This is a genomic window from Streptomyces sp. NPDC001157, assembly GCF_053598255.1.
Genome location: NZ_JBSFJW010000001.1, coordinates 343,548 through 456,372 on the forward strand (window position 1 = coordinate 343,548; position 112,825 = coordinate 456,372).

Consider the following 112,825-nt stretch of genomic DNA (forward strand, 5'->3'; position numbering starts at 1 on the left):
CGGCATGCCCTCGCTCGGGAGCACCTTCCAGGAGCGGCCCCCGTCGCCGGTCGACAAAATGCGGAACCTGCCGTCCACCGGGTCGCTCACGGCGAGGCCGTGGCGGCGGTCGAAGAAGGTGAGGCAGTCGTAGAAGGCCTTGGTGTCGGTGTTGCGGAAGGACTCCGTCCAGGTCTCGCCGCCGTCGTCGGTGCGGTACACCCGGGAGGCCTCGCCCTCGCCGATGGCGAGCACGACGGCGCGCCGCGCGTCGAACGCCTCGATGTCCCGGAACTGCAGGTCGGCGGCGCCCGGCGGCGAGACGTTCCGCCAGCTCGCCCCGCCGTCGGTGGTGCGCAGCACGGTGCCACCGGTTCCGGCCACCCAGGCGGTGTCCCGGCTGACGGCCGACAACCCCCGGAAGCGCACGCCACTCGCGCCGGTGTCCTTGAGCTCCCAGTGCGGCGCCCGGTGCCCGGGCTCCTGGGCCTGTGCCGGTACGGCGGTCAGGGCGGCCAGCGCCGCCGAGCACACCACCCCTGCGGCCACCGTCCGAAATGTACGTCTCATTCGTCGCGTGTTCCCCATGCGCCTCATGGCGGGCGAAGCTAGCCGACGCCCCGGACGCAGTCCAGACGGCGGCCCTCGTCACAACTGCCCGTCGGTGCACGGGAAATGGACTGCGTCACTCCTGTGCATGAATGCGGTGACGCAGGTCACTCGAAAACGGTGTGCACGGATTGGCTGATTCCAGCGTCTCTAGCAGTGCCCGACCCGATCCACCCGGAAGCCCGTCCAGACGTCACAAGGGAGCAAGGCGTTGTCCACCGTCATCGAACAACCCGTGGAGGCTCGCCTCGTCGCCGCCGCGCCGCGCATGCCGAGCATCCCGGCGAAGCTGCACTACGACCGCAGCGACCCGTTCGCGGTCCGTATGACCTTCCCGGCCCCGGCCACGCTGGAGGGCGTGGAGGTCTGCTGGACGTTCGCCCGCGAACTCCTCGCGGCCGGTCTGCACCAGCCGGAGGGCCACGGCGACGTGCGCGTACGGCCGTACGGCTACGAGCGCACCGTCCTGGAGTTCCACGCCCCCGAGGGCACCGCCGTCGTGCACGTCCGGTCGCACGAGATACGCCGGTTCCTCGACGCCACGAGCGCCCTGGTGCCCGTGGGTCTGGAGCATCTGCAGCTGGATCTGGACCATGACCTGGCGGAGCTGATCCGGGACGCGTGCTGAGCGCTCCGCTGGGTGGGACGGGACAGGCAGCTGTTTGTCTGCGGGTCCGTTGTGGCTGGTCGCGCCCCGCGGCGGAGCCGCAAACACCGCGCCCCTTGGGCCCGTTCAGCGCACCGGCAGCGGTTCGTTGAGCTCGGTGTAGGCGAGGGCAACCGCCAGCGACTCGTGTGCGGCCAGTTCGGGATCGGCGGGGCGCCGGGGCCCGCTCCGAAATGACGTCCACTCCGCCCGCGTCCCTGAGGAAGGTGTCGATCCGGGCGTTGACGAACAGCGGCACACACTCTGCGCGTCGGAGGCCTTGCGGGCGGCCGCGATCCGGCCTCGTACGGCGCGTCCTCGATGTCCATCCCGACCGCGCCCGCGGCGAGCACCGTACGCATCATGTCGGCGAGGGCCGGGTCGCGGACCGGTCGCCGTCCGCCGATCCGAGGGCCGAGGAGAGGCCCGCGCTGGTGGTGGCGACCGCGGTGGCGCGGAGAGGGTTCTCGGTCGTCATTCGGGCACACTCAACCAGCCGCTGCCGGGCGGCGACCGGCAGGAATCCGACATCTGCGTGAGGTGCCGGGTGCGGCTCAGTCGCCCGTCGCCGTGGCGACCGCCGTCAGCGCCGCGGTGAGCGCGGTGTGCACCTCGGTGACGACCTTCCGCAGCGCGGGCGCCGCCGCCCCGCTGCGCTCGGTCAGTTCCGCCACGCGCGCGTGGTGGCGTCTGCTGTCCCTGCCCGGCACCAGCGTGGGCAGTTCCGCGGCTGCGGCGAGGGCGACGACGGCCGCGTCCCGGTCGGAGACCTCCGCAACGGGCACCGGGCCCTCCAGAACCTGCCGCGCCTCCTCACGCAGCGCGTCCACGACGTCCGGCCGCGCCAGCACGTGCTCCACGCTCGGGAAGACCCCGAGGACCCGCTTCCGCTCCGCCCGCAGACACCCCTGCGCCGTCAGTTGCTCCCGTACGGCGTCGAGGGTCACGCGCGCGTGCAGTGTCACCCAGGTCTGCCAGCGGTGCGGCCGGGACTCGCGGACCAGTTCGAGGAGTCCGTCGAGGACGGCGTCCCCGGTGAGGGAGTCCATGTCGGCGGGGGTTGCGATGCCGTCCTCGTCGACCAGCAGCCCGCGCCGGGCCAGTTCGGTGAGGGCGCCGGCCCGCACGAGGTGGTGGAGGCGGGCGGCGGCGGTGACCTCGGCGGTGTCGGTGTCCCAGGCCAGCAGATAGAGCCGGGCGGGCAGGGAGAGCGGGCCGTTGGACACGGGGACTCCTTCGTGCGGTGAGGGCGGGATCACGTTAATCCGTTGACAGCCCGCCCACCGCCTCCTACGGTGTACAGCGGTTCTGTTGCCGTCGATTGGAGAAGGACGTTGCTCGACTGAGGTCTTGAGACACCGTGTCACACACGTGAGGTGTGTGCGCTGCGTGCGACCTCGGCGTTCGAGCCGTCCTGGCGGAACAGGGCTTTTTTCATGCCCGTGGGCTCTCCTCTCCCGCTGCAGGTCTCCGGTGTCTCTCTACGCGTTTGCCCCTGACCGCACCAAGCAACCGCGAGGCCCGCATGTCTACTTCCATCACTTGTACGTCCCTGTCCTTCACCTGGCCCGACGGCACCCCCGTCTTCGAGGGCCTCGATGTCGCCTTCGGTCCCGGCAGGACGGGGCTCGTCGGCGTCAACGGGTCCGGGAAATCGACCCTGTTGAGGCTGATCGCCGGTGAGCTCACCCCGGCCGACGGCGCCGTGCGCGTCGCGGGCGAGGTCGGTTACCTCCCGCAGAACGTCACGCTCGACACGCACCTGCGCGTCGACGAGGCGCTCGGCATCGCCGTGCAGCGTGCCGCGCTGCACGCCATCGAGGCGGGCGACGTGGCCGAAAAGCACTTCGAGACCGTCGGCGACGACTGGGACGTGGATGAACGCGCCCTCGCCACGCTCGGCGAACTCGGGCTCGGTCACATCGAGTTGGACCGCACGATCGGCGAGGTGTCGGGCGGCGAGTCGGTGCTGCTGAGGCTCGCCGCGCTGCTGCTGCGCCGCCCGGACGTCCTGCTCCTGGACGAGCCGACCAACAACCTCGACCTGTACGCGCGCAAACGGCTGTATGCGGCCGTCGAGTCCTGGCCGGGAGTGATGGTCGTGGTCAGCCACGACCGCGAACTCCTGGAACTGGTCGACCAGATCGCCGATCTGCGTTCCGGGGAGGTCACCTGGTTCGGTGGCAACTTCTCCGCCTACGAGGAGGCTCTCGCCACCGAGCAGGAGGCGGCCGAGCGCATGGTGCGGGTCGCGGAGGCCGACTTCCGCAAGCAGAAGCGCGAACTGGCCGACGCACAGGTCAAGTTGGCCCGGCGCAAACGGTACGGGCAGAAGATGTGGGACCAGAAGCGCGAGCCGAAGATCGTCATGGGGGCGCGCAAGCGCGCGGCACAGGAGTCCGCGGGCAAGCACCGCATCATGCACGAGGAGCGGCTCACCGAGGCGAAGGAACGGCTCGACGAGGCGGTGGACGCCGTACGGGACGACGACGAGATCCGCGTCGACCTGCCTTACACGGCCGTACCACCGGGCCGCACGGTCCTGACCCTCATGGACCTGGAGCTCGCGTACGGCGCGCGCGTGGCCGGTGGGCTCGATCTGCACGGCCCCGAGCGGGTCGCGCTGATCGGGCGCAACGGCGCGGGCAAGACGACGCTGCTGCGGACGATCGCCGGGGAGCTGGCACCGGTGTCCGGCGAGGCGCACGCGCACGTGCCGCTCCGCTTCCTGCCCCAGCGGCTCGACGTGCTCGACGACGAGTTGTCGGTCGCCGAGAACGTGGCCCGGTTCGCGCCGACCGCCACCAACAACCGGGTCCGGGCGCGCCTGGCCCGCTTCCTGTTCCGGGGCGCCCGCGCCGACCAGAAGGCGGCCACCCTGTCCGGCGGCGAACGCTTCCGGGCGGCCCTGGCCGCCTTGATGCTGGCCGAACCCGCACCGCAGCTGCTGATGCTCGACGAGCCGACGAACAACCTCGACATGGCGAGCGTGCGGCAGCTGACGTCGGCCCTGGAGTCGTACGAGGGGGCGCTGATCGTGGCCAGCCACGACCTGCCGTTCCTGGAGTCGATCGGCATCACCCGGTGGCTGCTGCTGGACGGCGAACTGCGGGAGACCACGCCGGAGGCGATCGGATAGCTCCCGACCCCGCATCTCAGGAGGGGCACAGCCTGGCAACGAGGGTTTTGCCGTCATGGATCGGGGTTGCATGATGGCGGACCGGGTGTCGCGTCTTGGGCGCCCGGTCTGCCGTCCCGCCGATTCGGAGTCCCGTCGTGCCCAGCAAGAAGGCCCTCGTCCGCCGTCCGAGCCCCCGCCTCGCCGAAGGGCTGGTGACGCACATCGAGCGGGAGAAGGTCGACTTCGATCTCGCGGTCGAGCAGTGGGAGGCGTACGTCGAGGCCCTGCGCGAGCACGGCTGGGAGACGATCGAGGTGGACCCGGAGGACGACTGCCCGGACTCGGTGTTCGTCGAGGACACGGTCGTCATGTACAAGAACGTCGCGCTGATCACCCGCCCCGGCGCCGAGTCCCGGCGGGACGAGACGGCCGGCGTCGAGGAGGCCGTCGCCCGCCTGGGCTGCTCGGTGAACTGGATCTGGGAGCCGGGCACCCTGGACGGCGGCGACGTCCTGAAGATCGGCGACACGATCTACGTCGGCCGGGGCGGCCGCACCAACGCGGCCGGTGTCCAGCAGCTGCGGGCCGCCTTCGAGCCGCTGGGGGCGCGGGTCGTCGCCGTACCCGTGAGCAAGGTGCTGCATCTGAAGTCGGCGGTCACGGCGCTGCCCGACGGGACGGTCATCGGGAACATCCCCAAGGTGGACCGGCCGTCGCTGTTCCCGCGCTTCCTGTCGGTGCCCGAGGAGTCGGGCTCGCACGTGGTGCTGCTCGGCGGCAGCAAGCTGCTGATGGCGGCGAGCGCGCCGAAGTCGGCGGAGCTGCTCGCCGACCTCGGTCACGATCCGGTCGTGGTGGACATCAGCGAGTACGAGAAGCTCGAGGGCTGTGTGACATGTCTCTCGGTGCGGCTGCGGGAGCTGTACGCCTGACGGGCATACCGGTCACCCTTCCAGCCCTGGGACCTGCGGTCCTGGGGCTTTCCGGCATTCCTTGGAAGTCCTACGAAACACGGCCTGATCAGGGATCTTTACACCGCACTTAACCTACGGCTTCGTAACCTACGGTTTCGTAGCCTACGATCCCGTAGGTTCCGGCACCGCTCGCCGGTCCATCCCCCTTTGCTGCTCGTCCCCATGGAGTTCCCGTGACGATCACTTCGCCGCACCTCGGCAGCCCTGCCGTCTGGACCGACGCCAAGCTGCTGTACGCACTGGAGGAAGTGGTCGAGACGGAACTGAACCGGCATCTGAAGGTCGCCAAGGACTGGATGCCGCACGAGTACGTGCCCTGGTCGGACGGCCGTAACTTCCCCGGTCTGTTCGAGGACGGCGAGGCCTGGGACAAGGAGCAGTCCAAGGTCACCGAGATCGGCCGTATCGCGCTGGTGGTGAACCTGCTCACCGAGGACAACCTGCCCAGCTACCACCACGAGATCGCCTCGCTGTTCGGCCGTGACGGCGCCTGGGGCACCTGGGTGCACCGCTGGACGGCGGAAGAGGGCCGGCACGGCATCGTGATGCGCGACTACCTGCTCGCCTCGCGCGCGGTGGACCCGGACAAGCTGGAAGCCTTCCGCATGCAGCACATGTCGGAGGGCTTCGAGTCCGACAACCGCCACTCGATGCTGCACTCGGTCGCCTACGTCGCCTTCCAGGAGCTCGCCACCCGCGTCTCGCACCGCAACACCGGCCACCAGTCGGGCGACCCGGTCTGCGACCGCATGCTGGCCCGCATCGCGACCGACGAGAACCTGCACATGGTCTTCTACCGCAACCTGCTCAAGGCGGCCTTCGAGCTCGCGCCCGACCTCACCATGCAGGCCGTGCGCGACGTGATCGTCAACTTCCGGATGCCCGGCCACGGCATGCCCGGCTTCGAGCGGGCCGCCGCGCAGATGGCGATCGGCGAGGTCTACAACCTGCGCATCCACCACGACGACGTGCTCCAGCCGGTCCTCCGCTTCCTGAAGATCATGGAGATCGACGGCCTCGGCCCCGAGGGGCAGCAGGCCCAGGACGAGCTCGGCCTATTCCTGGGCGGGCTGGACGCGGAGGCCCTGAAGTTCGACGAGAAGCTGGCGGCACGCAAGGCGCGCATGGCGGCACGCGCCGCGGGCTGACACCCCGCCTGACAGCACGCGCGGGCTCGCCGGTACGCATTCGTCCCGGCGAGCCCGCGCCGTCACGTGACCTTCAGTCCCCCGACTGCCGGGCCCGCACCGCAGCCTCCTGGTCCCGGTAGTACGGGCGCCAGATCAACCGGTACACGCGCGTCCAGCGCGGGATGGACCGCACCCCGGGGATGAAGGGCACCATCAGCAGGCCCAGGCTGAGCACGGCCATCAGGCCCCAGATCAGGGCGTCGGCGTTACCCGACGACTTGAAGGGGTCGATCTGGTACCAGAACGTGTAGAGCCAGAGCCACGCCTGGCCCGGGTAGTTCCCGGTCTCGTTCATCATTCCCCACTGGTCGCCGCCCAGGTGCTGGGCGCGGGCCAGGGACTCCAGGTAGGAACCGTCGGAGAGGAAGAGCAGGGGGCGGGTGTAGTCGGTCTGGTAGAACTTGCCCCCGGCCTCCAGCTGCCCGTCCAGGGCACCGGACCTGGCCAGGCCCAGCAGGCGCGCGGTGAGGACGGGGACGGGCCCGTAGTCGCCGCCCGCGACCTTGGCGGGGTCACCGCCGGGCGCCTTGGCCAGGGCGTCGGAGTAGGCCTTGGTCCACGCCTGCTGCCGGGAGGCCGGGGCCGCGGACCAGACGGCGAGGGCCGCGCGCACGCCGGGCGGCTCGGGGGCCTCGGTCAGCGGACGGAGCACGAAGTCGTCGGCCGTGTCGATCGGGATGCGCACCCCGGCGGCGCTCTGCAGCCCGAGCGGACCGAGCTTCTGGGCCGCGTCGGGCGTGTGGTTGTACGGCGGTCCGTACTCGGCCGTTCCGCTGGTGCCGCCGAGTTCGGCGACTGCCGTGGCCGTGAAGTCCACGCCGGCCGCACGCGACCAGGAGGCCAGGGTCACCGGCCTGTCGTCGGGCGAAGAGAAGACAGCGGCCAGACCGGCGGTGAGGAGCGCGACCACCACCAGGGCGATCGTGAACTCCTTGACCAGGTCGTACGGCCGGGTGGGGAAGTCGGCCGGGTCCGGCAGTGCGGACTTCTCGGATCGTCGGCGCATCACGACACCTCCGCCGGTGCGGGTGCGGCCTCGGCGCCTGCCGCGGGATCGGTCGCCCCGATCGGCGGCACGATTCCGCGCCGCCGGACCAGCAGGACGTGCCAGGCGGTCAGCAGCCCGAGGACGAAGGGAAGCAGCACGATGTGCCACATCAGCATCTGCCCGAAGTCCAGCACGTTGAAGAACGCACCGATACCGACCGAGTTCAGCCCGTCCTTGGCCTGCCCGGCGATCCACTGCGAGTCGAAGTTCTGCTGGACGAGGTAGCCGGTGAAGGCGGTACCGATCGAGGCGAGGAAGCACACCACGCCCGTGACCCAGGTCAGGGCCCGTCGGCCGCGCCAGGCTGCCATGAAGAACTTGCCCCACAGATGGATGACCATGAAGAACATGAACAGCTCGACACTCCACAGGTGCAGGCCGTTCACGTACTTGCCCGTCGACGAGACATGCCACCACGCGGGCCCTCTCAGCGCGAGCACCCCGCCGGTGACGAGCACCACGATCAGCGAGGCCAAAGTGAGCACGCCGAAGACGTAGATCCACGAGGCCATGTACGCAGGCTGGGTGTCCGGCAGCAGCTTGTCCGGGGGCAGTGCCGAGACCGCCCGACGCCGCACCGCTCCGGTCCAGCCGCCCTCAGCGGACTCGTTTCCCCGCGGCCCGGTGGCCGCGCCGTGCTCGCCCGGGTCACTCATCGGCGGCCTCCGGGAAAGGGCAGCAGCAGGGCGACGACGAAGACGACCAGCATCACTCCGATGACCACGAGGTTCGCGACGGACAACTGGATCACGCCCCAGTGCACATAGCGCCCGGTTCCGTTGAGATCGATGGGTGCTGCGAACGCACGGCCGTGCGACAGCAGGAGTCCTGTGATTGCCATGGTCTGTGTCCCCATCCGCTCTGCATCGCTATGTCGAGCGAAGCGCTTCGTAGAGCGGTGGGCATCCGGGATCGCCCGGACCATGGGCTACAAGGCCCAACAAGATCATGCTTCGGAGTCGGCGTTCCGTCGGCTTTCGCCGCACCCCGGGGATCGTCGGCCATGCGGGTCGCGGAATGCGGCCCCCGGCGTGGGGTTCGTCGGGATCCGCCCCACGACGTCCCCGGTTCGTCTCGAACAGGTCATCCAGCTCGAAACCGTCCCGCCCAACCCCCGACCCGCAATCCCTCGAAGGTGGTGCTCCGCCGGGACGCGGCGTGTCAGTGTGCCGTCCGCCTGAGCTCCAGGCGCTCCTTCTCCGACAGGCCGCCCCAGACGCCGAAGCGTTCGTCGTTCTGCAGGGCGTACTCAAGGCAGGCCCGGCGCATCTCGCACATGCCGCAGATGCGCTTCGCCTCACGCACCGAGCTGCCCGGCTCGGGAAAGAAGAAGTCCGCCCCCGTCTGCGCGCACAGCGCCTGGGCCTGGGCCTGCCAGGCGAAGTCGGCCGGGGTGATGGTGTCGATCTGCATGGACGAGATCGTGCCGCGAGCCGAAAAACGTTCGATCAACGAGTCATCAACGCCGCCCTGCGGGCCCCGGCCACCTTGATGGTGGCTCCCCGACACATCACCGCGCACGGCGGCGCGCGGAAACGCGGCGGAAAGACGGCTCCGGCAGCGATTGTCAGTGGGCGGTGCAAGACTCGGCAGTGCAGAGAACGGGACCCTTCCGAGGAGGGCGAAGATGCTCACCACCCGTTTCGTCAACGGCGCTCCCAACTGGATCGACGTCGGCACCTCCGACATCGACGGCGCCATCTCCTTCTACGGCGGCCTCTTCGGCTGGCGGTTCCAGTCGGCGGGGCCGGACGCCGGCGGATACGGCTTCTTCCAGCTGGACGGGAGGACCGCGGCGGGCGGTATGCAGACCACGCCCGAGCAGGGCCCGCCGTCCTGGACCGTGTACTTCCAGAGCGGGAACGCCGAGGCCACCGCCAAGGCGGCCGAGCAGGCGCACGGCAGTGTGCTGATGCAGCCCATGGACGTGATGGGCGAGGGACTCATGGCGATCCTCGCCGACAAGGCGGGCGTGCCGTTCGGCATCTGGCAGCCCGGCCGGACCAAGGGCGTCGACGTGGCGAACGAGACGGGCGCCCTGGCCTGGGTCGAGCTGTACACCCCGGACATCGCCGCGGCCGCCTGGTTCTACCACGAGACGCTCGGCCTGGAGACGGCGGCGGTGGACTTCCCGGGCGGCACATACACCACCCTCAACCCGGCCGGGGGCGGCGAGGACTCCATGTTCGGCGGCATCGTCCCGCTCGCCGACGACCCGTCGGAGGACCGCGCGTACTGGCTGCCGTACTTCGAGGTCGCCGACACGGACGCCACGGTCGCGAGGGCAAGGGAGCTGGGCGGCGAGATCCGCGTCCCCGCCACGGACATCGAGGGCGTGGGGCGCTTCGCCAAACTCGCCGACCCCTACGGCGCCCGCTTCGCGGTGATCAAGAGCGCACCGCCGCAGACGTGAGGATGTGACGCGGCCGAACGGTCATACCGGCGGGACGGCCGCGCGCGCCTGGTCGACCGCGGCAGCCAGCTGCTGCTGCACATTCTCGGGCAGCGGCCTGCCCTGAACGGTGCCGACCAGGTCCTGGGCCAGGAGATGCAGCTTGGTGTTGGTGTTCTGGGAGGCCGTGACGAGCACGGTCCACGCCACCTCGGGGCTCAGGCTGAAGGAGGCCATCAGGATGCCGCGGGCCAGATCTATGGAGGGCCGGGTCTGCATCGCCCGTCGCAGCTCGGCGACCTCCTTGCGCAGCTCCTGATCGACCGCCTCCGGCGCGCCCGGAGTGTCACCTGCGGCATCCGCCTCGTTGCCCTCCGCACCGCAGCCGGGGTGCACGAACAACTCCCGGGCGCCGGTCAGCTCCAGCAGCCGGTCGACCGAAGGGCCGCTGGCGGAGATGGTGACCGTCTTGCCCTCGTCGAGCGCCTTCCGTCGCAGACCGAGCAGAAGGTTGAGACCGGAGCAGTCGCAGAAACCGATGGCGCTCAGGTCCAGGTCGATACCGCTCGCCGAGCTGTCCAGGGCCTCGGCCAGGCCGCGTTCGAGCTGCCGGCCGCCGTGGTCGAGTTCACCGCACACCCGCACGTTCATGCGATCGCCGTCCGGCATCACGTCGATCGTCACCAGGCATGGCTGCGCGGCCTGCGCAGACTCCGGCATGGCCTCTCTCCCTCGAGTGCTCGTCCGTCTCCGTTCCCAAGGTTCCCCTCTTCCCTCATACACGTCAAGAAATACATGAAATCCAGTACGTCCTTTTGAATTCGTGAATCGCGTCTCGCTACAGTTGGGACATGGATGGAGTGCCCGAGCCACACACCGGATGGACGTTCGTCACCAATCACGCGCGCGTGCTGGCGGCCATCGCCGACAACCCCAGTGCCCGGATCCGTGACATCGCCGCGCACTGCCGCCTCACCGAACGCGCCGTCCAAAAGATCATTTCCGACCTCGAACAGGCCGGATATCTCTCCCACACCAGGGAGGGACGCACCAACACCTATCGGATCGATCCCAGCCAGGTCCTGCGCCATCCCGCCGAGGCCGGACTGACCGTGGCGTCGCTGCTCTCGCTGCTCGTGCAGAACGAGGCGGACCGCTCCACCAGCTCCCCCAGCGACACCCGGTCCCACGCGACGACCTGACCGCACCACGGGCGTTCACGGCGCCCCGTGTCGACATGCGGCTCAGGCCGAGGCCCGTCGCACCAGTGTCGTCGGCAGCACGACGCCGGCCGGTTCATCTGCGACGCCCTGGTCGGTGCCGCGGGCACCGAGGCGGCTCAGCAGCAGCCGGGCCATCAGCCGGCCCATCTCCTCGATGTCCTGACGGACCGTCGTCAGCGGCGGATCGGCCTGCTCGGCGACGGGCAGCATGTCGTCGAAGCCGATCACGGCGACGTCCTCGGGCACCCGCCGCCCGCACTCACGCAGCACGCGCAGCGCACCCGCCGCGGTGAGGTCGTTGGCGGCGAACACGGCGTCCAGGTCGGGGCACCGCTGGAGGAGTTCCCGCATCGCCCGCTCACCACCGGCCGGGGTGAAGTCGCTCTCGACGATGAGCCCCGGGTCGGCGTCGACCATGACATCCCGGAAGCCGTCGAGCCGGTCCGCCGCGGACGTCTGGTCGAGGGGGCCGGTGATGTGCGCGATCCGGGTGCGGCCGAGACCTACGAGATGACGTACGGCCTCACGGGCGCCGCCGCGGTTGTCGCTGTCGACGTACACCACCCCGCTTCGGCCGTCGCTCCAGCCGGGCCGCCCGCCGAACACGGTCGGCACACCCGCGTGCTGGATCAGCCCGGGCAGCGGGTCGTCGAGGTGCAGGGAGAAGACGAGCGCGCCGTCGACATGGCCCCCGGCCAGGTAGCGGCCGACGCGGGCGTGGTCGTCGCGACCCTCGGTGAGCAGCAGTACGAGCTGGTTGTCGTGGGCCGTCAACTCCTTGCTGATGCCCCTCAGTTGCAGCGCGAAGAAGGGGTCGGCGAAGACACGGGTCTCCGGCTCCGCGATGACCACGGCCACGGCGTCGTGCCGTCTGGTCACGAGGGAGCGGGCGGCCTGGTTGGGCACGTATCCGAGTTCCTCGACCGCACGCCGGACCCGCGCGACCAGAGGCTCCCGCACTCCGTCGCCGCCGTTCACCACGCGTGAGACGGTCGCCCGTGACACGCCCGCCCGGGCGGCCACGGCCTCCAGTGTGGGGCGCGGTGCGGTGTCGGTCACTTCGAGCTCCTCGTCGGCGGGTGCCGATCAGGATAGCTCCGGGTGGACGAGGGTGAAGAGAGCGCTCTCAGTGCTGGTGCGGCTCGTGACACCAGCCAGAAGGCCGGCCCGGCAGTCCGGGATCGGCAGGCCCGGTCGGACCGAGGGCCATCGGAAGATCTTCGACGGGACGGCAGCCTCCCTGGCCAGGTGGGAGCGGGTCGGCGGTGGCTCGTTCGCCCTGAACCCGGACGGTTCGATCACCAGCGGCACCGCCAAGGACGGTCGGGGCATGCTCTGGTTCCCGCAGCGCGAGTACGGCGACGGCGACATGTACAAGACGGGCTCGATCTACGCCTTCGACCGGGTCGGGCCGGCCGGCGCCAGGCGTGGCGTCACCCAGAAGGGCACCGCGCTCGGACGACCCCGGCACGGACGGTCGGGGGTTCGCCTCCGGTCGCATCGGGCTGCAGTGGCACAGCACGACGGATGCGATCTCCTGCCAGGACATCCGGATCAAGGAGTTGTGGCGTCCGGAGGAGGCGCTTCGGCCTTCGCCTCAGGCGCCTCCTTCTTCGCCCTGCTCGGCTGCACCCGCTTCGGCTCGCCCGGCATCTTCGGGTACTCCGGCGGGTACGGCAGATCGCCCAGCCCGTGGTCGTGCTCGTCGCGGCGGGCGAGTTCGAGCAGCGTCTCCAGCGAGAAGCGGCGGTCGTCCATGTCCGCGTGCACATCGCCGAGTTCGGCGAAGCGCGCGGGCATGGTCGCGATGTCGAAGTCCCGGGGGTGGGCGACCCCGACCTCCTCCCAGGTCAGGGGCGCCGAGACCGGGGCATGCGGGCGCGGTCGTACGGAATAGGCGGACGCGATGGTGCGGTCTCGGGCCGTCTGGTTGTAGTCGACGAAGATGCGTTCGCCCCGCTCCTCCTTCCACCACTTGATGGTCACGTGGTCCGGCATCCGGCGCTCCAACTCCCTGCCCACCGCGATGGCGGCGCGCCGGACCTGGGTGAAGGTCCAGCGCGGCTCGATCGGCACGAAGACATGCAGGCCGCGGCCGCCGGAGGTCTTGGGGAAGCCGCGCAGGCCGCCGAACTCGTCGAGGACGGCGCGCAGTTCGTGGGCGGCGCGGACGGCGTCGTCGAAGTCGGTGCCGGGCTGCGGGTCGAGGTCGATGCGGAGTTCGTCGGGGCGGTCGACGTCGTCGCGGCGCACCGGCCAGGGGTGGAAGGTGAGCGTGCCGTACTGGGCGGCCCACAGGACGGCGGCCTCCTCGGTGGGACACATCTCGTCGGCGCTGCGGCCGCTGGGGAAGGTGATGTGGGCGGTCGGGATCCAGTCGGGCATGTTCTTGGGCGCCCGCTTCTGGAAGAAGTTCTCTCCGGTCACCCCGTCCGGATAGCGCTCCAGGGTGGTGGGGCGGTTGCGCAGGGCACGCAGGATGCCGGGGCCGACGGCGATGTAGTACCGGGCGAGGTCCAGCTTGGTGAAACCGCGCTCCGGGAAGAAGATCTTGTCCGGGCTGGACAGGCGGACGGTGCGGCCGCCCGCTTCCAGTTCCACCGCTTCGCCCATGCGGCCACGGTAGGCGCAGCTAGTGAACCTCGCATACCGGGCGACAAACGACGTATGCGAGCAGAATCGGAGCCATGGATCTGCCGGTGATGCCGCCCGTGAAGCCGATGCTCGCCAAGTCGGTGGCGAGGATTCCGCCGGACATGCACTACGAGGCGAAGTGGGACGGCTTTCGGGCGATCGTGTTCCGCGACGGGACCGAGGTCGAGCTCGGCAGCCGTACGGGCAAGCCGCTGACCAGGTACTTTCCCGAGCTGGTGGCTGCGGTGAAGGAACGGGTGCCCCAGCGGTGCGTGCTGGACGGGGAGATCGTCATCGCACGGGAGGGGCACCTCGACTTCGACGCGCTCACCGAGCGGATCCACCCGGCGGACTCCCGGGTGCGGATGCTGGCCGAGAAGACCCCGGCGTCCTTCGTGGCCTTCGACCTGCTGGCCCTGGCGGACGAGTCGCTGCTGGACGTGCAGCTGACCGACCGGCGGGCGCTGCTGGAGCGAGCACTGGCCGAGGTCACCGCGCCGGTCCACCTCGCACCGGCCACGACCGACATCGACGTGGCGCGGAGCTGGTTCGAGCAGTACGAGGGGGCGGGCCTGGACGGCGTCATCGCCAAGCCGCTCACCGGGCGCTACCTCCAGGACGAGCGCGCCATGTTCAAGATCAAGCACGAGCGCACGGCGGACGTCGTCGTCGCCGGCTACCGCCTCCACAAGAGCGGCCCGATCGTGGGCTCACTGCTGCTCGGCCTCTACGACGACCGGGGCGCCCTGCAGCACGTGGGCGTGTCGGCGGCGTTCCCGATGAAGCGGCGCGCGGAGCTGATCGAGGAGCTGGAGCCCCTGCGCATGCCGGACGCGGCGGGCCACCCCTGGGCGGCCTGGTCCGAGGAGGCGGCTCACGAGACGGCCCGGCTGCCCGGCGCACCGAGCCGCTGGTCGGGCAAGAAGGACCTGTCCTGGGTGCCGCTGAGACCGGAACGGGTGGCCGAGGTGGCGTACGACCACATGGAGAACGGGGCGCGTTTCCGGCACACGGCCCGCTTCCGCCGCTGGCGCCCGGACCGCACCCCGGAGAGCTGCACCTACGCGCAGTTGGAGGAGCCGGTGCGGTACGACCTGGCGGAGGTCTTCGGGGGCAGGGCTTGACCGGCGGTGCCGCGCCGCCCGGGGGCTCCGCCCCCAGACCCCCGTATCGGCCTGAACGGCCTCGTCCTCAAACGCCGGACGGGCTGAGTGCACGCACCCTACGGTGTCATCAGCACCTTCACCGCGCCGTCCTGCTTGCGCTGGAACATCTCGTACGCGTGCGGCGCGTCGGTGAGCGGCAGCCGGTGGGTGGCGAAGTCGTCGACGCCGAGGGGGTCCTCGTCCGTCAGATACGGGAGGATCTCGTCGCTCCAGTGGCGCACGTTGGCCTGGCCCATGCGGATCTGGATCTGCTTGTCGAACATGGTGAGCAGGGGCATCGGATCGGCCGTGCCGCCGTAGACGCCGACGAGGGAGAGCGTGCCGCCGCGGCGGACCAGTTCGATGGCGGTGTGCAGGGCGGCGAGGCGGTCGATGCTGAAGCGTTCGGCGAGCGGCCCGGCGAGCTTGCGGGGCAGCAGGGCCGAGGCCTGCTGGGCCAGCCGTGCGGCCGCGCTGCCGTGGGCCTCGGTGCCGACCGCGTCGATCACTGCGTCGGGACCGCGGCCGTCGGTCTCGTCCCGGATCGCCTGGACGAGCTCCTTCTCACTGTCGAAGCTCCGCAGGTCGTATGTGTCCACGCCCCGCGCCTTCACCCGGCGCAGCCGCTCGCTCACCAGGTCCACCCCGAACACCCGCCCGGCGCCGCGCACTTGGGCGATACGGCAGGCCATGTCACCGATCGGCCCGAGACCGAGCACGGCGATGCTGCCGCCCTCCGGGATCCCCGCGTACTCGACCGCCTGCCAGGCGGTGGGCAGGACGTCGGAGAGATAGACGAAACGGTCGTCGGGCGGACCCTCCGGGACCTTGATCGGCCCGTACTGCGCCTGCGGCACACGCAGGTACTCGGCCTGGGCGCCCGGCACCGCGCCGTACAGGCGGGTGTAGCCGAAGAGGGCGGCGCCCATCCCCTCGCCGGTCACCTGCGTGGTCTCGCACTGCGTCGGCAGCCCCGTCAGGCACATCCAGCAGTTGCCGCAGGCGATCTGGAACGGCACCACGACCCGGTCGCCCACCGCCAGGTCCGGCACCCCCGCCCCGACCTCCTCGACGATGCCCATAGGTTCGTGTCCGAGGATGTCGCCCGGTGTCATGAACGGCGTGAGCACCTCGTACAGATGCAGATCGGAGCCGCACAGCCCCGTCGAGGTGATGCGGATGACGGCGTCGGTCGGCTCCTGGACCCTCGGATCGGGCATCTCCTCCACCCGTACGTCCCGCTTCCCCTGCCAGGTCACAGCCTTCATCGCGTGGCGCTCCCTCCGTCGCATCGGTGTGTCTGTTCCTGCGGTGCGGCCCGGGTACCCGCCCCGCCGCTTCCCGAAGCGGGATCGGGACAATGGGCGCATCGAACGCGCACAATCAGAATCAAGCGGGTATGGCCATCAATGAACGTATAAGCGCACAATCGTTGACACAGGATGTGGTGGCCACGGTGAGCACGGGACGGTTGGCGCGTCCGCGACGCGCCTCGATGACAGTGGCGCTGCTGGCCGCCACGGTGACGGCCGTGCTGGCGGCAGGCTGCACGGATCAGCACGGCACGGCGCAGGACGGGCGCGGCCGGACGCAGACCCCCAGGCAGCCGACGGAGATCGCCGGCGGCGCCCCCGTACTCGCCGTGAAGATCGACAACGCGCCCGAGGCCCGGCCCCAGACGGGGCTCGACTCGGCGGACGTCGTGTACGCGGAACAGGTCGAGGGCGGGCTGAGCCGCCTGATGGCGGTGTACGCGAGCACGCTGCCGAAGGTCGTCGGGCCGGTGCGCAGCGCCCGCGAGTCGGATCTGGAGCTGCTGCGCCAGTTCCACCGTCCGACGCTCGCCTTCTCCGGGGCACAGCACAAGCTCCTGCCGCTGATCAACAACGCGCCCCTGCGGGCGGAGCCGCCCGAGAAGGCGTCCGGCGCCTACTTCCGCGACCCCGGCAGACCCGCACCGCACAACCTCTTCCTGCGCCCGGCCCGCCTGATGTCTGCGCCGCCGGGTGCGAAGGCACTGACCACCGGTTTCCACTACGGCGCCGCACCCGCCGGTGGCAGAGCGGAGAACACACGCACCATCCGCTACCCGGCCGCCGGCTTCACCTTCACCTGGTCCGCGGGCATGCACCGCTATCTGGTCGCGATGGACGGGAGACCCACCACGACGGCCGACGGAAAGCGGGTGGCGCCGGCGACGGTCGTCGTGCAGTACGTGAAGGTGCGCCAGTCCGCCTTCCACGACCGCCTCGGCAACAACACGCCGTACACCGAGACGGTGGGCTCCGGGAAGGCGCAGGTCCTGCGCGACGGACGGGTCTACGACGTCAACTGGCAGCGCAGGAAGGCCACCGACGGCACGCAGTTCACGACGAAGGACGGCAGGCCGGTCGACTTCGCGAAGGGGCAGGTATGGGTGGTCCTGACGAAGGCACCGCGGTAGGTCCGGCGCGCTCAGCCGTGCGCCACGAGGGGTTCCGCCGGGTTGCGGAGCCCCTCGGCCGCATCGGCGACCCGCCGGATGAGATCGAAGAACACCGACTGCTCCTCGGCGGACAGCGGGGCCAGGAAGACCTGGTTCATCCGGGCCGTGCGCACGGTCAGCTTGCGGTGGGTGCGCACACCGTCGTCGGTGAGACGCAGCAGGAAACGGCGGCCGTCCTGTGGATCACGCACCTTGTCGAGCAGCCCGCGACGCCCGAGCCGGCTGATCACCTCGGCGATCGTCGACCGGTCGAGGCCCACCCGCTCCCCCACCGTGCGCTGGTCCAGGCCGGGCTCGGCGACGAGCGCGTTGAGGACCGCGAACTGCGGCGAGGTGATCTCCTCCGAGACCATCGTGTTCCACAGCAGGTAGTGGGCCTGCTGCAGCCGCCGGGCCAGGTGCCCGGGGTGGGTGGTGAGGTCCACCGCGGCCATGTGCGCTCCCGAGGTCGAATTCGTTGGTGCACTGAACGATACCCGTCGTCCAGTCGAGTGTCTGTAGAGCTGCATACCACTACTGACCTTACTGTTCTTGGGGGTCTTGACGTCCAGCCGCTCCGGTGGCAGCGTGAAGGAAACTTCACCGAAATACTCAGTGCCCTGATTAATTCGTGACCGGGCGCTCGGACGGGATGGGGCTTCACGGATGGACAAGGTGGTCGCCACCGCCGCTGAGGCGGTGGCGGATGTGCCGGAGGGTGCATCGCTGGCGGTGGGCGGGTTCGGGCTGAGCGGTGTGCCGAATGTGCTGATCGGGGCGTTGTACCAGCGGGGTGTGTCCGGGCTGAGCGTGGTCTCCAACAACTGCGGGGCGATGGAGACGGGACTTGCCGTGTTGCTGGCGGCGGGGCGGATCGCGCGGGTGACCGGCTCCTACATCGGGGCGAACAAGGAGTTCGCGCGGCAGTATCTGGCCGGGGAGCTGGAGGTGGAGCTGATCCCGCAGGGCACGCTGGCGGAGCGGCTGCGGGCGGGCGGGGCCGGGATCCCGGCCTTCTACACGCCGGCCGGGGTGGGCACACAGGTCGCCGACGGCGGGCTGCCCTGGCGCTACGACGGCGAGGGCGGGGTCGCGCTGGCGTCGCCGCCGAAGGAGGTGCGGGAGTTCGACGGCACGGAGTATGTGCTGGAGCGGGGCATCCGCACCGACTTCGCGCTGGTGCGGGCGGCCAAGGGTGACCGGCACGGGAACCTGGTGTTCAACAAGTCGACCCGCAACTTCAATCCACTCGCCGCGATGGCCGGTCGGGTGACGATCGCCGAGGTGGAGGAACTGGTGGAGCCCGGGGAGATCGATCCGGATGCGGTCCATCTCCCGGGGATCTTCGTGCAGCGGGTGGTCGCCCTGACACCGGAGCAGGCGAGCGACAAGAAGATCGAGCAGCGGACGGTGAGCAGCTGATGGCCTGGACACGCGAGCAGATGGCCGCGCGGGCCGCGCGCGAACTGGAGGACGGGCAGTACGTCAACCTCGGCATCGGGCTGCCGACGCTCATCCCGAACCACCTGCCGGCGGGGGTGGAGGTGGTGCTGGAGTCGGAGAACGGGATCCTGGGCACCGGCCCCTATCCCACCGAGGACGCGGTCGACCCGGACCTGATCAACGCCGGCAAGGAGACCGTCACCGTCCTGCCGGGGGCGTCCTTCTTCGATTCGGCACTGTCGTTCTCGATGATCCGGGGCGGGCACATCGATGTCGCGGTGCTGGGCGCGATGCAGGTCTCCGCTCGTGGTGACCTGGCGAACTGGGCCATTCCGGGCAAGCTGATCACCGGCATCGGTGGGGCGATGGACCTGGTCCACGGTGCTCGTACGGTCATCGTCGTCATGACGCACACGGCCAAGGACGGCTCGGCGAAGATCCTCGAGGAGTGCGCGCTGCCGCTCACAGGCAAGGCGTGTGTGAACCGAGTCATCACGGACCTGGGCGTGATCGACGTGACACAGGACGGGCTGGTGTTGACCGAGGTCGCCCCCGGTGTGGCCGTTGACGAGATCGTCGCCAAGACCGGCGCCAAGCTGACCGTTGCGGAGGACCTGCTGTGAACACGGTTTACATCGTCGATGCGGTGCGCACCCCGATCGGCCGCTACAACGGCGGCCTCGCCTCCGTCCGCCCGGACGACCTGGCCGCCCACGCTGTCCGCGAACTCCTCGCCCGGACACCGCAGTTGGAGCCCTCCCGGATCGAGGACGTGTACTTCGGCAACGCGAACGGGGCGGGCGAGGAGAACCGAAACGTCGCCCGCATGGCCGCCCTGCTCGCCGGGCTGCCGACCTCCGTGCCCGGGGTGACCGTCAACCGGCTGTGCGCCTCCGGCCTGGAGGCGGTCATCCAGGCGGCCCGCGCCATCGCGGTCGGCGACGCCCACATCGCCGTGGCCGGCGGCGTCGAGTCGATGACCCGCGCCCCGTACGTGCTGCCCAAGAACGACAAGCCGTTCCCGGCCGCCCACACAGAGCTGTACTCCACCACGCTGGGCTGGCGCATGGTCAACCCGCGGATGGACCCGCAGTGGACCATCCCGCTCGGCGAGTCGGCCGAACTGATCGCCGACAAGCACAAGATCAGCCGGGAGCAGCAGGACGAGTTCGCCCTCGCCTCCCACAGCAAGGCCGCGGCCGCACAGCAACAGGGCCTGTTCGACGCCGAGTTGTCGCCCTTCCCGGTCCCGCAGCGCAAGGGCGACCCGGTCGTCTTCGCCGCCGACGAGTGCGTCCGGCCGGACGCCTCCCTCGCCGCGATGGCCAAGCTGAAGCCGTCCTTCCGGAAGGACAACGGCACGGTCACCGCAGGGAACGCCTCGCCCCTGAACGACGGTGCCGCCGCCCTGCTGCTGGTCGACGAGGAGGGCCTGAAGGCCGTCGGCCGCGAGCCGCTGGCCCGTGTCTCGGCGACCGGCGTCAACGCCGTCGATCCGCACTACTTCGGCCTCGCCCCGGTCGAGGCGGTCAACCGGGCTCTGGCCAAGGCGGGCAGGACCTTCGCCGACCTGTCCGTGCTGGAGCTGAACGAGGCCTTCGCCGCCCAGGTGCTGGGCTGCGTCGCAGAATGGCCCGAGTTCGACCCCGCGATCCTCAACCCGCAGGGCGGCGCCATCGCCCTGGGCCACCCGCTCGGCGCCTCCGGGGCCCGGCTCGCCGGCACCGTCGCGCACCAGCTCGCCCGCCGCGGCTCCGGCACCGGCGTCGCCACCCTCTGCATCGGCGTCGGCCAGGGCCTCGCCCTCGTCCTCGAACGTTAAGAACGCCCAGGCGTCAAGAACACCCAGGAAGCCCCAGGGACCCCCATGACTCTCACCCAGCAGGACATCGACCAGGAGATCGCGGCCGAGCACGCCGCGTACGAGAAGCGGATCGCCGACGGGGCGCCCGTCGAGCACCAGCCGCGCCGCGACTACGCGCCGTACCGCTCGTCCGTCCTGCGTCATCCCAAGCAGCCGCCGATCACCATCGACGTGACGAAGGACCCGGAGCTGGTGGAGCTCTCCTCCCCCGCCTTCGGCGAGCGCGACATCACCGAGATCGACAACGACCTCACCCGGCAGCACACCGGCGAGCCCATCGGTGAGCGGATCACCGTCTCCGGACGGCTGCTCGACCGCGACGGCCGTCCGATCCGCGGTCAGCTCATCGAGATCTGGCAGGCCAACTCGGCCGGCCGCTACGCCCACCAGCGTGAGCAGCACGACGCCCCGCTGGACCCGAACTTCACCGGCGTCGGCCGCACGCTGACCGACGGCGACGGGCACTACCACTTCACCACCGTGCAGCCGGGCCCGTACCCGTGGCGTCAGCACCTCAACGCCTGGCGGCCCGCGCACATCCACTTCTCGCTCTTCGGCACGGCGTTCACACAGCGGCTCGTGACGCAGATGTACTTCCCGAGCGACCCGCTGTTCCCCTACGACCCGATCATCCAGTCGGTGACGGACGACGCGGCCCGGCAGCGGCTGGTCGCCACCTACGACCACAACCTGTCGGTGCCGGAGTTCTCGATGGGCTACCACTGGGACATCGTGCTCGACGGGCCGCAGGCCACCTGGATCGAAGAAGGGCGCTGACCTGCCATGACGAAGATCGACACAAGCCGTCCTGAGACCGTGCTGCCGACCCCGTCGCACACGGTCGGCCCCTTCTACGGCCACGCCCTGCCCTTCCCCGGCGGCGGCGACATCGCCCCGGTCGGCCACCCGGACACCATCACCGTCCAGGGATACATCTACGACGGAGAGGGCAACCCGCTGCCGGACGCCTTCGTGGAGCTGTGGGGCGCCGACCCCGAAGGCAACATCCCGCAGGTGGACGGTTCGATCCGGCGCGACCCGGCGAGCGGCGGCTACCTGGGCCGCAACGGGGTGGAGTTCACCGGCTGGGGACGTATCCAGACGGATGCCAACGGCCACTGGTACGCGCGGACGCTGCGGCCCGGCGCGCGCGGGCGGAGTGCGCCGTACCTCAGCGTGTGCGTGTTCGCGCGCGGGCTGCTGGTGCACCTGTTCACGCGGATCTACCTGCCCGGTGACGAGGCGGCGCTCTCCGCCGACCCGGTGCTGTCCCAGGTGCCGGAGGGGCGACGCGGCACGCTGATCGCGACGGACGACGGCAAGGGCACATACCGTTTCGACATCCGCCTTCAGGGCGAAGGCGAGACGGTCTTCCTGGAGTTCCAGTGACTTCTGTCGGCTTCGACGACACCGGGCTGCTCGCCCCCGGGTGGGCAGGCTCCCCCGCCGCCTCCGCGACCGGCGACACGGCCTTCGTTCAGGCCCTGCTCGACGCGGAGGCGGCACTCACCCGGGCCCAGTCCGCTCTGGGCCTCGCACCGGCCGAGGCGGCGACCTCGGTGACCGAGGCGGCCGACGCCACCCGTTTCGACGTACGCTCACTCGCCGAGCGCGCCCGCGCGGGCGGCAACCCGGTCATCCCCCTGGTCGCCGACCTGACGAAGGCGGTCGGTGAGGAGTACGGGCCCTACGTCCACCGCGGCGCGACCAGCCAGGACATCATGGACACGGCGACGATGCTGGTCGCCGCGCGCACCCTGGACCTGGTCCTCGCCGACCTCGGCCGCACCGAACGGGCGCTGGCCCGGCTGGCCGCGGACCACCGTGACACCGCGATGCCGGGACGGACGCTCACCCAGCATGCCGTGCCGACGACGTTCGGGTTGAAGGCGGCCGGCTGGCGTTCGCTCGTCCTCGACGCACGGGACCGCAGCAAGGCCGTACGGGACTCGCTGCCCGCTCAACTCGGCGGTGCGGCAGGGACGTTGGCTGCCTTCGCCGTCTACGGCGCCGAGGACACGCAGGCCCTGACGGCGGCCTACGCCCACGAACTCGGGCTCCGCGAACCGCCCCTGCCCTGGCACACGCTGCGCACACCGATCGCCGACCTCGCCGGATGCCTGGCCTTCGCGGCCGGGGCGCTGGGCAAGACGGCCACGGACGTACTGACTCTCGGCCGCACCGAGGTCGCCGAGGTCGCGGAGGGCAGCGGCGGCGGCTCGTCGGCCATGCCGCACAAGGCGAACCCCGTACGGTCCACGCTGATCGCGGCCGCGGCCCGGCGGGCTCCGCAGCTCGCGGCCACGCTGTACGGCTCGATGACCGCCGAGGACGAGCGGCCTGCCGGAGCCTGGCACGCCGAATGGGAGCCGCTGCGGGATCTGCTGCGGCTGGTCGGCGGTGCGGCCCGGGACGCCGCCGAACTTGCGGAAGGGCTGCGGGTCGACGCGGACGTGATGCGTGAACACCTGGGTCTCACCCATGGGTTGATCGTCTCGGAGCGGCTGTCCGCGGAGCTGGCCCCCGTACTCGGCCGTGCCCGCGCCAAGACCCTGCTCACCGCCCTCGCCAAGCGCACCTACGCCGAGGGCCGTTCGCTGGCCGAACTGCTTGCGGAAGAGCCGGAGTTGAAGCACCTCGACCTCGACGGGCTCACCGATCCCACTCACTACACCGGCTCCTCCGGAGTCCTCACCGACCGTGCCCTGGAGCGACGTTGACCGGCAAACTCCTCAACCACCGTGCCGAGGGGGCCACTTCCGCTGCACCGCTGCTGCTCGGGCCCTCGCTGGGCACGTCCTACGCGCTGTGGGACAAGGTGGCACCCGAGCTGTCCATCACCCACCGGGTCGTCCGCTGGGACCTGCCGGGGCACGGCGGGTCGGCGCCCGACCTGATCGGCCCCGGCGCGACCGTCGGAGACCTCGCCGACCTGGTGCTCGCGCTCGCCGACTCACTCGGAATCGAGCGGTTCGGGTACGCCGGGGTGTCGCTCGGCGGTGCCGTCGGACTGCATCTTGCCCTCCACCACCCGGAGCGGGTGTCCTCCCTGGCCGTGATCTGTTCTTCCGCCCACTTCAACGGCGCGAAGCCCTGGCAGGAGCGGGCCGAGCTGGTGCGGCGCGAGGGGCTGGGCTCGCTCGTGGCGAGCGCGGACGCCCGATGGTTCACGCCCGGCTTCACCGTGCCGGAACTGGTGCGGGACCAGGCCGAGGCCGACCCCGAGGCGTACGCCGCCTGCTGTGATGCGCTGGCCGCCTTCGACCTGAGCCAGAGGCTCCCGGAAATCTCCGTGCGCACACTGCTGATCGCCGGGCGCGAGGACAAGGCGACTCCGCCGCCGCATCTGCGGGAGATCGCGGACGCCGTACCCGGCTCCACGCTGGTCGAGCTTCCGCACGCCGCGCATCTGGCGCCCGCCCAGTGCCCGGAGGCCGTGCTGACAGCCCTCCGTGCGCACCTCGGCGGGGGCGCCAAGCGTGGGATGGAGGTACGGCGTGAGGTGCTGGGCGATGCGCATGTGGACCGGGCGCAGGACCGGCAGACGCCCTTCACCGCCCGCTTCCAGGACTTCATCTCGCGCTACGCCTGGGGTGAGATCTGGACCGACCCGACACTCAGCCGCCGCGAACGCAGCATGATCACACTGACGGCGCTGGTCGCACACGGGCACTACGACGAGCTGGCCATGCACGTGCGGGCGGCCCGGCGCAACGGGCTCACCCCCGAGGAGATCGGCGCCGTACTCCTGCAGACGGCCGTGTACTGCGGGGTTCCGGCGGCGAACTCGGCGTTCGCGACGGCCCAGCGGGTGCTGGCGGAGGAGGACGACCTCTAGAGGGTCGCGAGGGTGACCCTGTTGGTCGTAGCTTCAGCAGCACCTCGCACATGCCTCCGCCGCGTGCCTACGGTGGAGGCATGTCCACCATCCTGATCACCGGCGCCACCTCCGGCCTCGGCCGCCACGTCGCCTTCGAGCTGGTCCGCTCCGGACACGTCGTCCTCGCTCACGGCCGCGATCCGGGCCGTACGGAGCAGCTGGTCGAGGAGCTGCGCACCGAGGGCGACGCGGAGGGCTTCGTCGCCGACCTCGCCTCGCTGACGCAGGTGCGCGAGCTGGGTGCGCACGTCGCCGACGCCCGTCCCGACCTCGATGTCCTGATCAACAACGCGGGCGTGGGAGCCGGCGCGCCCGGCGCCGGGCACGAGCTGAGCGCCGACGGCCACGAACTGCGCCTCGCCGTGAACTACTTGGCACCCGTCGTACTGACCCGCGCCCTGCTCCCAGTGCTGCGCGGGAACGCACCCGCCCGGATCGTCAACGTCGGCTCGGTCGGCCAGGACCCCCTCGACTTCGACGACATCGAATTCAGGCGCCATTACGACGGCTTCGCCGCCTACCGCCGCGCCAAGTTCGCCCTCGCGGCCCACACCTTCGCACTGGCCGAGGAACTGGCGGGCACGGGTGTCTCGGTCAACGTCCTGCACCCGGCGACCTTCATGGACACGGCCATGGTCCGCGAGGGCGGAGTCACCCCGTGGAACACGGTGGCGGACGGGGCCCCGGGCGTGCTTGCCCTGGCGACCCAGGACCTGGGCACGGGCGGCTATTTCGACGGCACGAGCCGGGCAAGGGCACACGAGGCAACGTACGACCGCGAGGTGCAGAAGCGCCTCTCGACGGTCACGGACCAACTACTGGCGCTCTAGCCCACGCTTCAGCGCACCCCTGGCCCACTCTCCAACGCCTCCCGAGCCTGCGCCACCAACCCGTCCGCCCCGCACGAACGAGCCAGCGCCAACCCCCGATTCAGCTCGGTGACGGACCTCGCGGCGATCCCGTACTCGATACGGGCCGCCGCATGCTCGTACTGGCAGGGCGAGGCCTCCAGATACGCCACAGCCTGCGCCAACAGCCGAACGGCCCGCTGCCCCGTCTCCAGCGCGGCAGCGCACCGCAGGGCCTCCCCGATGGCGGTGTCCGTGCCGAACCGCTCGGCCTGCCGGCGGGTGTCGGCGGCGAGCCGGGCCGCTCGGGCCGGGTCCTCGGATGCGAGGGCCCGGGCGAGATCGAGGGCCCAGGGGACGAGCAGCGAGTTGTGGTGGCCGCGCGCGGCCACGGCCTTCTCGGCCTCCTCCAGTTCGTTGATGCCGTCCTTGGTGCGGCCGACGGCGAGCAGCAGCCGACCGCGCACGGACCGTGGATCGGGCATCACCATGCCGGAGGTGTAGGGCGGTGCGAAGCCGTACTGTTCGGCGATCGCCCAGGCCTCGTCGACATGACCGCGGGCGAGCAGGACCTCGACGAGGTTGCAGGTGACGCACCAGTACAGCGGCAGCCCGCGGCCGACGGGCTCGGCGAGGCGCAGCGACTCGCGCAGGGACGCCTCGGCCTCCCGCAGCCGGCCGCGCCTGCGGTGTCCGATGCCGACGTGGGCGTGGGCCAGGGCGAGGTGGCCGCCGCTCCAGCCGGCCGACTCGTAGGTGCGCAGGGCCTCGTTGTAGAGGCTCTCCGCGCGGTCGAGGCGGTCGGTGTAGGTGTAGGAGTAGCCGAGCATCAGCAGCAGTTCGATGCCCCACTCGGTGTCGGTCCAGCCGAGTCCGGGTGCGAGGCGGCCGTTGACGAGGGCACGGTCGCACAGTTCGACGACCTCCTCGGCGCTCTCGCCGCGGATCAGGGCGTCGAAGCCGCGCAGCATGAGCAGGGCGCGCTCGGAGTTGTCGCGGCCGCTGCAGGTGGAGGCGAGGTCGGCCAGGCGCTGGGAGCGGTCCTGCGAGGTCGCCTCACCCGCGTAGAGGCTCTCCCACATGTACTGCACGGCCTGCAGCCGCATCTTCGCGGGGCCCTCCTCGTGCCGGGCGGCCTCCGCCTCGACCGTGCGCACGGCCTCCTCCATCTGGTCGTTGTGGACGAGCGCCTGGGAGAGGCGGAAGACGGCGTCCACGCGCTCGTCACCGTCGAGGCCGGGCATGCCGAGCGCGGACTGCAGATGGTCGATGGTGGTGGCGGGGGCGGTGAGGAGGGTGGCGCAGCCGAGTTCGTAGAGCACGCGCGCGTGGACCTCGGGACGGGGTGGTTCCAGCAGGGCGCGCTCCAGGCAGCGGCGGGCCGCGTCGGGGGCGCCGACGGCGAGGTGTTCCCGGGCTGCCTCACGCAGCTGCTCGACGAGTTCCTCGTCGTCGTCCGGGTGCACCTGGAGGAGGTGCCGGGAGGCCATGGCGGCGCCGCGTCCGGATTCGGTGACGACCTGGGCGGCGATGCCGTGCATGGCGGTGCGCAGGGCGTCCGGGATGGAGTTGTAGACGGCGGTGGCGATCAGCGGGTGCACGAACTGCAGGTCGCCGTCGTCGGCCTGGGCACTCGCCGGGTCGGGTTCGGTGAGGATGCGGGCGTCCTGCAGCAGTTCGGCGCAGCGCACTGCCTCGTCGTGGTCCATGGTGGCGAGCTCGGCCACCAGGCCGACGGAGATGCCGGTGCCGAGGATGGCGGCCGCCCAGGCGAAACGGGTGGCGTCGATGCCGAGTTCCTCCAGGCGGGCGACGAGGCCGCCGCCGCGGGCCGAGCGGTTGAGGGCGCGCAGTTCGGCGGCGGAGCCCTCGGTCGGCTCCAGCTCGCTGTCCTGCACCTTGGCGAGGAGTTCCACGGTCTCGTACGGGTTGCCGCCGGTGACGGCCCAGACCTCCCGGCAGAACGGGGCGTCGGCGTGCGCGCCGAGGGTGGCGCGGGTGAGGCCCGCGGTGGCGTCCGGGGTGAGGGCGTTCAGGTTGGCGTCGGGGTGGCCCGAGGCGGCGGCGATCGCTTCGAGGTGGCGGGCGCTCTCGCCGCTGACCTCACCGGGCCGGCGGGCCACGACGACCAGGACGGACAGGTCGTCGAGGCGCTCCGCGAACGCGGCGAGCCAGCGCAGCGTCTCCTGGTCGGCCCAGTGCGCGTCGTCGATCAGCAGGACCAGCGGCCAGTCGCGGCGGGCCAGCCGGCGCACCCCGGCGACCAGGCCGTCGCACACACCCTGGGGGTCGGCCTGGCGTTCGCCCGGTTCCGTGATGCCGAGGGCGGGGCCCGCGATGTCGTACCAGTCGCCGAGGTATTCGCGGGCCTCCTCCGGCATCAGGGACACCAACGCGGGCTGCAGCAACTGCCGTACCACGTTGAAGGGAACGGACCTGAGGGTCTCGCCGCCGCGGGTCGACCACACCGTGCAGTTGCGCTGCTCCGCGATGCGGCGGATCTCGGCCAGCAGGGCGGTCTTGCCGAGTCCCGCCTCGCCCCGGACCACGAGCACGCTGCCGGAGGACGCGCGGTCGGCGCACAGCGTGTCGATCGCCCGCTTGACGGCGGCGATCTCCTCCTCGCGCTCCCACAGGGAGGCCGAGGCGGCCTCCATGGGCCGGACCTCCGTCATCCCGCTACCTCCCCAAGTCGCCCGAACGACGTACAGACATCGAGCGTAGCCGTCCGATTGCAGAAGTGGAGGGGGGTCCGGGTAGCTGTTGCCGTGATGGGTGACAGCGGGTGCGGGCAGGCGACGCATGAAGCCTGTGATCTGCCTGTCTGAAGGTAACCGACAGTCAAAAGGCGCTGAAATGAAGCTGTTTTTCGGACAACGCCGGGCCGTGCGGGACTCATCTGCGGTACGGGCCCTGGCGGCGGGTTCCGTGGGCAACTTCGTCGAGTGGTACGAGTTCGGTGTCTACGGCTGTTTCGCGACCGTGATCGCGGCGCGGTTCTTCACCCCGATGGGCGGCAGCGAGGTCGAGGCGCTGGTGAGGACGTACGCGTCGTTCGCGCTGGCGTTCTTCTTCCGGCCGGTGGGGGCCGCCCTGTTCGGGCGGCTGGGTGACCGGATCGGCAGGCGTCCGGTGCTGATCCTGGTGATCGTGCTGATGACGGTCGCGACGACGCTGATCGGTGCGCTGCCGACGTATGCGACCGTCGGGGCGCTCGCTCCGTGGCTGCTGACGATTCTGAGGGTGCTTCAGGGGCTGTCCGCGGGTGGTGAGTTCGGTGGCGCGGTGGCGGTGATGACCGAGTTCGCGCCGCCGGGGCGGCGTGGGCTGTACGGGTCGTGGCAGTCGTTCACGGTGGCGCTGGGGCTGTTGGGCGGTGCGGGTGTGGCCGCCCTGCTGGCGACCCTGCTCACGGAGCGGCAACTGGCCGGCTGGGGCTGGCGAGTGCCGTTCCTGTTGACGCTGCCGCTCGGGCTGGCGGCGCTGTGGCTGAGGCTGCGGCTGGCGGAGACGCCCGCGTTCCGGCGGGAGAGCGATGCCGTGAGGCTTCCTCCGCGCGAGGTCGCCGGCGCCGTCGCGCTGGGCGCGGGAAGGATCATGGGCTGGGCCGCCGCGGGGTACACCTTCCTGGTCGTGCTGCCGTCGTATCTGCAGAGCACGCTGGGCGCGAGCTTCCAGCAGGCGCTGATCGCCACCGTCTCGGCCAACCTGGGCTTCGCGGTCACGCTCGTCCCGGCGGGCCTGCTCAGTGACCGGGTGGGACGGCGGGCGGTGATGCTGACGGGGGCGCTGCTCGTGGTGTTCCTGTCGCTGCCGCTGCTCAACCTCCTTCAGGACCCGGGGTCTTCGAACACGGTGAAGGGTGCCGCGGTGTTCGGGGCGGGTGCGGTGGTGGGGCTGATGGCAGGGCCGGGACCGGCGATGCTCTCGGAACTCTTCCCCACGAACGTGCGCTGCACGGGCCTGGGACTCGCCTACGCCCTCTCGAATGCCGTGTTCTCAGGGTGTGCCGGGCTCATCATTACGGAAACCGTCAAGCGGACGGGGAGCGTCGACATCCCCGGGTACTACGCGGCGGCGGCGTGCGCGGTGAGCGTCCTCGCCCTGGCCAAGACATCGAAACGGAAGGCGGGTTGAGCGCATGCGGGTGATCGGCCTGATGTCGGGCACGTCCTACGACGCCATCGACGCGGCGGCGGCCGAACTGAGGCTCGACGGCGACAGCCTCGTACTGGAACCGCTGGGGATGGTCAGCGACGCGTACGACGAGGAGCTGCGGGAGGCGCTCGCCGCCGCGCTGCCGCCGGCTGCCACGTCGCTCGCGGAGGTGTGCCGGCTCGACACGGGGATCGGGCAGGCCTTCGCGGCGGCGGCCGTGCGGGCGGACCGTGAACTGTGCGGCGGGCAGGCGGAGTTGGTGGCCTCGCACGGGCAGACCGTCTACCACTGGGCGGACGGCGGCAAGGTGCACGGCACCCTGCAGCTCGGGCAGCCCGCCTGGATCGCCGAGGCGACCGGGCTGCCGGTGGTGGCCGACTTCCGGCCTCGGGACATCGCCGCGGGCGGCCAGGGCGCACCCCTGGTCGGCCTGGTCGACCTGCTGTGGCTGCGCGGCCGCCCGGGCACCCCCGTCGCCCTCAACCTCGGCGGCATCGCCAACCTCACCGCCCCCGACGGCACGGCCTTCGACACCGGCCCCGCATGCGCGCTGATCGACGCGGCGGCCCGGGGGTTCAGCGGCGGGACCATGGCCTACGATGTGGACGGCGCGCTGGCCGCGCGCGGCACCGTCCACGAACCACTGCTGCGGCGGCTGCTGGAGGAGCCGTACTACGCGCTGCCCGCGCCCAAGACGACGGGCAAGGAACTGTTCCACCTCGGTTATCTGCGGGACGCCCTGGCCGGGTTCGGAACACTCCGGGCCGAGGACGTGGTCGCGACCCTGACCATGCTCACCGCGCGGACGGTCGCGGACGCCGTGCTCACCCTGGGTGCCACCGAGGTGATCGCCTCGGGCGGCGGGGTACGCAATCCGGTGCTCATGGGGATGCTGGGACAGCGGCTGCCGGGGACCCCGTTGCGCGCCTCCGACGAGCTGGGGCTGGCGTCGGACGCGAAGGAGGCGTACGCGTTCGCCGTGCTCGGGTTCCTGACCGCGCACGGTCTGGCGGGCACCGAGCCCGCGAGCACCGGGGCGCGGCATGCGAGCGTGCTCGGTTCGATCACACCCGGCCAGGACGGACTGCGGCTGCCGCCGCCGGGCGAGCGGACGCCGAAACGGCTGGTGGTGGTCTGAAGCCGGACTCCTCTCATGCCGCTTTCACCCAGGCCTCATACGGTGGGGGCATGACGCAGGTGACTCCTCCCGGGTGGTATCCCGACCCCGGGCAGACAAGTGAGGCTCCCGCCACCGAGCGCTGGTGGGACGGCAAGGCATGGACGGACCGGACCCGCCCCGCGGGGTCGGCCGCCGTATGGGGTCCCCCGGCGCAGACGCCGACGACCGGCCCGGATCCGGCGAGCACCGCCCCTCCGGCGGCCCCGGCCTATGCGGCATACCCCGACTATCCGACCTATCCGGCCTATCCCGCCCAGCCGTCGGCCGCTCCACGGCGCGGTCTGCGCACGGGCATCGCCGTCGGGGCGGCCGTTGTCGTCCTGGCCTGCATCGGTGTGGGTGTGTACGCGCTGATGGGCAACGACGGTTCGGGCGGCAACGTCAACTCGCAGCAGGGACAGGGCGGCAACGGCGGCCCGGGCGGCGGCAACGGCGGGTCCGGTGGCTCGGGCGGTTCGGGCGGGAACCAGTCTCCCGGCCCCGGCCAGTCCGAGGCTCCGCGGATCGAGAGCGGTTCGGTGTCCGATCCGGTCAGCGGGATCAGCCTGCCCATCCCGGACGACTGGTACGGCCAGCAGATCGCGGTGGGCGCGTCCGTCACGTCCAACGACTCGTACAAATGCCCCGGCGACACCTCGAAGACCTGCACGAAGGGCGGCGCGTACTCGGCGCCGGCCGCGGTCCTCAAGACCGCGGGGAGCACGGCGGAGGAGGTCGCGAAGGCCGACATCGAGGCCAACGCCGAGGACTCCTACGGCGGCAGGACCTACGGCTCGATCACCTCGCACAAGGTGCTCGACTCCAGGGCGGTCACCGTGGCCGGGCAGAAGGGCTATCTGGTCCGCTGGCAGGCGGTCACCAGCAAGGGCTCCGACGGCTACGTCGAGTCGCTCGCCTTCCCCTCCCCCGCGAACCCGTCGCAGATCGTCGTGGTCCGCTTCGGCGTGGACGTCGCCGAGAAGCAGTCGGTCATCGACGACATCACCAAGGGCATCAAGGTCTCGACCGGCGGCGGCAACGGCCAGACGGTGTGAACCGCCCCGGACAGTGATCGGCCGGGTGGGGCGCCCCTCCGCTCAAGAGGAGCCCCACCCGGCCGGGGGTACGCGCCGCCCCCGTCCCCACGGTGCGGCGCGAGCAGGTCGCCGTCCAGTCATCCCACGGACGGCGGCCTGATTCTCAGGTCAGGCCCAGTGCGGGCAGCACCGCGGCCTCCACGAAGCGGACCAGGTAGTCGGGGTCGGCGTACTCGCCGTCCACGACGGGGCGGGCGCGTACGACGCCGAACATCTGCGCAGGGATGTACTCCAGGGCCGGGTGGCCGGCGGTGATCTCGCCGCGCTCGACCCCGCGATTGAGCATCTCCTTCAGCGCGGCGATCTCCGGGTCGACGAGCGCCTCCCGCAGCGCCTTGGCGAGGTCGGCGTCCTGCGTGACGGCGTGCCCGAGGGCCTGCAGCAGCTTGGTGTCGTTCTGCGACCAGCGGCCCACGGCCCGCGCCGCCTCGCGCAGGTCGTCCGCGAGCGATCCGGTGTCGATGCCCTCGAAGCGGGCCTTGCGGCGGGAGCGCAGTGCGGCCACCACGAACTGGGGCTTGGTCTTCCACTGCCGGTACAGCGTGGACTTGCTGCAGCGCGTGCTGGCGGCGACCCCCTCCATGGTGACGGCTTCGTATCCGCATTCGCGGATCTGCTCGAGGACGGCGTCGAAGAACTCCTGCTCACGCTCGCGCGTGATCTTGGAGCGGCGCGAGGCGGCAACCGTCTGCGGTCCGTCCGCGGCCTGCGACGTCATCTGCTCTTCTCCCTCACTCCGAGCGCCGGCTTTATACGCGCTTTATTCCCGGCTTCCAGTGTGTCGTACCTCAATCGATACGCCAGTGTACCGGAACGGTCGCGTATCGGTACACTGCCGTATCGGAACGCTTTCGTTTCGGCACGCAGGCGTACCGATGAGTTCGGACTCCGGTCCGGGTCTCACCACGTACCAGCACACGCACCACCGTCAGCGAAGGGGCCGGGGGATGAATGCCCGCACCGAGCCTGCAGAAGGAGAGACCGACGCGATAGCGCGGCCTCCGGTCGTCCGTGAGTTCCTGCTCGTCGCAGGGCTCTTCCTCGTCTACAAGTTCGGTCGCCAGCTGGCGACCGGCCACACCGGCGAAGCCCTGCGCAACGCGCACCGCGTGTGGGACCTGGAACGGACGCTCCATCTGCCCGGCGAGGGTTCGGTGCAGTCGGTACTGCTGCACAGCGACACCCTGGTGCACCTCGCGAACACCTACTACGCGACCGTCCACTTCCCCGCCACCGCGGCCTTCTTGATCTGGCTCTACCTGCGGCGCCCCGCGCACTACGTGTGGGCCCGCCGGGTCCTCGCCACGGTCACCTCCGCGGCCCTGGTGCTGCCCTTCGTGTTCCCGCTGGCGCCGCCGCGGATGCTGGCCGCCACGGGCCTCGTCGACACGGCGCACGTGTACGGTCCGTCGGTCTACGGACCGCCGTCCTCGGACCACCTCTCCAACCAGTTCGCAGCGATGCCGTCGCTGCACTTCGGCTGGGCCCTGATGGTCGCGATCGGTCTGATCGCGGCGACCCGGTCCCGCCTGCGCTGGCTGTGGCTGCTGCACCCGCTGGTGACTCTCCTCGTCATCGTGGGCACGGCGAACCACTACTGGCTCGACGCGATCGTCGCGACCGTCATGCTCGGTGCCGCCCTCGCGCTGGTCCAGCGGCCGCACCGCACCGTCACCACGGCCGGTCGCGGCAGCGAGAAGCTCGCCGCCCCCGTCGCCGACGACCACGTCCTCGTAGGAGCGGGCCGATGACCGCCACACTCGTCGCCGTCGCCCTGTCGCTGGTCTCCGCCGTTGCCTACGCGGCCGCCGCCGTGGCCCAGGAGCGGCTCGCCTCCCGCAGCTCCGGCACCGGCATGCTGCGACTGCTGGGCACGGGCGCCTGGTGGGCCTCTGTCGGGCTCAACGCCGGTGCCGCACTGCTGCATGTCGTGGCCCTCAAGTACGGTCCGCTCACCGTCGTTCAGCCGCTCGGCGCGCTCACGTTGGTCGCCGCGGTGCCGATGGGGGCGCGGGCGGCCGGGCGGAAGGTCAGCGCGACCGAGTGGCGGGGCACCGCGCTGACGCTGGCCGGGCTGGCCGCGCTGCTGGTCACCGCGTCCGGGTCGGCGCCCGAGCAGGTGCTGAGCCTCACCGAGGCCCTGGCGGTCGCGGGGACCACGGTCGCGCTGATCGGGCTGCTGTCGCGGCCGGGAGCCCGGCCGGGTCTGCGGCACGCCACGGCGTCCGGGTTCGCCTCCGGCGTCGCGTCGGCGCTCACGCAGACCGTGACGGTGGCCGCGACCGACCGGTCCGGCTCCGCGCTGAGCCTCCAGGTCGTCCTGGTGGCGGTGCTGGTGGCCGCTTTCGCGGTCGGCGGTCTGCTGCTCTCCCAGACGGCGTACCGGGGCGGACTCGGCGCCCCGCTCGCCATGGTGACGCTATCCAACCCGGTGGCCGCCTCGGTGATCGGCCTCACCCTCCTCGGCCAGGGCCTGCGCGGCGGCCCGGAGGGCGTGCTGCTCGCCGCCGCGGGCGCGGCACTTGCGTCCTGGGGCGTCGTCCTGCTGACCCGGGTGACGCCTGCTCCGGTCGCTTCTGCCGCTCCGGTCGTCACGGTCGACGAGGAGCACCCGGTGGCCGCGGTCCTGGCACTACGGCCGGAAACGGCAACAGCCGAACCGGCGTTGGTGCCCCGGCAGCCTTCGGATCCGGGACACCTCACACCCCTGTGAGCACTGCCCGGGGCGTCATCCCAGCCCGCGCGAGTCCTGCTTGAGCGCCGTGTCCACAGTGAGTGCCGTCGCCACGACAAGACTCAGCAGCGGCTCGGGCAGCTGGTAGTGGATCTGCAGGACGTAGTTGTCCGCGGTCGTGAACATCGTCTTGGCAAGACCTTCCCAGGTCTTGGTGATCCGGGCGACCTCGTTGTCCGCGTGGTCGACGATCGCGAAGTTCCAGGCCCGCCAGTTCTCCGCCTTGATCGCGCCGACCTGCCGGCCGTTGGCGTCGTTCATCGCGAAGTTGATCTTCCCGATCATGTTCTGCTGGACGATCTCACCGACGGCCGAACCGTCCGGACGCGACACGAGCACACGGGACTTGAAGACCTTGGCGGGCCGCGTCAGCACCAGCTGCGGCTGGCCGTACGCGTCCCGGATCTCCAGCCGGTGGGTCATGAACTGGTCGAGGCTGGAGACGAAGCGCGCCACCTTCTTCAGCGTGCTCTGCCCGACCTCCATCACCGAACCGATCTGGTTGCCGTTCTGATCCATGACCTTGTACTCGTTGGTCAGCTCGATCAGCTTGGCCTTCTGGTTGACCACCAGGACCGGTTCGGTGAACAGGCTGCCGCCGCCGGGGCCGCCGGCGGCGACCCCGGCCTGCTGCTGCACCTGACGCTGCACACGCGGGTCCGGCCCGGCGGCCTGCTGCGGTACCTGCTGCTGCGGCACCTGCTGCTGAGATGCCTGCTGCTGGTCCGTGTTGGTGTGCTGGGTCCACTGGGCGCCGTCCCAGTAGCGGAGAGTCTGGGGCGCTCCGTGCGGATCCGGGTACCAGCCTGCAGGAGTGTTCGAATGCGTGGTCACCGGGGCACACTACCCCGGGCCCACCGGCTCCTGGCCAGTCCCCGCGATCCGCTGTTCACCAGCCTTTACCCGACAGTTCAGCCCGTGATGATCGCCGGGTCGCTCACCCCCGGCCGCCCGTTCTCGACATGTCCGGCGAACCGCCGCAGGAACGTGGCGTCGGCCTCGGAGGTGACGGTGAGGTCGTACCAGCGTCGGCCGGCGGCGAGGTCGACGGTGTGCCGCACCGTGGCTCCGGACCGCACCGTGAAGGTCCGCGGCTTGCAGCCGTATCCACCCGTCAGCTTCAGACGGACCGTGCCGGAGCCCTTGTTGGTGAAGGTCAGCTCGATGTCGTCGCCGCTGTGGCGGGCGGTGACCTCGGGCCCCGCGGTCTTGTTCGGCCCCTTGAAGACGCGCAGGAAACCGTTCGGGCCGTGCACGGCCAGGTCGTACGAGCCGTTCGAGTACGCCGAGTTCCAGGCGTCCGAGACCGTCTTGCCGGCCTCGGTGGTGTAGCTCCAGGGCCCGTCGGTGCGGTTGCCGGAGGTCACCAGGAAGGCGGCGCCCGCCTTCGCTCCCGAGGCGAAGGTCAGTGTGAACTTCCCGGAGGCCGTATCCGCCGAACCGTCCACATGGGGGGCGTACTTGAGGGGACGCGCCGGGCGCAGACCTGGCTCCTGCTTGGGCAGGACCGGGTGGGCGGGCGGGGTCGGCACGTAGTCGGGGTGGCGGTTGTGGTCCGGCGGCCGGTAGCCGTCGGTGCCGGGCAGGGCGACCGGCTTCGTGTCCGTACGGGAGAAGTCGAACGCGGAGGTCAGGTCACCGCAGATCGCCCGCCGCCAGGGCGAGACGTTCGGCTCGTGCACGCCGAAGCGACGCTCCATGAACCGGATGATCGACGTGTGGTCCATCGTCTCGGAGCAGACATAACCGCCCTTGCTCCAGGGCGAGACGACGATCATCGGCACCCGCTGGCCGAGCCCGTAGGGGCCGGCGGGGTGGCTGCTGCTGCCCTTGAACAGGTCCGGGCCGACGTCGACCGTCGACTTGCCCTGGGCCGCGGAGCCCGGTGCGAACGGCGGGACGAGGTGGTCGAAGAAGCCGTCGTTCTCGTCGTACGTGATGAACAGGGCCGTCTTCGCCCACACCTTCGGGTCGGAGGTGAGCGCGTCGAGGACCTGGGCGACGTACCAGGCGCCGTAGTTGGCGGGCCAGTTGGGGTGCTCGGTGAAGGCCTCGGGGGCGACGATCCAGGAGATCTGCGGCAGCTTGCCGCCCTTGACGTCGGCCTTGAGCTGGTCGAAGAAGCCCTCGCCCTTGCGGGCGTCGGTGCCGGTGCGGGCCTTGTCGTAGAGCGGGCTGCCGGGCTGGGCGTTCTGGTACTGCTTGAAGTAGAGCAGCGAGTTGTCGCCGTAGTTGCCGCGGTAGGCGTCCTGGATCCAGCCCCAGCCGCCGTTCGCATCGAGGCCGTCGCCGACGTCCTGGTAGATCTTCCAGGAGACGCCGGCCTTCTCCAGGCGCTCAGGGTAGGTGGTCCAGCTGTAGCCGGCCTCGTCGTTGCCGAGGACCGGGCCGCCGCCCTGGCCGTCGTTGCCCGTGTAACCGGTCCACATGTAGTAGCGGTTCGGGTCGGTCGAGCCGATGAACGAGCAGTGGTACGCGTCGCAGATGGTGAAGGAGTCGGCGAGCGCGTAGTGGAACGGGATGTCGTCGCGGGTCAGGTACGCCATCGTCGTGGAACCCTTGGAGGGGACCCATTTGTCGTACTTGCCCCCGTTGAAGGCGGCATGTCCGTCGTTCCAGCCGTGCGGGAGGTCCTGGATGAAGGCCAGGCCCAGGTCGTCGGCGTCCGGGTGGAAGGGCAGGATGTCCTTGCCGCTCGCGTCCGCCTGGTACCAGACCGGCTTCCCGTCCTGCCGGGTCACCACCGGACGCGGGTCGCCGAAGCCGCGGACGCCTCTGAGCGAGCCGAAGTAGTGGTCGAACGAACGGTTCTCCTGCATCAGGACGACGATGTGCTCGACGTCCTCGATGGATCCCGTGCGGTGGTTCGCGGGCAGCGCGGCGGCGCGCTGGATGCTGTTCGACAGGGCGGTGAAGGCTGTGGTCGCGCCCGCGAGTTGCAGGAATCGGCGCCGGTTGACTTCGGGCATGGGTTGATTGCCTCTCATCCTGGTGCGGATGGCCGGAACATGACGGATTGCGCGCGGTGCGAGTGTTCCAAGAGCACCAAACGTCAGGGAAGGGTCCGGTGGCGCCCATGTGAAAGTCGTCGGTACGCGAGGTGCGCCGCGACGGCCGCGCCGGCCGGGGCAGGACGAGGCAGGCACCCTCCCTACACTCACGGGATGAACAACTACACGTGCACCCATTGCGGCACCGTGGGTCTGGCACAGGGCTTCATCGAGGACAGCGGCGAGCACTCGCGGGGGTACGCGCGCTGGATCGAGGGCGCGTTGGAGCGGGGCATCTTCGGCGGCGCCAAGCGGATGGGACGGCCCCGCCGGCAGATAGAGGCATACCGCTGCCCCAAGTGCGGACACCTCGAACTGTTCGCCACGGGCGAGGTGTAGCGGGCATCGCTCGCACTGCTACGGACCCGCGTCCTCGCCCGGCCGTGAACGTCCGGTGCCGCGCCGGTCAACGACCTGGATATCGAGGTCCGGCCACATCGCTGCCAGACGCCTGAGCTCGCCCGCCGTCGGCGCTTCCAGTTGTCCCGGTGAGCCGTCCGGTCTGAAGTGGACACATGTGCCGGTGGTGCCGTCGGCCTCGACGGGCTCCAGGTCAGTGACCGGGATGCCGCGCTCGTAGCGTTGGGTCCAGGCACCGTTGAGGCGGCGGTTGGTATGGACGAGCCACTCACTCAGCGCCGCGACCACGGACATGCCCCGACGCGGATGGCCGTCCGGAAGCCGCTCCACGTCCGGGAAGTCGAAGAACCGGAGATCCTTCGAAGCCATGACAGGCTTCTTGACGATCTGACCGTGCTCGTCCGTCCGGGTGTCAGTGCCCCGCCCGTCGTCCGCCACGGAGATGGAGCCGTCCGGACAGAGGGTGACGAGACAGCGCCCACCGCCCCTGCTGGATGCTTCGTCAGCGGCGTAGGCGAGCACCTCAAGGAGAAGATGCCGCGGGCCGCCCGGCGCGAACTCCTCCGGGGCCTGTCGTATGGATGCCAGATGGTCCGGGTCGACGGCGCTGGACCAGTCATGCGTGGTGTTCACCCAGGAACCCCTGGAGTTCTCCATCGGTCAGGTATCCCGGGGGTCAGCTCTTGACGGCCTCTGCGATCTGCAGGGCGGCCTCGGCGGGCGTGATGTGGGTGGTGTCGACGACCTCTGCCTCCCTGTGCAGCCATGTGCGGGCCGCCTCGGCGTAGGGCTCGACGTATTTGAGACGGAACGGGGAGTTGGGTCCAAGAGGGTCGCCTGCGATGCGTCCACGGAGGGTGTCCTGGTCGGCGTGGAGGACGAAGTGCCGTACCGGGACGGCATGTCGGGCGAGGCCCGCGCTGATCTCGCGCCAGTACTGCTCGACCAGGACGGTCATGGGGATCACCAGGGTGCCGCCGGTGTAGTCGAGTACGCGGCGGGCGGTCTCGACGACGAGCGGCCGCCACGGCGGCCAGTGCTGGAAGTTGTCCGTCGCGGGCAGCCCCGGCGTGATGTCCATGAGTGTCTCGCCGACCTTCTCGGCGTCGAACACCCGTGAGTCCGGGAGCAGTTGCTGCACGAGCGGACTGGTCGTCGACTTGCCTGCGCCGTGGGTGCCGTTGATCCATACGATCATGGGACCCGATGCTAGCGCCGTGCGGGCCGCGGAGCGGGCAGGGCAGGTAGGGCAGAGCTCTGACCAGCCTTTTCACGGAACCCCTTCCGCCTGACAGAAGCCACCTTGTGCACCCACCGCGGCCGTCAGGACGCTGAGTCCAACCACGGCACGCGGGGCGACGAAGCCCCGCCGACAGGGACGGGAACCGCCATGCCGCACATGACCGCTTTCGCCAGGAACCAGTGGTACGTCGCCGCCTACAGCCACGAGGTCGGGCGCGAGGAACTGCTCGGCCGGACGATCCTCGGTGAACCGCTCGTGTTCTACCGGACGGAGGAGGACGGGACACCGGTCGCGCTCGCGGACCGCTGTGTGCACCGCCGCTTCCCGCTGCACGAGAAGCCCAGCCGGCTGGACGGCGACAAGCTCGTGTGCGGCTACCACGGGTTCACCTACGACACGACGGGCACCTGTGTGTACGTGCCCGGTCAGAAGCGCGTGCCGCGCACCGCCCGGGTCGCCTCCTACCCGGTGGTCGAGCTGGACTCGCTGGTGTGGGTGTGGATCGGCGACCCGGCCCTCGCCGATGCGCAGACCATCCCCCGGGCCCGGCACCTGGACGCGCCCGGCTGGGTCACCATGCGCGGCATGGAGCCCATCGACGCCGACTACGGGCTGCTGGTCGACAACCTCCTCGACCTCTCCCACGAGACGTATCTGCACGGCGGCTACATCGGCACCCCCGAGGTCGCCGAGACGCCGATCACCACCGAGGTCGACGAGGGCGCGGGCATCGTCCGGGTGAGCCGGCACATGGACGACGCCGAGTGCCCGCCGTTCTACGCCAACTCCACCGGCATCAAGGGCCGGATCACACGCTGGCAGGACATCGAGTACCACGCGCCCTGTCTGTATCTGCTGCACAGCCGGATCGCACCGGTGGGCGTGCTGCCGGAGGCCGACGGCAGCGACCCGAACGGCTTCCACACCGAGATCACCTACGCGATCACGCCGTCGACGGACGGCAAGGTGTACGACTTCTGGGCCGTCTCGCGCGACTGGGCGACGGAGGACTCCGAGGTCACCGAGTTCATGCGGAGCAACAACCACACCGTGGTCATGCAGGACGTGGTCGCGCTCAACCTGCTGCACAAGACGCTCGGCACGGAGCGGACCGGGTACCAGGAACTCAGCATCAACATCGACACCGGCGGCCTCGCCGCCCGCCGTATCCTCGCCCGGCTGGTCGAGGAGGGCGACAAGCCCGTGGAGAAGGTCCTGTGAGCAGCCCCACCGGCGAGATCTACCGCATCGACTGGCTGCCGGGCACCGACGTCCTGCACGGCACCTGTCACTGCGGCGCCGAGCACAGCGCCCAGGACCCGGTCGAGATGTGGGAGTGGATGCTCGCCCACCCCGAAGGACACGAGCCCGCCGCGCCGCGAGGAAACAGCTCATGACCGTGTACGAAGCCGAACTCGTCGTCGACAGCCGGGAGTTCGCGGCCGACGGCGTGCTCGCCCTGACCCTGCGCCACCCGCTCGGCGAGGACCTGCCGACCTGGGAGCCGGGCGCGCATGTCGATGTCGTGCTCGGGCCGGAACTGGAGCGGCAGTACTCGCTGTGCGGGGATCCCGCGGACCGTTCGGTGTGGCGGATCGCCGTGCTGCGGGAGCCGGACGGGCGCGGTGGATCCGCCCATCTGCACGAGCAGGTGGGGCAGGGCGACAAGGTACGGGTGCGCGGGCCGCGCAACCACTTCCGCCTGGAGAGTGCGCCGCGTTACCGCTTCGTCGCGGGCGGGATCGGCATCACCCCGATCCTCCCGATGCTGGCCGCCGCAGAGGCCTCGGGCGCCGAGTGGACGCTGCTGTACGGCGGCCGCACCCGCAACTCCATTGCTTTCACCGAGGAGTTGGGGCGGTACGGGGATCGGGTGACCGTCTGCCCGCAGGACGAGACCGGGCTCCTCGACCTCGGTTCGGTGCTGGACGACCTGCCCGAGGGCACGCTCGTGTACTGCTGCGGTCCGGGGCCGCTGCTGGACGCGGTCGAGGAGCGCTGCCCGGCCGAGCGGCTGCGGGTCGAGCGGTTCTCGCCGAAGGCCCAGGAGGCGGGCGAGAACGGCGAGTTCGAGGTCGAGCTGGCGCAGAGCGGCCGTACCGTCACGGTCACGCCGGACGTCTCCGTACTGGATGCCGTGCGCGCCGCCGGCGTGGAGGTGCTGTTCTCCTGCACCGAGGGCACGTGCGGCACCTGCGAGACAGACGTCCTCGACGGCACCCCGGACCACCGGGACTCGGTGCTCAGCGCCGAGGAACAGCAGAGCGGGGAGACGATGATGATCTGTGTGTCCCGCTGCCGGGGGAAGAAGCTCGTGCTGGACCTGTGATCCCGAGGTCGGCCCGCACCCGGTCGACGACGGCGCCCTCTGACGCAGCACCCGTCAGGGGGCGCAGTCGTGTGCGGGCCAGCGAGCCGACAAGAGTGTCAACAATGTTGTCGGCGAGCCCATTGACCGCATCCGTTGCGGCTTCTACCTTCCCGCTCAGTAACTCCGCGCACTACTGTGCGCGTTGCGCACAACCTGTCGGAACACCGCTGCACCACGCTCTGCACCGTTCTCTGCACAGGAGGATTCATGCGCCGTCTGTTCGCCGGTCTCAGCGCCGGCGCCTTCCTGCTCGTCTCGACGGCCTGTGGTTCGTCCGGCGGGGGTTCGTCGAAAGCGGGTGAGTCGTCCGGGGGCATCACCACCGTCAAGGTGGGTCTCATCCCGATCGTCGATGTCGCGCCCCTCTACCTCGGTGAGAAGAAGGGCTTCTACGAGAAGCAGGGCCTGAAGCTGTCGCCCACGCTCGCCGCGGGCGGCGCCGCCATCGTGCCGGGCGTGGCCTCCGGCCAGTACCAGTTCGGCTTCTCCAACGTGTTCTCGCTCATGGTCGCCCAGTCCAACAACGTGCCCGTGAAGGCGATCTCCAACGGTGTCGCCTCAACCGGCTTACAGGGCAAGGACTTCGGAGCGGCCCTGGTGAAGAAGGACAGCTCGATCAAGACCGCGAAGGATCTCGAGGGCAAGAAGGTCGCCGTCAACACCCTCAAGAACATCGTCGAGTTGTCCATGCGCACCTCGGTGAAGAAGGCGGGCGGCGACCCGGACAAGGTGAAGTTCGTCGAGATCCCCTTCGACCAGATGCCCGCCGCGCTCGACCAGGGCCAGGTCGACGCCGCCATGGCCGTCGAGCCCGCGCTCACCACCATCAAGGACCAGGGTGGCCGCGAGATCGCCTCGCCCCTGGTCGACGTGGCCCCTGACCTCACCGTCGCGATGTACTTCACGTCGACGCGGTACGCCCAGCAGAACCCCGACGTGGTGAAGAAGTTCCAGACGGCCACCGCCCAGTCCCTCTCCTACGCGAACGCCCATCCGGGCGAGGTCCGCCAGATCGTCACCACGTACACCAAGGTTCCCGCCTCGGTGCTGGCCAAGGTGACCCTGCCCAAGTGGCCGGCTGAGGCGAACCGTGCCTCGATCGAGGCGCAGGAGAAACTGGGCCAGGAGTTCGGCTTCTTCAAGAAGACCCCCGACCTGGACACACTGCTGCCATGAAGGGCGCGAACGCCGCCCTCGGTACGGCCGGACTCGCGGCCTTCCTCGCGCTCGGCGAAGCGGCACCGCGGCTCGGCCTCGTCAAGGAGGCCTACTTCCCGCCGACCAGCCGTATCGCCTCCGCCCTGTGGGACGAGGTCAACGACAGCGCGTTCTGGTCGGCGCTCGGCGACACCCTCACCGGCTGGGCGATCGGCCTCGCGATCGCGGTCGGCGCGGGGATCGTCGTGGGCGTGATCATCTCGATCGTGCCGTATCTGCGCGAGGCGACGGCCTCCACGATCGAGTTCCTGCGCCCGATCCCCTCGGTGGCCCTGATCCCCCTCGCCGTGCTGTTGTACGGCGCCGAACTCGAGTCGGTGCTGCTGCTCGTCGTGTACGCGTCCTTCTGGCAGGTACTGATCCAGACCCTGTACGGCGTCCAGGACGTCGACCCGGTCGCCGAGGAGACGGCACGCTCGTACGGCCTCGGCACCTGGGCGCGGGTCCGCCATCTGCTGTGGCCGAGCGCACTGCCGTACGTCATGACGGGTGTGCGGCTCGCCGCGGCCGTGGCGCTGATCCTCGCCATCACCGCCGAACTCGTCATCGGCGCACCGGGGTTGGGCCGACAGATCGCTGTCGCGCAGGCCTCCCAGGCCGTGCCCGAGCTGTACGCGCTGATCGTGGTCGCCGGGCTGCTCGGACTCCTGATCAACGTCGGTGCGCGCACGGTGGAGCGGCGGGCGCTGGCCTGGCACCAGTCGGTGCGCGGGGAGGTGGCGATGTGAGGCGCGTACTCCTCCGGCTGTTCCTCGTGCTCGCCCTGCCCGTGGGCCTGCTGGCCGTCTGGTGGGCGGCCTCGGACGGCAGCACCGACCCTTTCTGGCCTCCCCTGCGCACGGTCTTCCAGACCTTCCCGGACGTCTGGACCGCCGACCGCCTGCGCACGGACGTCCTGCCGAGCATCCTGCGGCTCACCGTCGGCTACGCCACGGCGGCCGTCGTCGGCATCGCCCTCGGCACGGTCATCGGCTCCTACCGGCGGGTCCGCGCGGTCTGCGAGCCGGTCCTGGAGTTCCTGCGCGCGGTGCCGCCCCCGGTCCTCATCCCGGTCATCATGCTGTTCGCGGGCATCGGCGACACGATGAAGATCGTGGTGATCGCCGGCGGCTGCGTCTGGCCGATCCTGCTCAACACGGTGGAGGGCGTGCGCGCCGTGGACCCGGTGATGCTGGAAACGGCCCGCTCCTACGGCATCACGGGCCTCGCCCGCCTGCGCGGCCTGGTCCTGCGCTCGGCGAGCCCGCAGATCTTCGCGGGCCTGCGCCAGGCGCTGCCCATCGGCATCATCCTGATGGTCATCAGCGAGATGTTCGCGGCCGGCAACGGCATCGGCTTCACCGTCGTCCAGTTCCAGCGCAGCTTCGCGATCCCCGACATGTGGACCGGGATCCTCGTCCTCGGCCTGCTCGGCTTCCTGCTCTCCGTGGTCTTCCAGGCCGTCGAGCGCCGGGTGCTCGCCTGGTACCACGGTCTGCGCGCATCCACCCGGCGGTCCTGAGTGAGCATCGTGAAAGGGCGATCCATGCTCGACGTACGCGGCCTGCGGAAGGTCTACGAGAGTGCCGGCCGCCGCGTCGAGGCGATCCGTGATCTCACCTTCACGGTCGAGGCGGGCGAACTCGTCTGTCTCGTCGGCCCGTCGGGCTGCGGCAAGACGACACTGCTGAAGTGCGTGGGCGGACTGCTCACTCCGACGTCCGGCCAGGTGCTGCTCGCCGACAAGCCGGTGAGTGGGCCGCCGCCGGGGATGGCGTTCGTCTTCCAGGAGTACGGGCGCAGCCTCTTCCCCTGGATGCGGGTCGGCGAGAACGTCGAACTCCCCCTGAAACAGAAGGGCTTGAGCAAGGAGCGGCGCAGGGAGCTGGTCGCGGACGCGCTGGAGTCGGTCGGGCTGACGGACGCCGCGGGGGCGTACCCGTGGCAGCTGTCCGGCGGTATGCAGCAGCGCGTCGCCATCGCTCGGGCGCTTGCCTATGAGCCCGGCGTACTGCTGATGGACGAGCCGTTCGCGGCGGTCGACGCGCAGACCCGCGCCGATCTGGAGGACCTGGTACGAGCGCTGTGGCGGGAGCGCGGGATGACGATCCTGTTCGTCACCCATGACATCGACGAGGCGGTCTACCTCGGCGAACGGGTGGTCGTCCTCTCCGCCTCCCCCACCGTCGTACAGGAGCAGTTGAAGGTCGATCTGCCCGACGAACGGGACCAGTTGCGCACCAGGGTGGCCCCGCGCTTCGCCGAGCTGCGGACCCATGTGTACGAGCGGATCCAGGCGGCGAAGCGCGGAACCCCGCAGGACGCGGTCACGAAGTCGAATACGCCTCCACCTCGCTGAACTGGCCTGCGGGCCACCCCGTGTTGGCGCTGACGGTCAGCCGCAGGTGGCGCAGGTTCGTGCTCGCGGGCAGGGAGACGGTGGCCGTGTTGCCGGTCGCCGGGTCGAAGCGGTAGCCGGTGGCGCCGACGACGGTCGAGTAGTTCGAGCCGTCGGTGCTGCCGAGCACCGTGATCGTCTGGGTGCGGGCGCCCCAGGCGGCGGACGGCGGCAGCTTCAGCACCAGGCGGCGCACGGTCTGCGTGGAGCCGAAGTCGACCGTCCAGGACTGCGGGAAGGCGTTGTTGGTCGACTCCCAGTAGCTGTTCGCGTCGCCGTCGACCGCCTTGCCCGGCGTGTAGACGTCCTGCGAGCCGGTTGCGGTGGCCGGGCGGCCCTTGGCGAGGTTGCGGTTCGGGTCGGGATCGGGGTTGCCCTGGCCGGGCTGCGGCCAGGTCGAGCAGTCGGCCCAGGTGCTGTTCCAGCCGGAGTTGCCGCCGCCGTCGGTGAGGGTGAAGGTGCCGGAGCCGGACGGGTAGGGGCAGTTGTAGATGCCCGCCGCGCCGACGCCGGTGGCCTGGACGTTGCTGAACTTCGCCGAGCCCTGCGTCTCCGCCTGGACGACGACCGTGCCGGTGTTCTTCACGGTCGCACCGCTGACGGTGATGTTGCCGGCCGGATACCCGTGCCCGCCACCGGAGACGAACTCGAAGGCGCTGTACGGGCTGTCGGTGACGGTCGTGTCGGTGATGTTCACGGTGGCGTTGATGGCGCTGTCGTACGAGTCGACGCGCAGCGCGCCCATGGGATGGTTCCAGTTGGGGTTCATCGCGCCGGTGCGCACGAGCGTGTTCCCGTCGACGGTGATGGTGCCGGCCAGCGGGGAGAACGGGTCGAGGAACTTCTGGTTGGAGATCGCGATACCGCTGCCGAGGGCGTTGGTGTCGGCGACCAGGTTGTTCTTGACGGAGATGTCGGTGCCGCCGTAGATCGCGATGCCGTTGGCGAGGTTCGGCTGCGAGATGGTGTTGTTCTCGAAGCTGGAGTCGGTGTCGGCGGAGTACAGCGACCACATGGCGAGCGAGTCGTCACCCTGGTTGCGCAGAAAGTTGCCCCGGACACGGACCCCGTGCGCGTTGCCGTTGAGGTTGAGGCCGTCGGCGGTGGTGTCGAGGATGCGGTTGTTCTCGACGACCAGGTTGTCGTTGTTGCCCATCAGCCAGAGGCCGACCTTCATGTGCTGGATCCACATGCCGGAGACCGAACTGTTCGGCCCCAGCGAGCCGTTGACGAAGTTGTCCGGGTTGGAGTCGACCCGCTCGGTGACCTCGCCGATCACCGCGAAGTCCTTGATGTGCACACCGCCCGAGGAACTCGACTGGTCGATGAAGCGCGAGGTGTGCACGACGGAGTACCAGCTGCCGGCGCCCTGCAGGGTGACGTTCTGGACGCCGCTGAGCGAGGACGTCAGCCTGTAGTCGCCGGGCGGGATCCACACCACTCCCCCTTGCGCGGCCGAGATCGCGTCCCGGAAGGCCTGGGTGGAGTCGCCGTTGCCGGTGGGGTCGGCGCCCTTGGAGGTGACCGAGACCGACCCGGCGGGCTGGCCGCCGGCAGCGGCGACCTGCTCGAAGTCGGCCACGTCGACGGTGACCTGGGTGCCGGTCGACTGGAAGGCGATCTTGTCACCGGCCTGGAGGTTCTGGCCCAGCAGCAGCCGGGCGTTGTCGAAGAAGTGGTGGGTCTTGGCGCCCGGGATCCAACCGGTGTCGATGTACGAGTACTTGGAGGTGACCGCGAGCGTCTTGGTGATCTTCTGGCCGTTGACGTACACGTCGAGCGTGCCGGACTGGCCGTCGGGGACGCTGTAGGAGACGTTCACGGCATCGGCGGCGCGCGGCACGGTGAACTCGACGCGCTGGCCCGAGGTGAGCCGAACGGCCTGGCGCCCGGAGGCCTCGGAGGCGAGGGTGCCCTGGGTGTAGTCGGGGCCGATCCTGGTGCCGGTGGTGGTTGCGGACTCGGCCTCGACGGAGGTGAAGGGCAGGGTGGCGCCGGAGGCGGCATGTGCGGCGGGGGCCGTGGCGGTGAGCAGACCGGCGGAGAGGGCGACGACCATAGCTGCTGGCATGCCCCTGACAGTCCTGTGCATGTGCTGATCCCTTCGAGGTGGGGGTGCGGGGATGGCGGGGAGGGCGCGGTGCGGCTCAGGCGCGCAGCCAGACCGCGGTGTCCTTCGGCAGTCGCCTTTCGGCGTCCAAGGGGCCGCTGGCGAGGAGGAGTTGGGGGTGGGCCGGCAGGTCGACGGCGATGTCGGCGAGGTTCACCAGGCACCGGGCGCCGGACCGGCTGAAGGCGAGGACGCCCTCGGGTGCGGGCTCCCAGGTGAGGGGTCCGTCGCCGAACACGGGGCGCAGCCCGATGGCCGCGCGGTAGAGAGCCAACATCGAGCCGGTGTCCGCGTCCTGCCGGTCGACGGCATACGACGTCCAGCCGTCCGGCTGCGGCAGCCAGGGCTCCGTACGGCTGCCGAATCCCGCATACGGCGCCCCGGCAGCCCATGGGAGTGGCACCCGGCAGCCGTCGCGTCCCGGGTCGGTGCCGTTCGACCGGAAGTGCATCGGGTCCTGGATGCGGCCGAGGGGGATGTCGGCCTCGGGCAGGCCCAGCTCCTCGCCCTGGTAGACATAGACCGCGCCGGGCAGGGCGAGTGACAGCAGGGCGGCCGCGCGGGCGCGCCGGGTGCCGAGGGCGAGGTCGGCCGGGGTGCCGAAGGCCTTGCAGGCGAAGTCGAAGCCGGTGTCCGTGCGGCCGTAGCGGGTGACCGTGCGGGTGACGTCGTGGTTGCACAGCACCCAGGTGGCGGGGGCGCCCACGGGTGCGTGCTCGGCGAGGGTCTCGTCGATCGACTTACGCAGCCTGCGCGCGTCCCAGGGGCAGGTCATGAAGGCGAAGTTGAAGGCCGTGTGGAGTTCGTCGGGGCGCAGATAGCGGGCGAAGCGTTCGGGGTCGGGGAGCCAGACCTCGCCGACGAAGATGCCGTCGTACTCGTCGGCGACGGCACGCCAGGAGCGGTAGATGTCGTGGAGTTCGTCCCGGTCGACGTACGGATGCGGGTCCTGGCCCTCGGTGAAGTCCGGCAGGGCGGGGTCCTTGGCCAGCAGGGCGGCCGAGTCGATGCGGACTCCGGCGACACCGCGCTCGAACCAGAACCGCAGGATGTCCTCGTGCTCCTGGCGGACCGCCGGGTGCGCCCAGTTGAGGTCGGGCTGTTCGGGGGCGAAGAGGTGCAGGTACCAGTCGCCGTCGGGCAGCCGGGTCCAGGCGGGGCCGCCGAACTGGGACGTCCAGTCGTTGGGCGGGAGTTCGCCGTGGGCGCCGCGGCCGGGACGGAAGTGGAACAGCTCGCGTTCGGGGCCGCCGAGGAGGGCGGCGCGGAACCAGGGGTGCCGGTCGGAGACATGGTTCGGGACGATGTCGACGATCGTGCGGATGCCGAGTTCGCGGGCCTCGGCGATCAGCTTCTCCGCCTCGGCGAGGGTGCCGAAGGCCGGGTCTATCGCGCGGTAGTCGGCGACGTCGTAGCCGCCGTCCTTCAGCGGTGACAGGTACCAGGGGCTGAACCACAGGGCGTCCACGCCGAGTTCGGCGAGGTAGGGCAGTCGGGCGCGGACGCCGGCGAGGTCACCGGTGCCGTCGCCGTCGCCGTCGGCGAAGCTGCGGACGTAGACCTGGTAGATGACGGCGGAGCGCCACCACTCCGTGGGGGCATGGCGGGGCTGTCCCACTGTGCTTGCCTTTCTGTCGGAGGGAGGGCGTCAGCCCTTGGTGCTGCCCGCGCTGATCCCGGCGATGATGTGCCGCTGGAAGAGCAGGAACAGGGCGACCATCGGGATGCTGGCGATCACCATCGCGGCGATGAGCACGGTCAGTTGGATGTTCTGCGACAGCTGGACGAGTGCCACGCTGATCGGCTGCTTGCCGGTGTCGGAGAAGACCATCAGCGGCCACAGGAAGTCCTGCCACACGGCGACCAGCGCGAAGATCGACACGACCCCGAGCACAGGTCGCGACATGGGCAGCACGATCGACCACAGCGTGCGCAGCTTCCCGGCGCCGTCGATCTCCGCGGCCTCCAGGACGTCTCGCGGGAGCTGGTCGAAGAACCGCTTGAGCAGGTAGAGGTTGAAGGCGTTGGCCACGGCAGGCAGCCAGATGGCCGGCGGGTCGTTGAGCAGGCTGGTGTGGATCAGGGGGAGGTCGGCGACGGTCAGGTACTTCGGTAGGACCAGGGCCTGGGCCGGGACCATCAGGGTGGCGAGGATCCCGCCGAGGATCACCTTGCCGAAGGCGGGCCTGAGCCTGGACAGGGCGTAGGCGGCGGCCGTGCAGAGGACCAGTTGGAACAGCCAGGCGCCGGCCGCCTGGACCACCGTGTTCCACAGGTGCTGCGGCAGCTGCATGAGGTCCCAGGCGTCGGTGTAACCGCCCAGGCGCCAGTGCGCGGGGACGATCGTGGGCGGGGTCTGCGCCACCTCGTCCGGCGACTTCATCGCGCCGGTCACCATCCAGTAGACGGGGAACAGGAAGGCGAGCGCGAACAGGACGAGGACGACGGTGAACACCGTCCAGTACGCGGTCCTCCCGCGCGGGCGGGCGAGCGTCGCCGGGGAGACGAGGGTGCGGGTGGCGCTCACGCGTCCTCCTCTCCGGAGCGGGTCAGACGCAGGTATACGGCGGAGAAGGCGCCGAGCAGCACGAGGAGCATGACGCTGAGCGCACAGGCCCCGCCGAAGTCGTTGTAGAGGAAGGCGTACTTGTAGATCAGGTAGAGGACGGTGACCGTGGCGTTCTCCGGACCGCCTCCCGTGATCACGAAGGGTTCGGTGAAGACCTGCATCGTCGCGATGATCTGCAGGAGCATCAGCATGAGGATGACGAAACGGGTCTGCGGGACCGTCACGTGCCGGATGCGCTGGAGCAGGTTCGCGCCGTCCAGTTCGGCGGCCTCGTACAGCTCGCCGGGGATGGACTGGAGGGCGGCCAGGTAGATCAGGACGGTGCCACCCATGTTGGCCCAAGTGGCCACGATGACAAGAGAGATGAGCGCGGTGTCGGTGCCGTTGGACCAGTTCGAGGTGGGCAGGTGCAGAAAGCGCAGTGTCTCGTTGGCGAGGCCGGCTCCGGGGTCGTAGAACCACTTCCACAGCAGCGCGCTGACCACCGGCGGGATCATCACCGGCAGATACACCACGATCCTGAAGAAGGCCTTCCAGTGGCGCAGTTCGTTGAGGACGAGCGCCAGCACGAAGGGGATCGCGAAGCCGAGCAGCAGGGCGAGCAGGGTGAAGGTGAGCGTGTTGCGCCAGGCGGCCGTGAACTCGGGGTCGTGCCAGACACGGGTGAAGTTGGCGGTGCCGACCCACTCGGGCGGCGAGCCCGGCGTGTACTTCTGGAAGGCGATCACGACGGCACGGATCGCCGGGTACCAGGAGAACAGGGCGAAGCAGACGAGGCCGCCGAGGAGAAAGGCGTAGGCGCGGACCTGGTCGGCGAGGCGGCGCCGTCCCCGGCCCCCTTCCGGGGACGGCGCCGTGACCGGGTGGACGGCGGCCGTCCGCACGGGTTGCCGCTCGGCCGTCTTCGTCATCTCGTCAGCCCCGCGCCAGGATGCCGTCGATCTTGCTGGAAGCGTCCTTCAGCAGCTGGTCGATGTCGGCGTCCTTCTTGGTGAGGACGGCGGAGACGACCGAGTCGAGGACGGAGTAGATCTGCTGGGCGTCCGGCGGCTCGATCTTCAGCCGGAGGGTGTGGTTGCCGTCGAGGAAGGCCCGGTAGTTCTCCACCGGGACATTGGCGTTGGCCTTCTTGACCTGCTGGTCCTTGGCGTCGGCGGCGCCGGTGAACAGGCGCGGCTCGGGCAGTCCGACCGGGGCGTTTGCCTTCTTGGCGCGGGCGTAGTCACCGAGGAAGCCCTTGCCGGGGGTGAGGAACATGTGGTCAAGCCACTTCAGGCCGGCGCGGATCTGGGCGGGCGTGTCGTGCTTGTTGAACATGTAGCCGTCGCCGCCGATGAGCGTGCCCTTGCCGCCGGGCATCGGGCCGAGGGCGAGATCCTTGTAGTTGCCGCCCTTCTCCTTCACCAGGATCGGGATGTTGTCCGGCGCGGAGAGATACATACCGAGCTTGCCCGAACCCATCATCTGCTGCACGTCGTTGATGACCAGGAGCTGCTTGCTGCCCATGGAGTCGTCGGCCCACCGCATGTCGTGCAGGTTCTGCAGGACGGCATGCCCTTCGGGGGTGTCGATGGTGGCCTTCTTGCCGTCGGCGCTGACGACGTCGCCGCCTTGGGAGTACAGCTCGGCTGTGAAGTGCCAACCGCCCTGGTTCTGGGCGCTGTAGTCGGCGTATCCGACGGTGCCGTTGCCGAGTGCGGCGATCTTCCTGGCGTCGGCGCGGACCTCGTCCCAGGTGGCCGGGGGCTTGTCGGGGTCGAGGCCCGCCTTCTGGAAGAGCCTCCGGTTGTAGATCAGGCCCATCGAGTAGCCGGTGCGCGGGATGCCGTAGATCTTCCCGTCGACGGTGTAGATGTCGCGCAGCTGTTTCTGGAGGGCGTCGTAGCTCTTCAACTCCTTGATGTACGGCGTGAGATCGGCCGCCTGCCTGATGTCGACGACGTGCCCGGCGTCGGTGAAGTACGTGTAGAAGACGTCCTCCATCTGCCCGCCGGCGAGCTTGGCGTCGAAGGTCTTCGGGTCCTGGCAGGGGAACGCGTCGTGCGCGACGACGTCGATGTCCGGGTGCTGTTTCTCGAAGGCGGCGATGTCCTGCTCGAAGAACCCGCGGTCGACCTTGGCGCTCCTGGGCGGCTCGCAGTTGACGGTGATACGGGTCTTTCCGCTCGCCGATCCGTCGTCGCCCGATCCACAGGCGGAGGCGGCGAGTGCGAGAGAACAGACGCTGAGCGCGACGAACGTACGGCGGAACCCGGTGCTTCTCATCGGTGGACCCCTCGTGGCCGGAGCGGTGGGCGCCGCACACTCAAGCACCGGCGACATCCGTCCGCAAGATGTCGCGCAGAGTTTGTAATTATTCGACAGACAGGTGGATCTCAGGGACGGGGTGCTTGCGCGGTGGACCCGCGGACCACCAACTCGGGCTCGAACAGCAGCTCTTCGGGGGCTACGGAAGTTCCGTTGATCTGCGCGTTCAGCAACTCCACGGCCGCCCGCCCCATGGCTTCGATGGGCTGACGCACGGTGGTCAGCGGGGGTTCCGTGCAGTTCATGAACGCGGAGTCGTCGTAGCCGACGACCGAGACCTGGGAGGGGACCGCGAGACCCTTGCGGCGGGCGGCCCTGATCGCGCCGAGCGCGAGGGGGTCACTGGCGCAGACGATGCCCGTGACACCCCGTTCGATGAGCCGGGAGGCAGCCGCGTGACCGCCCTCGATGGAGAACATGGCGCGGGCGACATGCTCGTCCGGGAGGTCACCGAGCGCCTGGGCGGCGGCCAGCTTCCGGGCCGAGGGCATGTGGTCGCCGGGGCCGAGCACCAGCCCGATCCGCTCGTGTCCGAGGGAGGCCAGATGCCGCCAGGCCTGCTCCACCGCCACCGCGTCGTCGCACGAGACACCCGGAAAGCCGAGGTCGTCGATGGACGCGTTGACCAGCACCACCGGGATGTTGCGCTCGGCGAGCCGGCGATAGTGGTCGTGCGGGGCGTCGGCCTGGGCGTACAGGCCGCCGGCGAAGACGACGCCGGAGACCTGCTGCTGCAGCAGCAGCTCCACGTAGTCGGCCTCGGAGACGCCGCCCTTGGTCTGCGTGCACAGCACCGGAGTCAGGCCGAGCTGGGCGAGGGCCCCGCCGATCACCTCGGCGAACGCCGGGAAGATGGGGTTCTGCAGCTCGGGCAGTACGAGGCCCACGAGCCGGGCGCGCTCGCCGCGCAGCTGAGTGGGCCGCTCGTACCCGAGGACGTCCAGGGCGCTGAGCACCGCCTGCCGGGTGGCCTCCGAGACTCCGGGCTTGCCGTTCAGCACCCGGCTGACCGTGGCCTCACTGACCCCGACCTTCTTCGCCACCTCAGCAAGTCGTCGCGTCATGCGCGCAAGAATAGCGCAAGAAATGCAAACCGCTTGCGTAATGGTGCGGGCAGACTCTCAGTGGGCAGCCCAGAGCCCTCGGACATGCCCGAGGTGACGTGTCATCACCTCGCGCACGGCCTCGGCGTCACGCGCGACCAGCGCATCGAGAAGTTCGAGGTGCTCCTCGGCGGAGGCCTGCAGCCGCTTCGACTCGACCAGAGCGGTCAGTCCGTACAGCCGTGAACGCTGCCGCAGATCCCGTACGACCTCCACGAGATGGTCGTTGCCGGCCAGGGCGAGCAGAGCGAGGTGGAAGTGCAGGTCGGCCTCGACGTAGTCGATGAGGTTGCCCTGCGAGGCCGAGGTGACGATCTCCATGGCGAGCGGGCGCAGCGCCTCCAGGTCGTCGAGGCCGGCGGTGGTCGCGAGGCCGACGCTCGTCGGGATCTCGATCAGGGACCGGATGTGGGTGTACTCGTCGAGCTGTTTCTCGGAGACCTCGGTGACCCGGAACCCCTTGTTCGGGACGATCTCGACCATGCCTTCCTTCACCAGCTCCAGCATCGCCTCGCGGACGGGGGTCGCGGAGACGCCCAGGCGGGGAGCGAGGGCCGGCGCCGAGTACACCTGGCCGGGGCGCAGTTCACCGGAGATCAGCGCGGCCCGCAGCACGTCCACGACCTTCTCCCGGAAGTTGGGCTTCCTGCCGCCGAGCGAGGGAAGGGCGGGGCGGTGCTGCTGGGCCATCGTGATCGTCCTCCTTGGGTTACCGGACATTATCGGGCCGCCTACAACACGAACCCCGCGGGGAACGGGTCCTCCGGGTCGAGCAGGTACTGGGCGGTTCCGGTGATCCAGGCGCGCCCGGTGAAGCTGGGCAGGACGGCGGGGCGGCCCGCGACCTCGGTGGTGCCGAGGAGGCGGCCGGTGAAGCGGGTGCCGATGAAGGACTCGTTCACGAACTCGGTGTGCAGGGGCAGTTCACCGCGCGCGTGCAGCTGCGCCATGCGTGCGCTGGTGCCGGTGCCGCAGGGTGAGCGGTCGAACCAGCCGGGGTGGATCGCCATGGCGTGGCGCGAGTGGCGGGCGGTGGAGCCGGGGGCCAGCAGGTGGACGTGGTGGCAGCCGCGGATGGACGGGTCTTCGGGGTGGACGGGCTCGTCCTCGGCGTTGATGGCGTCCATGAGGGACAGGCCCGCGGCGAGGATGTCGTCCTTGCGGGAGCGGTCGAAGGGGAGGCCGAACTGGTCCAGGGGGAGGATGGCGTAGAAGTTTCCGCCGTATGCCAGGTCGTAGGTCACTGTCCGCCCGTCGGCCAGCGTCGCCTTGCGGTCGAGCCCCGCCGCGAACGACGGCACGTTCCTCAGCGTCACCGACCTGGCCGCGCCGCCCTCCACCGCCACTTCGGCGACCACGACTCCGGCCGGGGTGTCGAGGCGGATGGTGGTGACCGGTTCGACGACCTCGACCATGCCGGTCTCGACGAGCACGGTCGCGACGCCGATCGTGCCGTGCCCGCACATCGGCAGATAGCCGGACACCTCGATGTAGACGACACCCCAGTCGCAGTCGTCCCGGGCCGGTGGCTGGAGGATCGCGCCGCTCATGGCGGAGTGCCCGCGCGGCTCGTTCATCAGCAACTGCTTGATGTCGTCGCGGTGTTCGCGGAAGTACAGCCGCCGCTCGTTCATCGTCGCGCCGGGGATGGTCCCGATCCCGCCGGTGATCACACGGGTGGGCATGCCCTCGGTGTGCGAGTCGACGGCGTGCAGGACGAGTCTGCTGCGCATGGCCTGCCTCCTTGTGGGTTAAGCGAGTCCGGCGGCGACGGCCTTCTCGGTGGCCGCCCGTACGACGGCCTCCTGTTCGGCCAGCAGCGGCATACGGGGCGGCCGCACCGGCCCGCCGTGCCGCCCGACGATGTCCATGGACAGCTTGATCGCCTGGACGAACTCCACCTGGGAGTCCCACCGCAGCAGCGGATGCAGCTGCCGGTAGAGGTGGTTCGCGGTGGCCAGATCGCCGTCGACGGCCGCGTGGTAGAGCTCCACGCTCGCGGCCGGCAGGGCGTTCGGATAGCCGGCCACCCACCCCTTCGCACCCGCGATCGCCAGCTCCAGCAGGACGTCGTCGGCGCCGATCAACAGGTCGAGTTCCGGGGCGAGTTCGGCGATCCGGTAGGCACGACGGACGTCCCCGGAGAACTCCTTGACGGCGTGGATGTACCCCTCGCCGTGCAGCCTCGCAAGGAGTTCCGGCACGAGGTCGACCTTGGTGTCGATCGGGTTGTTGTACGCCACCACGGGCACGCCCGCCTTCGCGACCTCGGCGTAGTGGGCGAGCACCGAACGCTCGTCGGCGCGGTAGGCGTTGGGCGGCAGCAGCATCACCGCGTGGCAGCCGGCGTCGCGGGCCTGCTCGGCCCAGCGGCGGGACTCCGCGGACCCGTACGCGGCGACGCCGGGCATGACGCGCTGCCCGCCGATCGCGGCGACGGCCGTCTCGACGACCTTGGCGCGTTCCTCGGGGGTGAGCACCTGGTACTCCCCCAGCGAGCCGTTGGGGACGACGCCGTCGCAGCCGTTCTCGACGAGCCAGGCACAGTGCTCGGCGTACTTGTCGTGGTTCACCGTGAGGTCGTCGTTCAGCGGCAGCGCGGTGGCGACGAGGACTCCGCGCCAGGGACGGTGGTCGGTCATGAGGATCCTCTCCCGGTGGGGTGCGTGTCCTCGCGGGCGAGGACACCGAGCGGTACGGGACGTGCGAACGGGCGCCTGGACGGGGCAAGTTGACATCCGGCGAGCCCGGCGACCGCGGGTGCGCAGATCCGGCCCTGGCACCAGCCCATGCCGGCCCTGGTCAGCAGCTTCACCGTGCGGACGTCACCGGCGCCGAGCTCCGCGACGGCCTCGCGGATCGCGGAGCCGGTGACCTCCTCGCAGCGGCACACGACGGTGTCGTCGGTGATCAGCTCGGTCCAGTGGGCGGGCGGTGCGTACACGGCGTCGAGCGCGGCGGCGAACTCCCGTAGTCGAGTACGGGTCTTGGCGGCCGCGGCCCACTCGCGCGGGTCCGGTGCACGGCCCGCGAGGCGGGCTGCGGCCGAGCGTCCGGCGATGTGGCCCTCGGCTAGTGCGAGGGCCGAGCCTCCGATGCCGGTGGTCTCGCCCGCGGCCCAGACGCGGGGGACGTCGGTGCGCTGCTCGCCGTCGACCTGCACGTTCATGCCGCCGAGCCGGCAGCCGAGGGTCTCGGCGAGGTCCGTGTGCGGGAGCATGCCGTGGCCGACGGCGAGGGTGTCGCAGGGGATGCGGCGCGCGGTGCCGGGCCGGACCCGGCCTTCGCCGTCGAGCGCGGCGACGGTCACCGCCTCCAGCCGCTCGGTGCCGTGTGCCTCGACGACGGTGTGCCGGGTGAGGGTACGCACGCGATGCCGCAGCAACCGGGCGGCGTATCCGGCCCCTTCGGTGAGCTTGCCCGGTTGGGCCGCGAGCGCCCGGGACCGTCGTACGAACGCCCTGGGATCGGCGGATTCGACCAGCGCGGCAATCCGCACTCCGGCCGCGGCGAGGCCGGTCGCGACCGGCAGCAGCAGCGGCCCGGTGCCGGCGACCACGGCGGTGCGTCCGGACACGGCGAGGGTTCCCTTGAGCATGGCCTGGGCGCCGCCGGCGGTGAGAACGCCGGGGAGAGTCCAGCCGGGGAAGGGCAGCACCTTCTCGTAGCCGCCGGTGGCCAGGAGTACGGCGTCGGCGTGCACGGCGACCGGGTCCTCCTGTTCGGGGCCGAGCAGGGCGTGCGCGGTGAACCGGTCTGTGTGCCGTTCGACGAACCAGACATGATGATCCGTCAAGTGCGTTACGTCGCCTGCCCTTACGTACGTGTCGAGCCCGTCCCGCAGTCGCTCCCAGGTCCGCCAGTCGTGGTGCAGCGCCTGAGGGCGGTGCGCGCGCAGTTCGGCGGCCGGCTGCCGGTAGAACTGACCACCCGGTCGTGCGGCCGCGTCGAGGAGCGTGACCCGCACGCCGTGCGCGGCGGCGGCCACGGTGGCGGCCAGGCCCGCCGGGCCCGCGCCGATGACGGCGAGATGGGGTCGGTCAGTCGTCATGGCCGGTCCCCTCCTGGGTGCGGATCGCGTCGCCCGGCTGGAGGGAAACGAGGCAAGCCCGTTGATTGGGGCGGTCGTTGACGGTCACCAGACAGTCGAAGCAGACGCCGATCCCGCAGAAGACACCGCGCGGGCGCCCCGCGCCCCGGGTGGTGCGCCAGGAGGTGACACCCGCCGCCCAGAGTGCGGCGGCGACCGTCTGGCCGGGCAGCGCCTCGATCTCACGGCCGTCCAGCGTGACCGTGAAGGCCGGGCACGGGTGTGCCTGAGCCAGGTCCAGCGGGGAGCTCACGGGGCCTCCTCGGGGAAGCGGTCGGGGCGGAACGGAGCGAGGTCCAGGTCGGGTGTCTTCGCGGTCAGGGTCTGGGCGATCAGATGCCCGGTGCCGGTCGCGAGCCCGATGCCCGCGCCCTCGTGCCCGCAGGCGTGGAAGAGGCCGGGGACGCGGGGGTCGGGGCCGATGGCGGGCAGATGGTCGGGCATGTAGGGGCGAAAGCCGGCGTACGAGCGGATGGCGCGGACGTCGGACAGGAAGGGGAACAGCCGCGTTGCGCCCGCCGCGAGGGCCCGCAGGGCCGGCAGCGAGAACGACCGGTCGAAGCCGACCCGTTCACGGCTCGCGCCGATCAGGATCGGTCCCGCGGCCGTGCCCTCCACCACCGGCGAGGTCTGCAGCGAGGCCGAGTCGCTGGCCACGTCGGCCACGTAGTCGGCGGCGTACACCTTGTGGTGGACCATACGCGGCAGCGGTTCGGTGACGAGGACGAAGCCGCGCCGCGGCAGGACGGGCAGTGAGGTGCCCGCGAGAGCGGCGAGCTCGCCGCCCCAGGTGCCGGCCGCGTTGACCACGGCCGGGGTGCGGATGTCGCCGTGGTCCGTGCGAACTCCACGCACCTGTCCGTCAGTTGTGCGAAGGACACCCGTCACCGTCCGGCCGGTGAACAGGTGCGCGCCGGAGGCCCGGACGAGGTGGGCGGCGGCCAGGGCGGGCATGACCTGGGCGTCCTGCGGGTAGTGGACGGCGCCGGGCAGACCGGGGGCCAGATGGGGTTCGAGTTCGTACAGTTCGGTGCCCGTGACCGTCGTGGCGGTCACTCCGGCGGCTCGCTGCCCGGCGGCGAAGTCCTCCAGCGCGGCGAGACCGCCGGGGGAGGTGGCCACCACCACGCCGCCCTTGGCCTCGTACTCGACGGCCTCCCCGAAGTCCTGCGCCAGCTCGGCCCACAGGCGCTGGGAGAGCAGCGCGAGGTCGAGCTCCGGGCCGGGCTCCTTGTCGGAGACGAGGAGGTTGCCCTCCCCCGCTCCGGTGGTGCCGCCGGCCACGGGGCCGCGGTCCACGACGACGACGTCCAGGCCGGCTCGGGAGGCGTAGAGGGCGCAGGCGGCGCCTGTCATACCGGCTCCGACGATCACGACATCGCAGGTCAGTGACTGACTCACGGCAGTACTATGTCACATACCACTGAATCTGAACATGGTGCGCGCACGGCCGGCCGCAATCGCGCCACGTGCTGGTCACTCGGCCGGTTCAGACCCGGCTTCCGGTCGCCGTGTCCGCCGACAACCGCTGAGCGACATAGATCGGAACGACGGAGAGCAGGACCAGCACGGCCGCCACCACGTTCACCACCGGTGCCTGCTGCGGGCGGGTCATGTTGTTGAAGATCCAGATGGGGAGTGTCTCGATGCCGGGCCCGGCGGTGAAGGTCGTCACCACGATCTCGTCGAAGGAGAGCGCGAAGGCGAGCAGCCCGCCCGCGAACAGCGCCGAGCGCACGAGCGGGAAGGTGACGTCGGCGAAGGCGCGGAAGGTGTTCGCGCCGAGGTCCATGGCCGCCTCCTCGTACGAGCCGGCGGTGCGGCGCAGCCTGGCCACGACGTTGTTGAAGACGACGACGATGCAGAAGGTGGCGTGTCCGATGACCACCGTGAACAGGCCGAGGCCGACGCCGAGCGGTGCCAGTACCGTGCCGAAGGCCGAGTTGAGGGCGATGCCCGTGACGATGCCGGGCAGGGCGATAGGCAGGACGACCACGAACGAGACGGCGTCGCGGCCGAAGAAGCGGTGGCGGGCCACGGCGAAGGCGATCAGGGTGCCGAGGACCAGGGCGATCGCGGTGGCGCCGAGGCCCGCCTTGACGGAGACCCAGAGGGCTTCCCGCGCACCGGAGTTCCGCCAGGCGACGGACCACCAGTGCAGGGTGAGGCCCGGCGGTGGCCAGCTCGCGCTGCGGTCGGGGTTGAGCGAGTTGACGAGGACGAGCAGCAGCGGGATGTAGACGACCGCGAAGCCGAGGCCGGCGGCGATGCGCAAGGCGATGCGCGCGGGGCGGGTCAGTGGCATGCGGCACAGCACCAGCTTCCAGTGGAACGTGACATGGCACAGGCCTTTCAGAGGCTGCTCAGCGCACCCGTGCGCCGCATCGCCAGCAGATACACCACGATGACGACGACCGGCACGGTGCCGAGCGCGGCGGCCATGGGCAGGTTGAGTTCGATGTTGGAGTAGACGACGTTGCCGATCAGCTGGGTCTTGCCGCCGACGATCTGCACCGTGATGTAGTCGCCGAGGCTCAGCGAGAAGGTGAAGATCGACCCGGCGGCGACGGACGGCAGCACCATCGGCAGCACCACCGACCGGAAGGTCCGCCAGCCCCTGGCGCCCAGGTCGGCGGACGCGTCGAGCAGGTTGGCGGGCAGCTGCTCCAGCGCCGTGTGGATCGGCAGGATCATGTACGGCAGCCACAGGTACGTCAGTGTCAGCACCGTGGCCGGCAGGCCGAAGCCAGGCCCGCCCAGCCCGAACGGTTTCAGCATCCAGTCGGCGAGCCCGCCCTCGGACAGGATCAGCCGCCAGGCGTACACCTTCACCAGATAGCTGGCCCACAGCGGCGTGAGGATGGCGACCACCAGCATCGGCCGCCACTTCGGACGGGCGACCCGGGCGGTGTAGAAGGCCACCGGGAAGGCGATCACCACGCACAGGGCGGTGACCGCGAGGGCCACCCCGATGCTGCGGAAGATGACCTGGCGGTAGACGGGCGTGGTGAACAGCTCGTGGAAGTTGTCGGTCGACCAGACCTTCACCACCTGGGAGGTGAAGGAGTTCGTCGTCCAGAACGCGGAGGCGAACAGCACACCGAGCGAGCCGAGATAGAGCACGGCCAGCCACAGCAGCGGCGCCGTCAGCAGCAGGGTCAGCCGGAGGCGGGGGCGGCGGTGCAGCGCCCCCGCGGTCCGGGTCAGTACGGCCATGTACTCAGCCCTTGATCTCGGTCCAGGCCTGGACCCACTTGGCGTACGGCACGCACTTGACGTCGGTCCGCCCGTCCAGGCACTGCTCGATGGGCGTGTTCCAGAAGGCGATGTTCTTCCAGTAGCTCTCGTCGGCGGCGTGGAACGTCGTGCAGAAGTTCTTGTCGCTGGTCAGGTCGCACGCCTTGGAGTTGGCGGGGGCCTCACCGAAGTACTCGGCGACCTGGGCGTTGACCTTCGGGGAGACGATCCAGTCCAGCCATTTGTAGGCGCAGTTGGGGTGCTTGGCCTTCGCCGAGACCATCCAGGTGTCGGACCAGCCGGTCGAACCCTCCTTGGGCACGAAGGCCTTGACCTTGGCGCCCTCGCCGGCGGCGAGGTTGGCGATGACCTGCCAGGTGGTACCGACGACGGAGTCGCCGCTCTTGAAGGCGGAGATCTCCTTCAGATAGTCGCTCCAGTACTCGCCGATGTTCGCGTTCTGCTTCTTCAGCAGGGCCACGGCGGCGTCGAACTGTTTCTGGTCGAGCGCGTACGGGTCCTTGATCTTCAACTCGGGCTTGGTGGCCTTGAGATACAGCGCGGCGTCGGCGATGTAGATCGGTGAGTCGTACGCGGTGACGTGGCCCTTGTACTTGGCGGCGTCGTCGAAGACGGCGGACCAGGAGGTCGGGGCGGGCGTGACCTTCTGTGTGTTGTACATCAGCAGGTTGGCGCCGCGGCCGTGCGGGATGCCGTACATCTGGCCCTTGACCGAGTTCCAGCCGCCGTTCTTCAGGCCGCTGAAGATGTCCTTGTAGTTCGGTACGAGCCTGGTGTTGACGGGGGCCGCGTCGCCGGACGCTATGAGCCGCAGGGAGGCGTCGCCGGAGGCGGAGACGGCGTCGTACTCGCCGGTCTTCATCAGTTTGACCATCTCGTCCGAGCTGGCCGCGACCTTGGAGTCGACCTGACAGCCCGTCTGTTTCTCGAAGGGGGTCACCCAGTCGACCTTGGGGTCGTTGGAGCCGTCCTCGACATAGCCGGCCCAGGCGATCAGGTTGACCTTGCCCTCGGTCCTGCCGAGCTTGGTGGGCGCCTTGAGGTCCGGGGGGTTGAGGCCGGTGGCCGAGGAGCTGCCGTTGCCGGAGGACGAGCAGGCGGTGGCGGCCAGGAGCAGTGCGGCTGCGCAGGCAGCGACCTGGAGCGTTCGGGTGGGGCGCACGACGTTCTCCCTACGGGACAGAGGGCTTCAGCGGGCGTCGGGGACCTGGACGGTGTGGCGGTGGCGCCATTGCAGGCGCACCCGGGTGCCGCGGTAGGCGGCGACGTCCTCGGCGGAGGTCTCCAGGTTCTGCTGGAGCGCGGTGAGGCGGCCGCCGGCGTCGAGGTCGACCAGGAAGCGGGTGGCGTCGCCGAGGTAGACGACCTCGACGACGGTGCCGGTGGCGGTGGCGTGGTCCGGCTGGTCGTCATCCGCGGACTCCTTGAGGACGCGGATCTTCTCGGGGCGGATGCTGTAGGTGCCGGGGCTGCCGACGACCCGCTGCGCGGACTCGCCCTCCAGCAGGTTGGAGGTGCCGACGAAGGAGGCGACGAAGGGGGTCGCGGGGCGTTCGTAGATCTCGGCGGGGGTGCCGACCTGCTGGATGCGGCCCTGGTCGAAGACGGCGATGCGGTCGCTCATCGTCAGGGCTTCCTGCTGGTCGTGGGTGACGAAGACGAAGGTGATGCCGACCTCGCGCTGGAGCTCCTTGAGCTCGACCTGCATCTGCTCGCGCAGCTTGAGGTCGAGGGCGCCGAGGGGTTCGTCGAGGAGCAGTACGCGGGGGCGGCCGACGAGGGCGCGGGCGAGGGCGACGCGCTGGCGCTGGCCGCCGGAGAGCTGGGCGGGGCGGCGCTTGCCGAAGCCTTCGAGGCGGACCTCGGCGAGTGCCTTGCGGGCGCGGACCAGGCGTTCGGCCTTGGGCACCTTGCGGATCCTGAGGGCGTAGGCGACGTTCTGCTCGACGGTCATGTGCGGGAACAGGGCGTAGTCCTGGAAGACGGTGTGGACGTCCCGCTCGAAGGGGGCGAGGCCGGTGACCTCCTGACCGGCCAGCTCGATCCGACCCGCGGTGGGGATCTCGAACCCGGCGATCATGCGCAGGACGGTGGTCTTGCCGGAGCCGGAGGGGCCGAGCATGGAGAAGAACTCGCCGTCCCGGATCTCCAGGTCGATCCCGGCCACGGCGGTCGTCTCCTCGAAGGACTTCCGCAGATCCTGCAGCCGGATCGCAATTCCCTCCATGGACGGGAACCTTTCTGGCGTTCTCGTACGTTGCTACGTTGCACGGAAAGATATGAAGTCATAGTTCAAAGCTCAAGGCCCCCTTAGGGTAAAGCTTGAGTCAATGCACGAGGTGGTGGCCGTGAAGCAGCAGCAGATGAACGGCGGCGCCCGCAGAGCCGTCTTCACCCCGGTCGACAGCCGGGCGCGCGTCGACGCGGTCGTCCGCCGGATCGGTGACGCCATCGAGCTCGGGCTGCTCGCCGACGGGGAGCAGCTGCCCGGCGAGAGCGAGCTGGCCGGGCAGCTCGGCGTGTCCACGGTGACCCTGCGGGAGGCGCTGATGGCCCTTCGCCAGCAGGGCCTGGTCACCACCCGCCGGGGCCGCGGCGGCGGCTCCTTCGTCTCCCTGCCCGAGGCCCCCGGCGAGGAGCGGCTCAAGGTGCGTCTGCGCGGCTGGAGCACCGAGGAGCTGCGCGACCTCGGCGACCACTGGGCGGCCCTGTCGGGCACGGCGGCCCGGCTCGCCGCCGAGCGCACGGATCCGGACGATCTCGTACAACTGAAGCGCACGGCCGAGGAGTTGACGCGGGCGGCGGACGCGGCGGCCCGCAGTCGGGTCTACGGCCGCTTCCATGTGGAGCTGGCCGCCGCGGCGCAGTCCGCCCGCCTCACCCGGGAACAGGTCTCGCTGCAGACCGAGATCGGCGCACTGCTGTGTCTTGTGCTCGGGGACGACGAATATCGTGAAGAGGTGGCGGACCGTCACCGCGCCGTGATCTCGGCCGTGCAGGATGGGGCCCACGAAACGGCCAGGGAACTGGCCGAGCGGTGCGTCCAGGACTCCACGGCGCGGCTCGTCGCCCTGCGTCTGACCCTGTAGGCGTCGCGACCGGTTCCCGTCCGCTGGAGGGCAGCCATGAGCCTCGCGACGGCAGCAGTCGGCACGGCACCGGAGGAGTCGGTCGTGGCCGGGGTGCGTTCTGCCCTGGAGAGCGTGTTCGAGGCCGTGGCCGCCACCCGTACCGACACCGATGAGCTGCTGGCCCGGGTGGCCGCCGAGGGCCGCCGCCCCGCGACCGTCGACCTCGCCGCACTGCGCCCCGGCCTCCATCTGCGCTTGTCCCAGGGCGAGTTGGTCTCCGGCGTCGGTTTCGTCGCCGCGCCGGGGCTGCTCACCGACGTACCGGCCTGGCTGGAGTGGTGGCAGAGCGGCTCCGAGGGCGATGTACGGCCGCTGCTGCTGGACCTCGATCCCGAGCAGTCGGCCTACGCGGACTACACGCACTGGGACTGGTTCGCCCTGCCCCGCGACACCGGGGAGCGTGCGGTGGCCGGGCCGTACGTCGACTACCTCTGCTCCGACGAGTACAGCCTCACACTGTCCGCGCCGGTGCGGATGGAGGGGCGGTTCGCCGGAGTGGCCGCGGCGGACGTGTATCTGCGGCACTTCGAGGCGGCCGTGATGCCGATGCTGCGCCGGCTGCCCGGGCCGGCCCATCTGGTGAACGCCCGCGGGCGGGTGACCGCCTCCGCAGACCCCGCCCATCTGGCGGGATCTCTCACCAAGGGGCCGGATTTCGCCGCCGTGCTGCAGCGGGCGCGGCCCGGACGGTTTCGCGGATTGCAGCTGGTCCCCTGTCGGGACATCCCCCTGGTGCTGGTGATCTCCCCGGGCTGATCCCGGCGGCGGTCAGGCCTCGGGGGCCGGCACCACCCTCAGATGCGCCGCCGCATGCCGGGGCTTGCGGGTCTTGGGACGGCTGGGGCGGGTCTCCCGCAGCACCAGCGTCATCCGTGTGTACCCCATGTCCTGCAGCGTCCTCGGGGTCTCGTCCACCACGCGGCAGTCGGTGGCGCCCCAGCGCGGATCGGGGTGCGTCAGGGGGCGTACGGCCCCGTCGTGCGCCACGGCCTGTTCGCCGACCGCGCGGATCCAGTGCGGCAGGCCCTGCCGGTAGGCGGCCTCCATGATCGGGTCCTGGGCGATGTCGCGGCGGATGGACTGCAGTCCGTGGTCGTGGCCATAGCGTTCGACCGCGGCCGCGAAGTGCGCGAGCATCGGCAGGCACCAGCTGCACTCGTGCTCGCCGAGGACCGTGCCCGCGTCCGGGTGGAACAGGACGAATCTGAGGAAGTTGTCGCCGGGCATCGCCGTCGGGTGCGGGCTCACCTCACGGAAAAGTGACGCGAAAGCACTGTTGGAGAGAACGACGTCCCAGCGGTGGTCGAGGACGACGGACGGAAAGGGAACGGCCTCCAGGAGGGCGGCGTAGTCCTGCAGATACGCCTGGGCCTCGAGACTCTCGGGGACGGGCCGCGGTGCCGGACGCTGCCCTCCTGCCTGATACGCCATCGGGAGGTCACCCCTCTTGCCTCTGCGGCCTTCACGCGGCGCCTTGATCCTGCGGCCCCGGATCGAGTCGTGTCAACTATCGTGGCATTTCATGCTTGTTGACGGCTGAAATTGGCCACAGTTGTGGCGACACCTGGATGTGAGTTCGAACTACCCGGTAATCTCCGTCGGGTTCACGGCAACCGCTTGTGAGAAGCCTGTGCGAAACGTAGGAGATCTGTCGGTGACGGATGGCTTCGAGGGTCCGGGCACCACGGCTACGACCGCTGCGCTGCCGGCCGTCGTCGCTCGCGTCACCACGCTCGCCGACCGGCTCGGCGTGGAGCACGCGGAGGTCTTCGACACCGGCCGCCTGTCCGCCGCCTCGGGCGTTCCCGAGCCCGTGGTGAGGGCGCTGCTGAGCGGCCGTCCGGCGGGCGAGCCCGATGTGCAGGAGCGTTTTCTGCAGCGGCTGGACCTGCTGCGCCGCACCCGGCTCAAGCCCAACGGGCGCAAGTACACCCAGCAGGAGATCGCCGACGGCGCGGGCATGTCGCGCCAGCAGGCGGGCGCGCTGATCAACGGCGACCGGCGGCCCACCATGGAGCACTGCGACGCCATCCAGCGCTTCTTCCGGGTGCACGCCGGATTCCTCACGGCCGAGGACCCCGAGGCCCTCACGAGCGCCCTGCAGAGCACCGAGCAGGAACTCCTGCACAAGCTCGCCGAGCGGGAGGCGGCCGCGGCCGCCGACGACCCGCTGGAGCGGCTGCTGCAGGACCACGGTGTCCGCGGAATCGCCTGGCGTGCCGCACAACTGCCCACCGACCAGCACCGCGACAAGGTCGCCGAGTGGCTGGACATGCTCCTGGAGAGCGTCAAGCGGCCCGAGTCGTGAGCCCGGGGAGAGCTGTGGGCATCCGAAGGGAAATGCGCCGCCTGTGCGGCGAACTGGTCTCGGAGCTCACCCTTGCCGCACCGGCACCTCCCGAGGACTTGTACGGCGCACTGTGCGGGGCGATGAGCAGACGGCGCGGCCGGCCCGTCCGCTTCCGCACGGCCGCCTTCCCGGTCGGCACGGCGAGCGGGCTGTGGCTCGACATGACCGACCAGGACCTCGTCGTCATCGAGGAACGGACCGCGCCGGACCACCAGTTGGTGATCCTCGGCCACGAGCTGTGGCACATGAAGGCCGGGCACTGCGGCCATCACGTCGAGGGCGCCCGGGTCGCGGCCCGCCTCCTCAGCGACGACGCGGACCTGCGGGACGCCGTCCGCAAGGTGGCCGCCCGCAGCCGTTTCGAACTCGCCGAGGAGCAGCAGGCCGAGTCCTTCGGCCTGCTGCTGGCCAGCAGGTGCCGTACGTGGCTGGCGGGTTCGGGGGTACGCGGGCCGGTGCGACGCAACCATCTGGCGGGGCGGATCGAGGCGTCGTTGGGGTATCTGGGACCGCAGGGCTGAGTACGCGTCGGTCGGCTCCGTCACGGGGTTCGCGGGCGGGGCCTCGCGCCCGCCGCGGTGAGGAGAGCGGCGGCTTCGGGATGAGGGCCGTTGTCCGCCCAGTCCAGCGGAGACCAGCCGGTGCCGTGGTCCTCCCGGAGATTCGGGTCGGCGCCGTGTGCCAACAGTGCACGCACCGCCTCCGTGTGGCCCCAGCAGGCGGCAGCGCACAACGGTGTGCCCTCCGCGCCGGTTCCACGGCTCTCGGTGTCCGGGGCGGCGCCGGACGTCAGGAGCAGATCGACGATGGCGGCTTCCCCGTTCACGGATGCCAGATAGAGAGGCGTGGTGCCCTCGCCGTCGGCCCTTTCCGGATCGGCCCCGGCCCGTAGGAGGGCCCTCGCGCGGGCGGAGTCGCCCCTCCAGATCGCCGCGAAGAGCTGACCCGCGAGCTTCTTCTGCCGCCGACGGTTCATGGACCCGAGGCTACCGACCGGTCACCTGAGCCGGCGAGGCAATATCCACTCGTCGGCGGTCACGGCCGGCCGGGATCTGTCACGTCGCACTGCGCTCGCTGGCCTCCCTCAGGTCGCGTTCCACTGCGCGGTTGCGGGCGCTGTCCGGGCGGCCGGCGCTGGTGGCGGGCCGGCCCTCGACCAGGAGTTCGCGCCAGTGCTCCCGGCTCCAGTCGGCCGGATGCGTGCTCGACGTGAACTCCTCGACCAGCGACACGAACCGCGCGGGGTCGCTGTGGAACGGGAAATGGCCTGCCTGTTCGAAGATCTCCAGGCGGCTGCCCGGCATCGCCTCGTGTGCCCCGTACGCGTGCCGCACCGGCACCACGCTGTCCCGGTCGCCCCACAGCAGCATGGTCGGCATGCCCTCGGTGAGATAGCACCGGTCGAGCATGGTGACGACCTGGCCGCGCCAGTCGACGACCGCGCGCAGGGTGCGGATGAACGCGTTGCGGGAGGTCTCGTCCGGCAGGGCGTCGACGAGGGTGAGCAGTTCGGGTGCGTCCTGGCCGAGATCGGTGTCCAGGAGCTTCATCAGCCGCACCGCCAGCCCCACTTGCAGCCGCATCCCCGGCAACCGCAGGGTGGACAGCATCAGGTGGGCGCCCGGCAGGGAGACCAGCCGCAGCACGGGATTGACCTCGCGTCCGACCCCGCCCGCGCTCACCAGGATGAGCCGCTCGGTGCGCTCGGGGAACTGGTAGGCGAACTGCATGGCCACGCCCCCGCCCAGCGAGTGCCCGACCAGCGTCGCCGACTCGATGCCGAGCGCGGTGAGCAGGTCCCGCACGCCGTTCGCGTACGCGGCCACCGAGTAGTCGGCGCGCGGTTTGTCCGAGGCGCCGTGGCCGAGCAGGTCGGGGGCGATCACGGTGTGGGTGCGGGCGAGGTCGGGGATCAACTCGGCCCAGGTCGCGGAGGAGTCGCCGATGCCGTGGATCAGCACCAGCGCCGGGCCCTCCCCTGCCATGCGGAAGGCGCGCCGGTATCCGTGCACCACGCGGTACTGCAACTCGAGTTCTCCGTCGGCCACCGAGCGCAGCCGTACGGCGCGCGCCGGGCGCCTTCGTGGGACGTCGACCACGCACTCGCCTCCCCGGTCCAAGGCCGCGCAGAGGCGACCGAAAGCCCTTGCCCTCCAGCGTAGAACTGCTTTCCCACAAGGGATTTCAAGGAGGTTTCGCCTCCGCTAAGCGGGCGAACCGGCAGGTGCCCGGACCCCATTGTCAGTGGCGGGCGGCAAGCTGGAGTTGCACCCCCTTGTACGGGGTGCGACCGACGACCGACGCGGGGAGAGCCGACCGATGCCCACAGCCGTACTGACCGACCGCGAGCGCACCGCCGTCCAGGCCTACCTGCGGCTCTTGCACACCGTACGAGCCGCGTTCGACGGTCCCCCCGGCTCCTCTCGACCGCCCGTCGTACCGCCCGCTGTGCTCGCCGAGGCGGAGCAGGCCCTGGCAGCGGCGGGACTGGCGGGAAACGAGGAGGAGTTCTTCCGGCTGCTGCAGAGCTGGTGCCCGGAGCCGTGACGGCCGACGGCCGCCCGGCGGGGGTTCAGGGTGTGTGCGAGACGGTGATCGCCGTCGCCACCAGCCCCCGCTGGACGGTCCACCGGCCCTCGAAGTGGCCGAGCCGACGGCCGCCGACCAGCGGGCCGGGGACGAGGAGTTCGGCGCGGAAGCCGCCGTGCAGCCGCTCGTCGGGGTCGACGGTGACCTCGATGTCGGCCTCGGTGAACTCCAGCCACAGTCCGGTGAGGGGGAACCACGCCTTGTAGACCGATTCCTTGGCGCTGAACAGCAGCCGGTCCCAGTGGACCTCGGGGTGCTGCACGGACAGGCGGCGCAGCCTGGCCGCCTCGGCGGGCAGGGACACGGCGTCCAGGACGCCCTCCGGGAGCGGCCGGTGGGGTTCGGCGTCGATGCCCACGGAAGCCAGGTCGGTGGCGCGGACCAGGGCGGCGGCGCAGTAGCCGTCGCAGTGGGTCATGCTGCCGACCAGGCCGGGCGGCCAGCCCGGTGCGCCGCGTTCGCCGGGCAGGAGGGGCTGCGCGGGCACGCCGAGCTTCTCCATGGCGCGGCGCGCGCAGGCGCGTACGAGGGCGAACTCGCGGCGGCGCTTGTGCACCGCCTGAGCGACGACTTCGGCCTCTTCGGGGTACAGGGGCGCGGGCTCGCTCCCGTCGTCGCCGTGCACCTCCACGGCCACCACCTCGTCCGGCAGCAGCTCCTCGATCACTCGACCCCGACCTCCTTCGGCAGCACGCGGCGCAGTCTCCCCGGCGGCTGCGTCCGCTTGCGCCATTCGCGGGGGTAGCCGACGGACACCTCCTCGAAGCGGACACCCTCGTGCCAGGTGGTCCGCGGGATGTGGAGATGCCCGTACACCATGGTCTCCACGCGGAAGCGGCGGTGCCAGTCGGCGGTCAGCTCGGTGCCGCACCACATGGCGAACTCCGGGTGCCACAGGACGTCGCAGGGGTGCCGGTCCAGCGGGTAGTGGTTGACCAGGACGGTCGGCAGGTCGGCGGGGAGCGCGGCGAGCCTGCGTTCGGTCTCGGCGACCCGGGCCCGGCACCAGGCCTCGCGGCTCGGATAGGGGTCGGGGTGCAGCAGGTACTCGTCGGTGCACACGATGCCGGTGCCGTGCGCGTACTGGAGGCCCTGCTCCTTGGTGGTGCAGCCGGCCGGCAGGAACGAGTAGTCGTAGAGGAGGAAGAGCGGTGCGACGGCCACCGGGCCGCCGGGGCCCTCCCACACCGGGTACGGGTCCTCGGGTGTGGTCACGCCGAGTTCGCGGCACAGGGCGACCAGGTGCTCGTAGCGGGCGACTCCGCGCAGGGTGACGGGGTCCTTCGGATGGGTCCAAAGCTCGTGGTTGCCCGGCACCCAGATGACCTTGCGGAAACGGCTTGCCAGCGTCTTCAAGGCCCACCGGATGTCGGCCGCGATCTCCGAGACGTCACCGGCCACCAGCAGCCAGTCCTCGTCCGTCTCGGGGCGCATCGCCTCGACCAGGGCACGGTTCTCGGCGTATCCGATGTGCAGATCGCTGATGGCCAGCAGCTGTCCGGCACCACCGGCCGTCGACGTCACCTTCCGCCCCCTCCGTACACCCGGCGCATCCGCGCACTCACGAATGGGACCACGAGAACACACTTCACGGCTCACCGACAAGGCGGCAAGATCATTGAATCCGTAACACGTACGTTGCACGCGGGGCCTCGCGGAAGCCGTATGATCGCCCCAACACCACCGCCATGAACTTCCCTTCATTCAAGGGCGGTTTGGTGACCCTCCAACTCCCCTGCCCGGGCACGGGCTGCTCAGCCGTGCCCGCGAACCGTGAAAGGACGGCCCTGCATGGTCTCTCGCGTACGCGTCTGGCTCAACCGCACGTACGCGGAGAACGTGTTCTTCATGGATCAGCTGCGGCGAAATCCCAGCGATCGTGCCGTGGAGATCCATGCGACGCACGGGGATGCGGACTCCCCTGTGCTGGCCGCCGCCGACACCGCCGATCTGGAGCCGGAGGGCCTGTCCCCGGCCGGGTACGTCGAGTACGCCCTTGCCCAGTGCGCGCGGCGCGGCATCGACGTGTTCGTGCCGCGGCTGCACCAGGCGGCGATCGTGGCGCACCGCGCCGACTTCGAGGCGGTCGGTACGGCGTTGCTGGCGCCGCCTCCGGAGGCGGTGGCGGTCTTCCACGACAAGGTGATCGCGTACGAGGCGGTCCAGGCGATCGGGGTGCCCGTGCCGCCGTGGTGGCGGGTGCGGACCGCGGGTGAACTCGTAGCCGCCGTGGAGGAGTTGGAGGCGGGCGGGCACAAGGCGTGCTTCAAGCCGGCGTCCGGCGCGGGCGGCGTGGGCTTCCGCGTGATCACGCGCGCCCCCTTCTCGCTGGCTCACCTCAACGGCTTCCCGAGCCCGTATGTGCCGCTGGATCTGGTGGTGGAGGCGCTGGAGCAGGCCGACGAGCCCGTCGACTGGCTGGTGATGCCGCGTCTGGAGCAACCGGAGGTCTCGGTGGACTGCCTCACCGGGCCGGACAACCGGGTGCGACTGGCGATCGGGCGCACCAAGAACGGGCGGCGGCGCGGGTTCACGCTGCACGAGCAGTGGCTGGAGCCGGCGCGGCGTCTCGCCGAGGGTTTCGGGTTGCACTATCTGTCCAACATCCAGTTCCGGATGTTCGGCGACGAGCCGGTGCTGATGGATGTCAACACACGGCCCGCCGGCGGCTTGCACCAGCTGTCGCTGTGCGGGGTCAACGCGCCTTGGGCCGCTGTGCAGTTGGCGCTCGGGGAGGACCCCGGGGAGATGGTGCCGCCGTTCCTGGGGCAGGACTACACGGTGGTGGCGGGGCCGCGGCCGCTGCGGGCGGTTTCGCTGCCGCAGCAGAGGGTGGAGGCGGAGCCTCTGTTGCCGGCAGTGCCGGCGCCTGTCGACTCCGTCGGTGTCGCGGCTCAGGTACAGCCGATTTAGGTTGTCGGCCGACTGCGGGGCGTCTGTGGCTTGTCGCGCCCACGCGGCGAAGCCGCAGATCGACACAGCTCCGCGCCCCTGAAGAAGCTCACCGGTATGGACCAATTCGGCGTCAGGCCTTGACACCGAGATTGGTCCATACCAACTTGTGTTGCGCACCTCTCTGCACCTCTGTGCACTCCCGAACACCCCCATTCCCCAGGGAGATCGCGTGCGCAACACACTCGGACGTCACAGACGTCGGCTTCTTGCCCTGCTCGGTTCCGCCGCTCTCGCGCTCGCCGGAGCCATCGCTCTTCCCGGTACGGCCCAAGCGGCCAACATCCTGACCAATCCCGGCTTCGAGTCGGGTGGTCTCTCCCCCTGGACCTGCACCGGCAACCTCGGTTCGGTCGTCTCCTCCCCCGTGCACGGCGGCTCCAAGGCCCTTGCGGGGGCGGTGAGTTCGAGCGACAACGCGCAGTGCAGCCAGACCGTCTCCGTCCAGCCGAACACCACGTACTCGCTTCAAGGGTGGGTGCGCGGGTCCTACGTCTATCTCGGCGTCAGCGGCGGTGCGTCGACGTGGACGACATCCCCGTCGGCGTACAGCCAGCTGACCGTCTCCTTCACGACCGGCGCCTCGCAGACCAGTGCCACGATCTACGTCCACGGCTGGTACGCGCAGGGCACCTACTACGCCGACGACATCAGCCTCGACGGCCCCGGCGGGGGCGGCGGCTCGGACACCCAGGCGCCGACCGCGCCGACCGGGCTGGCCTCCACCGGCAAGACCTCGTCGAGCGTGTCGCTGAAGTGGAACGCCTCGACGGACAACGTCGGCGTCACGGCGTACGACATCTACAGCGGCTCGAACAACGTCCTCAGCGTCTCCGGCACGTCCGCCACGGTCAGCGGGCTCTCGCCGAGCACGTCGTACACCTTCACCGTCAAGGCGCGGGACGCCGCCGGTAACACCTCCGGGGCCTCCAACTCCGTGAGCGTGACCACGGATGCGGGCGGCGGTGGCGGCACCGGGTTCAAGCAGGCCGCGCCCTATCTGTACGAGGGCTGGGGCGACCCGCCGAGCCCCTCGACGGTGATGAGCGCGACCGGCATCAAGTGGTTCACGATGGCGTTCGTGCTGGACTCCGGCGGCTGCACTCCCGCCTGGGACGGCAGCCGGCCGCTGACCGGGGGCGCCGACCAGTCCGCGATCAACGCCGTCCGCTCGGCCGGCGGTGACATCGTGCCGTCGTTCGGCGGCTGGCAGGGCAGCAAGCTCGGCGCCAACTGCTCCTCAGCGAGCGCGCTCGCCGGGGCCCTGCAGAAGGTGATCGACGCCTACTCGCTCAAGGCGATCGACATGGACATCGAGAACTCCGACGAGTTCGAGAACGAGGCCGTCCAGGCGAAGATCCTGACCGCGCTGAAGACCGTCAAGGCCAACAACCCCGGTCTCAAGACGATCGTCACCTTCGGGACGTCCACCACCGGCCCGACGTACTACGGCAACCGGCTCATCGAGCAGGCGCAGTCGCTGGGCGCCAACATCGACGTCTTCACGATCATGCCGTTCGACTTCGGCGGCGGCTCCGACATGTACGGCAACACCGTCAACGCGGCGGAGGGCCTGAAGGCGAAGCTGAAGTCGACCTTCGGGTGGGACGACGCCACCGCCTACTCCCACATCGGGATCTCCGGCATGAACGGCCTGTCCGACCAGCAGGAGACCACCACTCCCGCGATCTGGACCCAGATCAAGGACTGGTCGAACAGCCACCACATCGCCCGGCTCGCCTTCTGGTCGGTCAACCGCGACCGGCCGTGCCCGGGCGGCGGCGTGGTGAGCAACTGCTCCGGCATCAGCCAGAACAACTGGCAGTTCACCTCGATCACGGCCGGGTTCACCGGCTGAGGAGCAATTGAGGAGGCTGGAAGAAGGGCTGGCGCCCGGGCCCCCGCGGCGGGAAGAATCTTGACCCGCCGCGGGGGCCTTCTCGTGGTTCGACGTGACGGCAATCGGGGGCGGCTCAGGCGTGAGGACGAGGACCGCGACCGCCTGGTGTCTGTTGCTCCTCCTCACGCTCGGCCTCGCCGCGTGCGGGGTGCCCAGCGAGTCAGGCTCGGGGGCGGGGCTGAGCCAGGCCGCCCTCGAGGCCTCGATCCGCAACGACCGCAAACACCTCTTCGACGGGTCCCTCACCTACACCCCGGACGTCTCGATGTCCGTCGGTGGCCATCTGACCTACGCCGTCATCCTCACCGCGCGCGGCGAGAAGTCCTCGCGCCGCGTCGCGCAGGCCGCCCTGGAGACCCGGGTCTTCCGGGTGGGCGGATGGCAGGGCGCCGGGCTGTCGGCGGACGACCCGGACGTGAAGACGGTGTTGCACGGCCCGAAGAGGCATGCCATCGCCGCGCCGGGAGAGACCGCTCAGTGGCAGTGGGGCGTGTCGGCCGACGAGCCGGGCGCCTACGACCTCGCTCTCACCGTCATCACCTACCAGGGTGAGACGAACCGTGCCCTGGAGACCCTCGACCCACCGATCAAGATCCGTCTGAAGGTCTACAACACCTGGTCGCACCGCTTCACCTCGATGCGGAACTGGCTGTACACGGCGGCGGGCATCGCGGGCGCCCTCGTCGGGATCTACGCGCTCCGGGCTCCCCTGACCGAACTCGTACAAGGACGGCGGGAAGCCCGGAAGCAGCGCCACGAGAACCGGGACGGCTATATGTGAGCCGGGCTCAGAAGCGGCCCGAACCGCGGTACAGCTCCAGCTCTCCCTCCAGCTCCACGGCCAGCACGGTCGCGTACGGATCGAGGTCCGCCTCAGCCGGCGGGTCGATCCACAGCACGCCCACCGCGTCGTGCAGCCCGCCGACCACCCGGTGGGCGAGTTCGGTGCCACTCCCCAGCACGGTGACCTTCCGGACCTCTGTCGCCAGGCCCCGGACGCCGATCTCGGCACGGGGGATGTCGAACAGGGTGAGGTAGAGGGTGCGGCGGTCGGCGGAGAGGGTGCTGGGGCCGTAGTGGTGCCCGGCGGGCAGGCCGCGCACCGTTCCGTACACCGCCTCCGCGTGCCTGCGGATCCACTCCCCCAGGCCCTCCAGCCGTTCGACCTGGGGCTGCGGGATGGTGCCGTCCTCCATGGGGCCGACGTCCAGCAGGAGGTTCCCGCCGCCGCCGATCGTCTCCGTGAAGTAGCGGATCAGCTGGGCGAGCGACTTGTGGTTGTGGTCGTGGTGCTGGTAGCCCCACGAGTCGTTGATGGTCAGGCACAGCTCCCAGGGGCCGTCCGGCGGCACGATGGGGGCGCCCTGTTCCGGCGTCGCGTAGTCGCCCTCGCTGAGCATGCGGGCGTTGAAGACGACGTCGGGGACGTACGACCGGATGAGCGCGGCGAGTTCGGGGATGCGCCACTGCTCCTCGCTGCGGTCCCACTCGCCGTCGAACCACATCAGGTCCGGCCGGTAGCGGGAGGCCAGCTCGCGGATCTGGCCGTCGCGGTAAGCGATGAACCGCTCCCAGGCGTCCAGGTCCTCGTCCTCGGCCGCGACCTCCGAGTAGCGGTTGTCCTCCAGCTCCGGCGGGCGGCCCGGCTTGCGCGTGGACGCGTAGTCGGGGTGGTTCCAGTCGGAGTGGGAGTAGTAGAAGCCGACCTTGAGACCCTTCTCGCGCAGGGCCTCCGCGTAGGGGCCGAGGTAGTCCTTGCCGAGGTTGAGGTCGCCGTACTGCGTGTCCCAGAGGGCCACACCGTCGTGGTGACGGCTCGTCAGTACGGCGTACTTCGCCCCGGCGCGGGCGAACAGGTCCGCCCATGCCTTCGGGTCGTACTCGGCGCCGGTGAAGCGCTCCAGCTGGGACATGTACCGGTCGTGCGGCACGATGTCGTCGTAGAACGACCAGGACTCCTGGACGCCGTCGACGGCGTAGATGCCCCAGTGGACGAAGATCCCCAACTTGGCGTCGGTGAACCAGGGTTGTACGGCCATGCGTCAGCCCCTCCGCAGCCTGAGCGTCAGGATCTGGAAGGGGCGGAGCGCGACCGGGACGGCTCCCTCGACGACCTCAGCGTCCTCCAGCGGGCGCTCCAGCAGGTCGGTGACCTGGGCGCCGGCGAGCGGGAAGCCCGTGCGCAGGACGCCCTGGGCGCGGCCGCCGCGGGACTCGTAGAGCCGGACGACCACGTCGCCGGACAAGTCGTCCGCCAGCTTCACGGCCTCGACCGTCACGCCCTCGCCGTCCACCGAGACGACCGGCTCCGGCGCGCCCGCCGAATCCGCCACCCGCAGGGGGAGGTTGAGGGCGTAGCCCTCCGCGACCGCGTCCTCGATGCTCGCTCCGGGCAGGAGGGAGTAGACGAAGCGGTGGCGGCCCTGGTCGGCCTCCGGGTCCGGGATGCGCGGGGCGCGCACCAGGCTCAGGCTGACCCTGGTCGTCGTACCGCCGTCCTCGCGGACCGTGCGGGAGACGTCGTGGCCGTAGGTCGAGTCGTTGATGACCGCGACGCCGTAGCCGGGCTCGGCGATGTGCACCCAGCGGTGGCCGGAGACCTCGAAGCGGGCCGCCTCCCAGCTGGTGTTGGTGTGGGTGGGCCGCTGGATGTGGCCGAACTGGATCTCCGCGGAGGAGTGCGGGGCCCGGATGTCGACCGGGAAGCCCGCCTTGAGGATCTTCTCGGCCTCGTGCCAGTCGATGTCGGTCTCGAAGTCGATACGAGGGCTGCCGGCCCGGAGGGTGATCGTCTGGGTGAGCTTCGACCCCTTGCCGAAGGAGCGCGAGACGCGGATCGCGCCGAGCAGCGGGTCCTCCTCGACGACCGTGACCGACTCGGCGTCCAGCAGGTCCGTGTAGCGGTTCTTGTAGTGCTTGTCGATGTCCCAGGCGTCCCAGTAGTTGGGGAGGTCGGTGTGCAGGCGCAGCAGGTTGCCCTTGTCGGCGAAGACTTCCCGGTTCGCCCGGAGATCGAAGACCGACGACAACGTCCCGTCCTCGGACACCTCCACCCGCACCAGGCCGTTGTCGAGGACCCGGCCGCTCACCGTCACCGGCTGCGGAGCGTCGGCGACCACGACAGGGGCGCTACCGCTCGCCGGTACCTCGACATACGTCGGCACTCCCTCGGCGGTACGCACGACCTCGGCCCGGTCGAAGGGGCTGGTGTTGAAGACCCGGGCCGCGCCACCGCCCAGCGCGGCGACAGCCTCGGCCGTCAGCTCCTCCAACTCCTCTGCCACCCGGGCGTATTCGGCCTCGGCCTCGCGGTGCACCCACGCGATCGACGAGCCCGGCAGGATGTCGTGGAACTGGTGGAGGAGGACCGTCTTCCACAGGCGGTCCAGCTTCTCGTACGGGTAGGCATAGCCCGGCGCGTGCAGCGCGGCCGTCGTTGCCCACAACTCGGCCTCGCGCAGGCGGTGTTCGGAGCGCCGGTTGCCCTGCTTGGTGCGGGCCTGGGAGGTGTAGGTGGCGCGGTGCAGCTCCAGGTAGAGCTCGCCGTTCCAGACCGGGGCGTCCTCGTACTCCGCGCGGGCCTTGGCGAAGAACTCGTCGGGATGCTCGACGACGACCTTGGGCGAACCCTCCAGGTCGGCGAGCCTGCGGGCACGTTCCATGATCTCGCGGGTGGGGCCGCCGCCGCCGTCGCCCCAGCCGAAGGGGGCGAGGGAGCGCGTACCTGCGCCCTTCTCCGCGTAGTTGCGGACCGCGCGGTCCATCTCCTCGCCGCTGAAGCGGGCGTTGTAGGTGTCGACCGGCGGGAAGTGGGTGAAGATGCGGGTGCCGTCGATGCCCTCCCACCAGAAGGTGTGGTGGGGGAACTTGTTGGTCTGGTTCCAGGAGATCTTCTGGGTGAGGAACCACTCGTTGCCGGCGAGCTTGGCGAGCTGCGGGTAGGCGGCGTTGTAGCCGAAGGAGTCCGGCAGCCAGACGCCCTTGGTCTCGATGCCGAAGTGCTCGATGAAGAAGCGCTTGCCGTGGACGAGCTGGCGGGCGATGGCCTCGCCGCCGGGCAGGTTGCCGTCGGACTCGACCCACATGCCGCCGACGGGCGCCCACTGGCCCTTCTTCACGGACTCCTGGATGCGCGCCCAGACCTTGGGGTAGTTGTCGCGCACCCACTCGTACTGCTGGGCCTGGGAGCAGGCGAAGATGAAGTCGTCGTACTCGTCGGCGAGTGCGGTGACGTTGGAGAAGGTGCGGGACGTCTTGCGCTTGGTCTCGCGGATGGGCCAGAGCCAGGCGGAGTCGATGTGCGCGTGGCCGACGCCGGAGACGGTGTGGGCGCTGGCGTGTGCGGGCTTGGCGAGGGCCGGCGCCAGGACCGCGCGGACGGCGGCGGCGCTGCCGGAGACGTCGTCCAGGTCCAGGACGTCCATGGCCCGGTCGAGGGTGTGCAGGATCTCGTGGCGGCGCGGCTCGTGCTCGCCGAGGTGGACCATGAGCTCGCGCAGCACCTGGAAGTCCAGGTCGAGGTGGAAGACCTCCTCGTCGAGGACGGCGAGGTCGGCGCGCCGGAAGGTGTACAGCGGCTTGTCGCCCGCCGTCAGGACGTCACCCAGGGGCGTGGGCTCGGCGAAGTTGTTCGCCAGGATGTCCGGATTCGAGGCCGCCTCGACCAGGTAGTCGATCTCCTCGCCGCCCGTGGCCGGGTTGGCGATGGGCACGTACTGGTTGAGCGGGTTGACCGCCTTCAGGGGTGTCCCGTCGGTGAGGTGGACCAGCGCCTCGGCCTGGTTGCCCGGCCAGTCGCCCGTGAAGCCGAGGTCGATGACCGTCTCGACACGGCGGCCGGCCCACTCCGCGGGCACCTGCCCGCGCATCCGGAACCAGGTCGTGCCCCAGGGCGGGCCCCACGGGGTGCCCATCGCGAAGGGCTCGTACGAGGCGGCCGCGGCCTCCTCGAAGGGGACCGGCTCGCCCGGCGCCTGCCAGGCCTCGACCGTCAGGGGGACGGTGGCCGCGTAGATCGCGGTCTTGATGCGCTGGTTGTGGAGGCGCTCGGCGCGCTCCTCGATCCGGCGGCGTTCGTCGTGCATGAGAGGTCTCCAGAGAGAGGGCGGCGAGGGCGCAAGATAGGGGAAAGCGCTTTCCGCCGGGAGCTTACTTCAGGTAGGAGAGGCCGGGGTGGACGGCCGTGTAGCCCTCGACCAGCCGTCGGGCCACGTTCACGGAGTCGACCAGCGGGTGCAGCGCGAAGGCCTTCACGGCCGTCGTACGGGAGCCTGACTCGGCGGCGGCGAGGACCTCGCGCTCGACGGCCTTCACGGCGCAGACCAGGCCGGTGGCGTGCTCGGGCAGCGGGGCGACGGTGACCGGGTGCGCGCCGTTGGCGTCGACCAGGCACGGGACCTCGATGACGGCCTCGGCGTCGAGCACCGACAGGGTGCTGCGGTTGCGGACGTTGAGAATCAGGGTGGTGCGTTCGTCGCGGGCGATGGCCCGCATCAGCGCGAGGGCGACCTTCTCGTAGCCGCCGGAGAGGTCGTCGGCGTCGCGTTCGCCGGCGCCGGCGGTCTCGCGGTTCTCCGCCATGTACGTCGCCTCGCGCTCGGCGCGGGTGCGGTCCCAGGCGGCGAGGGCGTGGGCACCGGGGTCGCGCATCTCCTCGTAGAAGTGCGCCTGCTGGTCGCGCAGGAAGGCGCCGCGGGTCTTCTCGGCCTGCTGGTAGGCGCGGACGGCCTCGCGGTTGAAGTAGTAGTAGTGCAGGTACTCGTTCGGGATCGCGCCGAGGGACTGGAGCCAGTCGACGCCGAAGAGCTTGCCCTCCTCGAAGGAGCCGAGCAGGTCGGGGTCGGCGAGCAGCCGCGGCAGCTCGTCGCGGCCCGCGATGTGCAGGCCGCGGACCCAGCCGAGGTGGTTGAGGCCGACGTAGTCGATCCAGGCCTCCTTGGGGTTCCCGCCGAGGACCCGGGCGATACGGCGGCCGAGGCCGACCGGGGAGTCGCAGATGCCGATGACGCGGTCGCCGAGGTGGCGGGACATCGCCTCGGTGACCAGGCCGGCCGGGTTGGTGAAGTTGATGACCCAGGCGTCGGGCGCGAGGCGGGCCACCCGCCGGGCGATGTCCACGGCCACGGGCACGGTCCGCAGGCCGTAGGCGATGCCGCCCGCGCCGACCGTCTCCTGGCCGAGGACGCCCTCCGCGAGGGCGACCCGCTCGTCGTTCGCCCTGCCCTCCAGGCCGCCGACGCGGATCGCGGAGAAGACGAAGTCGGCGCCGCGCAGGGCCTCGTCCAGATCGGTCGTGGCGGTCACCTCGGGGGCGTCCGCGACCTGCTCGGCCTGCTCCGCGAGGACGCGGGTCACCGCGGACAGCCGGCCCGCGTCCAGGTCGTGCAGGACGACCTCGGTGACCCTGCCCTCGCCGCGGTCGCCCAGCAGGGCCCCGTACACGAGCGGCACGCGGAACCCGCCGCCGCCCAGAATCGTCAGCTTCACCCTTGCACCTTTCCTGCCACGACCACCTGGACGCCCGCCTCCTCCAGGGAGGAGCGGGTCGCCGGGTCGACCGGGGCGTTCGTCACCACCACGTCCAGGTCCTGGGGACCGCAGACCTTCGCCATGCCCGTACCCGGGAACTTCGCCTGGTCGGCGAGGAGGACGACCTTGTCGCTCGCCTTGATCATGGCGCGCTTGACCGGCACCTCGACGACCGTCGTGTCCATCACCTGCCCGCCCGGGCGCACTCCACTGGTGCCGAGGAAGAGCCAGTCGGCGTGCAGCTGGCGCAGGTTGTCCTCGGTGAGGAAACCGACCAGGGAGCGGTACTCGCGGCGGACCATGCCGCCGAGCAGCACCAGCTCGATGCCCTCGTCGTCGGCGAGCTCCTCGTAGACCACCAGGTTGCTGGTGATCACGGTGAGGCGGCGGCCGTGCAGCTGGCGGGCGAGCCGGAAGGCGGTGGTGCCGATGTCGAGCAGCACCGACTGGCCGTCCTTGACCATCGCGGCGGCGCGCTCGGCTATCGCGTCCTTCTCGGACACGCGCACCTCGGCGACCTCGGCGAAGGGCTGGTCGCCCTCCTCCACGACGGCGCCGCCGTGCACACGGGTGAGCAGACCGTCCTCCTCCAGCTTGACCAGGTCGCGCCTGATCGTGGCGGGGCTCACACCCAGCTGCTCTGAGAGGTCGGTCACGGACGCGGGACCACCGGAGCGCAGGGCCCGCAGGATGAGTTGGTGTCGTCGTTCTGCCAGCACGGCGTGAACACTACTCGTCATCTTCAATCAAATCCATGCTCAGTTCTGCTCGGGTATTGACCAATCTCATGGATCAGCGCACGATTCCGGTCATCGAAAATGACGAGTTTTGACGAGAGGCTGTTTCGCGTGGACGACGACAGGCCCGACGTGCTCCTGACCGGGCTGCTCTTCTACGACCTCGTCCTCACCGGGCTCGGGAAGCCGCCGACGCCGGGCGAGGAGATCTGGACGGGCGGGATGGGCTGCGGCCCCGGCGGCATCGCGAACCTCGCGGTGGCCGCGTCCCGGTTCGGTCTTCGCACCTCGCTGGCCACGGTCTTCGGCGACGACTTCTACGGCGAGTACTGCCGTGACGTCCTGTGCGACCAGGAGGACATCGACCTCTCGCTCTCCCGCACCGCGGACGGCTGGCCCACCCCCGTCACCGTCTCGCTCGCCACCGGCCACGACCGGGCCCTCGTCACCCACGGCCAGGAGCCCCCGTACTCGCAGGACGCGCTGATGGGCGACCCGCCCGAGGCGCGCACCGCACTCGTGCACCTGGAGGCCGAGCCCCGCGAGTGGCTCGCCAAGGCCGCCGCGAACGGTACGCAGATCTACGCCGACGTCGGCTGGGACCCCACGCAGGAGTGGTCCACCGACCTCCTCGACCAGCTGAAACTGTGCCACGCCTTCCTCCCCAACGAGACCGAGGCGATGGCCTACACCCGCAACGACAGCGCGGTCGCCGCCCTCGGCACGCTCTCCGAGCTGGTGCCGGTGGCCGTGGTCACCCGCGGCGGGGACGGCGCGGTGGCCGTCGACCAGACGACGGGCGAGTACGCCGAGGTCCCGGCCCTCGACGTCGACGTCCTGGATGCCACCGGCGCCGGCGACGTCTTCGGCGCGAGCTTCGTCGCGGCCTCGCTCGGCGGCTGGCCCCTGGAGGAACGGCTGCGGTTCGCCGTCCTCGCGGCCGGGCTGTCCGTCGGCCACCACGGCGGGGCACTCGCGGCCCCCGGCTGGTACGGCGTCGACCGCTGGTGGCGGTCGCTGAAGGATCCCGAACTGCGGCGCGCATACGGCTTCCTGGCCGACCGGATCCCGGCCGACCCCGGGCCGCCCGTGCGGCACGCCCCCGTCACCCCGCCCGCCCATACGCCCGTCGGCCCCCACGCCTGAGAACGGCGGCACTGCCCCCCCCTCGAACCCCCTCTCCACGTCGAACAGGAACAACAGGAGTGACCCGTGGACCTTTCTCGTAGAGGCTTCCTCCAGGCCGCCGCGCTCACCGCGGCCGCCTCCGGCCTGACCGTCGCATGCGGCGGCAGCTCGGGCTCGGGCGGCACCAAGAACGGCAAGGACCTCACCTTGTGGTACTGGGGCGGCGCGCTCAGCGACAAGGTGGTCGCGGAGGCGAAGACCCACTTCGGCAGCTCGGTCAAGCTGACCTCCGCCTCCATAGGCGGCGACTTCAAGCAGAAGCTCACCACCACCATCGCGGCGGGCACCTCGGTGCCGGACATCACCGGCATCAAGGGCGAGGACATCGCGTCCTTCCTGCCCAACGCCGACCGCTTCCTCGACCTGAACGACCTCGGCTTCAAGAAGCTCTCGTCCCAGTACCTGGACTGGAAGACCAAGCTCGCCCAGACCAAGGACGGCAAGCAGATCGGCTTCCCGATCGACATCGGGCCCACCGCGCTCTTCTACCGCGAGGACTTCTTCGCCAAGGCCGGGGTTCCCACCGACCCCGACAAGGTCGCCGCCCTGGTCAAGACCTGGGAGGACTACTTCACGCTCGGCACCGAGTTGCAGAAGAAGAACCCCGGCACCTACCTGGTCAACAACATCGGCTCCATGTTCGACATGACCGTCGGCCAGGGCACCGAGCGGTTCATCGACAAGAACAACCACTTCATCGGCGACCAGGACCACATCCGCGCCGCATGGACCACGTCGGTGCGCCCCTACACTCTCGGCCTCGACGCCAAGATCAACGACAACACCTGGAACGCCGCCGTCGGCAAGACCCTCCTCACCGAGCTCGGCGCGGCCTGGCACGCGCTGGACATCGAGCAGGCCGCTCCGCAGACCAAGGGCAAGTGGCGGGTGTGCGCGATGCCCGTCGGACCGGCCAACCAGGGCGGCTCCTACCTGGCCCTGCCCAGGCAGTGCCGCAACCCCGAAGAGGCATTCAAGATCATCAGCTGGATCCTGAGCCCCGCCAACGACGCCCGCGGCTTCACCGACGCCGCCATCTTCCCGGCCGCCCCGGCCGCCTACACCATGCCTGCCATGACGGGCCCCGACGCCTTCTTCGGCGGACAGAAGATCATCGATGTCTTCGGGCCGGCCGCCAAGGCCGTGCCGATCGCCTACGAGGCCCCGGCCGACGCCGCTGTCATGGCCCCCTACAAGACGGAACTGACCAACATCGAGGCCAAGGGCAAGAAGCCCGACGACGCCTGGAAGGACGCGGTCAGCCAGGCCAAGCAGATCGCCCGTCGGCAGGGGGTGAGCTGAGGTGACGTCCCCACCGGTCACCGGCTCCGCCGAGGTGCCGCAGCGCCTCGGCGGGCCGGGCCCGGCCCGGTTCCGCCCGCGGCGCACACCGCCCGCGGGCTCCGCCCGCCCCAGGCGGCGCGGCCCGCTGGCGTACTGGCGGCAGTACCTGGCGATCTCGCCGTTCTACCTGATCTTCGCCGCGTTCTCCTTCTTCCCCGTCTTCTACTCGCTGTACCTGGCCTTCCAGCGCTGGGACGGCATGGGCACCATGCAGTTCGTGGGCCTGCAGCAGTTCCGGTTCCTGTGGGACGACCCGGTCTTCTGGCTGTCGATCCGCAACACCCTGGTGATCTGGGTGCTGTCCACCGTGCCGACCCTCTTCGGCGCGCTGATGCTGGCGACGCTGCTGCACTCGGTGCGCCGCTTCAAGGGCTTCTACCGCATCGCGCTGTACGTCCCGAACGTCACCTCGATCGTCGCCGTGGCGATCTTCTTCGGCGCGGTGTTCAGCAACAACTTCGGTCTGGTCAACGCGATCCTGGGCATGGTCGGCATCTCGCCGGTTCCGTGGCTGAGCAACCCGTGGCTGATCAAGCTGGTCATCGCGCTGCTGATGACCTGGCAGTGGACCGGCTACAACATGATCATCTATCTGGCCGGCCTGCAGGCGATACCGAACTCGATCTACGAGGCGGCGAAGATGGACGGCGCGGGCCCCATCCGCACGTTCTTCCAGATCACGATCCCGATCATGCGGCCGATCATCCTGTTCACCGTCATCATCTCGACCATCAACGGTCTACAGAGCTTCAGCGAGCCCCAGGTCCTGTTCGGCAGCAACGCCGCCAACGCGAACCTCGGCGGCCCCGGCCAGGCGGGTCTGACCACGCTGCTGTACTTCTACCAGTCGGCGTTCCTCAACAACGACTACGGCTACGGCGCGGCCATCGTGTGGGCCTTCTTCGTACTGATCGTCATCCTCGTCGCCGTCAACTGGCGCATCACCACACGGGGGAGGAAGGCATGACGGCCGTCGACACCACGAGGCCGGCCACGGGCGGCAGGCGACGGCGCCGCCCCAGGGGCCTCACGGCGCACATCATCCTCATCGTGGCCGTCCTGGTCTCGGTCTTCCCCTTCGCGTGGACGATCGTCATGGCGACCAACACCACCCAGGACATCTACAAGAGCCCGCCGAAGTTCACCTTCGGCTCCCATCTGCTGGAGAACATCCGGCATGTGCTGAACACCATCGACTTCTTCGGGTCGATGCTCAACACGGTGATGGTCGCGACCGTCACCACCGTCCTGGTGCTGTTCGTCGACTCCCTGGCGGCCTTCACCTTCGCCAAGTTCGACTTCCCCGGGCGCAAGCTGCTGTTCGGCACGCTGCTGCTGTTCATGATGCTGCCGCTGCAACTGGCGATCCTGCCGCAGTTCATCCTCATGTCGAAGATCGGCTGGGTCGGCATGCTCAAGGCGCTGGCCCTGCCCTCCCTGGCCAACGCCTTCGGCATCTTCTGGCTGCACCAGTACATCCAGAACGGCGTGCCCGACGAACTCCTCGACGCCGCGCGCATCGACGGCGCCGGGTTCTTCCGCCAGTACTGGAACATCGCCCTGCCGATGATCAGGCCCGCGCTGTCGTTCCTCGCGATCTACGCCTTCGTCAACTGCTGGAACGACTACATCTGGCCGCTGGTCGTGCTCACCAACCCCGGCCATGTGACCCTCCAGGTGGAGCTCGCCCAGCTCAACGTCGGCCACACCACCGACTACAGCATGGTCATGGCCGGTGTACTGATGGCGGCACTGCCGCTGGTCATCGTGTTCAGTATCTTCGCCCGCGGGTTCATCGCGGGGGCGACGGAGGGGGCGGTGCAGGGAAGCTGACGCTTGGGAAGGCCGCGCCCCGTAGGGGCGCGGGGCTGTATCGATATGCGGCTCCGCCGCGTGGGCGCGACAAGCCACAACGGACCCGCGGCCACGAACCGACAGTCCGTCCCGAGCTCTTGGTACAGGGGCTGATTCAGCAAGCACGTGCAACGAGAGAGGTGGACAGTGAGGGACGCCGGGGGTCGACACGGCAAAGTGCTCGTGGTGGGCATGGACGGCCTGCGCTACGACCGGCTCACCCGCGAGCCGTCCAACGCACCGGTGCTGCACGCCCTGATGGCCGCAGGCGCGGTCGGCACCAGCCTGCTGCCCTACGGCGAGGCCGACGGCCAGGCCGGGAACGGGCCGTCGACCAGCATGGCTTACACCGACTCCGGGCCCGGTTGGTCGAGCATCCTGACCGGGGTGTGGCCCGACCGCCACGGCGTGAGGGGCAACGACTTCGTCGGCGCCGACTACGCCCGCTACCCCGACTTCCTGACCCGCGCCGCAGCAGCCCGCCCAGGTCTGCGCACCGCGGCCGCGGTGTCCTGGCCGCAGCTGGTCCGCCGCGGCACCCTCGGCCCCGCCATCGGCCGACGCCGACGCTACAACGGCGAGTTCCGCGGCTACCGGACGGCGGACCGCCGCGTCGCCCGCACCGCCCTGCGCTGGCTCACGAAGCACGACCCGGACGTCGTGTTCGTGTACTTCGGCGCCACCGACGAGGCCGGCCACGACACCGGCCCCCTCTCCCCCGCCTACGACCGTGCCCTCCTCGCCCAGGACGCCCACCTGGGGCGGCTGCTGGAGGCGATCGACACCCGGCGCAACGACCCGCGCCGCCCCGCCGAGCGCTGGACCGTGCTGGTCACCACGGACCACGGCCACCGCGACACCGGCGGCCACGGCGGTGACACGCAGGCGGAACGGGAAGTCTTCGTCATCCTCGCCGAGCCGGGCGGGCCGGACGGGACACGGCCCGCCGACGGCCGACCCGACGACACCCAGCCCTTCGGCACCGAACCCGCCCACCGCCGACCCGACAGCACGCGGCCCGACGACACCCAGCCCGCCGACAGCCCACCCCACAGCCCCCGGCTCCGCGGCGCCCGGCTCGACTCACCCCGCCTCATCGACATCGCCCCCACCGTCCTGGACCGGCTCGGCATCCCCGTCGACCCCGCCTGGGGCCTGCAGGGCCGCGTCCTCCCCCGGCCCATCGCACCGACTTCGGACAGGTCATGACCGACGCACTCCCCGCCGATCCCCTGATCGCCCTCCGCCCCTGGCAGGCACCCGAGGTGACCTCCTGGGGCCGCCTCCCCATGAACGGCGTCGACCGGCGCTCCGGAGCCCTCTCCCTGGACGGCGACTGGCGTTTCCAGTTGCTGCCTGCTCCGGACGCGCGGGTCGGCGCTGACTGGTCCTCGACGTACGTCCCCGGCGTGTGGACCATGCAGTCCGCCGGTGCCGACGACCTGCCGCAGTACACCAACGTCCGCATGCCGTTCCCCCAGTTCCCGCCCGGCTCCCCCGAGGCCGATCCGACGGGCGTCCACGAGCGCGAGGTCGACGTCCCCGCCGACTGGGCCGGACGCCGGATCGTGCTCCAGGTCGGGGCCGCCGAGAGCGTGCTCCTCGTGCACGTGGACGGGCGGCCCGTCGGCATCTCCAAGGACTCCCACCTGGCCGCCGAGTTCGACCTCACGGACGTGGTGCGTCCCGGCGAGCGGTCGGTCGTACGGCTCACCGTCGTGAAGTGGTCGGACGCCTCGCACATCGAGGACCAGGACCAGTGGTGGCACGGCGGCGTCACGCGCTCGGTGCTGCTGTACACGACCGATCCGCTGCATCTGGCCGACGTGACCGTGCGGGCGTCGCACGCCGGCGAGCTGCGCGTCGACTGCCGGGTGCGGGACGCGCGCGGTGCGCTGCCCGACGGGTGGTACGTCAGCGGCGAGCTGGAGGGTCGACTCATCGGCCAGGACCGGGAGTTCGACCGCGGCAACGCCGAGGACGACCGCGTCTCCGGCTTCCTGGGCGAGGCCCGCCTCCACGCCACCGTCCCCGAGGTGCGCACCTGGAACGCCGAGACACCCGAGCTGTACGACCTCACCGTGCGCCTGCACCGCGCCGACGGAACGGTCGCCGACACCTCGCGGCACCGCATCGGCTTCCGCGACGTCGAGATCGTCGGACGGGACCTGCTCGTCAACGGCGAGCGGGTGTTCATCCGGGGTGTCAACCGCCACGACTTCCATCCGCTGACCGGCCGCACGGTGTCGTACGACGACATGCGCGCGGACCTCGTCCTGCTGAAACGGTTCGGTTTCAACGCGATCCGCACCTCCCACTACCCGAACGACCCGGCCCTCTACGACCTCGCCGACGAGCTCGGCTTCTACGTCGTCGACGAGGCGGACATCGAGTCCCACGACCACGCGCACGAGATCGCCGACGACCCGCGCTACCTGGGCGCCTTCGTGGACCGCGTCTCACGGATGGTGCTGCGCGACAAGAACCACCCGTCGATCATCATCTGGTCGCTGGGCAACGAGTCCGACTACGGTGCCAACCACGACGCGGCGGCGGGCTGGGTACGGCGGCACGATCCGACGCGGCCGATCCAGTACGAGGGCGCCGCGAAGCTCGACTGGGCGGCGGCCGACGACGCCTCCGACATCGCCTGCCCGATGTACGCGCCGCTGGAGGACTGCGTCGCCCACGCCCTGTCGGGCCGGCAGACCCGGCCCCTCATCCAGTGCGAGTACTCGCATGCGATGGGCAACAGCAACGGCACGCTGGCGGACCATTGGGCGGCCATCGAGTCAACGCCAGGTCTTCAGGGCGGGTTCATCTGGGAGTTCTGGGACCACGGAATTCTGCAACGCGTGAGCGACGGAAGACCGGTGGGGCGCGCGGGCGCCGGACTGTATGACAACGGTGTCACCGCGCCCGGTCACCGCTGGGCGTACGGCGGCGACTTCGGCGAGACGATCCATGACGGCGCGTTCATCGCCGACGGAGTCGTCTTCCCGGACCGCACCCCGAAGCCGGTCCTGTACGAGCACCGGGAGATCGCGGCGCCGGTGCGCATCGAGTGCTTCAAGCACGAGGGCATCGTGCTCGGCAACCACCAGCACTTCCGGGGCCTGGACTGGCTGTCCGGCCGGTGGGAACTGTCCCTCGCCGACGGCCGCACGCTGACCGCGCCCGCCGAGCTGCCCGCCCTGCGGCCCGGCGAGACGGCCGCCGTGCCGCTGCCCTTCGACATCCCGCGCGACGGCGGGGAGGCCTGGCTGACGCTCCGGGTGACGACCGCCAAGGACCAGCCGTGGGCGCCGCGCGGCACGGACATCTGCGCGCCGCAGGTCCGGCTGCGCGGGCCGTCCGTGTCCTGGGACGTCCCCGTGGACGGCACCGTCGAGGTCGACGAAGAGGGCCTACTGGTCCATCCGCTGCTGACGGCCGCCCCCACGCTCTCCCTGTGGCGGGCGCCCACCGACAACGACGAGCTCGGCGGTATCGCCCTGCGCTGGCGGACCTGGGGGCTCGACTCGCTCGTCCGCAAGGTGGTGTCGGTACGGCAGGACGGCGGCCGGGTGACCGTGGACGCCGAGTACGCCGGCACGGTCGGTGTCGTGCGGCACCGGCAGGTGTTCACGCCGGTCGAGGGCGGCATCCGGATCGACGAGGAGGCCGAACTGCCCGACGAGTTCCACGATGTGGCGCGGGTCGGCTCGGTCTTCGAGACGGCGGAGGGCCTGGACCTGCTGGAGTGGTTCGGGCAGGGCCCGTGGGAGTCGTACCCCGACCGGAGCGTCGGCGCACCCGTCGGCCACCACTCCGTGCCTGTGGACGCCTTGTTCACCCCCTATCTGCGCCCGCAGGAGAGCGGCGGCCGGCACGGTGTGCGGCGCTTCACGCTGTCCGCGCAGGACGCGACCGGCCTCGCGGTCGTGCTGGACGAACCGCGCCAGGTCTCCGTCACCCGCCATCGCGCCGAGGACCTGACCGCCGCGTCGCACCACGACGAGCTGGTACCGCGCTCCGGGTGCGTGGTGCACCTCGACGCGGCGCACCGGGGGCTGGGCACGGCGTCGTGCGGTCCTGACACCTTCGCCTCGTACCTGATTCCCCCGGGTGTCCACCGCTGGAGCTGGACCCTGCGCGTTCTGTAAGACCTCCCCGAACCTCTCCGAACCTCCCTGACCTCCCGCCTCTCTGTCGTATGTCACCTGCGACATGTCACATCCCACGGAGCACACGTGTGCACTTCGCATGACCACAACCAGGGCGAGGCCGCCCAGGCCGGCGCCGCAAGACGCAGTTTCCTGCGCGCCACCGCGCTGCTCGGAGCCGCCGCCGGCGCCGGGGTCGCGCTGCCGGCCGCCGCCGAGGCGGCTCCGGTGAGCGCGGGCAGCCGGCGGCCCGACGCCCACAGCCGTCGCTTCACGCTCGCCGTGATGCCCGACACCCAGTACCTCTTCGACGGACCCAGCATCGACAAGGCGCCGGTGGAGGCCTCCCTGCGCTATCTGCTGGAGCACGGCAAGGACGAGAACATCGTCTTCCTGTCCCACCTCGGCGACCTCACCCAGAACGGCGCCAAGGACGAGTTCGCCGCGATCGGTGAGGCGTTCAAGCTGCTGGACAGGCGCGGCGTCGGCTACAGCGTCCTGGCCGGCAACCACGACGTGAAGTCCTCGACGGACGACCAGCGCGGCTCGACCCCGTACCTGGACACGTTCGGGCCGCAGCGCTTCAAGGGCAAGAGGACGTTCGGCGGCGCGTCCGACGACGGCTACAACACCTACCACCTGTTCAGGGCGGCCGGGCGCGAGTGGCTGGTGCTCGCACTGGACTGGCGGCTGTCGGCGAAGGGCTACGCCTGGGCGAAGGATGTGCTCGCCAAGCACCCGAAGGCGCCGGTCATCCTCACCACGCACGAACTCGTGGTCGAGGACGACCAGTTGTCGACGTACGGGCAGCAGCTGTGGGACCAGCTGGTCGAGGAGCACGACCAGATCTTCCTCACCCTGAACGGCCACTACTGGCCGGCGGGCCGCGCGACCCGCAAGAACGCGGCGGGCAACGAGGTGCACCTGCACCTCACCAACTACCAGAACCGCTATTTCGGCGGCGCGGCGATGATCCGCCTCTACCGCTTCGACCTGGACCGGAACGTCATCGACGTGGAGACCGTCTCCCCGTGGATCCTCGGCCGGGCGCGCAAGGGCCTCAATGAGCTGGAGCGGCAGGAGATCGAGCTGAGCGGTGACGCGGACCGCTTCTCGGTGGAGATCGATTTCGAGAAACGTTTCGCCGGATTCGCCCCCGTCCATGCCCGTCCGGCCCGCCCCGCCTCCAAGGTCGTCGTCCCCGGCACGGTCGCCTACTGGCGATTCGACAACCACGAAAACAAGGGCGACGGTACGGCCGTCAGCGGCACCGTCCGCGACCTGTCCGGACGCGGCAACGACCTCACCCTCGTCACGGTGGGCGGCGGCGCCCTGAACTGGTCCTCCGACCACCACCCCGACCAGCCCGGCCACGGCAGCCTGGAGTTCCAGGGCTACAAGTCGCCGCTGAAGGGCGCGTATCTGAAGACGGTCGACGGCGCCCCGCTCAACTCGGCGACGTTCAAGGACGGTTACACCATCGAGGCGTTCTACCGTCTGCCCGCCGACTGGGACCCGGACCACCACGCCTGGTCCGGCATCGTCGGCCGCACCGGCACGGGTGGCGCGGCGGGCAAGACCGCCGACGACCCCGACGAGCCGCTGGCCACCCTCTCGCTGTCCAACGACCGCGAGCCGCAGTGGGCCATGCGACCCCTCAACCAGCAGGGCATCGCCACCAACTGGGGCCAGGAGACCCCGCTGGAGACCTGGTGGCACCTCGCGGTCGTCAACGACGGCAAGCACACGACGCTGTACGTCGAGGGCTGCCCGGTCGTCCGCAACCCGAAGGCCCCCGCGGTCGGCATCACCTCCGTCGGACTGCCGTGGCTGCTCGGCGGCTACGAGTACGCGGGCAAGATCGACCAGATCCTGCACGGCCGCCTCGGCGACGTCCGGATCGTCTCGCGGGCGCTGCCCGTCACCTCCTTCATGAACCACTGATCTGCACACTGACTCCACACTGACCTGCACAGGAACTCACGATGACCGAGCAGCAGCTGCCTGCCTGGGCCGACCCGTCCGTCTCCCCGTCCCACCTCGACGCCCAGGGTGTCTCGCGACGCGGGCTCCTGCGCCGCGCAGGCCTGTTCGGCGCAGCGTTCACCCTCGGGTCGATGGCCACCCCCGCCTTCGCCGCCTCCTCGCAGCCCCGCTTCGGCGGCCACGACCCGCGCCTCGCCTACCTCGTCGGCGACCACCACGTCCACTCCGTCTACAGCCACGACGCCAAGTACACGTTCTCGCAGCAGGCGCAGGCGGCCGCCAAGTACGGCCTGGACTGGATGGTGTTCAACGAGCACTCCAACTTCGGGCACGCCCACTACGGCGCGGCGCTGGAGCATCAGGAGATCCTCAAGGCGCGGGCCGAGAACCCGCGTCAGCTGATCTTCCAGGGCCTGGAGTGGTACATCCCGGCCGCCGAGCACTGCACGATCTTCGCCGCGCCCGGCCCCCACGAGACCGACCTGCTCACGCAGTTCGAGCTGGCCTACGACGGCAAGCTCCTCGGCTACACCGACGGTTCCGCGACCGGCACCGACACCGCCCGCAACGAGGCGCACGCCGTCAAGGCCATCAAGTGGCTGGCCGAGCAGCGCGATTCGGGTTACGTCGACGACGTCCTCGTCCTCGCCAACCACCCCCTGCGTCTCGGCATCGACTCCCCGCACGAGATGCGCAACTGGCGGGACGCGGCCCCCGAGATCATGATCGGCATGGAGGGCGCACCGGGCGCCCAGGGCGCGGCCATCCCCGGCTGGCGCGGCGCCACCTCGATCCGCGGCGAGTACGAGAACAAGCCGTCGGCGCAGTCCTGGGCGGGCTACCCGGCGGACGCGTATCTGACGTACGGCGGCTTCGACTGGGCGACGGCGACGGTGGGCGGCCTGTGGGACGCGATGCTCGCGGAGGGCCGCCTCTTCACGATCACCACCAACTCCGACAACCACCGCACGGTCTTCGACACCTGGAAGAACGGCGACTGGCCGGCCGGCCAGAACTTCGACAACACCGGCAAGCTGCCCGACCCGGTCAACACAGACATCGCGCAGCCGGGCAGTGACTTCTGGCCGGGCGAGTTCAGCCGCACCCACGTCGGGGTGACCCGCTACGGCTACCGCGCCGTGATGGCGGGCCTGCGCGCGGGCCGTGTCTGGCTCGACCACGGCCACCTGCTCGACGGCCTCGACGTCCGTGTGAAGCGGGACTGTGACGCGGGCCGGGGCGTCACGCTCGGCGGGCGGCTGCGCGTCCGCAAGGGCGAGAAGATCACCCTGTACGTCACCGTCACGACCGCCTCCCGGGCCAACCCGCAGGGCATCCTGCCCCAGTTGGCGCACGTGGACGTGATCCGGGGCGCGGTGCGTGGCCCGGTGACCGACCGGGACAGCTGGCAGGCCCCGGACACCAGGGTCGTACAGACGAAGGACGTGTCCGGCCGCCAGGGGACGTACACCCTGCGCATCCCGCTGACCGTCGGGGACGAGTCCTTCTACGTCCGGCTGCGCGGCAGCGACGGGAACCGCCACGGCGTGGGGTACCTGGGCGCCTCGATCGACCCTCACGGGCCGATTCCGCACGAGCCCGGTAACGGTGACCCGTGGGCGGACACGTGGTTCTATTCGAACCCCATGTTCGTCGATGTGGCGGGGGCCTGGCCTCATTAGTCCGTCGATCGTCTGCGGCAGGGTCGTGGCTGGTCGCGCCGTTCCCCGCGCCCCTTTGGGGCGCGGCGAACTGATCCGTGACGTCGTACCGTGGCCGCATGACCGGTGAAGAGTCGCTGCGGCCGCAGTCCCTCCTGCTCACGTTCCTGGGTGACCAGGTGCTCGGGCGGGAGGTCTGCGTGTACTCGGGCAGTGTGATCGACGTCTTCGAGCGCGCCGGGGTGGGCGAGCAGGCGACCCGCTCGACGCTGACCCGGATGGTCAAGCGAGGGCTGCTGCGCCGCCAGCGCGAGGGCCGCAAGATGTACTTCGGGCTGACCGAGCACTCGGCGGCGGTGCTGCGGGACGGCGAGCACCGTATCTGGCAGACCGGTGCGGTCAACCGGCACTGGGACGGCACCTGGACGCTCCTCGGCTTCTCGCTGCCCGAGTCCTGGCAGCGTCAGCGCCACGATCTGCGCTCCAAGCTCACCTGGAGCGGTTTCGGCCCGCTGTTCAGCGGTCTGTGGATCGCGCCGGGCGAGGTGGATGTGGCGGAGCTGGTGTCCGAGCTGGGGCTCGCCGCCCATGTGAAGGTCTTCCGTGCGCACGCCGACGCCGGCATGGACATCGGGGCGATGATCGAGGAGACCTGGGAGCTGTCCGAACTGGCCCCACGCTACGAGGAGTTCGTGCGCCGCTGGGAGGCCTGGGAGAACCGGCTGCCGGACGCCGACGACGCCCTCGCCCTGCGGCTGCGGCTGCAGGCCGAGTGGCTGCAGGTGATCCGCCGCGACCCGCGCCTCCCGGTCAAGCACCTGCCGGACGACTGGCCCGCGGAACGGGCCGAGAAGATGTTCCGGGCGGTGTACGACCGGCTCACACCGCTCGCACAGGAGGCCTCGGAACGCCTTCTCGACCTGATGCCGGTACGCCCTGATCAGGCGTAGAACCGCGACAGGCTCTGCAGTACGGCGGCCGGCTTGGCGCCGCCCTCGATCTCGATCGTGCCGTCCACGGTGATCTGCACGCCGCCCGGTACCTCCTCGACCTCCGCCAGCTTTCCGACCAGACGGATGCGGGAGCCGACCTTCACCGGGGAGGGGAAACGGACCTTGTTCAGACCGTAGTTGACCTTCGTGGTGACGCCCTGGACGTCCAGGAGCTCGGTGAACAGGGGGATGAAGAGGGAGAGGGTGAGGTAGCCGTGGGCGATCGGGGCGCCGAAGGGGCCCTCGGCGGCGCGCTCGGGGTCCACGTGGATCCACTGGTGGTCGCCGGTGGCGTCGGCGAAGGTGTTGATGCGCTCCTGGGTGACCTCGATCCATTCGCTGGTGCCCAGATCGCTGCCCGCGAGCTTCTTCAGTTCGTCGATGCCGTTGACGGTGACGCTCATGTAGCTGTCCTTACTCGGGAAGTTCAGGAGTTCAGGATTCTCAGGAGTGGGTGCCGTAGCGCTTGCGCACTCGGGACTTGAGGAGCTTTCCGGAGGCGGTGCGCGGGAGTTCGTCCGCGAGGACCACCGACTTCGGGATCTTGTACTTGGCGAGCTGTCCGGCGAGGGAGGCGAGGATCTCGTCGGCGTCGATCGTGGCGCCCTCGCGCGGCACGACGACCGCGCGCGGCACCTCGCCCCACTTCTCGTCCGGCACACCGATGACGGCGCACTCGACGATGTCGGGGTGGGCGAGGAGCCGGTCCTCGATCTCGGCGGGGTAGATGTTCTCGCCCCCGGAGATGATCATGTCCTTGATGCGGTCGACGATGTAGACGTAGCCGTCCTCGTCGACGCGCGCCGCGTCCCCGGTGCGGAACCAGCCGTCCGCGAAGGCCGCCGCCGTCTCCTCCGGCAGCCCCCAGTAGCCGGACATGACGGCGGAGCTGCGGACCACGACCTCGCCGTTCTCCCCCGGCTCGACCGGGGTGAGGTCGGGCCGCACCACCCGGACGTCGGCGAAGAAGTGCGGCACCCCCGCCGAGCCCGCCTTGCTGACCGAGTGCTCCCCGTCGAGGAAGCACACGCCGAGCGCCTCGGTCATGCCATAGCCCTGCAGGAACGTCAGCCCACGGGCCTGGTACACCTCGATCAGCGGGGCGGACACCGGGGCGCCGCCGCAGCTGAGCATCCGCAGCGACGACAGGTCGGCGTCCGGCCAGCGCGGCTGGCGGGCGATCTGCTCGAACATCGCCGGCACCCCGAACATGTAGGTGATCCGGTGGTGTTCGACCAGGTCGAGGGTGTCCGCCGGGTCGAAGGCCTCGACGAGGACGCAGGTGCCGCCCTTGAGCAGCACCGGCAGGGTGAGCACGGTCAGGCCGGCGATGTGGAACAGCGGCGCCGAGACCAGTGCCCGCTCATCGGCGTGCAGGTCCTTGTCGATGAGGAAGTTGACCGCGTTCCAGGTGACGTTGGCGTGCGAGAGCATCGCGCCTTTGGGGCGGCCGGTGGTGCCAGAGGTGTAGAGGATCAGACAGGTGTCGTCGGCGGCGACGGGCTCGTCGATCGGTTCGTCAGGGGATGCGGCGAGCAACTCCTCGTATTCCGGGCCCACTTCGAGGAACGCGCGCACATCCGTGCTGCCCGGCAGTCCGGCGACGAGCCCGGCGTGCGAGGGGCCGTAGACGAGGACCTTCGCGCCGGAGTCGGCGAGCTGGTAGGCGATCTCGGGGCCGGCCAGCCGGGTGTTCTGCGGTACGAAGATCGCGCCGAGCATTCCGGCCGCGAACAGCGTCTCCAGGAAGGAGGGGTGGTTGGGCCCGAGGTAGGCGATCCGGTCGCCGCGCCGCACGCCCCGGGCGCGCAGGGCGTGGGCGAGGCGGGTGGTGCGGGTGTGCAGCTCGCCGTAGGTGAGCGTGGTGCCGCCGTGGACCAGTGCGGTGCGGTGCGGGGTCTTGCGGGCCCGGCGTGCGGGCCATGACCCGAGTCCCTCGTTGCGCATCTGGGGCCCCTTACGGCTTCGTCAGCCCGAGCAGGCGGGCGGCGTTCTCCTTGAGGATCTTCGGCTTGACCTCGTCCTTGATCGACAGCTGCTCGAAGTCGCGGAGCCAGCGGTCGGGGGTGAGGACGGGGAAGTCGGAGCCGAAGAGGACCTTGTCCTTGAGCAGCGTGTTGGCGTACTGCACGAGCTGCGGCGGGAAGTACTTCGGCGACCAGCCGGACAGGTCGATGTGCACGCCCGGCTTGTGTGTGGCGACGGCGAGGGCCTCGTCCTGCCAGGGGAAGGACGGGTGCGCCAGGATGATCTTGAGGTGCGGGAAGTCGGCGGCCACGTCGTCGATGTGGAGCGGGTTGGAGTACTTGAGCCTGATCCCGCCCCCGCCGGGGACTCCCGCGCCGATGCCTGTCTGGCCCGTGTGGAAGAGGGCGATGGTGCCCGTCTCCTCGATCACCTCGTAGAGGTCGTAGGCCACCGCGCGGTCGTTGGGGAAGAAACCCTGGATGCTCGGGTGGAACTTGAAGCCCTTCACCCCGTACTCCTCGACCAGACGGCGGGCCTGCTTCACGCCCGCCTTGCCGCGGAAGGGGTCGATGGAGGCGAAGGGGATGAGGACGTCGGCGTTGGCGGCCGCGGCCTCGGCGACCTCCTCGTTCGGGACGGGCGCGGTTCCGGTCGCGGACTCGGCGTCGACCGTGAAGATCACGGCGGCCATCTTCCGCTCGCGGTAGTAGACGGCCGTCTCCTCCAGGGTGGGCTTCCGCTTGCCCTCGACCTTGAAGTAGGCGGAGGACGCGTCGTGCAGGTCGTCGTCCAGGGAGGAGTGGCCCTTGGAGGAGACCTCCGCGTGGGTGTGGACGTCGATCGCGACGAGTTCCTCGACGTTGAGGGTCGCCATTTCTCAGGCCTCCGGAAACTTCGGGGCGGGGACGCCGACGCTCTGCAGTTCCGCGCCGATCGAGGTGGGGAAGGCGACGGCCAGGGTGTCCGGGGTCCAGCCGCCGTCGGCGTAGGCCGCCTTGATCTCCTGCGGGTGCGACCAGAGTGCCACCTTGTCGCCGCCGATGCCGATGGCCTGGCCGGTGATGCCGCGTGCGGCCTCGGAGGCGAGGAACGGGACGAGCGCCGCGCAGTCCTCGGGGGTGCCGAAGCCCTCGCCCTTGCGCAGGAAGTCCGGGAGGGGTTCGCCGTTCTTCATGGCCTCGATGTACGGGGCGAAGGCGGGGACGGTCTCGGTCATGGCGGTCGCGGCGACGGGCACGATCGCGTTGACGGTGATGTTCGCGCGGCCCAGCTCCATCGACCAGGTGCGGGCGAAGGCGGCGATGCCGGCCTTGGCGGCGGAGTAGTTCGTCTGCCCGAAGTTGCCGCGCTGGCCGGCCGGCGAGCCGACCAGGATGAGGGTGCCGCCCTCGCCCTGCTCGCGCATCCGGACGGCGGCGGCGCGGGCGCAGGTGAAGGTGCCCTTGAGGTGGGTGGTGATCACCGCGTCGAAGTCGTCGTCGGACATCTTCCACAGCACCTTGTCGCGCAGGATGCCGGCGTTGGTGACCAGGATGTCCAGCCGCCCGAACTCCTCGACCGCGCGGTTCACCAGCCGCTCGGCGGCCTCGCTCGTGCCGACCGGGACCACCTCGGCGACGGCGGTGCCGCCCGCCTCGGTGATGGACTTCACGGCCGCCTCGGCCACGGCCTCGTCGACGTCGTTGACGACCACGGAGGCGCCGTGGGCGGCCAGGGCGTGCGCGTAGGCGAGGCCGAGGCCCCGGCCGCTGCCGGTGACGACGGCGACCTTGCCGGTGAGATCGATGCTGGGCACGAGTGGATCCCTTTCGCATGGGGTGCGGCTTCGAGATCGAAGCTAAGAGCAATAATTGTTGACGTCAATAGTTGTTGGCGACCTACGGGTACGTCATGCTGGAATCTCCAGGACGCAACGAGCACAGGGAGCCCGCCATCACACGCCAGCACGCCACCCCGAAGCCCATCGACGTGGACGAGCCGTGGATGCGCGGGCTGCACGCGGACACGGGCTACCTGCTCTACCGCCTGGGCCTGCGCTCCGGGCAGCTGTTCAACGCGTTCCTGCAGGAGTCGGGGGTGCGCCTGCGGCACTACGCGGTGCTGCGCTTCCTCGCCACCTCCGACGGTGCCCTGCAGCGTGAACTCAGCACCCGCCTCGGCTACGACCCGAGTGCGATCGTCGGCCTCGTCGACGACCTGGAGAAGCTGGGCTTCGCCGAGCGCCGCCCCTCCCCCGACGACCGCCGCAGCCGGATCGTCGTCCTCACCGAGGACGGCCGCACCTTCCTGCGCGACACCGACGAGGCGGGCCTGCGCGCGACGAGCGAGCTCTTCGAGCCGCTCGAGCCGGCCGAACGCGAGACGCTGCACGCGCTGCTGCTGCGGATCGCGGAGGACGGACTCGGCTGATGCGGGGAGAGACCCGACCATGACCACCCGCTCCGCGCCAGACCGGCTGCTCGCCGTGCTCGCCGCGTTCGACCACGAGCACCCGGCGCTGTCCCTCACGGACATCAGCCGGCGGGCCGGGCTGACCCTCACCACCGCGCACCGCCTGGTGGGCGCCCTCACCGACTGGGGCGCCCTGGAGCGGGACGGATCCGGCGTCTACCACGTCGGGCTCAGGCTGTGGGAGGTCGCGGCGCTCGCCCCGCGCGGACTGGCGCTGCGGCAGATCGCGCTGCCGTACCTGGAGGACCTGTACGAGGCGACGCACGAGAACGTGCAGTTGGCGGTGCGGGACGGCGGGGAGGTCGTCTACATCGAGTGGATCTCCGGTCGCAGCGCCGTCGGCGTGCACATACGGGTCGGGGCACGCTGGCCGCTGCACGCCACCGGCGTCGGCCTTGCGCTGTTGGCGCACTGTGATCCGGAGCTGCAGGAGGAGTACTGCGCGGGCCCGCTCGCGTCGTTCACGCCGTACACCATCACCGATCCGGCGCAGTTGCGCCGGGTGCTGGCCGAGGTGCGCCGCACGGGAGTCGCGGTGAGCAGCCGGCAGGTCACCGACGACGCCCTGTCGGTGGCGGCCCCGGTGCGCGGGCCGGGCGGGGTCGTGGTCGCCGCCGTGTCGGTGGTGGTGCCGCAAGCCGACGCGCAGGTACCGGTGCTGGCGCCTGCGGTGCGGCTTGCAGCACGCGGCATTTCGCGCGCCCTGGGGTGGCGGCCGACGAAGGAGCCGTAGAGACCGCTCAGCAGTTGCCCCGCATCGGTTTCCCCGCGAACCGGTCGGTGAGCCAGTCGACCGAGTCGCCGATGGCCTGCGGGTCGCCGAGGAGATGGTCGCCGGCGTACGAGGTCCACTGCGTGGCTATCCCCGCGTCGCAGTAGGCGCGGCGCGTGCCCTGGCCGGTGTCGGCGGGGATCACCTCGTCGAGGAGACCGCGGTACTGCAGGACCGGGAAGCCGATCTGGTAGCGGGCCCCGGATCCGGACCGGCCGACGCCGACGCCGAGTTTGTCGGTGTCGGCGACCTCGCCCCAGGTCGTACCGTCGGGGCCGTGCAGGGCGTAGAGCTGGTCGAGGGTGAGCCGGTCCTTGGTGTAGTTCTCGATGTGGGCGCCGGTGAAGCGTGCGACGGTGCCGACCGCGCAGAGCGACTCCGCGTCCTTGATCGCCTCCCGGCCCGTGTCGTTGAGGAGTCCGTCGAACGGCATGTCCGGGTGGGTGACCGACAGGCCGATCACCGCGTCCACCAGGAACCCGGCGAACGCCCCGCCGTTGAGCGAGTTGCCCACCTGCTTCAGGTCGCCCGGCACCCCGCCGGACGCCACACCGGCCACCTTCACCTCGGGGGCGTACGACTTGGCGAGCTGCGCGGCCCACAGACTCCCCGAACCGCCCTCCGAGTAGCCCCAGATCCCGACCTGCGCGTCGGGGCTCACGCCGCTGCCGGGCACCCGTGAGGCGGCGCGTACGACGTCGAGGACCGCGTGTCCGGCGTCGGCGCCGGAGACGTACGGATGGACCTGGCCGTCCAGGTATCCGGCGCCGTCGGTCGCCGCGACCGCGAACCCGGCCTTGAGCAGCGCCGCGATGTTCGGCCCCTCGTAGGCGTCCTGGTACTCGCCGGCGAGTTGCTTGGAGAAGGCGCACTGCGGTCCGATGCCGAGGGTGCCGGGCACGAACGCGACCAGCGGCCGCTCGCCCGGGCCCTGCCATGCCTCGCGGGGCACGATCACCGTGCCGGCGACGACGTCCTTCCTGCCGTGGCCGTCGGTGGAGCCGTACTGCACCTTCCAGGCATGGAACGGGGTGCCGCTTCCCACCATGGGCAGGGAGTCGACCGCACGGCAGGCGACGACCTCGCCCGGGGCGGCGCTCGCGCTCACCGGCGGCCGGTAGATCGCGGCGTCGGGATCGGAACACGCCCCGCTCGTCCCGGCCGTCGCGGTCACGGCCGGAACGGCTAACAGCCCGCCGAGCAGGGCTCCGACCCCGAGGAATACGGCTCTCCGGTTGCGCGGCTTCTTCGAATGGTTCTTCGTCACCTCAGAACGTCCCTTCTGCGTGGTGACCAGGAGCCGCGAGGTTACGGACGAGTAGGTGAGCGCTGATAGTTAAAGGGCGACAAAACGGAGGCGATCCGCTGCGCTCGGCTGACAAAACAGGCCGAACGAAACACCCCTGCGGTTCTGCACCGCCCCATCAGGGGCGCGAGGCACCATCGATGTACGGTTCCGCCGCGCGGGCGCGACCAGCCCCACGGCGCCGCCGGACGACCAACGACCCCGGGGATATCCCTCTCACCGGCGAGGCCCCGCCCAGGGACCCTCGCGATACTGGAACGGCCCCTGCCCCGAGGAGCCGCCCATGTCCCCGCAGTCCTGGTTCACGCAGGCCGCGGCCCGCCTGCGTACGGCGAATCCGTACGCCGTCGACACCGCCCTCGCCGCGCTCGTCCTGTTCGCCGTCTCGCTGCAGTGGCTCTTCCCCGACGAAGGGGACGACCGGCTCACCTGGCAGGGCTGGCTGCTGGGTGCCGCGACGGCCGTGCCGCTGGTGTGGCGGCGGCGGGCGCCGTTCGCGACCGCGTGGGCCGTGTCGGCGGCCACGCCCGCGATGGCGATGTACCACGCGCCACCGCCGAGCGTCCTCTACGGCGGTCTGGTCGTCCTGTACACCGTGGCCGCCCTCACCCCGCCGTGGCAGCGGCGGCTGATGCTGGTGGGCTGGGTGATCGGGGCCACCGTCACCATGCATTTCAAGGAGGACGCGCGGCCCTTCGAGTACGCCTTCCATCTGCTGTCGATCGTCTGCGCCTACGCGCTCGGCACGCTGGCCCGCGTCCAGCGCGCCTACACCGCCGAACTGGAGGACCGGGCCCGGCGGCTGGAGCGGGAGCGCACCGCGGACACCGCGCGGGCCATCGCCCAGGAACGCGCCCGGATCGCCCGCGACATGCACGACATCCTCGCCCACGCGGTGAGTCTGATGGTGGTGCAGGCGGAGGCGGGGCCGGTCGTGGTGCGCAGTGATCCGGAGCGTGCGGAGGCCTCCTTCGACGCCATCGCGACAGCCGGGCGGGACGCGATGACGCAGCTGCGTCGGATCCTCGGGGTGCTCAAGGAGGAGCAGCACAACGGGACTTCGCCGCAGCCGTGCGTCGCGGCCCTCCCCCGGCTTCTGCGCCAGGTCGGCGAATCGGCGGGCCTGCACGTCGAGTTGCGCACCACGGGCCGACCGCACCCCCTGCCCGCGGACGCGGAGGTCGCCGCCTACCGCGTGGTGCAGGAGGCCCTGACCAACACGGTGAAGCATGCGTACGCTGCCTGCGCGACCGTCGAACTCGACTGGACGGAGGACCTGTTGACCCTCACGGTGACCGACGACGGACGGGGCCCGGCGACACCCGGCGGCGGGCACGGCCTGATCGGCATCCGGGAGCGGGCAGCCGCGTGCGGGGGCAGCGCCGAGGCCGGGCGTGCACCGGACGGCGGCTTCCGGGTCGTCGTACGCCTGCCTGCCGCCGCCGACCGTCAGGCGGCCGTCGGGTGAGCATCCGGGTGGTCGTCGCCGACGACCAGGAACTGGTCCGCAGCGGGTTCAGCATGATCCTCGAGGCGCAGCAGGACATCGAGGTGGTCGCCGAGGCCGGGGACGGCGCGGAGGCGGTCGCGGCGGTCCGGCAGCACACGCCGGACGTGCTGCTCCTGGACATCCGGATGCCGGTCATGGACGGCCTGGAGGCGGCCAGACAAGTGTGTGCGCAGTCAGGCTGCAAGGTCGTCATGCTGACGACGTTCGACCTGGACGAGTACGTGTACGAGGCGCTGTACGCGGGCGCCAGCGGCTTCCTCCTCAAGGACGTGCGCCGCGACGACCTGGTGCACGCCGTACGGGTGGTCGCGGCCGGCGACTCCCTTCTCGCGCCGACGGTGACGCGGCGGCTGGTCGCGGACATCGTGCGGCGGCGCCGCGAGCAGGCCGCCGCCGAAGTCACCCCGCAGCGGCTGGACGCCCTGACCGCCCGCGAGGTGGAGACACTGCGGCTGCTGGCCCGCGGCCTGTCCAACGCCGAGATCGCCACGGCCTTCTTCGTGAGCGAGCACACCGTCAAGACCCATGTCAGCAACGTACTGAGCAAGCTGGGGCTCAGGGATCGGGTGCAGGCGGTGATCTGCGCGTACGAGACGGGGCTGGTGACTCCGGGGACCTCCTAGCCGTCCAGTTCCTCGAAGAGGGTCAGTTGGAGGGCGCCCGGAGCTTCGAGCCGGGAGTTCAGGGAGTTCCACGGGGTGCGCGTCGGCTCGGCGAGCACCTCGGCCCCTGCTGCGGCCAGTCGTACCGTGGCGGCGCCGGCGTCGTCGACCTGGAAAGCGACCCGGATGTGCCCGGCGACGCGGTGGCCCACCTCGACGTCGTCGATGAAGGCGGCGTGGTTCGGGTCGGTCAACTCCAGCGTGGCGCGGCCCGCTTCGAGGATGGTGACCCTTCCGTCGGGGGACGAGAAGGCGGCGCGCTCGGGCAGGCCGAGGACGTCACGGTAGAAGCGCAGGGCCTCGTCGTAGTCGGGTGCGGTGACGACGAGACGGAGTTCGCGGACGGCGGGTTCATCGGGCATACGGGCTCCTCCAAGATCGCGGTGGTTCTGCTTCCTCAACTCCTGCTCCCGTGCGGAGGATTCCCGCCGACTCCCTCTCGGGAGTGAGCCGCACGTCTGCATCCCCCGTACGACCGAGGCCTCGAAACCACTCCCTCCGGCGATCCGCCGCACCCCCCGTCGCCACGAATCTGAGGGCAATGAGAACCCTCGACCCGCTGGGAGGGACCGTGCTCTCCACACTCGCCCGGGCAGCGACCCGCCGCCCGCTGACCGTCATCCTGCTGTGGGTGCTCTTCCTGCTGCTCGGCTTCGCGCTCGGGACGGGCGTCTTCGGGCGGCTCTCCGACAACGTGCCCGAGGTACCGGGCACCGAGTCGGAGCGGGCCGCCCAGTACCTGGACCGCGTCGACCCGACGGGGGAGTCGATCACCGCCGTCGTCGCGGGGACCGCCGTCTCCGACCCCGGACTGCGCGACCGGGTCGAGCGGGCCGTGGCCGACGTACGCGGCATCGCCGGTGTCGCCGCCGTCCCGGACCCGTACCGGACCCGCGGTCTGACCGCCGCCGACGGACAGGCCCTGATCGTCCCCGTCACCTTCAAGGGCGGGCTCGGCGACGACGCCGAGGAGAAGGCGGTGGACGCGGCAGCCGACCGCATCAAGCAGATCGACGCGCCCGAGGTCCACGTCAGCGGCGGCCCGTTGCTGGGCAAGCAGCTCGGTGAGCGTGCCCAACAGGACGTGAAGAACGCGGAGTTGATCTCGCTCCCCGTCGTACTCGCCCTGCTGCTCGTCGTGTTCGGCGGACTGCGCGCGGCCGGGCTGCCACTGGTGATCGCGGTGAGCGGGATCGCGGGGGCCTTCCTGGCGCTGTTCGGGTTCAGCCAGGTCACCGACATCTCGGTGTACGCGATCCAGGTGACCACCATGCTGGGCCTCGGACTCGCCGTGGACTACGCCCTGTTGATGCTGGTCCGCTTCCGTGAGGAGCGCCGGAACACCGAGGACGTCGTGGAGGCGGTGCACCGGACGGTCGCCGCGGCCGGGCGCACGGTGCTGTTCTCCGGCCTCACGGTGGCCGTCAGCCTGACCGGTCTGCTCGTCTTCCCCAGCGTGTTCCTGCGCAGCATGGGCCTGGCCGTGGCCGCCGTGGTCGTCATCGACATGCTGGCCGCGCTGACGCTGCTGCCGGCACTGCTGGCGAAGTTCGGCGCGAAGATCGCCCCGGCGAAGACCCGGCCGGAGGGCGAGGAGGGCCGCTTCTTCGCCCGCGTGGCCCGCTTCTCGGCCCGCCACCGCGTCGCCGTCCTGGCCACGGTCGTCCCGGTGCTGCTGGTCCTCGCCCTGCCCGTCACCGGTATGAAGATCGAGATCGGGGACGCCACCCAGTTGCCCACGAGCACCGAGGCACGGCAGTTGTACGACACGGTCGACGCGCACTTCCCGGCGGGCACGGGGGTCTCGCCGGTCACCGTGGTCCTGAAGCCCGGGACGGACTCCGTGACCGCAGGCCGTATCCGCGCCCTCTCTCCGGCCGCGCAGTCCCGCGGACTCCCCGGCGGCGCGACGGTCGTACAACTCCAGCCCTCCGGCCGGGTCGACGGCAAGCGGGCCACCGACCTGGTCAGTCAGGTACGAGACCTGCGCGGCACCGAACCGGTCGAGGTCACCGGGCCCGCCGCCCGCCTGGTCGACTTCCGCGCGATGCTCTCCGACCGGGCGCCCTGGGCCGCCCTGACCGTGCTGGCCGGCATCTTCGTCCTGCTCTTCGCGTTCACGGGTTCGGTGCTGATCCCGCTGCGCACGATCCTGACGACGCTGCTGAGCCTGGGTGCGGCACTCGGCGTGGTGGTGTGGGTCTTCCAGGACGGCCACCTGGCCGGCGCGCTGGGCGCCGAGGGGCTGGGCGCGCTGAGCCTGACCGCACCGCCCCTGATCGTCGCGATCGCCTTCGGACTGGCCATGGACTACGAGCTGTTCATCCTGGCCCGGATGCGGGAGGCACGGCGCCTGACCGGGGACGACCAAGAGGCCGTGGTGACCGGTCTGCGCCGCTCCGGCCGCGTGGTCACCTGCGCCGCCCTGCTCCTGGCCGTCGTCTTCGGCGCCTTCATGACGGGCGGCTTCTCCCCCATCCTCCAGATCGGCCTCGGCCTCACCCTCGCGGTCCTGATCGACGCGACGATCGTACGCATGCTGCTGGTTCCGGCGACGATGACGCTGCTGGGCCGCCGGGCGTGGTGGGCGCCGAAGCCGTTGCGGCGGCTTCATGACCGCTTCGGCTTGCGTGAAGAGCCAACGGAACAGCCGGAGTTGGTAAGCCACTGACCTGGGTCAGCTACCCCGCGCCCCTTTCAGGGGCGCGGGGAACTGCGCGACCAGCCACGACGAAGCCCCTGACGCTCAACGACCCATCGCGGCACATCCCTCCGCGCTCCTACGCAGGCAAACCCGCCCGCATCCGCCGATCCCGCGGCGCCTCCTTCCGCTCCAGGCGGGTGTCCAGCAGTCGACGCGCGGCGTCACTCCGCCCCGCCGCCACCAGCGCATACAGCAGCGTCTCCTCGACAACCTCCCGCTGGGCGGCACTGCCGCCAACCCGCCGCAGCACCGGCAGCAGCGCATCAAGGCCCCGGGCGGCGTCCTGGAACCGCTCCTCGACCAACGCGGCGAACGCCTCGCACAACGGCACAATCACCTCCCGCTGCACCTCGTCCGCCCCGGCGGCATGGTCCCGCAGCCGATGCAACGCCGCCAGATCCCCCGCAGAGGCCAGCGCCACAGCGGCATGCAGCGCGGTGAAGGCGGTCGCCGGACGTTCCAGGACGTCCAGGGCGACCGTGTCCAGGACATCCCCGGCGGGCAGCTCACCCCGCCAGCAGTCACTCAGCCGGGCCCGCCACAGCAGCGACCCCGAGTCGACCAGCGCCCGCACCCCGGTCACCACCCGCCCCGGTGCAAGCTGCGCGAACCAGCGCCTGCGCACCGCCGCCGGGTCGTCGAGGGCGAGTTCGTGCAGGGCGATGTGCCAGGAGAAGTGGGCCCGGTGGACGGCGCCCCGGCCCTGCCCGGACACCCAGCCGTCCAGCCAGTCGCGGCCCGCCTCGTGCACGCCCGACTCGTAGTGGACGTGGGCGAGGGCGTGCACGGCATGTCCGGAGGCCGGTTCGACCCCCAAAGCCCGGTGGGCGAGTTCACCGGCCTCGTGCAGCCGGCCCTGCTCCTGCCGGAGGAAGGCGAGCAGCGAGGTGTGGAACCAGTGGCCGTCGTAGGCCGGAGACGTCCGCTCGACCAGCCGCAGCGCGTGGTCGCCGTCGAGGTCGGTGACGCCGGAGAAGGCGATGGTGGGCACGGCTGCGGCCAGCGCGAGCGCGTCGGCGGGGTACGCGTCGAGGTGGCGTACGAGGGCCGTGTCGCCGTCGTCGCCGTGCACCCGGCGCGTGACCACCTCCACGAAGGAGCGCTCCCGCTCGTCGGCGTGTTCGCGCGCGGAGCGCTGCGCCTCGGCCAGTGCCCGCGGTACGTCCACGGCGGCGCCGCACTCGTGGCCGAGCAGGGCGAGGGCCGCGTGGCCGAGAGCGAACCCGGGGTCGAGGGCCACGGCTCGGGCGAAGGCGTCCTCGGCGCCGGCGCGGACCTTGAGGACCCGGTTGAGGCCGGTGCGGTAGGCGGCGGCCGCCTCGGCGTGGGTGGAGAGGGCGAGTCCGTGTCCGTCGACGGGACGGCGGGAGGGACGGGGCCTGCCCGTCCTCCCCGTCAGCGGGGCGAGCAACCGCCCTGCCAGGGCTGCCGCCTGGACGCGTATCTCGGGGATCGCGGTCGTCTCCCACAGTTCGCCGCGGCGCGGGGCGCCCAGCGTGAACAGCGGGCGGTCGGCGCGGCCTTCCGAGTCCAGCAGCCGCCCGTCGCGGGTGGCCACGCCCATGCCGAGCGGGCCGGGGACCGCGGCCCCGGACGTGAACAGGGAGCGCCACAGGGGGTCGTCGAACCGTCGACCCGGTCCGGTGCAGTCGATCACCCAACCGACTTGCACCGTACGGCCGTTGGAGAGGGTGACCTTGAGTGAGCCGTCGCGCTCGACCGCGTCCGTCACCGCGCCGGTGTGGACGGTGAGCCGCCGGGCCGTACGGGCCCGGGCGACGGACTCGGCGGTGGCGGGGGCCATGCGGTGCCGGTGGGTGTTCCACAGGGCGCCCTCACGGGCGAGGAACTCGGCCCGGTCCTCCGGGGTGAGGCTCTCCCAGAGGCGGGCGGTGTGCGGGCGCAGGCTGTCGAGGGCGGGGCGCCAGTCCCCGTGGGTGCGTACGGAGCGGCTGATATGGCGGTAGACGGCCCTGCGCAGCCGGCCCAGGGAGGCCTCGTCGAGGCCCTCGGGCGCGTCCATCGGGCCGGCCGGGGTGAGGGCGTGCGGCTGCGGCAGCAGGCCGCTGCGGGAGAGGGCGTGGACGGTGCGGCCGGGACGGTCGAGGGTGAGGGCGAGGTCCACGGCCGTCAGTCCGGTGCCGACGAGGAGGACGTCGGCGGTGTCGGAGAGCGGGCCGTCCAGCGCGCCGGCGGCCCAGGGCGCGGCGACGAAACGGGCCGAGGTGCGCAGGGCGGGCGGGACCCAGGTCGCGGAGGGTGCGGCGGGACCGGTGGCGAGAATCGCGCTGTCGACGGTGAGGTGTCCTCCGTCGGCGAGCCCGAGTTCCAGCCGGCCATCGGGGGTGCCGGTGCAGCTCTCGGCGCGGGTGCGCAGCCGTCGTACCGTCACCGTGCCCTGAGCCCGGACGATGGCCTGCGCGAGGGTGTCGGCGAGATAGGCGCCGTAGCGGTAGCGGGTGGCGAAGTCGGCCGCGGTGACGGACGGTTCGCCGTGGCGGCACAGCCAGCGGGTGAAGTGGCCGGGGTCGTCGGGGTAGCAACTCATGCCGCCCGCGGGCACGTTGAGGCGGTGGCGCGGGTCGCGCGTGGCGTACGCGGTGCCGCGGCCCGCCTCCGGGGCCGGGTCGACGAGGACGAGGCCGAGGGGTGTCCGGCGGCGCGTCGCCGTCTCGCAGAGCTGGACTGCGGTCAGTGTGCCCGCCGCGCCCGCTCCGACGACGGCCACGGTGTGCGGCTCGCGGACTTCGGTCACGTATACCTCCGGCTGTGGTCGGTCGTTCCTCGTTTCCCACTTATTCCGATCGGGAAGATGGGAAAGTCCTGCTCGTGGTGCGTACCTCACCCGGCGTTCAGAGCACCGAACGAGACGCTCATACTCTGTTCACAATCCCGAGGGCTGAGACAACCGTGGTTTCGGGCCTTCTCCGGACGACTCCTCGCCGGAATCTCAGGAATCGGCCCGGAAATTCAAAGGATCAACAAATCTACGCGGCGCAGGATGCACCCGGAAAAGGTGGATATCCCAGAAAGGCCTGCCGTGGGCGCCTCGCACATGGCGAACCGGTCGGAGCAGCAGTCGCAGAGGTGGTGCCGGCGCGGACGGCTCACCGTGCTCGGCGCGGCACCGGCCGCCGCCGGCTGACGGGCTGCAGCGGCTCGGGAGTGCCTCGGACGGGACGGCGAGGGCCGCCGCGCCCGCGAAGGCCGCGGCGAAGAAGCCCACCGTCTCGGTCACGCCCGCCGACGGCACCAGAAAGGCCCCATTCACCAGCACCGTCGAGGTGACGGTCACCCCACAAGGCGGCGCCGCGGCACAGACGGCGACCTTCACCACGAGATCGCCCGGCGAGGCCTTCGTCGGCTATTTTCACGCCCGAGGCGGGCTCCACCTCCGGCGTCGGCATGCCCGTGTCGATCAACTTCACGCACACCGTGCGGGACCGGGCCGCCGTCCAGAGAGCCATCACCGTCGAGGGCTCGAACGGCGTCCACGGCGTACAGAACAAGGACGTCACCTTCCACATCGGCCGCGCCCAGATCAGCACGGTCGACCTCTCGACCGAGGAGATGGTGGTCGAGCGGGACGGTCAGCGGCGGCAACGCCCAGCGGGACGAGGACCGTCGACCCGACCAACGGGCTGAACGGCTGGAATCTGTCGTGGTCGCAGTGGAAGGCGGGGAGCGCGCTTTAGCACGTTTGCACCGTTCAGGGGGTGAACTTCAGCGCCCGGAAACGACTTTCCTTGCTTTAACTCTTGACGGTCCAGGTGACGGAGAGGACATTGGGCCCACTTTGAGAGCGCTCTCAACACCGCTCCCAGTACCGCACCCGCAGCCCATCACCCCGTCCCCCGGGAGGCACCCCCCATGAGTGCAACCTCCGGCATACCCAGACGGCGACGCGCGCTCCTCGCCGTACTCAGCACGCTCGGCCTGGCGGCCGTGCTCGCCACGGCCGCCACCCAGTCCGCCGACGCCTCGGCACCCGCACCCCCGTCGGGCTGGACGCAGCTCTTCCTCGACGACTTCAACGGCTCGGCCGGAACCGCCGTCAGCACCTCCAACTGGCAGTACGACACCGGGACTTCGTACCCCGGCGGCGCGGCCAACTGGGGCACCGGCGAGGTCGAGACGATGACGAACAGCACGAGCAACGTCTCACTCGACGGCAGCGGCAATCTCCGCATCACCCCGCTGCGCGACTCCGCGGGCAACTGGACGTCGGGCCGTATCGAGACCAACCGCACCGACTTCCAGCCCCCCGCCGGCGGCAAGCTGCGCGTCGAGGCCCGCCTCCAGATGCCCAACGTCAGCGGCGACGCGGGCGCGGGCTACTGGCCGGCGTTCTGGATGCTGGGCGCCCCCTATCGCGGCAACTACCAGAACTGGCCGAGCGTCGGCGAGCTGGACATCATGGAGAACGTCCAGGGCATCAACAAGGTCTGGGCGACGATGCACTGCGGCACCAACCCGGGCGGCGCGTGCAACGAGACGACGGGCCTCGGCAATTCGACGGCGTGCCCGGGCACCACCTGCCAGTCGGGCTTCCACACCTACACGATGGAGTGGGACCGCTCGGTCAGCCCCGAGGCGATCCGCTTCTACGTCGACGGCGTCAACTACCAGACCGTCACGGCCAGCCAGATGGATGCCACGACCTGGGCCAACGCCACCAACCACGGCTTCTTCGTCATTCTGAACGTGGCGATGGGCGGCGCCTTCCCGGCCGCGTTCGGCGGCGGCCCGACCGGCGCGACGGAGCCCGGTCACCCGATGCTCGTGGACTACGTCCAGGTCCTGTCGAGCGGCGGAAGCACGACCACACCCCCGCCCTCCGGCAACCGTGACGCCTACGGCGCCATCCAGGCGGAGTCGTACGACAGCCAGTCCGGCACCGCCACGGAGAGCACCTCCGACACCGGCGGCGGCCAGGACATCGGCTCCCTGGCCAACGGCGACTGGGCCCTCTACAAGGGCGTCAACTTCGGCTCCACGGCAGCCACACAGTTCTACGCACGCGTGGCGAGCGGCGCCGCGTCCGGGGTGAGCGGCCTGGTCGAGGTACGCCTGGACAGCCGCACCGCCACACCGATCGGCAGCTTCGCCCTCGCCAACACGGGCGGCTGGCAGTCCTGGAAGACGGTCCCGGCCAACATCAGCGCGGTGACCGGCACCCACGACGTCTACCTGACCTTCACCAGCGGCCAGTCGTCGGACTTCGTCAACGTGAACTGGTTCGACTTCGGCCACTGACAGGACTCACAACGCTGCCCCGCGGGGATTCGCCCGTGGGGCAGCGCCCCAAAGGGGCGCGGGGAGCTGCGCGACCAGCCACGAACTGCCCGCAGACCGTAGACGGCCCGACCCCCCGGCGGCGGAGCCGCACTTCACCGAAGCTCCGCACGGAACGCCGCCGGCGTCACATCCGTGTGCTGATGAAAGAACTTCGAGAAGTTCGCGGCGTCGGGAAACCCGACAGCCACCCCCACCCGCCCGATAGGCATATCGGTATGGGCCAGCAACCGCTTCGCCTCCAGAATCACCCGCTTGTCGATGAACCCCTTGGGAGTCTCGCCGGTGGCGGCACGGACCGCGCGGACGAGGGTCCGCCGGGAGTAGCCGAGGGAGTCGGCGTAGGCGCTGACGCTGTGATTGGTCGCGAAGTTCTTCTCCACGGCGTCCCGGAACAGGGTGAACGTCGTGTCCGACTGACGGCGGACCGCCTCCGCCGAACTGGCCGCCAGATGCGCCAGCCGCAGCAGGAAGGCCGTGAGGGCGTGCCGCAGCACGGCGGTGTGCAGGCTGAGCGGCAGGGTCATGGTGTCCTCGTACTCGCGTTGCAGCTGGGCGAGGGCCGACTTCAGAGCCGTCAGCCGGGCCTGATCGGGGTGGAGCAGGGGCGGCAGGTCGTAGCGGTAGAGGCCGGTCGCCTCCACCGTGGCGCGGGGCAGGAAGCCGGGCTGCATGGCCAGGACGGTTCCGCGGTACTCGCTCGCTTTCGAGAAGCGGTGGACCTGGCCGGGGCGGATCCACAGCACGTCGCCGGGCGAGGCCTCGTACTCCGCGAAGTCGATCATGTGGCGGACGGGGCCGTCGTCGAAGAACATCACGACGTGGAAGTCGATCCGGTGCACACGCTCCAGTGGCGCCGCCCCCTCGGCGTGCCAGGTGCGATCGGTCCCCATCGGGCCGACTCGCATGCCGACACCGCCCAGACTCAGCTCGACCGGGAAAGGGAACGTTCGGATGCCGTCCACCCCGCCGTCACCGTCTCCACCTTGGATGGTTCTGCCCGCCATGTCCTGCTCGCGCCGCCTCGATCGTGCCGTCGGTGTCCCACTTTCACCACAGGCTGACACACAGCGACCTTCCCGTTTAAAAGTCAGACTTTTAAGTTTGAACGCATCAGAGCAGTCAAGCCGCTTCGATCGAGGACTTCTTGAAGATGAGTACGCAGACACCGGACAGCTTCGAATGGACCGACCTCGACCGGCGTGCCGTCGACACCGCCCGTCTGCTCGCGGCCGACGCCGTGCAGAAGGTGGGCAACGGCCACCCGGGCACGGCGATGAGCCTGGCCCCGGCCGCGTACACGATCTTTCAGAAGGTGATGCGTCACGATCCCGCTGACCCCGAGTGGACCGGCCGGGATCGTTTCGTTCTCTCCCCCGGCCACACCTCGCTGACCCTCTACACGCAGCTGTTCCTCGCCGGGTACGAGGTCGAGCTCGATGACCTGAAGGCGTTCCGTACGCACGGTTCCAAGACGCCCGGCCACCCCGAGTACGGCCACACCGCCGGCGTCGAGACCACCACGGGGCCGCTCGGCCAGGGCGTCGCCAACGCCGTCGGCATGGCGATGGCCGCCCGCTACGAGCGCGGCCTGTTCGACCCGGAGGCCCCCGAGGGCACCTCCCCCTTCGACCACACCATCTGGGCGATCGTCTCCGACGGCGACCTGGAGGAGGGCGTCTCCGCCGAGGCCTCCTCGCTCGCCGGTCACCAGAAGCTGGGCAACCTGGTCTTCCTCTACGACGACAACCACATCTCCATCGAGGGCGACACCGCGACCGCGTTCTCCGAGGACGTGCTGAAGCGGTACGAGGCCTACGGCTGGCATGTCCAGCGCGTCGAGCCCTCCCTGGGCGGCGACATCGACGTATCGGCCCTGTACGCGGCCCTCAGGGCAGCGCAGGCCGAGACCGAGCGCCCCTCCATCATCGCGATGCGCACGATCATCGCCTGGCCCGCCCCGAACGCGCAGAACACCGAGGCCTCCCACGGCTCCGCGCTCGGCGCCGACGAGATCGCCGCCACAAAGCGCATCCTGGGCTTCGACCCCGAGCAGTCCTTCCAGGTCGACGCCGACGTCCTCGCCCACGCCCGTGAGGCCCTCGACCGCGGTGCCGAGGCGCACGCCGCCTGGGA

General features: G+C 70.5%; 103 protein-coding genes and 2 pseudogenes (2 of these 105 only partly in view). 55 read left to right on the plus strand and 50 right to left on the minus strand.

The window, feature by feature from the left end; genetic code table 11:
- Positions 1–549 carry the 5' portion of a WD40/YVTN/BNR-like repeat-containing protein gene (locus tag ACWDAG_RS01530; RefSeq protein WP_450693540.1) on the minus strand. It extends 528 nt beyond the left edge of the window, so only the first 549 of its 1,077 coding nucleotides appear in the window; the start codon lies at positions 547–549; the stop codon falls past the left edge of the window.
- Between the two features lie 250 nt (positions 550–799).
- Here ACWDAG_RS01530 and ACWDAG_RS01535 point away from each other — a divergent pair, with 250 nt between their 5' ends.
- Entirely contained in the window at positions 800–1,216 is a 417-nt protein-coding gene (locus ACWDAG_RS01535; RefSeq protein WP_450693541.1) for an SsgA family sporulation/cell division regulator, read from the plus strand.
- A 572-nt stretch (positions 1,217–1,788) separates the two neighbouring features.
- On the opposite strand, the gene ACWDAG_RS01540 is transcribed toward ACWDAG_RS01535, so the two are convergent.
- Entirely contained in the window at positions 1,789–2,460 is a 672-nt protein-coding gene (locus ACWDAG_RS01540; protein ID WP_450693542.1) for a GOLPH3/VPS74 family protein, read from the minus strand.
- A 299-nt stretch (positions 2,461–2,759) separates the two neighbouring features.
- Here ACWDAG_RS01540 and ACWDAG_RS01545 point away from each other — a divergent pair, with 299 nt between their 5' ends.
- The 3 genes from ACWDAG_RS01545 to ACWDAG_RS01555 all read left to right on the plus strand — a co-directional run bounded on the left by ACWDAG_RS01545 (position 2,760) and on the right by ACWDAG_RS01555 (position 6,477).
- Positions 2,760–4,373 (plus strand): ABC-F family ATP-binding cassette domain-containing protein, encoded by a 1,614-nt coding sequence (locus ACWDAG_RS01545; RefSeq protein ID WP_450693543.1) that lies wholly within the window; start codon positions 2,760–2,762, stop codon positions 4,371–4,373.
- 137 nt (positions 4,374–4,510) lie between these two features.
- Positions 4,511–5,287, plus strand: coding sequence for a dimethylargininase (gene ddaH / locus ACWDAG_RS01550; RefSeq protein ID WP_450693544.1), 777 nt, complete (start codon positions 4,511–4,513; stop codon positions 5,285–5,287).
- A 215-nt stretch (positions 5,288–5,502) separates the two neighbouring features.
- The gene (locus tag ACWDAG_RS01555; RefSeq protein WP_450693545.1) at positions 5,503–6,477 is read left to right on the plus strand and encodes an acyl-ACP desaturase; all 975 of its coding nucleotides are present in this window, start codon (positions 5,503–5,505) and stop codon (positions 6,475–6,477) included.
- A gap of 73 nt (positions 6,478–6,550) precedes the next feature.
- Here the strand turns inward: ACWDAG_RS01555 and ACWDAG_RS01560 are convergent, their stop codons facing one another.
- The 4 genes from ACWDAG_RS01560 to ACWDAG_RS01575 form a co-directional block, all read right to left on the minus strand.
- Positions 6,551–7,525, minus strand: coding sequence for a hypothetical protein (locus tag ACWDAG_RS01560; RefSeq protein WP_450693546.1), 975 nt, complete (start codon positions 7,523–7,525; stop codon positions 6,551–6,553).
- Positions 7,525–8,223 carry a cytochrome b N-terminal domain-containing protein gene (locus ACWDAG_RS01565; RefSeq protein ID WP_450693547.1) on the minus strand — a complete coding sequence of 233 codons (699 nt, stop codon included), beginning with the start codon at positions 8,221–8,223 and terminating at the stop codon, positions 7,525–7,527. Before ACWDAG_RS01565 ends, ACWDAG_RS01560 begins: the two co-directional genes overlap by 1 nt.
- A complete protein-coding gene (locus tag ACWDAG_RS01570; RefSeq protein ID WP_450693548.1) occupies positions 8,220–8,408 on the minus strand; it encodes a hypothetical protein in 189 nt (62 codons plus the stop codon). The genes ACWDAG_RS01565 and ACWDAG_RS01570 overlap by 4 nt, the downstream gene beginning before the upstream one ends.
- Before the next feature lie 320 nt (positions 8,409–8,728).
- A complete protein-coding gene (locus tag ACWDAG_RS01575; RefSeq protein ID WP_450693549.1) occupies positions 8,729–8,980 on the minus strand; it encodes a WhiB family transcriptional regulator in 252 nt (83 codons plus the stop codon).
- A gap of 214 nt (positions 8,981–9,194) precedes the next feature.
- On the opposite strand from ACWDAG_RS01575, the gene ACWDAG_RS01580 reads away from it, so the two are divergent.
- Positions 9,195–9,980: a VOC family protein gene (locus ACWDAG_RS01580; protein ID WP_450693550.1), complete on the plus strand. Its 786-nt coding sequence runs from the start codon at positions 9,195–9,197 to the stop codon at positions 9,978–9,980.
- 21 nt (positions 9,981–10,001) lie between these two features.
- Here ACWDAG_RS01580 and ACWDAG_RS01585 read toward each other — a convergent pair whose 3' ends face one another.
- The gene (locus tag ACWDAG_RS01585) at positions 10,002–10,679 is read right to left on the minus strand and encodes an ANTAR domain-containing protein (protein ID WP_450693551.1); all 678 of its coding nucleotides are present in this window, start codon (positions 10,677–10,679) and stop codon (positions 10,002–10,004) included.
- Positions 10,680–10,810: 131 nt separating this feature from the next.
- Here ACWDAG_RS01585 and ACWDAG_RS01590 point away from each other — a divergent pair, with 131 nt between their 5' ends.
- Positions 10,811–11,161: a helix-turn-helix transcriptional regulator gene (locus ACWDAG_RS01590; protein WP_450693552.1), complete on the plus strand. Its 351-nt coding sequence runs from the start codon at positions 10,811–10,813 to the stop codon at positions 11,159–11,161.
- 42 nt (positions 11,162–11,203) lie between these two features.
- Here ACWDAG_RS01590 and ACWDAG_RS01595 read toward each other — a convergent pair whose 3' ends face one another.
- Positions 11,204–12,241, minus strand: coding sequence for a LacI family DNA-binding transcriptional regulator (locus ACWDAG_RS01595; protein ID WP_450693553.1), 1,038 nt, complete (start codon positions 12,239–12,241; stop codon positions 11,204–11,206).
- A gap of 100 nt (positions 12,242–12,341) precedes the next feature.
- Here ACWDAG_RS01595 and ACWDAG_RS01600 point away from each other — a divergent pair.
- Positions 12,342–12,747 (plus strand): annotated as a pseudogene (locus ACWDAG_RS01600) (OmpL47-type beta-barrel domain-containing protein); the annotation flags it as partial.
- Here ACWDAG_RS01600 and ligD read toward each other — a convergent pair.
- A complete protein-coding gene (gene ligD, locus ACWDAG_RS01605; RefSeq protein WP_450693554.1) occupies positions 12,737–13,795 on the minus strand; it encodes a non-homologous end-joining DNA ligase in 1,059 nt (352 codons plus the stop codon). The pseudogene ACWDAG_RS01600 and the gene ligD overlap by 11 nt on opposite strands.
- A 74-nt stretch (positions 13,796–13,869) precedes the next feature.
- On the opposite strand from ligD, the gene ACWDAG_RS01610 reads away from it, so the two are divergent.
- Positions 13,870–14,940: an ATP-dependent DNA ligase gene (locus tag ACWDAG_RS01610; protein WP_450693555.1), complete on the plus strand. Its 1,071-nt coding sequence runs from the start codon at positions 13,870–13,872 to the stop codon at positions 14,938–14,940.
- Between the two features lie 98 nt (positions 14,941–15,038).
- Here ACWDAG_RS01610 and ACWDAG_RS01615 read toward each other — a convergent pair whose 3' ends face one another.
- Entirely contained in the window at positions 15,039–16,229 is a 1,191-nt protein-coding gene (locus ACWDAG_RS01615; protein WP_450693556.1) for a zinc-dependent alcohol dehydrogenase, read from the minus strand.
- A gap of 227 nt (positions 16,230–16,456) precedes the next feature.
- Here ACWDAG_RS01615 and ACWDAG_RS01620 point away from each other — a divergent pair, with 227 nt between their 5' ends.
- Positions 16,457–17,404, plus strand: a complete 948-nt coding sequence (locus tag ACWDAG_RS01620; protein WP_450693934.1) for a DUF3048 domain-containing protein — start codon at positions 16,457–16,459, stop codon at positions 17,402–17,404.
- An 11-nt stretch (positions 17,405–17,415) separates the two neighbouring features.
- On the opposite strand, the gene ACWDAG_RS01625 is transcribed toward ACWDAG_RS01620, so the two are convergent.
- A complete protein-coding gene (locus tag ACWDAG_RS01625; protein WP_450693557.1) occupies positions 17,416–17,880 on the minus strand; it encodes a MarR family winged helix-turn-helix transcriptional regulator in 465 nt (154 codons plus the stop codon).
- A gap of 211 nt (positions 17,881–18,091) precedes the next feature.
- Between ACWDAG_RS01625 and ACWDAG_RS01630 the strand changes: the two genes are divergently transcribed.
- From ACWDAG_RS01630 to ACWDAG_RS01665, 8 genes are all read left to right on the plus strand, one after another.
- Entirely contained in the window at positions 18,092–18,847 is a 756-nt protein-coding gene (locus ACWDAG_RS01630) for a CoA transferase subunit A (protein WP_450693558.1), read from the plus strand.
- On the plus strand, positions 18,847–19,491 hold the full coding sequence (locus ACWDAG_RS01635; RefSeq protein ID WP_450693559.1) for a CoA transferase subunit B: 645 nt from the start codon (positions 18,847–18,849) through the stop codon (positions 19,489–19,491). Before ACWDAG_RS01630 ends, ACWDAG_RS01635 begins: the two co-directional genes overlap by 1 nt.
- Positions 19,488–20,690 carry a thiolase family protein gene (locus ACWDAG_RS01640; protein ID WP_450693560.1) on the plus strand — a complete coding sequence of 401 codons (1,203 nt, stop codon included), beginning with the start codon at positions 19,488–19,490 and terminating at the stop codon, positions 20,688–20,690. Before ACWDAG_RS01635 ends, ACWDAG_RS01640 begins: the two co-directional genes overlap by 4 nt.
- 45 nt (positions 20,691–20,735) lie before the next feature.
- Entirely contained in the window at positions 20,736–21,509 is a 774-nt protein-coding gene (pcaH, locus tag ACWDAG_RS01645; RefSeq protein WP_450693561.1) for a protocatechuate 3,4-dioxygenase subunit beta, read from the plus strand.
- Between the two features lie 6 nt (positions 21,510–21,515).
- Complete coding sequence (gene pcaG / locus ACWDAG_RS01650) at positions 21,516–22,121, plus strand: protocatechuate 3,4-dioxygenase subunit alpha (RefSeq protein WP_450693562.1); 606 nt, start codon at positions 21,516–21,518, stop codon at positions 22,119–22,121.
- Positions 22,118–23,452: a 3-carboxy-cis,cis-muconate cycloisomerase gene (gene pcaB, locus ACWDAG_RS01655; RefSeq protein ID WP_450693563.1), complete on the plus strand. Its 1,335-nt coding sequence runs from the start codon at positions 22,118–22,120 to the stop codon at positions 23,450–23,452. Before pcaG ends, pcaB begins: the two co-directional genes overlap by 4 nt.
- Positions 23,449–24,570, plus strand: coding sequence for a bifunctional 3-oxoadipate enol-lactonase/4-carboxymuconolactone decarboxylase PcaDC (pcaDC, locus tag ACWDAG_RS01660; protein ID WP_450693564.1), 1,122 nt, complete (start codon positions 23,449–23,451; stop codon positions 24,568–24,570). Before pcaB ends, pcaDC begins: the two co-directional genes overlap by 4 nt.
- An 80-nt stretch (positions 24,571–24,650) precedes the next feature.
- Positions 24,651–25,442: an SDR family NAD(P)-dependent oxidoreductase gene (locus ACWDAG_RS01665; RefSeq protein WP_450693565.1), complete on the plus strand. Its 792-nt coding sequence runs from the start codon at positions 24,651–24,653 to the stop codon at positions 25,440–25,442.
- An 8-nt stretch (positions 25,443–25,450) separates the two neighbouring features.
- Here the strand turns inward: ACWDAG_RS01665 and ACWDAG_RS01670 are convergent, their stop codons facing one another.
- Positions 25,451–28,135: an ATP-binding protein gene (locus tag ACWDAG_RS01670; RefSeq protein WP_450693566.1), complete on the minus strand. Its 2,685-nt coding sequence runs from the start codon at positions 28,133–28,135 to the stop codon at positions 25,451–25,453.
- A gap of 181 nt (positions 28,136–28,316) precedes the next feature.
- On the opposite strand from ACWDAG_RS01670, the gene ACWDAG_RS01675 reads away from it, so the two are divergent.
- Genes ACWDAG_RS01675 through ACWDAG_RS01685 form a run of 3 tightly spaced genes read left to right on the plus strand, consistent with a single transcriptional unit; the run spans position 28,317 to position 31,832 of the window.
- Positions 28,317–29,597: an MFS transporter gene (locus ACWDAG_RS01675; protein ID WP_450693567.1), complete on the plus strand. Its 1,281-nt coding sequence runs from the start codon at positions 28,317–28,319 to the stop codon at positions 29,595–29,597.
- Positions 29,598–29,601: 4 nt separating this feature from the next.
- The gene (locus ACWDAG_RS01680) at positions 29,602–30,756 is read left to right on the plus strand and encodes an anhydro-N-acetylmuramic acid kinase (protein ID WP_450693568.1); all 1,155 of its coding nucleotides are present in this window, start codon (positions 29,602–29,604) and stop codon (positions 30,754–30,756) included.
- Positions 30,757–30,806: 50 nt separating this feature from the next.
- Positions 30,807–31,832 (plus strand): DUF2510 domain-containing protein, encoded by a 1,026-nt coding sequence (locus tag ACWDAG_RS01685; protein ID WP_450693569.1) that lies wholly within the window; start codon positions 30,807–30,809, stop codon positions 31,830–31,832.
- 145 nt (positions 31,833–31,977) lie between these two features.
- Here ACWDAG_RS01685 and ACWDAG_RS01690 read toward each other — a convergent pair whose 3' ends face one another.
- Positions 31,978–32,592 carry a TetR/AcrR family transcriptional regulator gene (locus ACWDAG_RS01690; RefSeq protein ID WP_351468525.1) on the minus strand — a complete coding sequence of 205 codons (615 nt, stop codon included), beginning with the start codon at positions 32,590–32,592 and terminating at the stop codon, positions 31,978–31,980.
- A 229-nt stretch (positions 32,593–32,821) separates the two neighbouring features.
- Here ACWDAG_RS01690 and ACWDAG_RS01695 point away from each other — a divergent pair, with 229 nt between their 5' ends.
- A complete protein-coding gene (locus ACWDAG_RS01695; RefSeq protein ID WP_450693570.1) occupies positions 32,822–33,625 on the plus strand; it encodes a phosphatase PAP2 family protein in 804 nt (267 codons plus the stop codon).
- Positions 33,622–34,587: a hypothetical protein gene (locus tag ACWDAG_RS01700; protein ID WP_450693571.1), complete on the plus strand. Its 966-nt coding sequence runs from the start codon at positions 33,622–33,624 to the stop codon at positions 34,585–34,587. The genes ACWDAG_RS01695 and ACWDAG_RS01700 overlap by 4 nt, the downstream gene beginning before the upstream one ends.
- 15 nt (positions 34,588–34,602) lie before the next feature.
- Here ACWDAG_RS01700 and ACWDAG_RS01705 read toward each other — a convergent pair whose 3' ends face one another.
- Entirely contained in the window at positions 34,603–35,442 is an 840-nt protein-coding gene (locus ACWDAG_RS01705) for a phospholipid scramblase-related protein (protein WP_450693572.1), read from the minus strand.
- Positions 35,443–35,519: 77 nt separating this feature from the next.
- Positions 35,520–37,577 carry a phosphocholine-specific phospholipase C gene (locus ACWDAG_RS01710; protein WP_450693573.1) on the minus strand — a complete coding sequence of 686 codons (2,058 nt, stop codon included), beginning with the start codon at positions 37,575–37,577 and terminating at the stop codon, positions 35,520–35,522.
- 195 nt (positions 37,578–37,772) lie between these two features.
- On the opposite strand from ACWDAG_RS01710, the gene ACWDAG_RS01715 reads away from it, so the two are divergent.
- Complete coding sequence (locus ACWDAG_RS01715; RefSeq protein ID WP_450693574.1) at positions 37,773–37,997, plus strand: hypothetical protein; 225 nt, start codon at positions 37,773–37,775, stop codon at positions 37,995–37,997.
- An 18-nt stretch (positions 37,998–38,015) separates the two neighbouring features.
- Here ACWDAG_RS01715 and ACWDAG_RS01720 read toward each other — a convergent pair whose 3' ends face one another.
- Positions 38,016–38,651 carry an ATP-binding protein gene (locus ACWDAG_RS01720; RefSeq protein ID WP_450693575.1) on the minus strand — a complete coding sequence of 212 codons (636 nt, stop codon included), beginning with the start codon at positions 38,649–38,651 and terminating at the stop codon, positions 38,016–38,018.
- Positions 38,652–38,694: 43 nt separating this feature from the next.
- Complete coding sequence (locus ACWDAG_RS01725; RefSeq protein WP_450693576.1) at positions 38,695–39,216, minus strand: AAA family ATPase; 522 nt, start codon at positions 39,214–39,216, stop codon at positions 38,695–38,697.
- 192 nt (positions 39,217–39,408) lie between these two features.
- On the opposite strand from ACWDAG_RS01725, the gene ACWDAG_RS01730 reads away from it, so the two are divergent.
- From ACWDAG_RS01730 to ACWDAG_RS01760, 7 genes are all read left to right on the plus strand, one after another.
- Complete coding sequence (locus ACWDAG_RS01730; RefSeq protein ID WP_450693577.1) at positions 39,409–40,482, plus strand: Rieske 2Fe-2S domain-containing protein; 1,074 nt, start codon at positions 39,409–39,411, stop codon at positions 40,480–40,482.
- Positions 40,479–40,658, plus strand: a complete 180-nt coding sequence (locus ACWDAG_RS01735; protein ID WP_450693578.1) for a hypothetical protein — start codon at positions 40,479–40,481, stop codon at positions 40,656–40,658. Before ACWDAG_RS01730 ends, ACWDAG_RS01735 begins: the two co-directional genes overlap by 4 nt.
- Positions 40,655–41,590, plus strand: coding sequence for a PDR/VanB family oxidoreductase (locus ACWDAG_RS01740; RefSeq protein ID WP_450693579.1), 936 nt, complete (start codon positions 40,655–40,657; stop codon positions 41,588–41,590). Before ACWDAG_RS01735 ends, ACWDAG_RS01740 begins: the two co-directional genes overlap by 4 nt.
- Before the next feature lie 249 nt (positions 41,591–41,839).
- Positions 41,840–42,808 (plus strand): ABC transporter substrate-binding protein, encoded by a 969-nt coding sequence (locus ACWDAG_RS01745; protein ID WP_450693580.1) that lies wholly within the window; start codon positions 41,840–41,842, stop codon positions 42,806–42,808.
- Positions 42,805–43,578, plus strand: a complete 774-nt coding sequence (locus ACWDAG_RS01750; protein ID WP_450693581.1) for an ABC transporter permease — start codon at positions 42,805–42,807, stop codon at positions 43,576–43,578. The genes ACWDAG_RS01745 and ACWDAG_RS01750 overlap by 4 nt, the downstream gene beginning before the upstream one ends.
- On the plus strand, positions 43,575–44,351 hold the full coding sequence (locus ACWDAG_RS01755; protein WP_450693582.1) for an ABC transporter permease: 777 nt from the start codon (positions 43,575–43,577) through the stop codon (positions 44,349–44,351). Before ACWDAG_RS01750 ends, ACWDAG_RS01755 begins: the two co-directional genes overlap by 4 nt.
- A gap of 24 nt (positions 44,352–44,375) precedes the next feature.
- Positions 44,376–45,188 carry an ABC transporter ATP-binding protein gene (locus ACWDAG_RS01760; protein ID WP_450693583.1) on the plus strand — a complete coding sequence of 271 codons (813 nt, stop codon included), beginning with the start codon at positions 44,376–44,378 and terminating at the stop codon, positions 45,186–45,188.
- On the opposite strand, the gene ACWDAG_RS01765 is transcribed toward ACWDAG_RS01760, so the two are convergent.
- The 16 genes from ACWDAG_RS01765 to ACWDAG_RS01840 form a co-directional block, all read right to left on the minus strand.
- Complete coding sequence (locus tag ACWDAG_RS01765; RefSeq protein ID WP_450693584.1) at positions 45,157–47,298, minus strand: discoidin domain-containing protein; 2,142 nt, start codon at positions 47,296–47,298, stop codon at positions 45,157–45,159. The two genes, ACWDAG_RS01760 and ACWDAG_RS01765, sit on opposite strands and share 32 nt — an antisense overlap.
- A 76-nt stretch (positions 47,299–47,374) precedes the next feature.
- The gene (locus ACWDAG_RS01770) at positions 47,375–48,955 is read right to left on the minus strand and encodes a glycoside hydrolase family 13 protein (RefSeq protein ID WP_450693585.1); all 1,581 of its coding nucleotides are present in this window, start codon (positions 48,953–48,955) and stop codon (positions 47,375–47,377) included.
- Between the two features lie 30 nt (positions 48,956–48,985).
- Entirely contained in the window at positions 48,986–49,864 is an 879-nt protein-coding gene (locus ACWDAG_RS01775) for a carbohydrate ABC transporter permease (RefSeq protein ID WP_450693586.1), read from the minus strand.
- Entirely contained in the window at positions 49,861–50,817 is a 957-nt protein-coding gene (locus ACWDAG_RS01780) for a carbohydrate ABC transporter permease (RefSeq protein WP_450693587.1), read from the minus strand. Before ACWDAG_RS01780 ends, ACWDAG_RS01775 begins: the two co-directional genes overlap by 4 nt.
- 4 nt (positions 50,818–50,821) lie before the next feature.
- Positions 50,822–52,171, minus strand: coding sequence for an ABC transporter substrate-binding protein (locus ACWDAG_RS01785; RefSeq protein ID WP_450693588.1), 1,350 nt, complete (start codon positions 52,169–52,171; stop codon positions 50,822–50,824).
- A 110-nt stretch (positions 52,172–52,281) separates the two neighbouring features.
- The gene (locus ACWDAG_RS01790; protein ID WP_450693589.1) at positions 52,282–53,277 is read right to left on the minus strand and encodes a LacI family DNA-binding transcriptional regulator; all 996 of its coding nucleotides are present in this window, start codon (positions 53,275–53,277) and stop codon (positions 52,282–52,284) included.
- 57 nt (positions 53,278–53,334) lie between these two features.
- Complete coding sequence (locus tag ACWDAG_RS01795) at positions 53,335–54,006, minus strand: GntR family transcriptional regulator (protein WP_450693590.1); 672 nt, start codon at positions 54,004–54,006, stop codon at positions 53,335–53,337.
- A gap of 41 nt (positions 54,007–54,047) precedes the next feature.
- Positions 54,048–55,049 carry a proline racemase family protein gene (locus ACWDAG_RS01800; protein ID WP_450693591.1) on the minus strand — a complete coding sequence of 334 codons (1,002 nt, stop codon included), beginning with the start codon at positions 55,047–55,049 and terminating at the stop codon, positions 54,048–54,050.
- Between the two features lie 18 nt (positions 55,050–55,067).
- Entirely contained in the window at positions 55,068–55,958 is an 891-nt protein-coding gene (locus tag ACWDAG_RS01805) for a dihydrodipicolinate synthase family protein (RefSeq protein WP_450693592.1), read from the minus strand.
- On the minus strand, positions 55,955–57,367 hold the full coding sequence (locus tag ACWDAG_RS01810) for an FAD-dependent oxidoreductase (protein ID WP_450693593.1): 1,413 nt from the start codon (positions 57,365–57,367) through the stop codon (positions 55,955–55,957). The genes ACWDAG_RS01805 and ACWDAG_RS01810 overlap by 4 nt, the downstream gene beginning before the upstream one ends.
- A complete protein-coding gene (locus ACWDAG_RS01815) occupies positions 57,357–57,659 on the minus strand; it encodes a (2Fe-2S)-binding protein (RefSeq protein ID WP_450693594.1) in 303 nt (100 codons plus the stop codon). Before ACWDAG_RS01815 ends, ACWDAG_RS01810 begins: the two co-directional genes overlap by 11 nt.
- The gene (locus ACWDAG_RS01820) at positions 57,656–58,807 is read right to left on the minus strand and encodes an NAD(P)/FAD-dependent oxidoreductase (RefSeq protein WP_450693595.1); all 1,152 of its coding nucleotides are present in this window, start codon (positions 58,805–58,807) and stop codon (positions 57,656–57,658) included. Before ACWDAG_RS01820 ends, ACWDAG_RS01815 begins: the two co-directional genes overlap by 4 nt.
- Before the next feature lie 88 nt (positions 58,808–58,895).
- Positions 58,896–59,711 carry an ABC transporter permease gene (locus ACWDAG_RS01825; protein ID WP_450693596.1) on the minus strand — a complete coding sequence of 272 codons (816 nt, stop codon included), beginning with the start codon at positions 59,709–59,711 and terminating at the stop codon, positions 58,896–58,898.
- 47 nt (positions 59,712–59,758) lie between these two features.
- Entirely contained in the window at positions 59,759–60,622 is an 864-nt protein-coding gene (locus ACWDAG_RS01830; protein WP_450693597.1) for an ABC transporter permease, read from the minus strand.
- A 4-nt stretch (positions 60,623–60,626) separates the two neighbouring features.
- Positions 60,627–61,826 carry an ABC transporter substrate-binding protein gene (locus ACWDAG_RS01835; protein WP_450693598.1) on the minus strand — a complete coding sequence of 400 codons (1,200 nt, stop codon included), beginning with the start codon at positions 61,824–61,826 and terminating at the stop codon, positions 60,627–60,629.
- Between the two features lie 27 nt (positions 61,827–61,853).
- The gene (locus ACWDAG_RS01840) at positions 61,854–62,891 is read right to left on the minus strand and encodes an ABC transporter ATP-binding protein (protein WP_450693599.1); all 1,038 of its coding nucleotides are present in this window, start codon (positions 62,889–62,891) and stop codon (positions 61,854–61,856) included.
- Between the two features lie 103 nt (positions 62,892–62,994).
- Between ACWDAG_RS01840 and ACWDAG_RS01845 the strand changes: the two genes are divergently transcribed.
- Together ACWDAG_RS01845 and ACWDAG_RS01850 are read left to right on the plus strand one after the other, a co-directional pair.
- Positions 62,995–63,753 carry a FadR/GntR family transcriptional regulator gene (locus ACWDAG_RS01845; protein ID WP_450693600.1) on the plus strand — a complete coding sequence of 253 codons (759 nt, stop codon included), beginning with the start codon at positions 62,995–62,997 and terminating at the stop codon, positions 63,751–63,753.
- Between the two features lie 36 nt (positions 63,754–63,789).
- On the plus strand, positions 63,790–64,551 hold the full coding sequence (locus ACWDAG_RS01850) for a cache domain-containing protein (RefSeq protein ID WP_450693601.1): 762 nt from the start codon (positions 63,790–63,792) through the stop codon (positions 64,549–64,551).
- A 12-nt stretch (positions 64,552–64,563) separates the two neighbouring features.
- On the opposite strand, the gene ACWDAG_RS01855 is transcribed toward ACWDAG_RS01850, so the two are convergent.
- A complete protein-coding gene (locus ACWDAG_RS01855) occupies positions 64,564–65,226 on the minus strand; it encodes an MmyB family transcriptional regulator (protein WP_450693602.1) in 663 nt (220 codons plus the stop codon).
- Between the two features lie 223 nt (positions 65,227–65,449).
- Here ACWDAG_RS01855 and ACWDAG_RS01860 point away from each other — a divergent pair, with 223 nt between their 5' ends.
- Positions 65,450–66,103: a helix-turn-helix domain-containing protein gene (locus tag ACWDAG_RS01860; RefSeq protein WP_450693603.1), complete on the plus strand. Its 654-nt coding sequence runs from the start codon at positions 65,450–65,452 to the stop codon at positions 66,101–66,103.
- A 32-nt stretch (positions 66,104–66,135) separates the two neighbouring features.
- Positions 66,136–66,666, plus strand: coding sequence for a toxin-antitoxin system, toxin component (locus ACWDAG_RS01865; RefSeq protein ID WP_450693935.1), 531 nt, complete (start codon positions 66,136–66,138; stop codon positions 66,664–66,666).
- 20 nt (positions 66,667–66,686) lie between these two features.
- Here the strand turns inward: ACWDAG_RS01865 and ACWDAG_RS01870 are convergent, their stop codons facing one another.
- Positions 66,687–67,121, minus strand: a complete 435-nt coding sequence (locus ACWDAG_RS01870; protein ID WP_450693604.1) for an ankyrin repeat domain-containing protein — start codon at positions 67,119–67,121, stop codon at positions 66,687–66,689.
- Between the two features lie 79 nt (positions 67,122–67,200).
- Entirely contained in the window at positions 67,201–68,244 is a 1,044-nt protein-coding gene (locus tag ACWDAG_RS01875) for an alpha/beta fold hydrolase (protein WP_450693605.1), read from the minus strand.
- A 220-nt stretch (positions 68,245–68,464) separates the two neighbouring features.
- Between ACWDAG_RS01875 and ACWDAG_RS01880 the strand changes: the two genes are divergently transcribed.
- A complete protein-coding gene (locus ACWDAG_RS01880; RefSeq protein WP_398955539.1) occupies positions 68,465–68,692 on the plus strand; it encodes a hypothetical protein in 228 nt (75 codons plus the stop codon).
- A gap of 25 nt (positions 68,693–68,717) precedes the next feature.
- Here ACWDAG_RS01880 and ACWDAG_RS01885 read toward each other — a convergent pair whose 3' ends face one another.
- Both ACWDAG_RS01885 and ACWDAG_RS01890 read right to left on the minus strand, forming a co-directional pair.
- Positions 68,718–69,401, minus strand: coding sequence for a 4'-phosphopantetheinyl transferase family protein (locus ACWDAG_RS01885; RefSeq protein ID WP_450693606.1), 684 nt, complete (start codon positions 69,399–69,401; stop codon positions 68,718–68,720).
- Complete coding sequence (locus tag ACWDAG_RS01890) at positions 69,398–70,258, minus strand: metallophosphoesterase family protein (RefSeq protein WP_450693607.1); 861 nt, start codon at positions 70,256–70,258, stop codon at positions 69,398–69,400. Before ACWDAG_RS01890 ends, ACWDAG_RS01885 begins: the two co-directional genes overlap by 4 nt.
- Positions 70,259–70,525: 267 nt before the next feature.
- Here ACWDAG_RS01890 and ACWDAG_RS01895 point away from each other — a divergent pair, with 267 nt between their 5' ends.
- From ACWDAG_RS01895 to ACWDAG_RS01905, 3 genes are all read left to right on the plus strand, one after another.
- Positions 70,526–71,647, plus strand: coding sequence for an ATP-grasp domain-containing protein (locus ACWDAG_RS01895; protein WP_450693608.1), 1,122 nt, complete (start codon positions 70,526–70,528; stop codon positions 71,645–71,647).
- A 211-nt stretch (positions 71,648–71,858) separates the two neighbouring features.
- Positions 71,859–73,544 carry a carbohydrate binding domain-containing protein gene (locus ACWDAG_RS01900; RefSeq protein WP_450693609.1) on the plus strand — a complete coding sequence of 562 codons (1,686 nt, stop codon included), beginning with the start codon at positions 71,859–71,861 and terminating at the stop codon, positions 73,542–73,544.
- 121 nt (positions 73,545–73,665) lie between these two features.
- Positions 73,666–74,367, plus strand: a complete 702-nt coding sequence (locus ACWDAG_RS01905; protein ID WP_450693610.1) for a hypothetical protein — start codon at positions 73,666–73,668, stop codon at positions 74,365–74,367.
- Positions 74,368–74,374: 7 nt separating this feature from the next.
- Here ACWDAG_RS01905 and ACWDAG_RS01910 read toward each other — a convergent pair whose 3' ends face one another.
- The 4 genes from ACWDAG_RS01910 to ACWDAG_RS01925 all read right to left on the minus strand — a co-directional run bounded on the left by ACWDAG_RS01910 (position 74,375) and on the right by ACWDAG_RS01925 (position 80,833).
- On the minus strand, positions 74,375–75,625 hold the full coding sequence (locus tag ACWDAG_RS01910; protein ID WP_450693611.1) for an alpha-L-fucosidase: 1,251 nt from the start codon (positions 75,623–75,625) through the stop codon (positions 74,375–74,377).
- A gap of 3 nt (positions 75,626–75,628) precedes the next feature.
- Complete coding sequence (locus tag ACWDAG_RS01915) at positions 75,629–78,670, minus strand: alpha-mannosidase (protein ID WP_450693612.1); 3,042 nt, start codon at positions 78,668–78,670, stop codon at positions 75,629–75,631.
- Between the two features lie 64 nt (positions 78,671–78,734).
- The gene (locus ACWDAG_RS01920) at positions 78,735–80,072 is read right to left on the minus strand and encodes a 6-phospho-beta-glucosidase (protein WP_450693613.1); all 1,338 of its coding nucleotides are present in this window, start codon (positions 80,070–80,072) and stop codon (positions 78,735–78,737) included.
- Complete coding sequence (locus ACWDAG_RS01925) at positions 80,069–80,833, minus strand: DeoR/GlpR family DNA-binding transcription regulator (RefSeq protein WP_450693936.1); 765 nt, start codon at positions 80,831–80,833, stop codon at positions 80,069–80,071. The genes ACWDAG_RS01920 and ACWDAG_RS01925 overlap by 4 nt, the downstream gene beginning before the upstream one ends.
- A gap of 129 nt (positions 80,834–80,962) precedes the next feature.
- Here ACWDAG_RS01925 and ACWDAG_RS01930 point away from each other — a divergent pair, with 129 nt between their 5' ends.
- The 9 genes from ACWDAG_RS01930 to ACWDAG_RS01970 all read left to right on the plus strand — a co-directional run bounded on the left by ACWDAG_RS01930 (position 80,963) and on the right by ACWDAG_RS01970 (position 93,979).
- Positions 80,963–81,997, plus strand: a complete 1,035-nt coding sequence (locus ACWDAG_RS01930) for a carbohydrate kinase family protein (RefSeq protein ID WP_450693614.1) — start codon at positions 80,963–80,965, stop codon at positions 81,995–81,997.
- A 66-nt stretch (positions 81,998–82,063) separates the two neighbouring features.
- Entirely contained in the window at positions 82,064–83,341 is a 1,278-nt protein-coding gene (locus tag ACWDAG_RS01935; RefSeq protein WP_450693615.1) for an ABC transporter substrate-binding protein, read from the plus strand.
- A gap of 34 nt (positions 83,342–83,375) precedes the next feature.
- Positions 83,376–84,350: a carbohydrate ABC transporter permease gene (locus ACWDAG_RS01940; protein ID WP_450693937.1), complete on the plus strand. Its 975-nt coding sequence runs from the start codon at positions 83,376–83,378 to the stop codon at positions 84,348–84,350.
- Complete coding sequence (locus ACWDAG_RS01945; RefSeq protein WP_450693616.1) at positions 84,347–85,216, plus strand: carbohydrate ABC transporter permease; 870 nt, start codon at positions 84,347–84,349, stop codon at positions 85,214–85,216. The genes ACWDAG_RS01940 and ACWDAG_RS01945 overlap by 4 nt, the downstream gene beginning before the upstream one ends.
- Before the next feature lie 213 nt (positions 85,217–85,429).
- Entirely contained in the window at positions 85,430–86,446 is a 1,017-nt protein-coding gene (locus ACWDAG_RS01950; protein ID WP_450693938.1) for an alkaline phosphatase family protein, read from the plus strand.
- Positions 86,443–89,382: a glycoside hydrolase family 2 TIM barrel-domain containing protein gene (locus ACWDAG_RS01955; protein ID WP_450693617.1), complete on the plus strand. Its 2,940-nt coding sequence runs from the start codon at positions 86,443–86,445 to the stop codon at positions 89,380–89,382. Before ACWDAG_RS01950 ends, ACWDAG_RS01955 begins: the two co-directional genes overlap by 4 nt.
- Before the next feature lie 87 nt (positions 89,383–89,469).
- Positions 89,470–91,326, plus strand: coding sequence for a LamG-like jellyroll fold domain-containing protein (locus ACWDAG_RS01960; RefSeq protein ID WP_450693618.1), 1,857 nt, complete (start codon positions 89,470–89,472; stop codon positions 91,324–91,326).
- A gap of 41 nt (positions 91,327–91,367) precedes the next feature.
- Positions 91,368–93,050 (plus strand): PHP domain-containing protein, encoded by a 1,683-nt coding sequence (locus ACWDAG_RS01965; protein ID WP_450693619.1) that lies wholly within the window; start codon positions 91,368–91,370, stop codon positions 93,048–93,050.
- A 98-nt stretch (positions 93,051–93,148) separates the two neighbouring features.
- Complete coding sequence (locus ACWDAG_RS01970; RefSeq protein ID WP_450693620.1) at positions 93,149–93,979, plus strand: PaaX family transcriptional regulator; 831 nt, start codon at positions 93,149–93,151, stop codon at positions 93,977–93,979.
- On the opposite strand, the gene ACWDAG_RS01975 is transcribed toward ACWDAG_RS01970, so the two are convergent.
- The 4 genes from ACWDAG_RS01975 to ACWDAG_RS01990 are packed head-to-tail and all read right to left on the minus strand — an operon-like array spanning position 93,970 to position 97,784.
- Positions 93,970–94,425 carry a MaoC family dehydratase gene (locus ACWDAG_RS01975; protein ID WP_450693621.1) on the minus strand — a complete coding sequence of 152 codons (456 nt, stop codon included), beginning with the start codon at positions 94,423–94,425 and terminating at the stop codon, positions 93,970–93,972. The two genes, ACWDAG_RS01970 and ACWDAG_RS01975, sit on opposite strands and share 10 nt — an antisense overlap.
- A gap of 40 nt (positions 94,426–94,465) precedes the next feature.
- Positions 94,466–95,968, minus strand: a complete 1,503-nt coding sequence (locus ACWDAG_RS01980; RefSeq protein WP_450693622.1) for an acyl-CoA synthetase — start codon at positions 95,966–95,968, stop codon at positions 94,466–94,468.
- Positions 95,969–95,978: 10 nt separating this feature from the next.
- Positions 95,979–96,863: an amidohydrolase family protein gene (locus tag ACWDAG_RS01985; protein ID WP_450693623.1), complete on the minus strand. Its 885-nt coding sequence runs from the start codon at positions 96,861–96,863 to the stop codon at positions 95,979–95,981.
- A 3-nt stretch (positions 96,864–96,866) separates the two neighbouring features.
- The gene (locus ACWDAG_RS01990) at positions 96,867–97,784 is read right to left on the minus strand and encodes an SDR family NAD(P)-dependent oxidoreductase (RefSeq protein WP_450693624.1); all 918 of its coding nucleotides are present in this window, start codon (positions 97,782–97,784) and stop codon (positions 96,867–96,869) included.
- A gap of 188 nt (positions 97,785–97,972) precedes the next feature.
- On the opposite strand from ACWDAG_RS01990, the gene ACWDAG_RS01995 reads away from it, so the two are divergent.
- Positions 97,973–98,398 carry a MarR family winged helix-turn-helix transcriptional regulator gene (locus ACWDAG_RS01995; protein ID WP_450693939.1) on the plus strand — a complete coding sequence of 142 codons (426 nt, stop codon included), beginning with the start codon at positions 97,973–97,975 and terminating at the stop codon, positions 98,396–98,398.
- A 19-nt stretch (positions 98,399–98,417) separates the two neighbouring features.
- The gene (locus ACWDAG_RS02000) at positions 98,418–99,173 is read left to right on the plus strand and encodes an IclR family transcriptional regulator (protein WP_450693625.1); all 756 of its coding nucleotides are present in this window, start codon (positions 98,418–98,420) and stop codon (positions 99,171–99,173) included.
- Positions 99,174–99,180: 7 nt separating this feature from the next.
- Here the strand turns inward: ACWDAG_RS02000 and ACWDAG_RS02005 are convergent, their stop codons facing one another.
- Complete coding sequence (locus tag ACWDAG_RS02005) at positions 99,181–100,479, minus strand: lipase family protein (protein ID WP_450693626.1); 1,299 nt, start codon at positions 100,477–100,479, stop codon at positions 99,181–99,183.
- A 322-nt stretch (positions 100,480–100,801) separates the two neighbouring features.
- Between ACWDAG_RS02005 and ACWDAG_RS02010 the strand changes: the two genes are divergently transcribed.
- The gene (locus tag ACWDAG_RS02010; RefSeq protein WP_450693627.1) at positions 100,802–101,986 is read left to right on the plus strand and encodes a sensor histidine kinase; all 1,185 of its coding nucleotides are present in this window, start codon (positions 100,802–100,804) and stop codon (positions 101,984–101,986) included.
- On the plus strand, positions 101,983–102,651 hold the full coding sequence (locus tag ACWDAG_RS02015) for a response regulator (RefSeq protein ID WP_450693628.1): 669 nt from the start codon (positions 101,983–101,985) through the stop codon (positions 102,649–102,651). The genes ACWDAG_RS02010 and ACWDAG_RS02015 overlap by 4 nt, the downstream gene beginning before the upstream one ends.
- Here ACWDAG_RS02015 and ACWDAG_RS02020 read toward each other — a convergent pair.
- The gene (locus ACWDAG_RS02020) at positions 102,648–103,052 is read right to left on the minus strand and encodes a VOC family protein (RefSeq protein ID WP_450693629.1); all 405 of its coding nucleotides are present in this window, start codon (positions 103,050–103,052) and stop codon (positions 102,648–102,650) included. The genes ACWDAG_RS02015 and ACWDAG_RS02020 overlap by 4 nt on opposite strands.
- A 209-nt stretch (positions 103,053–103,261) precedes the next feature.
- Here ACWDAG_RS02020 and ACWDAG_RS02025 point away from each other — a divergent pair, with 209 nt between their 5' ends.
- The gene (locus ACWDAG_RS02025) at positions 103,262–105,361 is read left to right on the plus strand and encodes an MMPL family transporter (protein WP_450693940.1); all 2,100 of its coding nucleotides are present in this window, start codon (positions 103,262–103,264) and stop codon (positions 105,359–105,361) included.
- A 109-nt stretch (positions 105,362–105,470) separates the two neighbouring features.
- On the opposite strand, the gene ACWDAG_RS02030 is transcribed toward ACWDAG_RS02025, so the two are convergent.
- The gene (locus ACWDAG_RS02030) at positions 105,471–108,149 is read right to left on the minus strand and encodes an FAD/NAD(P)-binding protein (RefSeq protein WP_450693630.1); all 2,679 of its coding nucleotides are present in this window, start codon (positions 108,147–108,149) and stop codon (positions 105,471–105,473) included.
- 285 nt (positions 108,150–108,434) lie between these two features.
- Here ACWDAG_RS02030 and ACWDAG_RS02035 point away from each other — a divergent pair.
- Both ACWDAG_RS02035 and ACWDAG_RS02040 read left to right on the plus strand, forming a co-directional pair.
- A pseudogene (locus tag ACWDAG_RS02035) lies at positions 108,435–108,988 on the plus strand (Ig-like domain-containing protein); the annotation flags it as partial.
- Positions 108,989–109,264: 276 nt separating this feature from the next.
- A complete protein-coding gene (locus ACWDAG_RS02040) occupies positions 109,265–110,650 on the plus strand; it encodes a glycoside hydrolase family 16 protein (RefSeq protein WP_450693631.1) in 1,386 nt (461 codons plus the stop codon).
- A 134-nt stretch (positions 110,651–110,784) separates the two neighbouring features.
- Here ACWDAG_RS02040 and ACWDAG_RS02045 read toward each other — a convergent pair whose 3' ends face one another.
- Positions 110,785–111,696: a helix-turn-helix domain-containing protein gene (locus ACWDAG_RS02045; RefSeq protein ID WP_450693632.1), complete on the minus strand. Its 912-nt coding sequence runs from the start codon at positions 111,694–111,696 to the stop codon at positions 110,785–110,787.
- Positions 111,697–111,842: 146 nt separating this feature from the next.
- On the opposite strand from ACWDAG_RS02045, the gene tkt reads away from it, so the two are divergent.
- Positions 111,843–112,825 carry the beginning of a transketolase gene (tkt, locus tag ACWDAG_RS02050; protein ID WP_450693633.1) on the plus strand. It continues 1,093 nt past the right edge of the window, so only the first 983 of its 2,076 coding nucleotides appear in the window; the start codon lies at positions 111,843–111,845; the stop codon falls past the right edge of the window.

What these genes read in the sequence shown, in the direction of transcription:
- ACWDAG_RS01590 (WP_450693552.1), top strand. Translation starts at nt 10,811, where the DNA reads ATGGATGGAGTGCCCGAGCCACACACCGGATGGACGTTCGTCACCAAT.
- ACWDAG_RS01580 (WP_450693550.1), top strand. Translation starts at nt 9,195, where the DNA reads ATGCTCACCACCCGTTTCGTCAACGGCGCTCCCAACTGGATCGACGTC.
- ACWDAG_RS01740 (WP_450693579.1), top strand. Translation starts at nt 40,655, where the DNA reads ATGACCGTGTACGAAGCCGAACTCGTCGTCGACAGCCGGGAGTTCGCG.
- ACWDAG_RS01895 (WP_450693608.1), top strand. Translation starts at nt 70,526, where the DNA reads ATGGTCTCTCGCGTACGCGTCTGGCTCAACCGCACGTACGCGGAGAAC.
- ACWDAG_RS01750 (WP_450693581.1), top strand. Translation starts at nt 42,805, where the DNA reads ATGAAGGGCGCGAACGCCGCCCTCGGTACGGCCGGACTCGCGGCCTTC.
- ACWDAG_RS01825 (WP_450693596.1), bottom strand. Translation starts at nt 59,711, where the DNA reads ATGCCACTGACCCGCCCCGCGCGCATCGCCTTGCGCATCGCCGCCGGC.
- ACWDAG_RS01870 (WP_450693604.1), bottom strand. Translation starts at nt 67,121, where the DNA reads ATGAACCGTCGGCGGCAGAAGAAGCTCGCGGGTCAGCTCTTCGCGGCG.
- ACWDAG_RS01690 (WP_351468525.1), bottom strand. Translation starts at nt 32,592, where the DNA reads ATGACGTCGCAGGCCGCGGACGGACCGCAGACGGTTGCCGCCTCGCGC.
- ACWDAG_RS01630 (WP_450693558.1), top strand. Translation starts at nt 18,092, where the DNA reads ATGGACAAGGTGGTCGCCACCGCCGCTGAGGCGGTGGCGGATGTGCCG.
- ACWDAG_RS01765 (WP_450693584.1), bottom strand. Translation starts at nt 47,298, where the DNA reads ATGCCAGCAGCTATGGTCGTCGCCCTCTCCGCCGGTCTGCTCACCGCC.
- ligD (WP_450693554.1), bottom strand. Translation starts at nt 13,795, where the DNA reads ATGGGCGAAGCGGTGGAACTGGAAGCGGGCGGCCGCACCGTCCGCCTG.
- ACWDAG_RS01610 (WP_450693555.1), top strand. Translation starts at nt 13,870, where the DNA reads ATGGATCTGCCGGTGATGCCGCCCGTGAAGCCGATGCTCGCCAAGTCG.
- ACWDAG_RS01695 (WP_450693570.1), top strand. Translation starts at nt 32,822, where the DNA reads ATGAATGCCCGCACCGAGCCTGCAGAAGGAGAGACCGACGCGATAGCG.
- ACWDAG_RS01975 (WP_450693621.1), bottom strand. Translation starts at nt 94,425, where the DNA reads ATGAGCGTCACCGTCAACGGCATCGACGAACTGAAGAAGCTCGCGGGC.
- ACWDAG_RS01880 (WP_398955539.1), top strand. Translation starts at nt 68,465, where the DNA reads ATGCCCACAGCCGTACTGACCGACCGCGAGCGCACCGCCGTCCAGGCC.
- ACWDAG_RS01585 (WP_450693551.1), bottom strand. Translation starts at nt 10,679, where the DNA reads ATGCCGGAGTCTGCGCAGGCCGCGCAGCCATGCCTGGTGACGATCGAC.
- ACWDAG_RS01780 (WP_450693587.1), bottom strand. Translation starts at nt 50,817, where the DNA reads ATGACGAAGACGGCCGAGCGGCAACCCGTGCGGACGGCCGCCGTCCAC.
- ACWDAG_RS02045 (WP_450693632.1), bottom strand. Translation starts at nt 111,696, where the DNA reads ATGGCGGGCAGAACCATCCAAGGTGGAGACGGTGACGGCGGGGTGGAC.
- ACWDAG_RS01840 (WP_450693599.1), bottom strand. Translation starts at nt 62,891, where the DNA reads ATGGAGGGAATTGCGATCCGGCTGCAGGATCTGCGGAAGTCCTTCGAG.
- ACWDAG_RS01680 (WP_450693568.1), top strand. Translation starts at nt 29,602, where the DNA reads ATGCGGGTGATCGGCCTGATGTCGGGCACGTCCTACGACGCCATCGAC.
- ACWDAG_RS01670 (WP_450693566.1), bottom strand. Translation starts at nt 28,135, where the DNA reads ATGACGGAGGTCCGGCCCATGGAGGCCGCCTCGGCCTCCCTGTGGGAG.
- ACWDAG_RS01810 (WP_450693593.1), bottom strand. Translation starts at nt 57,367, where the DNA reads ATGACGACTGACCGACCCCATCTCGCCGTCATCGGCGCGGGCCCGGCG.
- ACWDAG_RS01685 (WP_450693569.1), top strand. Translation starts at nt 30,807, where the DNA reads ATGACGCAGGTGACTCCTCCCGGGTGGTATCCCGACCCCGGGCAGACA.
- ACWDAG_RS01955 (WP_450693617.1), top strand. Translation starts at nt 86,443, where the DNA reads ATGACCGACGCACTCCCCGCCGATCCCCTGATCGCCCTCCGCCCCTGG.
- ACWDAG_RS01865 (WP_450693935.1), top strand. Translation starts at nt 66,136, where the DNA reads ATGCGCCGCCTGTGCGGCGAACTGGTCTCGGAGCTCACCCTTGCCGCA.
- ACWDAG_RS01950 (WP_450693938.1), top strand. Translation starts at nt 85,430, where the DNA reads ATGGACGGCCTGCGCTACGACCGGCTCACCCGCGAGCCGTCCAACGCA.
- pcaH (WP_450693561.1), top strand. Translation starts at nt 20,736, where the DNA reads ATGACTCTCACCCAGCAGGACATCGACCAGGAGATCGCGGCCGAGCAC.
- ACWDAG_RS01945 (WP_450693616.1), top strand. Translation starts at nt 84,347, where the DNA reads ATGACGGCCGTCGACACCACGAGGCCGGCCACGGGCGGCAGGCGACGG.
- ACWDAG_RS01700 (WP_450693571.1), top strand. Translation starts at nt 33,622, where the DNA reads ATGACCGCCACACTCGTCGCCGTCGCCCTGTCGCTGGTCTCCGCCGTT.
- ACWDAG_RS01635 (WP_450693559.1), top strand. Translation starts at nt 18,847, where the DNA reads ATGGCCTGGACACGCGAGCAGATGGCCGCGCGGGCCGCGCGCGAACTG.
- ACWDAG_RS01665 (WP_450693565.1), top strand. Translation starts at nt 24,651, where the DNA reads ATGTCCACCATCCTGATCACCGGCGCCACCTCCGGCCTCGGCCGCCAC.
- ACWDAG_RS01910 (WP_450693611.1), bottom strand. Translation starts at nt 75,625, where the DNA reads ATGGCCGTACAACCCTGGTTCACCGACGCCAAGTTGGGGATCTTCGTC.
- ACWDAG_RS01570 (WP_450693548.1), bottom strand. Translation starts at nt 8,408, where the DNA reads ATGGCAATCACAGGACTCCTGCTGTCGCACGGCCGTGCGTTCGCAGCA.
- ACWDAG_RS01965 (WP_450693619.1), top strand. Translation starts at nt 91,368, where the DNA reads ATGACCGAGCAGCAGCTGCCTGCCTGGGCCGACCCGTCCGTCTCCCCG.
- ACWDAG_RS01545 (WP_450693543.1), top strand. Translation starts at nt 2,760, where the DNA reads ATGTCTACTTCCATCACTTGTACGTCCCTGTCCTTCACCTGGCCCGAC.
- ACWDAG_RS02040 (WP_450693631.1), top strand. Translation starts at nt 109,265, where the DNA reads ATGAGTGCAACCTCCGGCATACCCAGACGGCGACGCGCGCTCCTCGCC.
- ACWDAG_RS01985 (WP_450693623.1), bottom strand. Translation starts at nt 96,863, where the DNA reads ATGGCGACCCTCAACGTCGAGGAACTCGTCGCGATCGACGTCCACACC.
- ACWDAG_RS01710 (WP_450693573.1), bottom strand. Translation starts at nt 37,577, where the DNA reads ATGCCCGAAGTCAACCGGCGCCGATTCCTGCAACTCGCGGGCGCGACC.
- ACWDAG_RS01805 (WP_450693592.1), bottom strand. Translation starts at nt 55,958, where the DNA reads ATGACCGACCACCGTCCCTGGCGCGGAGTCCTCGTCGCCACCGCGCTG.
- ACWDAG_RS01675 (WP_450693567.1), top strand. Translation starts at nt 28,317, where the DNA reads ATGAAGCTGTTTTTCGGACAACGCCGGGCCGTGCGGGACTCATCTGCG.
- ACWDAG_RS02020 (WP_450693629.1), bottom strand. Translation starts at nt 103,052, where the DNA reads ATGCCCGATGAACCCGCCGTCCGCGAACTCCGTCTCGTCGTCACCGCA.
- ACWDAG_RS01915 (WP_450693612.1), bottom strand. Translation starts at nt 78,670, where the DNA reads ATGCACGACGAACGCCGCCGGATCGAGGAGCGCGCCGAGCGCCTCCAC.
- ACWDAG_RS01715 (WP_450693574.1), top strand. Translation starts at nt 37,773, where the DNA reads ATGAACAACTACACGTGCACCCATTGCGGCACCGTGGGTCTGGCACAG.
- ACWDAG_RS01970 (WP_450693620.1), top strand. Translation starts at nt 93,149, where the DNA reads ATGACCGGTGAAGAGTCGCTGCGGCCGCAGTCCCTCCTGCTCACGTTC.
- pcaG (WP_450693562.1), top strand. Translation starts at nt 21,516, where the DNA reads ATGACGAAGATCGACACAAGCCGTCCTGAGACCGTGCTGCCGACCCCG.
- ACWDAG_RS01980 (WP_450693622.1), bottom strand. Translation starts at nt 95,968, where the DNA reads ATGCGCAACGAGGGACTCGGGTCATGGCCCGCACGCCGGGCCCGCAAG.
- ACWDAG_RS01855 (WP_450693602.1), bottom strand. Translation starts at nt 65,226, where the DNA reads ATGGCGTATCAGGCAGGAGGGCAGCGTCCGGCACCGCGGCCCGTCCCC.
- ACWDAG_RS01760 (WP_450693583.1), top strand. Translation starts at nt 44,376, where the DNA reads ATGCTCGACGTACGCGGCCTGCGGAAGGTCTACGAGAGTGCCGGCCGC.
- ACWDAG_RS01830 (WP_450693597.1), bottom strand. Translation starts at nt 60,622, where the DNA reads ATGGCCGTACTGACCCGGACCGCGGGGGCGCTGCACCGCCGCCCCCGC.
- ACWDAG_RS01620 (WP_450693934.1), top strand. Translation starts at nt 16,457, where the DNA reads ATGACAGTGGCGCTGCTGGCCGCCACGGTGACGGCCGTGCTGGCGGCA.
- ACWDAG_RS01850 (WP_450693601.1), top strand. Translation starts at nt 63,790, where the DNA reads ATGAGCCTCGCGACGGCAGCAGTCGGCACGGCACCGGAGGAGTCGGTC.
- ACWDAG_RS01565 (WP_450693547.1), bottom strand. Translation starts at nt 8,223, where the DNA reads ATGAGTGACCCGGGCGAGCACGGCGCGGCCACCGGGCCGCGGGGAAAC.
- ACWDAG_RS01615 (WP_450693556.1), bottom strand. Translation starts at nt 16,229, where the DNA reads ATGAAGGCTGTGACCTGGCAGGGGAAGCGGGACGTACGGGTGGAGGAG.
- ACWDAG_RS02010 (WP_450693627.1), top strand. Translation starts at nt 100,802, where the DNA reads ATGTCCCCGCAGTCCTGGTTCACGCAGGCCGCGGCCCGCCTGCGTACG.
- ACWDAG_RS01725 (WP_450693576.1), bottom strand. Translation starts at nt 39,216, where the DNA reads ATGATCGTATGGATCAACGGCACCCACGGCGCAGGCAAGTCGACGACC.
- ACWDAG_RS01795 (WP_450693590.1), bottom strand. Translation starts at nt 54,006, where the DNA reads ATGGCCCAGCAGCACCGCCCCGCCCTTCCCTCGCTCGGCGGCAGGAAG.
- ACWDAG_RS01785 (WP_450693588.1), bottom strand. Translation starts at nt 52,171, where the DNA reads ATGAGAAGCACCGGGTTCCGCCGTACGTTCGTCGCGCTCAGCGTCTGT.
- ACWDAG_RS01560 (WP_450693546.1), bottom strand. Translation starts at nt 7,525, where the DNA reads ATGCGCCGACGATCCGAGAAGTCCGCACTGCCGGACCCGGCCGACTTC.
- ACWDAG_RS02000 (WP_450693625.1), top strand. Translation starts at nt 98,418, where the DNA reads ATGACCACCCGCTCCGCGCCAGACCGGCTGCTCGCCGTGCTCGCCGCG.
- ACWDAG_RS01845 (WP_450693600.1), top strand. Translation starts at nt 62,995, where the DNA reads ATGCACGAGGTGGTGGCCGTGAAGCAGCAGCAGATGAACGGCGGCGCC.
- ACWDAG_RS01575 (WP_450693549.1), bottom strand. Translation starts at nt 8,980, where the DNA reads ATGCAGATCGACACCATCACCCCGGCCGACTTCGCCTGGCAGGCCCAG.
- ACWDAG_RS01625 (WP_450693557.1), bottom strand. Translation starts at nt 17,880, where the DNA reads ATGGCCGCGGTGGACCTCACCACCCACCCCGGGCACCTGGCCCGGCGG.
- ACWDAG_RS01995 (WP_450693939.1), top strand. Translation starts at nt 97,973, where the DNA reads ATGCGCGGGCTGCACGCGGACACGGGCTACCTGCTCTACCGCCTGGGC.
- ACWDAG_RS01790 (WP_450693589.1), bottom strand. Translation starts at nt 53,277, where the DNA reads ATGACGCGACGACTTGCTGAGGTGGCGAAGAAGGTCGGGGTCAGTGAG.
- ACWDAG_RS01730 (WP_450693577.1), top strand. Translation starts at nt 39,409, where the DNA reads ATGCCGCACATGACCGCTTTCGCCAGGAACCAGTGGTACGTCGCCGCC.
- ACWDAG_RS01800 (WP_450693591.1), bottom strand. Translation starts at nt 55,049, where the DNA reads ATGCGCAGCAGACTCGTCCTGCACGCCGTCGACTCGCACACCGAGGGC.
- ACWDAG_RS01745 (WP_450693580.1), top strand. Translation starts at nt 41,840, where the DNA reads ATGCGCCGTCTGTTCGCCGGTCTCAGCGCCGGCGCCTTCCTGCTCGTC.